The organism is Lacticaseibacillus sharpeae JCM 1186 = DSM 20505 (assembly GCF_001436225.1).
GTDB classification, from domain to species: domain Bacteria; phylum Bacillota; class Bacilli; order Lactobacillales; family Lactobacillaceae; genus Lacticaseibacillus; species Lacticaseibacillus sharpeae.
In genome coordinates, this window is sequence record NZ_AYYO01000005.1 from 1 (window position 1) to 98727 (window position 98727).

Below are 98727 nucleotides of genomic sequence, written 5' to 3' on the forward strand. Positions count from 1 at the left end.
CGCATTGATTTAGATGTTATTTTCAGAAGTGGCTAACTTGTACTTGAAATTTACCTACAATTTTTAAATATATAATTTTTCAAACCACTCCCCCACTTTTGTAAACGGAGTGGTTATTTTTGTAGGACGAACTTTCCGCAATTTATAGGAACTTACGCTGATTTCAAGTAAAAATTGATTTTACGGCCTCCATCAAATCGTGCAATGACACGCGTAATAATCATCACACAAGCACTTTCAATCTGGTATTTTCCATCAGCATTCTGTACTAACTGCTTACGCTGATGAAGAGCGATAGTCCTATCTAAATAGTAGAACAGTTTAGAGATAGAGTTTTGTTCTGATAACTTAGGCACAGATACACGAATAATCTGTAACGTAGGAAATTGTACCCGTTGACGCTCAATCAACGAACCAGTTGCAAAACGCTTATAGACATTTATCATTTGTGGTTTTTTTAGTAGCACCCGAAAAAAATCATGACCAGCATCTTGATTCAACTCCATTGTAATGTAGTATCCAGACACAGCTACATTGTACCCAAGAGTGTTTTGATCCAGTGCACCAAGCGTAATGTTCATTGGATTGTAAATATAGTCCAAGTTTTTAACAAGTTTAAATTTGTCATTTTTTTTAACGAGAAATGATCGATTATATCTTTCTGCTTTAGGCGTCAAACCTTTCTCAACAGTCAAACTCCAGAGTTCCAAGTTAGCTTTACTTGGGTTTACGTAGTTAATCGTTTGGCGAAAAAAGTTACCGAGCTTACGCTGTTCCCAAGCGTAAAAAGTCAAAACGCAAAAACGCCAGCCAACTCAGCCAGCGTTTCATAAATCATACGAACATTTTCTGCAATAATCCTTGTTTAATTTCTTTTAGTGCATCTAACTTACGCTGATGAAGAGCGATAGTTTTGTCCAAGAACCTCAAAACATTTGAAATTGACTTCTGTTCATCTACAGAAGGGTATTGAAACTTAAGAGTCCCAAAGTCAGAAAAGCTGATACTTCTGCCATCTCTTATTCCATAAGTTACGGTTACAAGCCTGTTTATGAAGGTTGGGCTCCTCAACACCTCCTTCCAGAATTCAGGTATTTGCTTAGATTCGTCAGACAATGACATTACGGTATATGCTGGTGAAGTAATACCCTCAACGGAAGAGTAAGCAAAACCACCCTGAAAAGATCTTAAATGAATTACGAATTGACCGGGTAGAACCAATTTGTATCCATTCAAGCTTTTTCGATCGTATTTGATATCAATACCAATTTTGTCCCGTGGTACCATTCCATCTTCTTGTGAAGCAGAGAGAACCTGTTTCTCGGGGTGTCCTTTAGAAGAGACATTTTTGAAAATCTCTGAGGACTTACGCTGTTCCCAAGCGTCAGTGAATCCAGCGAACCTAATTTCAGGTGTTTTTTCTCCATTTTTCGGAAACAGGCTCTGCAGATATCCTTTCTTCATTTTCTGCAATAAATCTAACTTACGCTGATGAAGAGCGATAACACTGTCCATTGAGTTCAACATTAATGATATTTTAGTCTGTTCAGCAATCACTGGAAGTGGCAAGTCATATTTTTGAACCTTCGATGCACTAATTCCAAACACCTTAAGTCCCTGACCTTGCTTACGCCCATATTTTCTAAACTCTGGAGATTTTATTTGATAGTACAGATAAAGTGAATCAAGTTCCGACGATGGTCTCAAAGCTATTGTGTGCAATCCAGAGACAATTTTATTGGAGCTGTTTGCTAATAAAACGGCCGGAGCTGCGATATCTTCGTAGTCCTCAGATGCATCTGCGAGAATCACATCACCTTTTGAAAGTAGTTCATAATTCCCGGGTTTTATGTCAGGTAATTTGGCATCATCTTTGATCATGTCCACCACTCTAGTATGAATGTCGCCATAGTGAACATATTTGTATCCACTCATATAATCAACCTGTACGTCTCGTGATAGTGGATATGATTTCACACGTTTTGTAAGGCCTGAGAGCTTACGCTGTTCCCAAGCGTGAGCAAATCCCTTAAACCGAATCAACGGCACCATACGCTTGTTTTCATTTTTCTCAGAACCCATTCTTGAACACCTCCATCATGGCATCCAGCTCGTGCTGTGCCTCATCCGTGGTGCCAACTAACTGCTTCATTTGCTCCAGCAGTTGACCGTTCAGGTCAGCAATTTCCTTGTCCACCTGCACAAGCTCCTTGGCGGTGGCAACCATGTCAACTGGCTCTTCTTCCTCGAATGTGTCCACATAACGTGGAATGTTCAGGTTGTACTCGTTCTCCTTAATCTCATCCAGCGTAGCGACGTGTGCATATTTGTCGACATCTTCACGCTTGGTGTAGGTATCAACAATCTTCGTGATATTGTCTTCAGTCAGAATATTCTGATTTTTGCTCTTGGTGAAATCATTGGATGCGTCAATGAACAGAATGTCGTTGGTGGTTTTGTTCTTCTTCAACACCAGAATCAGCGTTGGAATCGAGGTAGAGTAGAAAATATTCGCCGGCAGGCCGATTACAGCATCAATCAGGTTCTTATCGATCAACTGCTTGCGAATGTCGCCTTCCTTAGCACCACGGAACAGTACGCCGTGTGGAAGCACGATGCCCATCGTCCCGGTTGGTTTCAGATGATAGAGACCGTGAAGTAAAAATGCGTAATCTGCTTTGGTCTTTGGTGCAAGTGCCCCGAAATCGCGGAAACGAGGGTCGCTCAGACGACGCTCATCGTTTTCCCAGTGTGCAGAGTATGGCGGGTTCATAACAACCGCGTCAAACTGATATGGCTCCTCAGTTGGCCAGTCAGCATCAAGACTATCCCCATTGCGCACATTGATGTCTTCGAAGTTGACGCCGTGCAGCATCAGGTTCATCCGCGCCAAATTGTAGGTAGTTGTGTTGAGTTCCTGACCATGATAACTGATTGGCTTATCACCGGTAACTTGACTTGCCACCGTGAGCAGCAATGAACCGGACCCCATCGTTGGGTCGAATACGGTACGAACCTGGTCATCCCCGTCCTTATGCCCAATTGTCACAATCTTCGAAATGATTTCACTGACTGTCCGCGGGGTGTAGAATTCCCCGGCCTTCTTTCCGGCACTCATCGCGAACTAACTAATCAGGTATTCGTATGCATCCCCAAGTACGTCGCGCCCGTTATCAAAATCAATATCCTTGAGCGCCATAATCGTATCGTTCATTACCTGGCTTGGATTCTTACCCAAACGGTTGGAATCCAAGTCCACGTCATCAAACAGACCTTCAAAGTCTTCTTCAGATGAGCGACCCTTTACGGACTGCTCCAAGTTGAAGAACGCCTGCTTAAGGTCAGAAATCTGGAATTCATGATTTTGGATGCGCGTCACAATGCTATCAAAGAGATCATCAGGTTCGATCAGAAAGCCGAGACTGTCCAGCAGAGCGTCTTTAATCTCCTCGCGCTGTGTTGCCCAGTATTCCTGGTATACCTTGATTGCATCGCCGTCTTCACCAGTAGCTTCCAGCACGCCGTCTTCTATCTTGCCACTAAGGAAACGGTAAAAAATCAGGCCAAGCATGTAGTTCTTATATTCACTAGCATCCATCTTGCCGCGCAAAACATTGGCGGCATTCCAAAGCGCTTGCTCCAGGTTCTTGCTTTCGTTATTGTCCACTTTATTTGTCTCCTTCTACTCGGTACTGGGCCAAATCATCCGTGATGAACGACTGCCATTTCTTCTGCACCACTGACTTATAATTCAGCACATTCTTATATTTGTGGCCGTGAGATTCAGCGACTTCGCGCTTTGCGGTGCGCTTCAAGTCCTGTTCATGGCGGAACTCGCCTGTCTCCTCATACTCAGCGTTCACATTCTCCAACGGCTTAGATTCTAGTCCAAACTCATTAGCGAACTTCTTGATGGCAGCAAGCTTCTTCTGATATTGAAACTGTTGAAATTCGTTCTCTGGGTCAAAATCACCATCAACTTTGCTCGAATCAAAAGTCTTGATGAAATCAAGAATTTGATCTGCCGACTTCGGTTTGCCAGACCGGCGCAACTTTTCTGCAGCCGCAATGAAGTCTTTGTAAGCCGCCTCAATTTTTGACTGTGCTTCTTGGCTCTTGTCTTCTTGATTTTCCTTTACTGAACGTAGGTAGCTCGTCCCCAGTGATAGAACGTACTCGCGGTCAATCAACAATGTATTGATGACCACATCCTCGAAGTCAAACTTAAGCACCTTAGTGTCTCGGTCAGGACCAACTGGCGTAATACTATCCGCAATTGTCTGATAAGCACCCTGAAAGTATCCGTACTCCTCTTCTGTCATTCCATAGCTAGCTGCTTGAGCTGACCAGTCAAAATCAGAGTACGAACCCAAGTATTGCATCTTACGTGCTACCTCTCGGAACTTCTTGAGAAATTCAACTCTATTTTCGACTGTATCGTCCAATAATGCATTGGCCTCATCGGGAGTCGGCACATAAGCCTTCAGCGAGGTAACTTGATCCGCAAAGTCCTGCTGCATCTCTTTAAACTCTGGCCGGAACACCTTTTCAAACGTTCCTGAACCTGCGTACTTCTCAAATGCGTCCTTGGTGCGTACTTCCATCTCATCAGGATGACGGAACAAGACAATGTTCCCCTGGGGTTTGTTCTTATCAAATACGCGATTTGTGCGGGCATACGCCTGAATCAAGCCTTGATACTGCATCATCTTATCCATGTACAACGTATTCAGTCGAGGCGCATCGAACCCGGTCAGCAGCCGCGCAACAACAATTGTTAGGTCAATCGTCTGTTCCGGACTTAGATGCTTGTATGGCCCTTCAGTTCGCGCGGTCCGCTTAGCGACATCGTCAATGTAGACGTTAGCGTTATCGAGCGTGAACGTTGAATCTGACCCTGTGTATTGGACAGAGTAATCGTGCATTGCTTCAACTAGGCCATCACGTTGACTCTGATTGTCATCCCCGTTTTCATTCAGTGAGTACGTAACCGCGACGTGCAACGGGTGCAGGGCCGTTTTGTTCTTCTCCTTGAACAAGTGGTAGAACTCAATCGCCTGCTGAATGTCACTAACGGCAAATAGAGCGTTGAACTTACCGTGAACTGACTTTTTGTTCCAGTTCTTGTAAATCCAGTGCACCACCTTGTTGCGGTAGTTTTGGGCATTATCATTATTGCCAACATAAAGATCATCACTAAATTGTGATTCATCAACATCTTCACCATGTTGATCAGTTGCACTGGCCACATGCACGTATTCCGTATTGAATGGCAGAATCGCACCGTCACTCAGCGCATTACCAATATCATAACGATGCAACAATGGGCCAAACTGGCTCTCAGTTGTTTGGTCCTCAGCCGTTTTGTTAAAATCAAAAATTGGTGTCCCGGTGAAACCGTACCAGCTCTGCAATGGAAATGCTCGCTTAATCACCCTTTGCATTTCCCCGAACTGCGAACGGTGCGCTTCATCAACAATGAATACCATCCGCCGTGTCATTAAGCCGTCAAGGAATCCTTTCTTACCAGCTTCCTTAAGCTTATTGTTTCGTTCAACCGCAATCTTCATCTTGTTGATGGTGGTCACAATCACACCGTTATCGGCTGATTTAAGTCTGCTAATTAACTCGTCTGTATGTGCCGTCTCAAACACGGTATCGTCAGTATCGGACGAAAACTCAGAGAAGTTCTTCCCTGACTGTGCGTCCAGTTCTTTACGGTCAGAAAGGAAAATCACCTGATTCTGCGGATTACGTTGCAGAATTGTCGCCACTTTGTAGGCCGTAATTGTCTTCCCCGACCCAGTAGCATGCCACACAAATCCATCTTGATGGTTCTCAAAAGCCTTACGTACCGCACTAATCGCGTGGATTTGGTATGGGCGCAACACAACAAGATTGTCGCCCTTCGCCAGGGTGTAATTGCTAATGACGTTATGGGCCATCGGAATTTTGAGGAAACTCAACGTGAATTGACGCCAGTCGCGCACAGCGTGATTCTGCGGATCCAACCATTCGAAGAAGAACTTATTGTTGAATTGGTTTTCCGACTTTTGGTTAGCGAAGTATTTAACCTCGTTCTCCTTCATCGCCACAAAAATCTGCACCATTGAGTACAAGCCATCGTATTTGTGTTCTGACTTGTATTTATAAATCTGATTGGTCGCCATTTTCAAACTGACATCGACACGTTTCTCTTCGATTTGAATAAGTGGCATCCCATTGAATAACAGAGTTACGTCAAAGCGCCGGTTTGGACTATCCAGTTGGTCTTCCATCCCCGGACGAATGGCTTGCTTAATAACTTCATAGCGGTTCATACCACCCGCAGCAGCGTCACGCCAAAAAGCACGCAGACGCACCTTGCTAAAATTCCCCACGTGAATATCAGCATGCTCCCGTGTTAGTGGAATTTCCGCAACGTAGCCATTATTCAAGAAGCCGTTTGCCTCAACCGGGGTCATCCCCCCAATGAAACGCATGATGTCCGCCATTTCCCGGTCAGTTAGCTGTTCGCCATCAAGAGATTCCGGATTGTTCTGATTTAATATCTCGCGAAAATGGTTTTCCAGCATCTTCGGCGTCGCATTATCAAGCGCGCGATTGTGCGTCCACCCATTTTGCGTAAGTGTCTGAATTAACTCGTCTTCAAATTCTAGTTCAGCTTTTGCCTTATAGAGAACCATTAGTGCTCCTCCTACCGTCTACCGTGTTAAATGATTTAAGTATATTTGGTCACCTAATTGGCTCGGCCAACTTATTAGGACTGTCGTTGCGAGCAAGCGTAAGCCGTATCATGTTAATTATCACACATTTTGCAATAAAGCGCCGCCGAATAACTTCAAATTATCAATTATATGTGGGCAGCTACAAAACACAAAAAAATCAACGTGCCAGTTAGTACGTTGATTCATTAATTACGCTCTGACTCTTGCAGCCGTAAACCATCAGTTACTCCTCATCAGTCACATCAAAATACACCTTATCAAACAACCTCCCTCTATTTGCGGCCAAACACTATGCCTAAACTTCTGAATCAAATCAAACGTTTCCGTATAGCTTCTTGACTGAGCCTTAACATCAATTCGCACGCCGTGATCCTGCCGTACAAAATATCCGTTCATACCAAAAAAATCATCCAAACTACGAAACAACAACGCAAATTCTGGTGTATTCGTATTTACCGTGGTCATATTCACCTCAACCTCCCGGAAGATTTACCTGTGGCACCCATGAAATTTTACATTCCCTTCCCACACCATTTGCATTTTCCTTTCATTCCGTGTTAAACTAACCGCATATTTTAACTAGACGAGAAATAGTACGTCGGCCCACTAGCCCCCAAGAAAGCACTCGGTAGCTGCAAAGAGTGCGCGCTAGCCCGGCAGAATGAATCTCGTGGTCGGAAACGGGTGCAGGCGCCTTAAGCCTTCGAGTTGGCTCGCCACGTGCGAGCAATTTAGGTGGTACCGCGCATAGTCGTCCTAAGCAGAGAAAACTTCTCTGTTTAGGGCGATTTTTTGTTCGGCGAACCGGTAGCTGACCTGCCGGGAAGAACCACCGTCCGCGCCGATTTCCAGTTAAGATAAATTATTCAATATTGTGTGAGGACACAGATATGCAAAAGAAAAACTCCCTTTCCGTCAAGACCGTTGTTGCTATCGGGATTGGCACGGCCATTATTTTCATTCTCAAGCGGTGGGTTTCCATTCCTAGTGGGATCCCCAACACGAACATCGACACGTCATACGGGTTCCTGGGCTTCTTCAGCCTCCTATTCGGACCTGTTGCCGGCTTCGTGTCCGGCTTCCTCGGCCACGCGCTGACCGACTTCACGGCTTACGGTTCCCCTTGGTGGACGTGGGTCTTCACGACCGGGCTCGTCGGTGGTGTCATCGGCCTGTTCTGGAAGAAGCTCGATGTTGCTGCTGGTAACTTCGGTATTAAAAAGATTATCAGCTACAACGTGGTGCAAATCATCACGAATGTTGCCGGCTGGGCCCTCATCGCGCCAACGCTGGACATCCTGGTCTATGCTGAACCAGCCAACAAGGTGTACCTGCAGGGCATTGTCTCCGCGATTTCCAACGCCGTTTCGGCTGGTGTTATCGGGACGATTCTCCTGGTTGCGTACGCAGCGACACGGACGCAAAAAGGCAGCCTGAAGAAGGAATAAGTTTTATAATAGTACCAGCGAGTAAAGAGGGGCGCGTTTTGGCCCCTCTTTGCTACTTACATAGGAAAAATGCGAAAGGACCCCAACATGCCAGAGCCACTGATTCAGTTCGATAATGTCACTTTCCAATACGATAGCCAGGCCGAGCCCACGCTGCACAACATCAACCTCACGATTAATCGCGGCGAGAAGGTGCTGATTGTCGGCCCGTCCGGTTCGGGCAAGTCCACCATTGGCAACATGATTAACGGGCTCATCCCCCACGCCATCCCCGGGCAGATCACCGGCAAAGTGACGGTGGCCGGCCAGGTCGTCCAGGACGCGTCCATTTTCGACCTGTCGCTCAAAGTGGGCACGGTGCTCCAGGACCCCGATAGCCAGTTCGTCGGTCTCACCACCGCCGAAGACATCGCCTTTGCCATGGAAAATGACGCGGCGGACACGCAGACGATGCACACGCGCGTGCAGCAGGTTGCGGCCACCATGGGCATTACGGACCAACTCGAGCAGGCGCCCCAGAATTTGTCGGGCGGCCAGAAACAGCGCACCTCCATGGCGGGCGTGCTCGTCGACGACGGCGACATCCTGTTGTTCGATGAACCCCTCGCCGCCCTCGATCCCGCGACCGGCAAGGAATCCATTCGGCTGATTGACGAATTGCACCGGCAGCAGAACATGACGGTCGTCATCATCGAACACCGCCTAGAAGACGTGCTCACCCAGCCAGTTGACCGCGTGATTGTCGTCAGCGACGGCCGCATCATCGGCGACCTCACCCCCGACGCCCTCTTGCGCAGTGATTTACTCACCCAGATTGGGGTGCGCAGTCCGCTCTACCTGCAGGCATTAACGGCCGCTGGCATCAAGACGGATGAGATTACCGGCATCGAGTCAGTGGAGACCGTGGACGCACCCAACCTGGGTCAGCGCCTGACCACCTGGCTGAACGCCAGCAGCAAACCGGCTGGTGCCAAGCACGACCAGCCCCTTTTGACCATCAGTGACCTGGATTTTGCCTACGACAGCGCCACGCCGATTTTCAACCACCTGAACCTGACCATCAACCACGGCGACATGCTCGCGCTGGTCGGCCGCAACGGGGTGGGCAAAACGACGCTGAGTCAGCTGATTACTGGTTTCGTGCAGCAAAACGCCGGCACGATGCACTTCAACGGTACCGACCTGAACACCCTGTCCATCAAGGAACGCGCCGACCATATCGGCTACATCATGCAGGACCCCAACCAGATGATCTCGAAGAACCTGATTCGCGACGAGGTCGGCCTCGGCCTGGACCTGCGCGGCGTGGATACGGACGAACGCGACCAGCGCGTTGATGAGGCGCTGAAGATCTGCGGACTGTACGAATTTCGCAACTGGCCGGTCTCCGCGCTCAGTTTCGGCCAGAAGAAGCGGGTCACCATCGCCAGCATCCTCGTGCTCAACCCCGAAATGCTGATTCTGGACGAGCCGACTGCCGGCCAGGACTGGCGCCACTACACCCAGATGATGCATTTCCTGGAAAAACTGAACCACGAGCATGGCATCACCATCATGCTCATCACCCACGACATGCACCTGATGCTCGAATACGCCACGCGCACCGTCGTTCTCGGTGATGGCGGCGTGCTGCTGGATGAAAAACCAGCGAACGTGCTCAGTAACACCACCGTGATTGCCGCCGCAAGCCTGGCCAAAACCAGCCTGTACACGCTGGCGGACCGGTTTAACCTCGACCCAGAACTCTTCACCACGCGGGTGATTGCCGCAGAACGGGAGGCGCAGCATGAATAATTCAATCTTCGGCTTTGCCCCCGGCAACACGTGGCTGCACCGACTCGGCGGCGCGACGAAACTGCTCGCGTTCATCGGCCTGTCCATCATCGCGATGGCCAGCTACGATACCCGCTTCATCATCGCCATCATGGTCATGTCGCTCCTGCTATTCTGGCAAGCCAAAATCAAGTGGCGCCAGATAAGCCTGGTGGTTAAAATCATTCTCGTATTTTCACTGCTCAACTTGATTACCGTCTACATCTTTTCGCCCGAATATGGCGTGCAGCTGTACGGAACGCGGCACTTGATCATGGGCAGCGGCTACTTCACCCTCACGTGGGAGCAACTCTTCTACGAGCTCAACCTGGCGCTCAAGTACATCGTCACGGTGCCACTCGCCCTGCTGTTTTTGGTAACCACCAATCCGAGTGAATTCGCGGCCAGCTTGAACAAAATCGGGCTGTCATACAAAATCAGCTACTCGGTGGCGCTGTCGCTGCGGTACATCCCAGACGTGCAGAATACCTACCACCAGATCAGCATGAGCCAGCAGGCCCGCGGCTACGAACTGTCGCGCAAGGCCAACCCGATTGCGCGGCTCAAGGGCGCGGCGCAAATCCTGATGCCGCTGATTTTCAGCAGTCTTGACCGCATCGAGACCATCAGTCAGGCGATGGAACTGCGGCGGTTCGGCCGGCGCAAACAACGCTCCTGGTACATGGGGCGCAAATTCGCGCCTGCGGACTGGGCGGTGCTGGGCGTCACGATTGCCATCATCATCGTCGGCCTGCTCCTCTTTAAGGTCAACGGTGGCCGCTTCTTCAACCCATTTAATAGCTAAACAACAAAGGCGCCACTTCACGGCAGGTCGTGAAGTGACGCCTTTTCTATGCAATGAGGGTGGCAATGCGAATCCGGTAATGGTCTTCAATCGCCGTTCGCTGGGCACTTAACGCCTGCAAAACATCGTCATCGGCGTCCATTTGCCAGCGGCCGCCGCGCACCCAGTGGTAGGAATACTTACACATGAGCTCCAGCGTCTTCATGTCGGCACGTTCAGCGGCCATTGCATAACTCATTTCGCCGAGTTCCTGAACGCTCACCAGTCCGGCAACGCCGTATTGTTCGGTGAAGGTCGGACCCTCACCCGAATATTCGTCGTTCATGCGGCTGTGCGGATCATTGGTGACGCCCACGAGCATGCGGCCGTCACCGAGTTGCAGGACATACAGGAAATAGTCAGCAACCTTGCCTTCTGCGGGTACGGCAGCCAGCGGACACGTCCCAGCGTTTTGCAGTTGGGCCTCATCCGCGCGCCGGGTAGTAAAAACTGTGTGCTCCCACGCCATCTAGCTCGCCTCCGCTTCGTCAATCGGGTTACCTAACGCCAGGAAGTTCTGTTTGCGTGCGGCTGCCATCCGGTACAGCCGGCCCCGCTCGGATAGCTTCAGGGCGTAATTCTTTTGCGTGTCCTCGCGCTTAGCCGCCTCGGTTCCGGTCAGCCGCACCCGTACCGTGAGCGTGGCGTCCCGTGGCGCCGGCAGTTTGTAGTTGCTGAGAAAATGGCGCAGGCGGTGCTGCTTCCAGCCGCTCAGTTCCCAATTCAGCATTTTGCTGGCTGCCTGGGCGTATTGCGCCGAATACGTGCGATAATCCTGTGTTGCCGATTCATACGCCCGAATCAAAGCTGCTTCGTCGTCACCATGTAAAAATAAATAGCCGCCGTACCACAGATACGGGTCAAAATAATCAAACTCACTACTGGAAACGGCGGTCACTTTCACCGTGACTGGGGCAAAATCCTGCCGCAGCCGTTCAGCATACTGCGTGTTCAGCGCTGTGACCGGACTGTGGGGGCCGAGAATCCGCTCCGGACGACCTTGCCACCAGCCATATACGAGCATCCAGCCGGCCAGCAACAAAACCGTGACCGCGATTAGGGAACCGACAACTACCAACGTTAATTGAATCATGTCGCCACCTCCGTCAATCATCCAACTGTGTTCATGATGATTGTACGGCAGGTGCGCGTTTTGCCTAGGTTTAGGCCGCTGGTAACGGCCAATTACGCTAATTTATTCTAAAATGTGGGACGACCACTAATGCTTTCTGCTTAGCACCCGCTGCCGTGGCGCGAGGTGGCTGAGACTGAGCAGTAAAAACAAGCTGGCCCCCGCAAGTAAATACCAAAACATCCGGCCGACAAACAGCCGGTACAGGCAAAAGCCAAATGTTAATGCCAGCATCAGGCGCACAGTGTCGCCGAGAATCAAATTAAATATGCGCATATGCATGCCCCTCTCCGTTAATGTTATAAATTTTAGCGAAAGTGGCGGCGAAAATCCGGCTTTGCTGGCCGGATTATCGAACAAGCAAACATATTTACCCCCGCGTAAGTTTCTTAGGAAAAAGGCAAACAACGATTAATATAAAAATACGCGCACGCAACCGGACCGGTGGCCCAATTGCGTGCGCGTTGTTCAATATTCAGTTAGGCGAGGACTTCGTTGTACCGCAGTACCCGGGCCTGGAAGTTATCGTCGGCATCCAGGTGCATCTCGTTCAGGCTGACGTTGCGCACCGCGGTGAAGGCGTAGATGTCGATGTTCAGCGCCGCCGCGAACAGCGCGCGCGTCGTGAGCCCGTGGCAAACCACGAGCACGGAATCGTGGGGATGCTTATCCTTAAGCATGTCGATGAAGGACTGGGCCCGACTAATCAGCTGCGCGTAACTCTCGGCGCCAGGGGCAAACTGCGAGTATTTTTCATTAAAAATCCCGGAGTAGTCAAAAATCTCAGGGTGCTCGTCACGGAACGGGTTGGCCGATAAGCCGTCCCATTCACCGAAGTCCATTTCCTGGACGCGCGCATCGTACTCAATATCGGAGCGTTGATTGGTCAAGATGGACGCCGTCTGAATCGCACGGACCATCGGACTGGCGTAAACAGCATCGAAACGGTCCCAGTCATAGAGTCCGCGCACCTTGCGCGCATAATCTTCCCCGGCCTTGGAGAGACGCACGTCATTTGCCGCCCCTGAAATCAAATCTGCCCCGTTTGAAACGCTGATACTGTGCCGCACAACCATTAAGTCCATTTTTTACAACCCCATCAATTCTTGGTATTTACATCGCTGCATGAGCGTGGCGTGCAAAAATGTTGAATGCTGGCCACGAAAAGTGCAGTAAACGTATACAATCGATTTATATTGTAACAAATACCTCACAGAAGCGCAAAAACGCCTTGGTTCCTCCCCGTTGTGCTATGCTGAAAGCGTACCACCAAAAATCATTTAGGAGATGAACCCGATGGATTTAAAGGAAGAATATTGTCAGGATTTAACTAAGCTCACTGAATTAAGTGCGGGCCAGTCGCTGACCTCATTAGTGTTTGGGGTGCAGATGTTGTCCAAGTATGTGGCCCGTTTAAATGATGGGAATGCCGGAGCGGCGCCCGCGCCAAAGCCAGATAAGCCAGATGTGGCGGCTGTGAATGCGCCGCAAAGCACAGCACCAGCTGCACAAGCTGCACCGACAACCAGCACCGAACCCGCGGCCCCGGAAGCTGAGGCTGCAGAGCCAGCACCCGCAAAACCACGCACCGAAATCAAACCCAACGTGTCGCTGCGCACCGTGCACCACCCGCTCCCAACCGTCAAAGTCGGAGCCGCTGCGGCCCGCGCAACTGGGGGCGCAACCGAAGACAGCGCGCCAATTGTCGTTGAGCGGCGGTTGTCTGGCGCCAAGGCCGGCGCGTACTTCCTCAAGGAGCACCTGGTCCGGACCATGGGCCTGCAAAACGGCAACAAGGTGATTATCCCCGATGGTCGTTTCGCCGATATGCGGATTTTCGACCGCACCGCCGAACCAGATGGCATTGCCCGAATTAACAACGTGTTGCTGGAAGAAGAGGAAGATTTGTCCTACCCGTACGTCGCCTATGCCGACCGGAGCTACATCGGCAACCCGCTGGAGTACGAAGGTGAACCAATTCGCTTCGAATTCACCCAAAGCGACCTGGACTACGTGAAGACCCAGCTCGGCGACGTGGTTGATCTGGCCTGGTACATCAGTCGTGGCCCTAAGAGCGCCCGGATTTCTTGGGTGCACTACGAACTTAAACCCTTAGTACTCAAGAAGCCTGCCACACCAACACCAACGCCCGCGAAGGAAAAGAAGGTGGCAGAGGAAGACAAGCCGAAGCACCCCACGAACATCGAATTCGACCTCGATGGCAAACGGGTGCTCATCATCGGCTTCGAGGACAGCCTGAACGGTTTGCGCGGCATCATTGAGGCCCACAACGGTAAGTACCAGTGCTCAGAGGCCCTGCAGAGCAACAAGCTGCGGACCCGCGTTCAAGGCGCGGACCTGGTCATCCCCGTGATTTCCCAGGCCCACCACATCAACACGAACACAGCCCTGGCCCTGGCCAAGCTGCAGGGTAAGCCGTACGCGGTTGCTGATGGTTCCTCGCCATTGTCTTTGGAGCGCGCCATTTACCGCGCCCTGCACCACCTGCCCGCCTATGAGAGTCGCGGTGCGGACATTGAGTACCCACTAACGGAGGACGTGGAGATCAGCATTACAGAGGAATAACTAGCTAGCTAAGTGTCCAGACCCAAGTTGGTCTGGGCACTTTTTTCTTCCGATCCATGAAAAAAGATTGACCCCTAAATCGGGCCAATCTTCCTGATGGTTCTATTTCAATGCTGCCTTCTTCACCGCACGGAATAGTTAATCTTCCTTGCTGAAGAACGTGTCCGCCGCCGCGCCGATAATGGCGAGCTTCACGTGTGCGTAGGTCAACCCACCCTGCAGGTACAGCGTGTATGGCGCGCGCAGTGGTCCGTCAGCGGAGAACTCAATCGTTGCCCCCTGGACGAAGCTACCACCAGCCATGATGACTTCATCTTCATAACCCGCCATGCGTTCGGGAATTGGCGTCACGAAGGAATCGATTGGCGAGTTGTGCTGAATTGCCTTGGCGAAGTGCACCATGTCGTCAGGATTGCCGAAGTTGACCGTCTGAATCAAGTCGGTGCGTGGCGCATCCCATTTAGGCGAAACGTCCAGGCCGAGTTCTTCGAGCAGGGCGGCTTCGAAAATTGCCCCCTTGATGGCGTTCCCCGTCGTCTGGGGCGCGATGAAGAAACCTTGCCACATCGCATCGAGCGAACCGTATGTTGCCCCTTCAGCGCCACCTAAGCCAGGGACGGTGAACCGGTAGCTGACGCGTTCAACCAGGTCCTTGCGCCCGACAATGTAGCCGCCGGTCTTGGCCATACCGCCACCAGCATTCTTGAACAGACTGCCGGCCATGAGGTCTGCGCCAACGTCCAGGGGTTCGCGCGTCTCGGAGAACTCACCGTACGCGTTGTCCACGAAGATGTATGCGTTCGGCGCAACTTCTCGTACCGCCTTAATCATCTCGGCAATCTTGGCCACAGTGAAGGAATCGCGCGTTGCGTACCCGCGGGAACGCTGAATGGCCACAACGGTCGTCTTTTCCGTCACGCGCTTTTGGATGGCATCCAGGTCGGCTTCACCGTTTGGCAGCAGGTCAACCCAGTCGACCCCGATGCCGAATTCCTTCGGTGTCCCCACGCCGTCACCAGTAATCCCGAGGACTTCCTGCAGTGTGTCGTATGGCTTACCGGTGATGTAGACAATTTCATCCCCGGGGCGCACGAGGCCCAGCAGCGAAACCCCAATCGCGTGGGTCCCCGAAATCAGCTGGGGGCGCACCAGGGCGTCCTCCCCGCCGAGCACTTCGGCATACACGGCTTCGAGCTTGTCGCGGCCTTCGTCATAGTGGCCGTAACCGGTGGAACCAGTCAGGTCACTTTCAGCAACGTTGTGGTTCTGGAACGCATGGAGCACCTTGGCTTCATTCTCGACAATCTGGTCGTCCAGCTCCGCGAGCCGGGGGGCAATCTTCTTGTCCACGCGGTCAACGATTGCCAGCAACTTTGGATCTACAGTATCACGCCAACTCATTATTTCTCTTCTTCCTCCGTTTCTGGAGCGTCAATCAAGCCCTTGAACAGCCCGTAAACAAACTTGGTGGGTTCGAAGTCAGCGAGGTCATCAATGCCTTCGCCCAGGCCAACCAGCTTCACCGGCACGTGCAATTCGTTGCGCACAGCCAGCACGATGCCGCCCTTACCGGAGCCATCAAGCTTGGTCAGTACCAGCCCCGTCATTTCGGTGGTCTGGTTGAATTCCTTGGCCTGACTCAGAGCATTCTGCCCCGTCGTCCCGTCAACTACCAACAAAACTTCGGCTGGCTGGTCGGGGAGTTCGCGCTGAATAACGCGCTTAATCTTGGCCAGCTCGTTCATCAAGTTGACCTTGTTCTGCAGACGACCAGCCGTGTCCACGATGAGCACGTCCGTGTTTTCCTTCTTCGCCCGCACCACCGCGTCGTAAACCACTGCGGCGGGGTCGCCACCTTCAGGCCCGGCGACAACGGGCACGTCATCGCGCTCACCCCACACTTGGAGCTGCTGAATCGCCCCGGCACGGAAGGTATCGGCGGCTGCTAACAGCACTGACTTGCCTTCCTTGTGCAGCCGGTTGGCCAGCTTACCGATGGTCGTGGTCTTACCGGCACCGTTGACCCCGACGAACAGGAACACGGTTGGCCCCTCTTCCGCGAAGTGCAGGGAATTATCTTCGTCCTTACCCGATTCACCGTACAGATCAACCAGTTTCTGGACAATTACCCGCGCCACCGCGTTCGAGTCGTGGACGTTACGCAGCTTAACTTCATCGCGCAACTCATCCGTGATGCGGACCGCGGTTTCGAAGCCGACGTCGGCGCCAATCAAAGTTTCCTCGAGGTCATCGAAGAAATCCTCATCGACGGTCCGGAAGTTGGCGAAGAGTTTGTTGAGGCGGGCGCCGAAGCTATCCCGACTCTTCTCGAGGGCGGCATCATATTTTTCAGTCTCGGCATTTTCGTCCTTACCGCCAAATGCCTTCTTAATGCGGTCAAAAAATCCCATAATCATCCTCCAAAAAATAGCGCGTACTGAGTGTCAAAGTGTTACTTAGGCGTGCTTGCCGCTTTTTCCGTCACCGCTTCATCCAGCGAGACGGCAACCATCCGCGATACCCCAGACTCCTGCATGGTCACCCCATACAGGACGTCCGCAGCGACCATCGTCCCCCGTCTGTGGGTGATGACGATGAACTGCGTTGAGCTGGAATAGTGCTGCAGGAAGGCGCCGAACCGGTCGACGTTAGCTTCATCCAGACTCGCTTCCACTTCATCAAGAATGGAGAATGGCACGGGCCGGACGCGCAGAATCGCGAACAGCAACGTGATGGCGGTCAGCGCACGTTCCCCACCAGAGAGCAGTGAGAGCCGCACAAGCTTCTTCCCCGGCGGCGAGGCGATGATTTCAATCCCCGTCGTCAGCAGGTCATCCGGGTTGGTCAGCCGTAATTCCGCGTGCCCACCGCCGAACATCTGCGGGAAGATCTCCGTGAAGGCCTTCGACGTGGCGTCAAAGACTTCCTTAAACCGCGTCCGGACTTCATCATCCAACTCGGCCATGGTGCCCAGTAATTGGTCCTTAGCCGAGTTGAGGTCGTCTTGCTGCTTGGTGAGGAAGTCGTAACGTTCCTTGACCTCCTGGTACTCAGCGACCGCATGCGGGTTCACTGGGCCCAGCTCGTCAATGCCGCGCTTCAGCAACTTCAGGCGACTGCGCAGCTGCGGCTGATCGGGTTCAGGCTTAGGCACCTGCGTGAGGGCAGCTTCGTACGTGGTTTCGTAGTCATCGCGCAGGGTATCCAGCCGGTTGCCTAGGTTTTGCTTCAGCCGGCTCAGGGTGACCGCTTGCGTTTCGGATTCACTCATCGCCGTTTGCCGTTCACTGTACGCCGTGCTGGTTTGGGCCGAAATGCGGCTCAAACGCGTGCGCATACCGGCTTTTGCCTCCGTCAGCGTGGTTTGGGCCTGCTTCAGGTCCTTGATTTCACGGCGCAACTGCACAATCAGTTCTTTGCGGCCCGCACGGTCGGAAGCCGTCAGTTCCGCGGCCTTGTGAATCGCCGCAATGCGGTCGGTCAACTTGGTAATCTCAGCCGCAGCACGGGTTTCAGTTGCCTGCCACTGCTGCTGCTGACTAATCGCGGTCTGCTGGTCGTTCTTCGCCACGGCGAGGTCGGCTTGAACTTGGGCGCGCTGCTGCTGCCGGGAATCAGTCGCACTCTTGACGTCCGCCAGCTGGGCTTTCAGATTATCAGTTTGGCTTTGCAAATTGGCCAGCTTAGTTGCCAACTCCTCGGCCTTCGTCTGCAGACTCGCCTGCTTGTCGGCTAAATCAACCGTACCTGCGGGCATGCTCAGTTCCAGGTTTGCACGCTGACGGGCCAGCTGCTGCAGCTGATCCGTTAACAGACGCGCATCGCCCTGAACGTTTTGCAACGCAGTGTGCGCCTGATCACGTTTTTGCACGAGTTCGCTGAGCTTGCTTTGTGCCGTACTCAAGACAACGTTCAGCTCATCCAGGTTCTGTTCTTCAAGCGCGAGTTGTTCCCGCATCTTGGTGACCTGGGCCGCCAAACGCTGCACTTCTTGCGCCCGGGCCAGCGGACTAGCCTTGCTCTGCTGCCGCGAACCACCAGACATGGAGCCCCCGGCGTTCATAATGTCGCCGTCCAGGGTCACAATGCGATAACGGTGGCCAGTGACCCGCGCCACGCCAACAGCGTTATCGAGGTTATCAACCACAATCAGGCTGCCCAGCAGGTTACTCATGATGTTTTGCAGTTCCGGTTTGAAGCTGACTAAGTCCACGGCAATCCCGATGAAGCCACGTTCGCCGTTCAGCGTTTGGACGATACTACTTGGCAGGTTGCGCGGCCGAATCACCGACTGGGGCAGAAAATTGGCCCGGCCCGCGCGGCGCTGCTTCAGGTACGCAATCGCTGCCTTCGCCGCATTTTCATCCGTCGTCACAATCGACTGGAGGCTACCCCCAAGGGCCTGGTCCAGGGCCTCCTGGTACTGCCCCGGCACGGTCATGAGTTCGGCTACCGCGCCAATCACGCCGTGCAACTGAGCCTTGGCCTTCAGGACCGTCCGCACCCCACCATAAAAGCCTGCGTAATCCGTAGCCATTTCCGCCAGGGTCTTGTGCCGCTCTTCTGCGCGCACATACTGGCTGTGGTGATCGTTGTATGTCGCTGTTGCCTGCTGTAATTCCTTGCTGGCAGCCGCAACCTGACCATTTTGCTGAGAATACTGCTCCTGCAGGGCGTCATATTGCTCCTGGGCGGCAGTCAACTGGCCGTTTAGTGCGTTCTGGCGGCCAGTCAGGTCCGTTTTTTGGGCATCCAATTCGGCCAGTCGGTCTTGGGTCGCCTGCAGCTGACTGGAAGAAAGCTGCTGTTCTTTTTCCAGCCCCGCCAACTCGTTCCGGTTATCGGCCTGGGCCTGCAGCGTATTGATGTACTGACCCTGCAATTGATCCAGCTGTGCGTTAATGGTTTCGGGCGTTTCCGCCGCGTCCCCCAACGCACGCAACTTAGCCTGCAGCTCCTTGATGCGCCCGTCCAGGCCCTTGCGCTTGCCGGTGAGTGTCACCAACTGCGCTTTGGCTTCACTGACTTCCGCCTGCGCGCGTTCGACCTGCTCGTTCAGATCCGCGAGCGTGGTGTTGGCGTTTTGGGTCTTGGTGGTGGAAACATTTTCCGCCCCCGTCAGTGATTCCAGCTGGGTGGACTTGGCGAGCAAATCGTCATTGGCGTGGTTCAGCTTGTCTTCGGTTGCGACTTCCTCAGCCGTCAATTCGTCGGACTCCGCTTCCAGTTTCGCAATCAGGTCGTTCAGCTCGGTAATTTTTTGCTTAGTGGCCGCCGCCTGATTCTGGGTTTGCTCCTGCTGCTGGCCCATATCCCGAACTTCCAGCGCCAGCAATTGCTGGTGCAAAGTCCGGTATTCCTTGGTCTGCTGCTCATAGTCCTGGGCAATCGAAGCCTGTTCCGCGAGCGGGTCCATGCGTCCGGATAGTTCGTGGACGATGTCAAACACGCGGGCGAGGTTGTCGCTTGTCTCCTGCAACTGCGCCTGGGCCTTCGTTTTTTGCGTCTTGTACTTGAGCACTCCGGCCGCTTCTTCGAAAATGCCGCGGCGATCTTCGGGCTTGCTGTTGAAGATTGCTTCAACGCGGCCTTGGGAAATAAAGGCAAAGGATTCGCGGCCCAAACCGCTGTCCATGAACATTTCCACAACGTCGCGCAGCCGCACCGACCGTTTGTTAATCAGGAAGTCACTCTCACCACTACGAAACAGCCGCCGGGTCACGCTCACTTCTTCCGGTTGGTCCTTCAGGTAACCATCGGCGTTGTTAAAGGTCAACGTGACTTCCGCCCGGTTGAGGGGTGGCCGCTGGGCGGTCCCAGCAAAAATCACGTCCCCCATCCGTTCACCACGAAGACTCTTGGCACTCTGTTCACCCAGTGCCCAGCGAATGGCTTCCGTGATGTTACTCTTCCCACTACCATTCGGGCCGACAATCCCGGTCAGTCCGTGGTCGAATTCAATTGTAGTTTTATCCGCGAACGATTTGAAACCGTTCAGGGTCAATGCTTTCAGTTGCATCCGTTAACCTACCTAGCTAATTACACCTAAACCGACCAGGGCAGCCTTCGCCGCAGCCTGTTCGGCGCGCTTCTTACTCTTACCAGAGCCACTTCCCAGCAGCTTATCGTCCACGTACACGTCGATATTGAACTGCCGTGCGTTCCCGGGGCCCGTGATGCTGACCTCTTCGTAGTGGATGTCCGCGTTCCCGTCCTGCTGCAGATTCTCCTGCAAGGCGGTCTTGAAGTCACTGATGCCACGGAATTCGCCCGCATCGATGTGCGGGAAAATCACCTGCTGACAGAACTTGATGACGGCAGCGCGGCCCTGATCAAGGTACAGTGCGCCACAGAACGCTTCGAATAAGTCTTCCAGTAACGTGTTACGCTGGCGGGCACCAGCGGCCTCTTCCCCGTTACCAAGCTTAATGTATTTATCAAAATGCGCCTCACGTGAAAATGACGAAAAGCTCTTCGTCTGCACGATGGCTGCTCGCATACGGGTCAGTTCCCCTTCAGGCAAGTTCGGGAACTTCCGGTACAAGTAGTCGGACACAGTCAGCTCGAGGACAGCGTCACCCAAAAATTCCAGGCGTTCGTTGTCGCTGATCCCGAGCTCACGGTGTTCGTTGGCGTAACTGGAATGAGTGAACGCTTCGTCCAGGATTGATAAGTCCTTAAACTCAATCCCAAAGCGCGCGCGGAGTTCACTCACGAATTCTGCCACAACCATTCAATAACCTCCGAGTCGTCGGCGGGCACGAAATGCGCCACCGACATTTTATTTTGCGTTCGCATATGCATACTCACACATAGTACTTATTATACAGGTTTTTAGGGTGGAAAACGTAAATATCTGCCGATTATCGCTGACCGGCCAAAAGCCACAAAAAGGGCCAGACGACTTAATTCGTCTGGCCCCCAGTTATGCTTTAACCCTGGTGCGCTGCGATGTACGCAACGGCATCGCCCACGGTCTGAATCTTCTCGGCGTCTTCGTCCGGAATTTCGGCGTTGAACGTGTCCTCAAGTTCAAGGACAAATTCCACGATATCGATCGAGTCTGCGTCCAGGTCCTTCTTGAAGTTAAGCTCCCGGGTTACCTGGCCCTCTGCTAATTGAAAGTGATCCTGCAGAATCGCAGCAATCTTGTCGAAAATTTCTTGTTCGTTCACGATGATCCTCCTCATATTTTCCGAACTAATATAATAATGTTCTACCACATTTCGGCGCGCAACAAAAGTGAAATGCGACTGCCTGTCATCTTTGTTGCATCAAAACCTAATCTTGGGTGGGGGTCGGACTATCTACGCCGTGTTCCGCGAAGTAGTCAATTACCTTGCTGATAGTCTTGTTTTCGACCATCGCCTGGATTTGCAAAATTGTGTAGTAGACCGTGGTTGCATCCGCGGCACCGTGGGCTTTAACCACTGGCGCCTGCAAACCAAGCAGCACGGCCCCGCCATAACGGGAAGCATCGAACTTCTGCACAATGCCCTTGATGCTGCCCTTCAGCAGTAATCCACCAAGCTTACCCTTGATGCCGCCGTTCATGATGGCGGCCTTAATCTCATGCAGCAGGGTGTGCGACGTGCCTTCAATGGCCTTGAGGGCAGCGTTACCGGTGAAGCCGTCAGTGACGACCACGTCGGCCGCACCATCCAGCAAGCTGGAGGACTCCACGTTCCCAATGAAGTTGAGCCCCTGAGCGGCAGCCAAAATCTGGTGGGTCTGCTGGTGCAGATCATCGCCCTTGGTGGGTTCGGTCCCGTTGTTCAGCAGCGCCACGCGCGGGTTCTTGATGCCGCGTACGTCGCGGGCGTAGAAGTTGCCCATCACGGCGTATTGGTACAACTGGCTCGGCCGGTTGTCCGCGTTCGCACCGACATCCAGCATCACGAACCCAGAGTCAGAATTGACTGACGGCAACGTGGGCATGAGGCCGGGACGGTCAACGCCGCGAATCCGGCCGACAATGAACAGGCCCGCAGCCAGGAGTGCCCCGGTGCTGCCGGCAGAAAACATCGCGTCCGCTTCCCCATCCTTAACGGCGTGTGCAGCCAGCACCATCGATGCCTGCTTCTTGCGCCGCACAGCCTTGACGGGGTGCTCATCCATCTCAATCTTCTCGGTGGTGTGCACGATACTAATCCGCTCATCACTCTTCAGCAGCGGGCGAATCTGATTCTCATCACCATACAGCACAAATTCAATTGCCTGTTGCTCATCCCGGGCCCGCTCGACCCCTTCAACAATCGTTGCTGGGGCGTTATCGCCACCCATTGCGTCTACCGCAATCTTCATAGTGTCCTCCTGACTTACAGCCCAATTTGCACTCAGACTGCGCTCAAAATTCGTAATTCGTGTGCCTTAATTAAGTGTCCCGTTGATGGCAACTAGGTGCGCCAACTCCGCGCGTAATGGCTGATGTTCCGGCGCATTCAGTTCCGGATCGACCGTGAAGATTTCCCCGGCTGTCCGCTGTGCCGCGTCGAGCACGTTAAAGTCCGTCACGGGGTCACCCAAACGGAAATCAGGCATCCCCGATTGTTTGTTCCCGAAAATATCACCCTGACCGCGTAACTCCAGGTCCTTTTGCGCCACAACGAACCCATCGGTGGTCTCCGTCATGACTTCCATACGGCTAATCCCCTGCTCGGTGGAAGGATCGGCAACCAGGATACACCGGGCAGCCTTCTTGCCTCGGCCGACCCGGCCCCGCAGCTGGTGCAGCTGGGCAAGGCCGAACCGGTCGGCGTCCAGAATCAGCATCAGTGTCGCGTTCGGCACGTCGACCCCGACTTCGATCACCGTGGTGGAAACAAGCACCTTCGTCGTGTTTGCGGCAAAGTCGCGCATGATGGCCGCCTTTTCTTCCTGCTTCATCTGACCGTGCAGCAGGGCAACGGGAATCTGTGCGCCCAGCTGGTCCTGTAAATCGGCATAGACAGCCTCGGCATTTTGCAGGTCCATCTTCTCGGACTCGGCAATCAGCGGCGTAACGACGAAGCACTGACCGCCATCGGCCACCGCCGCGCGAATCGCGGTGAGCGCATGGCCCATCTGGTTCTTGTGCAGCCACTGTGTTTGCACCTGGTGCCGGCCGGCTGGTAGTTCGTCGATAGTCGACACGTCCATTTCCCCGTACGCGGTAATCGCGAGGGTTCGTGGAATTGGCGTGGCGGTCATCGCAAGCACATCGGGTTTGAGCCCCTTGTCCCGAAGTAAATCGCGCTGGCCAACGCCAAACCGGTGCTGTTCGTCGATAATGGCCAGACCAAGGGCGGAAAAGTCCACGTCCTTTTGAATCAGGGCGTGGGTCCCGATGATGATGTCGATGTCGCCACCACGCAGGTCAGCCAGGATGTTACGCCGGGCCGCGGGGGTGGCAGAGCTGGTGAGCAGCGCCACGCGCACCGGCAAGTCACGGAACAAATTGGACAGCTTGGCGTAATGCTGCTCGGCCAGCACTTCAGTCGGCACCATGAGGGCGCACTGGAAGTTGGCGGTCACCGCGGCATACATGCAAATCGCGGCCACGATGGTCTTCCCACTCCCGACGTCCCCTTGGAGCAGCCGGTTCATGTGCAGCGGGCGGCGCATATCCGCACAGATTTCGTTGACCACCCGTTTTTGCGCTTTAGTCAGTTCAAACGGCAGTTGCGCGATGAACTGGCGCACCCGCGCGTTATCAAAGGGGATGACCAGTCCGTTCACTGGTTCCGCAGAATGGTACTTAAGCGACTGCAGACGCGCCTCAAACAGGAAAAATTCCCGGAAAATGGCTGAACGCCGCGCCGCTGCGGCCTCTTGCGGCGTCTTGGGGAAGTGCATCCACTGCACCAGCGTCCGGTCCGACAACAGCTTGAAGCGCGTCCGCACATCTTCAGGCACCACGTCCGTGATTTCACCCGCATAACGGGCAAAGGCCTCTTTAATGAGGCCCACAAGAAATGCTTGATGTACTGATTTACTAAGCGGATAAATCGCCGCCATGGCCGGAGTATCGGCGTCTTGAGTGGCCAATACGCGCATCCCGGCAAGGCTGCTACGACTGGCATCCCACTTCCCGTAGACGGCTACTTCCTGGTCTTCGTGGAACTTGTCCTTCAGCCACGGCTGGTTGAAGAACGTCACCATGACGACCGCGCGTTGCACCCGCATACGGATGTTGACCCGGGTCTTACGCGGGCCAAACCGACTGACTACCGGCGGCGCAACCACCGTGCCCTTAATGGTGATTTTCTCACCATCAATCGCCGTTTCGAGGTCGCGCTCTTTCAGGTCGTCATAGCGAAAGGGAAAGTAAAACAGCAGGTCGGACACCGTGCTGATGCCCAGCGCCTGCAAGCCCTCTGCCCGTTTAGCACCAACTCCCGGAAGCTCAGTCACTGAATCTGTAAGTGACATGTTTGCACCTCCAGACTCATTGCGTTATTCGACGGAAACGAGGTATGGGTAAAGTGGCTGACCACCATCGTGGATTTCCACTTCAACATCCGGATACTTGGCTTCGATGTGTTCACTGAGCTTGTCCGCTTCGTCAGCAGAGCCATCGACCCCAATCATCAGCGTGACGATTTCGGAATCTTCGTCAATCATCGCGTCAATCATGTCGGTTGTGGCACTGAAGCGGTCACCCGTAGCCACCTTAATGTCGCCATCGATGATGCCAATCCAGTCGCCGTCGTGAATCTCGAGTCCACCGATTGTACTATTACGGATGGACTGGGTCACTTGGCCAGAAACAACGTTGGCCAGGGCCGCCGTCATGTCCGCCGCGTTATCCGCGAGGGAACGGTCTGGGTTGTAAGACAGCAGGCTCGTCATCCCCTGGTTAATCGTCCGGCTCTTCACGATGGCCACGTTGACGCCCGCTTCCTTAGCTGCTTCGTCAGCAGCCATGAAGATGTTGGAGTTGTTTGGCAGCACAATCACGTTCTTAGCGTGCGCCGCGTTAATCGCGTCCAGGATGTCGTTGGTACTTGGGTTCATGGTCTGACCACCACTGAGAACGTATGTGACGCCAAGGCTCTTGAAGAGTTCAGCAATCCCGTCCCCACTAGCAATGGCTACCACCCCGAATTCTTCGAGGGGCTTAGCAACTGCCTTTTCCTCTTCGGCACGTTCGATGATGCTTTCGTGCTGGAGGCGCATGTTGTCAATCTTGATCTTGTCGAGGCTCCCGAACTGCTGACCGTAACGGAAGACCGTCCCGGGGTGTTCGGTGTGGACGTGGACCTTAACCACTTCTTCGTCGGCAATAACCAGCAGTGAATCCCCGAAGTGACTCAGGTATTCGCGGAAGGCATCGTAGTCGAACGTCTTGGTGGCGCCATTCTTACCAAGACCGACCATCATTTCGGTACAGTAACCGAAGACGATGTCATCTGGGTTCAGCTGCGTCTGGGCACCCTGGTGGTGGTTAGCGTTAACGATTTCGTTCATTTCGGTTTCGTCAGGCACGAAGGATTCTTCGGTGTTTTCACCAGACAGGCCATCAAAGAAGCCTTCGTAGATGAAGACCAGACCCTGGCCACCAGAGTCGACCACGCCGACTTCCTTCAAGACAGGCAGTAAATCCGGTGTCTTGGCCAAAGCCTTCTTGGCCGCCTTCACGGTTGCCTTCAGTACTTCAACCGCGTCATCGGTGCTGGTTGCCTGCTTCTTGGCTGCCTTAGCCGCTTCCCGGGCCACGGTGAGAATCGTCCCTTCAACGGGCTTCATCACGGCACTGTACGCCGTTTCGACCCCACCGACAAAGGCGTCGGCCAGGTCCTGAGCCGTCAGGACTTCCTTCTTCTCCACGTTCTTGGCGAACCCGCGGAAGAGCTGGGAGCTGATGACGCCTGAGTTACCCCGGGCACCCATCAGCAGCCCCTTACCGAGCTTCTGGGCCAGCTGACCGACGTGTTGTGCATCACTTTCGAGTACCGCACGCGCACCACTTTGGAACGTTAAATTCATGTTCGTCCCAGTATCACCATCGGGAACCGGGAAAACATTCAGTGAGTTGACAAACTCGGCATTCTTGTTGATGCGGTGCGCCGCTGTCCGGATCATGTTCTGGAATTCAACAGCGGTAATTTCCGTAACTTTCAAAAAAATTGACCTCCTAAACCAAGTCGGCGGGATTATTCCCCGATGACCCGTACGCCCTGAACAATGACAGTAACAGCATTCGCCGTTAAACCGAGCATCGTCTCAAGGTTATACTTAACCTTCGCCTGTACGTTGCGGCACACTTCAGAAATCTTCGTCCCGTAACCAACAATGATGTTCACTTCAATGTTGACGCCGTTCTCTTCCTGACGAACCACAACCCCACGTGAATAGTTCTCGCGGTTCAAGATGTCGTTCATGTTGTCGCGGATCTGGTTCTTGCTGGCCATACCAACAATCCCGTAGATGTCCGTCGCTGCACCACCGACAACCGTCGCAATCACTGAGTTATCAATATCAATGGTCCCAAACTTGGTTTTAATTTTGACAGCCATGATGTCCCTCCTTATATCACCGAGCACGCGTCCGTGCCTTCGTGTATACACTTATCCTTGTAATTCTACCATAAAGCGGCAAATTACTACATAACCGAATGTAACGCATCGGGTTGTGCGTCTTGCACCCAGCGTTTTGCCACCGGCGCACCGAAAAAAACGGTAAAAAAAAAACACAAAACAGAAATTCCGGTTGACCCGAAGTCCGTGTCCTGTGTCTCTTAACTCTGCGCTTAGACGCGCGTAACCTTACCTGACTTAAGTGCACGAGCGGAAACCCACACGCGCTTTGGCTTACCATCAACCAAGATACGCACCTTCTGAAGGTTGGCCTTCCAAGTGCGACGAGAACTGTTCAAAGCGTGGGAACGCTTGTTGCCGAACGTTGTGTGCCGGCCGGTAATTACGTCAACTGCCATCAGTTTGACCTCCTTGCTGTTTCAAGGTACCCCTCGAATTAATTCACTTGACCAATTTATCACACGGTTGCCTGCTTTGCAAGTATAATGCAAAGTATTTTTCCTTGACACCCGTTTTTTACGTTAAAAATTTGTGCGGCACTAGTTAAACTGTTTTTGCCCGTTCGCATCGCGACTATAAATCAGGGCCAGGGTTCCAGTTTGCACCGCTATCCGAATCGGTGTGGCCAGGACAAACTCGTTGGACGCCCAGCTAAACGGCACCGTGCTCGACCAGTTTGTCAGCGGGTATTTGGCCCCCTGAATCGTCAAGCCCGTTACCGGCGTCAAGCACACGACGCCAAAGTACCGGTACCCAGCACGGGGCTGATAAACCGCCGTACCAGCCGTCAGGTACTCAATGCGGTTGTCGCAATCCAGCACTGTCAGCTTGGTGGTGGCCGCCGTCAAATCGGGCGTCAGCGGCAGATACAAGTTGGCCAGTGCGTGATCCAGCCGGCCGCCCGTGGCCCCGTACAAATGAATTGCGGTGACTTCGGGCATGGCGAGGGCCTTGGCCAGGGCCAGTTGGGTATCCGTGTAGTCTTTTTCCGGCGCATACCGCACATGCGCGGGCACACTGTTTGCGACCTGTGCGTATTCTGCCTCGGTTAGTGAATCGTAGTCCCCAACCGAAAAGATCGGCGTAATTCCCGCCTGCAGCAAGCGCAAGGTTCCGCGATCAATGCCGGCCCAGGCTCCTGCCGCGTGCGGCCAAGAATCCGGGAGCGGCGCTGAGGGGCCCCCAGCCATCAAGTTCAATTGACTCATCGAATCAGTTCTTTCAGGTGCTTGAGGTTGGCCGCGGCATCCCCGCCATCGTAAACAGCCGAGCCAGCGACGGCGATGTCCGCCCCATAGCGCGCAACTGCCTCAATCCGCTCCGCATTCACCCCGCCGTCGACTTCAATATCGAAGTTCAGGTTGGCGTTGCGGTCACGAATGGTCACAAGTTCATCAATCTTCGCCAGGTTCTCGGGAATGAAGTGCTGGCCGGAGAAGCCGGGATCAACGGTCATCACGAGCACCTGCTGAACAATCGGCAGCACCATGTCGATGGCGGATACCGGCGTCCCCGGGTTAATGACGACCCCGGACTTAGCACTGCTTTGGTTAATCAACGTGAGCGCACGGTGAATGTGCGGCGTGGACTCGACGTGCACCATAATCACATCGGCGCCCGCCTCAGCGAATGGTTCCACCCAGTTTTCGGGATTTTGGACCATCAGGTGTACTTCCAGTGGCATGTCGGTAACCTTGCGCAGAACCTCGACAATCTGGGGGCCAAAACTCAGGTTAGGGACGAATAGTCCGTCCATGACGTCAATGTGAATCCGACTGGCTCCGGCGTGGTCAACGACCCGCACGGCCTCGGCCAGGTTACCAAAATCAGCGCTTAGAATTGATGGTGCAATTTGCATAATGTAAACCTCCATTCTCCGCGCCAATTCGGTTTGGAGTTTATCTTTTGTTGTATACCGGACGCTGGTTCTTCAGCTCCGCCCGGAATTGCAGGTAATTATCGTAACGACTAGGCATAATGTCGCCGGCATCTAGCGCCGCGCGCACCGCGCAGTGGGGCTCACTGATGTGCTCGCAGCCCCGGAACTTACAGCCGCCCGCCAGCGCCACGAACTCGGGGAACCGGGTGCGCAGATCATCCAGCGTGACGTCCAGCAGGCCCAGCGAGGAGAACCCCGGCGTGTCGACAATTAAGCCATCGTACGCACGGTACAGCGACGTGGTCCGCGTCGTGTGCTTCCCGCGGCCCAGACTCTTGGAGATTTCACCGGTAGCCAGTTCCAGACCTGGCACCAGGTGGTTAATCAGCGTGGATTTGCCCGCCCCAGTTTGTCCGGTGAAGATAGTCAGGTTGTCCTTGAAGTCCTGGTGCAACGCCTTAAGCATGTCCTTGGCGAAGGCTGCGCGCGGGGCGAACACCTGGTAGCCAATCGCCGCATATCCATCCAGAACCTGCTGCAACTGCGCGAATTCGGCGTCCGGCACCAAGTCCGTTTTTGTGATGTAAATCAGGGGCTCGATGTGCTTGCCTTCCAGATAAATCAGGAAGCGGTCCAGCAGGTTGGTACTGAACGTGGGTTCAACCGCCGCCGTCACCAAAATCGCCTGGTCGATGTTCGCCACGGGCGGCCGCACAAGCGAATTCATCCGCGGCTTGATTTTGGTCAGATATCCCAGCTCGCCCTGATCATCGGCGGGCGTGAATTCTACCCAGTCGCCGACTAAAGGAGACTGCTTTTTTTGACGCATGTTCCCCGCAGCTCGCGTGCGAATAACTTCTTCACCCACAGCCACGTCGTAGTACCCACTGATTTGTTTAACAATACGGCCTTCCATTCTTACCTCTTTCGTTGATTAGAATATGACAGGGCGGCTCGAAGAATCGGGCCGCCCTGTCGTATCCGTTAATTACCCATGTGCATAGTGTATGCCGCTTGGCAAAATCTTGCAAGCCCTTTCCAAAACGGCAGTCCTTGCGTTACTGATCAGAATCAGCTGATGACGAGCTTGCCACCGGTGCACTCGAGCTTTCCGCCTTGGACGATACACTCGAAGAAACACTTGAGGATGCCTTCGAGGATTCATCAGCAGGCTTGGGCGAGCTGCTCGAATCAGCGGTCTCACTGGACGTGCTCTCTTCAGCATGCGATGACTCTGGCTGCGCATCACTGTGGTTGCCATTGGTGGAGACACCTTCACCGTTATCCGTATCGCTCAATTTGGCGACCGTCAGGGTGATGGTCGTTTTCTTCGGGTTCACCTTGGTGCCGGGGTCAATGCTCTGGGACAGGATTTGGCCGCTGAAGCCATTCTTCATCCGCACGGTGCGTTTCTTCACCTTGAAGCCCTTGCCCTTGAGGTCCGCCGCAACGTCCGCGTAGACCTTGTCCGTGTAATCGCCCACGGTGTACTTCTTGAGACCGCTGCTAACGACCAGGTCAACCTTGGAATCCGTCTTCACGCTGAGCCCGGCAGTAGGCGTGGTGGCAATGACCTTGCCCTTCTTGTACTTGGACGAATGTTTCTTCGTGACGTCACCGACATTCAGCTTCTTGTCTTCCAGTGTCTGCGTGGCGGCCGTCTGGGTCATCCCCACGACATTCGGCACGTTCACGTCACCATTGGGCCAAATGATGGCCAGAACCACGCCGGCCGCAACCAGTACCGCGGCCAGAATCAGCATTGCCGTATAGCGTTTGCGCCAGCGCCGCTTCTTCGGCATTTGCGGTTTGCGCTTTTCTTCCTGCTCTTCTTCCGCATGCGGTGTAGTCACGGGCTTAGCGTTGAACGCAGCATCGGTGACCGGCGTGATGACCTTAGTGGCATCCATGTCCACGTCCGCGTTGGGGCGAAATGGTGCTTCGCCGGCCCGCGACTCGTCGAGCGACGTCGCAAGGTCAGCGCTCATGGCACTGGCGCTAGTGTAGCGTTGCGCAGGCTCTTTAGCGGTTGCCTTCAAGACCACATTCTCCAACGCCTGGGGAATCCGCGGGTCGAAGTCGCGTACTGACGGCACATCCTGCTGGAAGTGCTTCAGGGCAATCGAAACCGCCGATTCGCCTTCAAACGGCACGGTGCCCGTAAGCATTTCGTACAGAATAATCCCGAGCGCGTAAATGTCGCTCTGGCGCGTTGGCATGCTGCCCCGGGCTTGCTCGGGCGACAAATAGTGCACTGAACCCAGCAGTGAGTTCGTCTGCGTCATCGAGTTATCCGAGAGCGCCACGGCAATCCCGAAGTCGGTAATCTTCGCCGTACCGTTCTCATCGACCAGAATGTTCTGGGGCTTGAGGTCCCGGTGAATGATGTGGTGATCGTGCGCCGTTTGCACCGCGCTCAAAATTTGGGTCATGAGCGCAATGACGCGGGCGTATGGAATCGGGAAGTTCAGGGCGATGTACTTCTTGAGGTCGGTGCCCTTCACGTATTCCATGACCAAGTACTGCTGGCCGTTGCTTTCACCGACATCATAAATGTTCACGATGTTCGGGTGGGACAGCTCCAAAGTGGCCATTGCTTCACGGCGGAACCTGCGCAAGGTGTCCGGGTCATTTTGCAAATCAAGGCGCAGAACTTTCACGGCTACATCACGGTCTAAGATGAGGTCGTGGGCCAAATAAACGTTGGCCATGCCCCCTTCACCGAGAGTCTGGGTGAGCTGATAGCGTTCATCCAATATTGAGCCTGGTTCAATCATTGTCGACACCCTCCCCGTTCTCGTTGATTAGTAGTGCCGTGATGTTGTCTGGGGCCCCGGCATCATTAGCCCGCTTAATCAGCTCCTCCGCCTTGGCGCCCAGCCCCTGGTCGGAGGCTAAAACGCTGGCCAGCTGGTCATCTGGAACTGTCTTCGTGAGCCCATCTGAGCACAGCAGCAGCATGTCACCGTCCATCATGCCGTAGATGTTCACGTCGGCGTCCACGTCCGGTGCCACGCCCAGGGACCTGGTGATGACGTTCTTGCGGGGGAAGTTCTCGGCCTCTTCCGGCGTTAACTCGCCGCTGCGCACCAACTCGTTGACCAGGCTGTGGTCTTCGGTGATTTGGACTAAGTGGTTGTGGCGGTACAAATATGCCCGCGAATCGCCAATGTTGGCCACCACGAAGCGATTCTCCAAGATGAGGACGGCCACAATGGTGGTGCCCATCCCCGTGAGGTCGGAGAACTGTTGCCCCCGTTCTAGGATCAAGTCATTTTCTTTTTGCAACTCGTAAATCAGCCACTTGGCGGCAATTGAAATATCCGTTGCGGCAGTCTTCTCGAACGCATAACCGATATGGGAGACGGCCATTTCACTGGCAACATCGCCGCCCTGGTGACCGCCCATCCCGTCGGCGACAATCGCGAGGCTTGCCCCCACGCCGTTCTTGAATAGGCCCACGTAATCCTGATTATCCGCCCGTTTTTGCCCGACATCGGTCCGATAGGCAAATTCCATAAGTTACCTCCACCCGCGTTACTTAACGCGCGTCATGTTTGCAATGAAGAAACCATCCGTGCCGTAATCACTTGGCAGCAGTTGCAGGCCATTAGCCGCGTGGTTCTTCTGCAGGTGCTTTTCCGTAAAGACTGGTTCTTGCTGGTATTCGGGGTGGCGCGCCAAGAAAGCGGCCACGACCTGCTCGTTTTCTTCCCGGGCAACCGTGCACGTGCTGTAGGTCAAACGCCCGCCGACCTTCACGATGGGCGCGATGGCATCCAGCAGCGAACTTTGCACCTTCGTCAGGTTATCAATATCTGCCTGCGATTTTTCGTACTTCACTTCTGGCTTTCGGCGCATCAGCCCCAAACCTGAGCAGGGTGCGTCAACCAGCACGCGGTCAAATGCTGCAGCGCCAAATTCCGCTACCGCCTGCCGCGCATCGAGTGCCTGGGCGTGCACCCGGTCCTGCACCTGCATCCGCTCCGCATTCTGGTCAATCAGCTTCACCTTGTGTGGGTGCAAATCAAGGGCCACCACTTCGCCGCCCGCTTTAGCGTCTAGGTACTGCGCAATGTGCGTGGTCTTGCCGCCTGGCGCCGCGCAGGCATCCAGCACCCGGCCACCCGGCTGAATCTGCATACTTGGTGCGACCAGCTGACTGCTTTCGTCCTGCATCGTGTAGTAACCCGCGCCAAACTCCGGCGTCAGGGCTAAGTGCCCGCTATCGGCCGTCATGCCGGCGGGCGAAATCACGCTGGGTTCGAGCGTAAACTGTTCCTCCAGCCGGAACTTCAGGTCGTCCGCATTAGTAATATTCGTGTTCATCCGCAATGCGGCCCGCGGTGCGTGGTTGATGTCGTCCAGCACGGCCTGAGCATCCGCCAGCCCGTACTGATCGATTAGCTTTTGTACGAGCCAGTCTGGGGTGCTGGCAGCAATCGCCATGCGCTGCACATCGTCCTTGATGCTATCTAGTGCCGGCACACCTTCACGGTCAATCCGGCGCAAAATCGCGGTGACGAACTTGGCCACCCCAACGTGGCCCAGCTCCTTGGCGATTTCGGTGCTGTCATAGAAAATGGCGCGGTTCGGCACCTTGTCCAGGTAGACCATCTGGTAGACAGCGGTTCGCAGCAATACTGTGACCCAATTGTCGAGTTTGCGTTTGCCGACAAACGGCTGCAGGTAAAAATCAAGCGTCATCTGGTGCTGAATGACCCCGTAAACAATGTTGGTCAAGAGGCCCGCATCACGACTATCGAGCTTCGCCTTCTTGATGGTGGCATCCAGCGTCAAGTTCGAGTAACTACCCTTGCCGACGCGGGTCAGTACTTCAACCGCCAGTAACCGTTCGTTATTCTTGTCCATTAATCAATCACCTTATCACCGGCCGCAAACTTACGTCCGAAGCCGTTCATGTACGCCGTTACGTCCTGGATTGCCTTGCCCGCTGGTTGCAACTTGTCGACGGCCAGAACCGTCCCGTTGCCGGCTGCAAGCACGAATTCATGCTTGCCGGAGCGAACGAGCGTGCCGGGTGCCGCCGTGGTTGTTTCTGTAAGTGGGGTCACTGCCCAGATTTTCGTGCGCTGGCCGACAAGGTTCACCCAGCCGCCAACTGCCGGCCGCAAACCACGCACCCACTGGTCGATTTGCGTCGCCGTCAGCGTGAAGTCCAGGTGCTCCTGGTCCTTGCTGATTGTGGGCGAGAACGTGACCAGATCTTCAGGCTGCGGCGTGCGGGTTGCCGTGCCAGCAATCAAGTCTGGCAACGTCCGCAATAACAAGTCGCGGCCAACTGGCGCCAACCGGGCGAATGCGGTGCCGGTATCGTCATCCCGGGTCAGCGGAATGGCGGCTTGGCTGAACATATCGCCCGCGTCCATCTTCTTCACCATTTCGATAATCGTGACGCCGACCTCAGCATCCCCATTAATTACGGCGTACTGGATTGGTGCACCACCCCGATACTTCGGCAGCAGGCTGCCATGCACATTGACCGCCGCAATTTTAACCGACTTCAAGAACTTGGTGGGCAAAAATTGCCCGTAAGCTGCAGTCACGATGAAATCAGCGTGCAAGCCGATTGCTTCGTCCAGTTCGGGTGAGCCGGAAAGCTTCTCTGGCTGCAGAACGTGCAAGTTGTGGCGCAGGGCCGCTTGCTTAACCGGTGTCTGCTGCAGAACCTGTTTGCGGCCCACGCGGCGGTCTGGCTGCGTGATGACGAGCTGTACGTCATAGCCCGCGCCGACCAGCCCATCCAGGACGGTAACGGCGAAATCTGGGGTACCCATAAAAATAACTGAGGTCAAATGCTTCACTCCTATTTTTTACATACGTTAATTACTTATCATTATGCCAGCAAGTGCGCCGACATGGTACTGTATTTCATTAAACAAACGATAAAGGCTCGCGGTCGAACGCAATCTGGAAGCCACTACGCGAGCTCGTCTGCGTTGTCTCGAGCATCTGTGCAAGGGTGGCGGTCAGGTGTGGCTCCCGCTTGTACTTCACCACAATCTGGTAATAATACCGGCGCTTGAGCCGGGCAATCGCCCCACGCGTAGGCCCGAGAATCACCGCCCCATCGCTGAGCTGGTCGCGGAGCATATCCGCTAAGCGAAATGCCGCCTTGGCCGCCTGATCTTCCACCTCATGACTAACCGTCAAACGGAAGGTGAAGAAGTATGGCGGGTAACCGCCCTCGTGCCGCATGTGCATTTCATACCCGAAGAAGCGCTCGTAATCCTGGCGCTGGGCGAGCTGAATCGCATAATGATCCGGATTGTACGTCTGAATGTATACTTCACCAGGCTTGTCCGCCCGGCCCGCCCGGCCACTAACCTGCGTTAACAGCTGGAACGTGCGCTCACTGGCCCGAAAGTCGGGCAGTCCGAGCGCCGTGTCCGCGTTGATGACCCCCACAAGGGTCACGTCGGGAAAATCCAGCCCCTTCGCAATCATCTGGGTGCCCAGCAGGATGTCGGCCTCGTGGTTGCCAAATTGTTTCAGCAGCCGGCTGTGCGCCCCCTTGCGCCGCGTCGTATCCACGTCCATGCGCAAAATGCGGGCGTCAGGCAGCAACTTGGTCAGCGTCTGTTCAACCTTTTCGGTCCCCGTCCCGTAGTAGCGAATCTTGGGCGAGTGGCAACTTGGACACTCCCGCGGAATGGGTTCTTCGTGGCCGCAATAGTGGCACCGCAAATTGTGGGTATCCATGTGCAGTGTCAGTGAAATATCACAGTTGGGACATTTGGCCACATAGCCGCATTCCCGGCACATCACAAACGACGAAAAACCGCGGCGGTTGAGCATCAGCACACTCTGTTCGTGCTTTTGCAGACGCGTCTTTAACGCGTCCAGCAGCTGCTGGGAAAAGTCGCCGGACTCGTTATCCAGTTCGCTTTGCCGCATATCGACCACGTGCACTGGTGGCAGTGGCTGAGCGTTCGCCCGTTTTGGCATCATCAGCTGGGTGTAGACGCCCTTTTCGGCCCGGGCGCGCGACTCCAAACTAGGCGTCGCTGAACCGAGCACCACCGGCGCGTGGTTGTAACGTGCGCGCCACAGCAAGACATCGCGGGCGTGGTAGCGCGGCGCATCCTCTTGCTTGTAAGTGGCTTCGTGTTCTTCATCCATGATGAGCACGCCAATGTTTTGGAGTGGTGCGAAGGCCGCACTGCGCGCACCGACCACCACGTGGGCTTCCCCGCGGGCAATCCGGCGCCATTCATCGTAGCGTTCGCCATTCCCAAGGCCTGAGTGCAGCACCGCAACGTCACTACCGAAGCGGCCCTTTACGCTGCCCACCATCTGCGGTGTGAGGCCGATTTCCGGAACCAACATGAGCGCCGTTCGCCCCGCCGCACGCGCCTGCGCAATCAGCTGCAGGTAGACTTCCGTTTTTCCCGACCCGGTGACCCCTTCGAGGAGAAAAGTCTGCGCGGTCTTGCTGGTCACCGCCGCCGCAACCGCAGCGTAAGCGGTCTGCTGCTGGGCAGTCAGCGTCAGTGGCTGCGTGCGGTCGCGGTCATCCAGATCCGAATATGGCGTCCGGTAAATTTCGCGTTTTTCTGCGCGCAACCAGCCCAAAGTCACCGCCTTGTTAATGGTGGTGCGGTCGACATCGAGCTTTTTTTCCAGGTGGCTCACCTGGATTCCATCCGGTGCAATCTTGCCCGCAATCAATGCCTGGAGCAACGCTAACTGCCCCTTCGCATTCGGGCGCACCGTCGCGAGTGCAGCCTGATACTGCGCCACCGTCAGCGCGGGCACGACGAATGCAAACACTTGGGCGCGGCCCTTGTCCACGACCACCTGCTGATGATTCTTGAGCAGCTTGGTTTCGGTGCGCAGTGCTCCTGGCAACATGGTCTGAATACAGGTAATCCAGAAGGCGTAACTGTCGTCGGCGAGCCACCGTGACAGTGCCAGCCGTTCCGCATCCAGCACCGGCTTCTTATCCAGTACTTCCTCAATGGGCTTAAGTTCACCATCAAAGTCAGCGGACTCGGGCAACTCGACCACCATGCCCATGACGCGGCGGCTGCCATTGCCGAAGTTCACCACCACGCGCACACCAGGAACAACTTGATCTGCCAGTGCGGCCGGAATCGCATAATCATATGGCTGGTTGGTTTGCTGTGTTGGTACATCGACAACCACTTTGGCAACTGCTGGCATGACATCCGCTCCTTTCAAATACTGAATACATTTTAACATAAGACAGGCCCACATCCGTATACTTCAGATGTGGGCCTGTCGTGGTTATTCAAAGTTACGGTTAAAGCAACGTGCGTGGTTGCAGACCGTTAAACTACTTTTCCGCGTCGTCTTCGCGTGCGCGTTCAACGTCTTCTTCACGGTCAAGACGTTCAGCGTCACGTTCGAGCAGCTTGGATGCAGGGTCGATGATTACATCGCCGGCTGCAACTTCTTCAAGTGCCTGCCCAACCGTGCGGGGTGACTTGTATTCGCTCAGCGTGCGAATCCCGTCAGCCTCAAGCTGGTGTGCCCGCTTAGCCGCAAGCACGGCCAGTGAGTAACGTGATGGGACATTTGCAAGCAGCTTATCAATAGATGGGTAAACAATCATTTCGCATTCTCCTTTTTAGACGGACGTCGAAAAATCGGCGCTGGCCAATACTGACCACATACATACTAATTATCTTCAGACCTACTTGGCGTGGGTCAGCATCTCGGTGTAATGGTCCAGCACCCGCTGCACGCGCAGGTGTTCACTCTTGATGATGGATTCGATGCGTTCAACCGCAAGCTCAACCTTGTCGTTCACCACGGCATAGTCATAGTTGGACATCATCTTCAGTTCACCGACAGCCTTGGCGACCCGGCGTTCAATCGTCGCCTGATCATCAGTTCCGCGACCCTCAAGACGGTGCTTGAGTTCGTCGAGGTCTGGTGGGGTCAGGAAGATGAACGCTGCGTCAGGACACTTCGCACGGACCTGCATGGCACCATTAACTTCAATCTCGAGCAGGACGTCACGGCCCTGATCCAAGGTTTCGTTAACATAGCGCAACGGGGTACCATAGTAGTTACCCACGTACTGCGCATACTCCAGCATCTGGCCGTTCGCGATTTCTTCCTCGAACTGTTCCTTCGTACGGAAGTAATAATCAACCCCGTCAACTTCACCCGGACGCATCTTGCGCGTCGTCATGGATACGGAATACTTGAAGTCACGGAATCCGGAATTCATCATGGCCTGGCGTACGGTTCCCTTGCCGACCCCTGATGGTCCGGACAGAACGATTAACATTCCCCGTTCTGGCATTAGATAAAGTCCTCCCAATCTGTCTACGTATCCATCCATTTTGCGCCAAAATTGCCGTAAACGCAAGGTTTTTCGCACACTCAGCAAAAATCCGGCATGCACGTCGCGACAATTTCTCGCCATCGCCCAAAAAATATTTTAATGGGGGTTGCATTTGAGAACATCCGTTCGTATAATGAATTTATCAAACAGATGTTCGGAGGACGATTATCATGGACATGCAAAAGAGTACCTTATCACGCGTTGAAGAAACAATTCGGTCATCATACCGGCAGATTTTTGCAATCGACGAACCAGCCGTTGAAATGCCGCAAAATCAGGTTAACCTCTTTGCAGAGCGCGCACTCCAGCAGCACATGATGGTCGGCGTCACCTTCCGCAACCAAGAACACTCTGTGGTCGGCCGTTTCACCCACCAATTGAACGCCAGCACCTACCTACTGCACGACCAGGCCAAGAATCTCGACCAGCTAGTGCCCTTGGCGCAGTGTACTTTCATCCAGCGCCTCGACTAAAATAACTTTACCCGCGCGGCGTACCGATGAGGACGCCGCGTTTTTTTGACGTCAATTCTGCTTTGCGGTCGCCGCCAGCTTCTCCTGGCGCACATACTCCTGCTCCGCGTTAATAATCTTGACCGCTTCAGGCGAATTGTAGATGTCCAGCTTGTAGTCAATTTCGTGCAGGTTGGCAGCTAGCTGCTGCTGTTTGGCCACCACCGCCGCACGGTGCCGGGCTAAAAGCGCACGCCGCGCATCGATTGTAGTTGGTCCGGCCATCACGTAATCGATGTACTGCTTGATGTCGCTGATTTTCATCCCCGTGTCCTTCAAGCAGCAAATGGTGTGGATCAAATTCAGGTCTGTGTCCGTGAACTCGCGGTAGCCCGCGGCGTTGCGCAATACAAACGGCAACAATCCCGCCTTATCGTAGAACCGCAAAGTGTAGATGGACAGGTTAAACTTGGCGGCTACCTCTTTAATCGAATAAGTCATAATTTTCTCCTTGCTCTAGAGTGTACTCTAGGGTTTAGCATACATATTTGTCAGGAAAATCACAAGTAAATTCGAGGTTAGAACATGTCTGAAACAGTATTAATCACCGGGGGCAACGGCTTTTTGGCCCAACACATCATTAAGCAATTACTGGAGCAGGGCTTTACGGTCCGCGCCACGGTTCGCGCGTTAGCCAAGGCGGACGCGGTGCGGGTAACCATGATTGCAAATCAGGTGCCGCACCTGGAGCGGCTGACTTTTGCCGAACTTGATCTAACCCAGGACACTGGCTTTGACGCCGCGATGCAGGGTGTCACTTACGTCATGAGCGTCGCCGCGCCCGTGTTTGTCAACGGCAAAACTGCGGATGCACAAACCGCTAATGCCGCCACTGCGGGCACCTTGCGTATTCTGCAAGCGGCTGAACGGGCCCATGTGCGCCGGGTGGTTATGACCGGCAATCTCGGGGCGGTCGGCTTTAGTAATTTTGACCCGCACCACCAAACCACAGAGGCCGACTGGACGGATGTCAACCAGCGCAATCTTTCACCCTACGAAAAATCTAAACTGGTCGCAGAAAAAGCGGCCTGGGATTACTTACGGGCAACGAGCAGCCCACTAGAGTTCGCCGTCGTGAATCCGGGCGCCATGCTCGGGGCCGCGCTCGATGCCCACGTTTCCGGCAGCTTCGGGTTGGTCACTAACCTGCTAGACGGAACCATCCCCGCCCTGCCGCAGATGTCCGTTAACGTCATTGACGTCGCGGACGCTGCCACGATTCACGTACGCGCACTCACCACGCCGGCAGCGGCGGGCAAACGGTTCATTGCCGTTGCCGATCAGCCGATTTCGCTACCCGCAATGGCCCAGCTGATTCGCAGCCACTACCCGCAGCTTGCGGGCAAGGTGCCGCACCGGCAGATTCCCAACTGGTTACTCGCGGTCATGGCCAAGTTTAACGCGCAAGCAAAAGAAGCAAATATGCTGCTGCGAATCAATCACGACGTCAGCAACCAGCGCGCCAAGTCGGTGCTGGGGTGGACCCCAACCAGTACCGCGGAGCAAGCCGTGCTGGGTGCACTCAAGACGATCATCGCCAGCCGCGCGTAAAAAAAGAGGATTCAGCCATCGAGTTCTGAATCCTCTTTGCGGTTATTTGACTAATTTAGCTCTGGTTTCGTGCGCCATCCGTAGCAGTTCCTTGGCGTGTTCCACCGTCAGCGGCGTGATCTCCTCACCCGCTAACATGCGGGCCAGTTCATCGACGCGGGCATCTTCAGATAGCGGCGTGACGGTGCTCTGAGTCCGACCGTCAACGACCTCCTTACCAATCTTGTACTCGTGATTGGCCATGGCCGCAACCTGGGGCAGGTGCGTAATGCACAGAACCTGCGAGCTGGCCGCGATGGTCACAATCTTATTGGCAATGGCCTGGGCAACGCGGCCGGAAACCCCGGTGTCCACTTCGTCGAAGATAATGCTCGTCACACCGTCTGCTTCCGCAAAGATGGTCTTAAGCGCCAACATAATCCGTGACAGTTCACCACCACTAGCGATTTTGGCCAATGGTTGCGCCCGTTCACCAGGGTTGGGCTGGATGTAAAACTCAATCTGGTCGTGCCCGAATGCGGAGTACTCATCTTCTGGGACCGGGGCAAAATTGACGCTAAATACAGTCTTCGCCATGTACAGTGACTTGAGCTGCGCGTGCACCGCATCTTCCAATTTGGCCGCCGCCGCATGTCGGGCCTTGGTTAACCGGCCACCAAGTTCGACAATCTGGGCGCGCAAATCCGCGACCTGCTCTTCCAGCCCGTTGGCGTCAGCTTCCGTGGCTTCCATAGAGGCCAACTCTTTCTGCGCCTTTTCCCCGTAAGCAATGACCGCCGACATGGAATCGCCGTATTTACGCCGCAGCTGCTGCAAGTTATCCAGCTGCTCTTCAACGGCGTTCAGCCGATCTTCATCCCACTCCAGACTGTCCATCTGGCGGGACAAGTCCTTTTGCGCATCCTGCAGGGTGTAATAGGCCCCAGCGATATTTTCGGCAATCTCCGCATACTCGGGGTCCAGATTGCCGATATCCGCCATCGTGGACTGGGCGGTGTCGATGGCATCCAGCGGGTTGAACTCCTCATCGCTCAGGACTCCGTACGCTTCCGCCAGACTTTCCTGAATTCGCTGGAAGTTCGCCAAACGGTCACGTTCAACTTCCAGCTCTTCTTCCAGATTCGGGGTCAGGTTAGCCGCACTAATCTCATCCACCTGGAACCGCAACATGTCCAGCCGCTGCGCCCATTCCTGCTCATTGGCGTTCTTCTTGCGCAAGGCTGCAGCGCGCTGCTGGTAAGTGGCAAAGACACCGGTGTATTCGCTCAGTAGCGCCTGCAACTCGGGCCCGCCAAATTGGTCGAGCAAATGGACGTGGGTCTCCGGTCGGGTGAGCTCCTGGTGCTCATTTTGGCCGTGAATATCCACGAGCGTTTCGCCGATGGCCCGAAGCGTACTGGTGTTGACCAGGGTTCCGTTCACGCGGCAAACGTTGCGACCACTAGCGTACAGGTCCCGTTCCAGCAGCACCTGGCCGCCGTCCAGTTCCAGGTCAACCTTGGCCAGTTCCGCTTTGGTGTGCTCGTTGTCTGCAGCGTAGAACATACCCTGGAGCGTCGCCTTCTTCGTCCCCGTCCGGATGAACTCACTTGAAGCGCGCGCACCCGCGAGCAGCAAAACCGCATCGATAATGATGGATTTCCCCGCCCCGGTTTCCCCGGTCAGTGCCGTCATGCCTTTTTCAAAACTCAGGTCAAGGGATTCAATTATCGCAAAATCATGAATGACTAATTCTTGCAGCACGTTAGCCCCTCCATTTTTACTTGTTAGTCGAGTACCATCCGCATTTCTGCATAAAGTTCACGCGCCGCTGCCTCCGACCGCGCAATCATGAGCAGGCTCGAGTCAGTGGGCACCGTCGCAAAAATCCGGTCGTCGTGGTGGGAAGCAATGAGGCTCGCCACCGCGGGGCCACTACCAGGAGTAAGTTCCATGTTGACGAACTTATCCTGCACCTCGACGTTTTGCAGCGCGGAGACAATCATCCGGTCGCCCTTGCCGGCGGTTTCGGTGCGCGCAATCGGCATACTGTAACGGTAGCGCCCAGCATCGATTGGCACCTTCACGAGTGCCATATCCTTGATGTCGCGTGAGACCGTCGCCTGTGTCACCGCCATGCCGGCATCCAGCAGCAGCTTGACCAACTGATCTTGGGTTTCAACGACATTACTCGTCAGAATCGAGCGAATTGCTTCTTGCCGTGTTTGCTTTGCCATACTTATATCCTCCCAGCGATTCCGGGTATTAATCCGGCTCTTCGCACCGCTTGCTCAATGGGTAGCGGCTCTATACGTATCATTATACAGGTAAAAGGACGTAATAAGCGCATAATATTCATGAATATTATGCGTTTATTAGGAACTACTATTCACTTAACAGCATAAATCTAATCAAGTGTCCCGTGGGCCGCGGCCAGAACGTCGTCAACACTCACTTCGGGCATAATTTGTGCCCCGTCGCCCGTATTTTCGAGCCAAATCAAGAACTCGATGTTCCCTTCGCCACCCTTAATGGGCGAGAAGTCCAATCCACGGACGGTGTAGCCGGCTTCCACCGCGAAGTTCACAATCATGTCGAGCACAGCGCGGTGCACCTTAGGATCCTTTACGATGCCGTGCTTGCCAATGTTTTCTGGTCCCGCCTCGAACTGCGGCTTGATCAGCGCCACTGCATACCCGTTCGGCTGCAAGATTGCCCGCAATGGGGGCAAAATCAGCTTGAGGGAGATGAACGAAACGTCGGTAACCGCGAACTCAACCTGACCGTACGTGAAGTCCTCTGGCTTGGCATAACGGAAGTTGGTCTGTTCCATCACGTGCACCCGCTCATCACTACGCAGCTTCCACACCAGTTGGTTGGTCCCCACATCGAGCGCGTACACCTGCTTGGCGCCATTTTGCAGGCAAACGTCGGTGAACCCCCCGGTACTAGAACCGATATCGAGCACGGTTTGATTAGTCACGTCGATGCCAAAACTGGTGAGTGCCTTGGCGAGCTTCAATCCACCCCGACTCACGTACGGCAACTTCTTGCCCTTAACGTGCAGCTCGCTATCCGCGGCAATCTTCACGCCTGGCTTGTCCAGACGTTCGTTGTTTTGGTCGTACACCTCTCCCGCCATAATGGCCCGCTTGGCTTGTTCACGTGATGCAAATAATCCTTGGCCCACAGCCAGGACGTCAACTCGTTCTTTCACAGTAATCCTTTCTTATGCGAGATAATCCGCAATTGCAGCGAGGACGGTTACATCCACACTTGTCTGGTTCAATTCTGCTTGCGCCCGTTCGTACTGCTGGTGCAGTTGCTCTTTGGCGCCGGTAAGCCCGTACAGGGACACGTACGTGGTCTTGGCGTTGGCCGCATCTTGGTTGTTGCTCTTGCCGAGCTCTGCCGCCGTCTCGGTCACGTCTTCAATGTCATCCTTAATCTGGAATCCAAGGCCGAACGCACTGGCAAAGTTGTCGAGGTGCATCCGGTCTGCCGGACTGGCGCCACCGACATTCGCCCCTAACGCCACTGCGGCCCGCAGTAGCGCACCGGTTTTGTGCCGGTGCAACGTCGCTAGTTCTGTTGCGGTCAATTCCTTGTGGCTGCCTTCCATATCCATCATCTGGCCCGCCACCATCCCGGAACTACCGGCTGCTTGCGCCAGTATCCGTACGTTCTCGGCACGGACTGCTGCGGGCAAGTCACCCGCAACCGCGCAGCTAAAGGCGTCGGTGAGTAGCGCATCCCCAGCCAAAATGGCGGTGGGTTCGTCAAACTGGACGTGGCTCGTCAACTTTCCCCGCCGTAGCTGCGCATTATCCATCGCCGGTAAGTCATCATGAATCAGTGAGTACGTGTGGATGAATTCAATCGCACTTGCGGCTGGGTAGGCACTGGCCGGATCTGCGCCTAGCACCACCGCGGTGGCAAGCACGAGCAGCGGGCGCAGTCGTTTGCCGCCTGCATCCAGCGAGTAAGCCATGGCGGTTTTGAGCCGGTCATCGTGGCTGGCAGTCAGGGCGTTGTCCATGTACTGGGTGAACCCGGGCAACACCGCGTCTGCGAACTTATTTAGCGTTGTCGTTTGGGTCAAAACTCTTCAACTCCCCATCGGCCGTCATAACCTTGGTTACAGCGGTTTCGGCTTCTTTTAACGTCTTATCCAGCTTCTGGGCCAAACTAACGCCCGCCTGAAACTGCGTCATTGCCTGCTCCAGGGGTACGTCGCCCTTTTCCAGCTGGGCCACAATCTGCTCCAGCTGCGCCAAGTTCTCTTCGAATGTTGGTTTCGTGTCTGCCATGATATCCTCCATCGCCGTTTAGGCCTTTGTGTCTGGCGTTACCGCCTTCACCTTGGTTGTTACCGTCCCGTCCGTTACGTGCACGACCGCGGTTGCGCCAACCTTGAAATCACTGGTACGCGCAATCAATCTGCCGTCTGGGTCAGTTACGTACCCGTACCCGCGCGCCATCGTCTTCAGGGGGCTCAAGTGATCCAGAGCTTCCGCGGCCGCCTGTGCGCGCTGCGCTTGATTGTGAATCACCTGTAATGCTGCCCGCGGATTCCGCGTTGCTAAATCGTCTACGTGCTGCTGCAACTGGCTGATTCGGCCAACTAGTCCTGCGTGGGCTAGCCGACGCTGCAAATACTGCACCTGATTTTGGGTCTGACCGAGTCGCTGAGGCAATACGTTGGCTAACCGTGTGCGCAATTGGTCCAGGCGCTGCACGTAATTGTCATACAACCGGGCCGGCTGTGTCAGCATCACACTCCCGCGCGCCCGGTTGAGGCGTGCGCGTAAGGTGCTGAGCTCAGCCGTTTCGGCCCGTACTAGCCGCGCCGTGAGTTTGTCAACGTTAACCGCCGCTTGGGCCGCGGTCACGGGGGTCACGTATTCGGCCGCCGCCGTCGGGGTTGCGGCCCGGTAGTCGGCGACGTAATCGGCAATGGTCACATCGGTTTCGTGGCCCACCGAGGAAACAACGGGGATGTGCATCGCCGCAATGGCGCGGGCAACACGCTCCTCGTTAAACGGCCAGAGGTCTTCGATTGAGCCCCCACCTCGACCAACGATGACCGCATCGAACTTGCCCACCAAATCCACGTTGTGCAACTGGCGCACGATATCATCAGCCGCCTTATCGCCTTGCACCAAAGTGGGAAAGAGTACGAGTTCCAGCTGCGGATAACGCCGTTTGACCGTCGTCATGATATCCTGAATCACGGCCCCGCTCGGACTGGTAACTACGGCCACGCGCTGTGGATATTGACGCAGTGGCCAAGCGTTGTGCACCTGATACAGGCCTTCCTTCTGCAGGTTCTCGTTCAGCTGCTGGAAGGCGGCGTACAGTGCCCCAACCCCGTCCGGTTCTAGGCGCTCAATGGTCATCTGGTAGTTCCCGGTTGGCGGATAAACGGTAATCCGGCCGACCGCAAGCACCCGCATGCCATCTTCAAGCTGAAACTTCACCTTCGCGAAGGCACTCTTGAACATCGCCACGTTAATCTTGGCACCGTCGTCCTTCAGCGAGAAGTACTGGTGCGTTGGTCGCTGGCGAAAGTTGGATACTTCACCGGCAACGTACACCTCACGCATGTACGGGTCGGCGCTGAACTTGCGCGCGATATATGTCGTTAGTGCCGTAACGGTCAGGTAATCACTAGGTGCCATACGCTTATCGTCCTTTCCCAGCCGGCTTTTTGCCGCCTACTAATAGATTGCGCCAAAACTGGCCAAAAGCCCCGAAAAAAATCGGCAATTTGGCCAAAAAATATGTAAAGCAAAGCCGGGGGTGGATTCCCCCACCTCCGGCTTGACAGTGCCTAATTTGCTTGCGCTGCTGGTTCAATGAAGTTAGCGAGAATCCCGTTAATGAACCGGGCTGTCTGCTCATCGGCAAATTTCTTCCCGAGTTCAATCGCTTCATTCAGGGCCGCCTTGTCGGGCAAGTCGTCCTCGTACTTAATTTCGTAGAGCCCGAGACGCATGATAATCAGACTGGTTTTGGACAAACGGCTGAGCGTCCAGCCCTTCTTCAGGTGGGCAGTGATTTCCGCGTCCAGTTCGGTCTGGTGCAGGGTAACACCGTCAACCAAGCTAATCAGAAAGCCTGGGATGGTCTCCCCTTCAGGCAGAACTGCTGTGTACGTCATTTCGCGATCTGCATCGGGATTGGCGTCAATGGCGAATAGCGTCTGAAAAGCTGCTTCGCGAATTGCGTGTCGAGTAAGCATTATTCGTCATCCTCGGTATCTTCAAATAAGTCTTTAGGGTCAATTTTAGCAACTTTTTCGGGCACAACCCCGACTACGTGAACGTTAACTTCAGTCAGGTCCAGGTCAGTCATGAATAAGAGCTGGTCACGTAAGGTTTCCTGCATGTCCAAGGCAACCTTGGGCACAGAAACGCCGTAGTTCAAGTACACGTAGACGTCAGCACTCAAGCGGCCGTTGTCTTCGTGCAGTGCAACACCCTTACCCCGGTTCTCCCGGCCGAACAACTGGTTGATGCTAGAAGCGAGGGTCCCCCGCATTTGGTAAACACCGTCAACGCCAACTGCGGCGATGCCAAGAATTACTTCGACAACCTCTGGCGCAATCTCAATTGTTCCTTCGTTGTCGTGTCCGGTTAAAATGATGTTCGTCTCTTCAGCCATAACGCAACCTCCTTATTTGGTTGGTAGCAACTACTTGCTATCAGTACATGTCGTGCCCGTAAATATGCGCAGTAATTATGCGCGTGAAATGTAAGAACCGTCAGTCGTGTTAATCGTCAGGACGTCGCCTTCGTTAATGAAGAATGGGACGTTGACCACAAGGCCGGTTTCCATCGTTGCAGGCTTGGAACCACCTGAACTGGTGTTACCACGAATCCCGGGTTCGGTTGCACTAACAGTCAGGTCAACTGTCTTAGGCATTTCAACCCCGAGTGTTTCGTTGCCGTGCATGATGATGGTGACAACCATTTCTTCCTTAAGGTACTTAAGCGCATCAGCAAGCTGATCTGCGGACAGAGCAATCTGTTCGTAGGTTTCCTGATCCATGAAGTTGTACTGGTCGCCATCAGCGTACAAGTACTGCATCTTCTTGGTGTCAATCTGCGCCTTCTCAACCTTTTCGGTGGAACGGAAGGTCTTTTCTTGAACGGAACCGGTCCGCAGGTTCTTCAGGGTTGAACGTACGAATGCGCTCCCCTTACCTGGCTTAACGTGCTGGAATTCAACAATGCGCCAAAGGTCATTGTCGACTTCAATCGTCAGTCCGTTCTTAAAATCGTTTACTGAAATCATGCGAATCCTCCAAGATTACATTCTGTTTTTATGGTAACAAAAGCGTCTAACGGGCGCAAGAAAACTCGCGTCCGCACACACAAAAACACCGGAGTCACGCACCATCATGCAGAGCTAGTCTACTTGACGGGCGGGGCCATCTGGGTGCGGCGTGCGTTTAATCTGTCTGCTTCGAGCAGGCCAGACTCAATCGTTTGATTCATAGTTTGCCTCTTACTGGACGAAGTTGTCCGTAACGTGGTGGTGGCCCGTTCAAATAACGAACCACTTAGGTAAAATATACGCCAAATCGACACCAACGACAACGTTAGAACGTATCCTAACATTAAAAAAACGCTCCTCGAGGGGAGCGTTTTATCAGCTTAATTAAGCTTCCACTGGGTAAACGGAGACCTGCTTCTTGTCGCGGCCAAGACGTTCGAACTTAACGATACCGTCTGCAACTGCGAAAAGCGTGTCATCGCCACCGATCTGAACGTTCGTCCCTGGGTGAATCTTCGTACCGCGCTGACGGTAGAGGATGTTACCAGCCTTAACGAACTGACCATCGGCGCGCTTGCTGCCAAGACGACGACCTGCAGAGTTACGACCGTTAGATGTGGAACCGCCCCCCTTATGGTGAGAGAGGAATTCAAGGTTTTGCATTTCCATTGTAGTACACCTCCATATATAGGATTAATACGGATTGCTCCGTGGATTAGAATTAAAGGTTGATAGCGTCAATCGTAACTTTCGTGTATGGCTGACGGTGACCCTTCTTCTGGTGTTGGTGCTTCTTAGGCTTGTACTTGTAAGTAACAACCTTCTTTTCCCGGCCCTGTTTTTCAACCTTACCGGTAACAGTAGCACCTTCAACAACGGGCGTGCCAATCTTGGTTTCGTCGCCGCCGACAAGAATAACCTGGTCAAAGGTTACGGTTGAGCCTTCTTCTGCGTCGAGCTTTTCGACGTAGATAGCCTTACCAGCCTCTGCCTTGTACTGCTTGCCGCCAGTCTTGATAATTGCGTACATGTGTACACCTCCTACGTGCCTCATCGGCTAATTCCCTGAGTACTCGCCGCGATAGGTGCTTACGCTTAATGCCTATCTACGTGCGGTTGCAGTCGCAGGGTGACAAATACAACGTTGATATTTTACCATAACCAGCCAATTTCACAACCCTTTACTGAAAAAATGTGCCTGTTAACCGCAAATAGCGCGGAAAACAGGCACAACTGACGTTAAAATTAGCGTTCCCGCACGTTAGCGGTAAAAATTTTGCAAATGCAAATGTAATTCAGGGGCGAACGTATTCAGTTGCTGAATTAATAGTTGCACGTATTCGGCCGTCCAGTCATTCTCGGCTAAACTCCAGCGGCGAATAATGGCGACATCCAGCATTGCGGCCAAATCAATGATGTCGGCTAATTGCAATATGCCGGTGTATTGCTCCGCGTTGGTATTGGCGTAGGCCACAAGTGCGCGCGTCAACTCAGTGTGCAGTGCTTTGATGAACGCATCCCCGTCGTTTTGGAACAGGACGGCAAATCCGTTTTGTGCATTGCGGGCATAAGCTAACGCCGCCTGCAAGTTCATATGTGGGGTAACATTGGCCTCATCTGTCAGCACACAGTGGTGCATAAAATCGGCGGCGGTATCCACCAACACGGCAGCGAAGAATTCTGCCTTATCTGCATAATGTTGGTAGAACGTTCCGCGCGTGACTCCGGCAAGCGACGTGATGTGGGCCACACTAAGTTGCTTTTCATCGCCAGAGAGGCTTGCTATGTATGCCTGCCGCAATCGTTTCTTGGTCTTGATAACTCGTGGATCTGTGTGCCGCTGCTGTTCCACTGGCATTATGGTTCACCTCCTAAACTACTAGGAAAAGTATACCAATCTGGATTGAACGTGTCCACAGTGCTTTGACGTTATGTTAAACTTGTTCCAGCGCCCATCATCGTATATACTGCGCTCATAGTCTCGTACACGTCGGGACATCCAGGAGGTTTCATATGTTTATCGACATCATCATCTACTTAATCGTCGCCGGCCTGCTCGCCGTGGTCATCGCGCGCCTCAGCCAGCCCCTTAACCTGGTAGTCGCGGCAATCATCGTTTTGCTCGTCCTCATCATCGCCCTGAAACTCTTCGGCGTTGGCATCTTCAGCCTGCTGCTCCTCGTATGGATGCTGCTAGTCATCGGTGGGTTATACCTGTTGCGTGGCTATGTGCGTAGTGGGCGGATTTAACTTAACTTTAATATATAGGAAAAGGGGCGGACAAATAATGTCCGCCCCTTTATCGTGCCCCTGCCAAGGACCTTAAGCATACCACTTGGGCGGAACAGTTGGCACCTTTAATTAGCATTTTCATCCAACTGCGCCAAGGGGCCTAAGAATTCGGTTGTCGGGGCGAGGGTCACTACGCAGTTATACGTCGCGCGCAGGAGCCAATACGCGTCATTGCCAAAACGTAAGTCGGCATCAACCGCCTGGGCGGCCCGGACAACGGTTGCCATCACCCCATCGTTCGAGGTATGCAGACCGCCGCGATTCCACCAGAACCACACGTGCTCACCGCCAATCACCGTTTGCAATACGAAATCCACTAGGGCACCTCCCGGCATTCATCGTTACCTCTAGTTTACCAGTTGCCTGACCAATTCAAAAAATCCCCCGAAGCAAAATGCCGTCATACCGGCTTTTCGCTTCGGGGGATTTGTGGTTGACCCCAATTTTTTTGCAAAATGCGTAACGGGATAAACCACTTTTTGCAACCGCTACTGCCGCACCTGCCCGTTACCCGTAATCTCATACTTGATGGTTGTCAGGGCAGTCAGGCCCATTGGTCCGCGCGCGTGCAGCTTCTGGGTGCTAATTCCGATCTCGGCGCCGAAACCAAATTCCATGCCGTCCGTGAACCGTGTCGATGCGTTCACGTACACACAGGCGGCATCAACACGCTGCTGAAACCGCTGGCCCGCAGCGATTGAATTCGTCACGATGGTCTCTGAGTGCTTCGTGTTGTGTGCATTGATGTGGGCAATCGCGTCATCTTCGGAATCCACAATCTTCACGGCCATAATCAAGTCATTATATTCGGTGTCCCAATCAGCAGCGGTGGCAGCCACAACATCGGGCACGAGTGCGGCCACCCGGTCATCCCCGCGCACTTCAACGCCGTGCGCCCGCAGCGCAGTAACCAGCGCCGGCACAAATTCAGCGGCAACGTCCTTGTGTACGAGCAGCTTCTCGGCCGCGTTGCAAACTGATGGCCGCTGCACCTTCGCGTTGACCGTGATGTCAATCGCCATGGGCAGTTCGGCGTGCGCATCCACGTAAATATGGCAGTTACCCGCACCCGTTTCAATCACCGGCACCGTCGCCTGCTGCACAACCGCGTTGATGAGCCCGGCCCCACCACGCGGAATCAGCACATCCAGGTACGCAGTCAGGTGCATGAACTGTGCGGCCAGTTCGTGGCTCGGATCCGTAATTAGCTGGATGGCCGCCACCGGTAAACCTGCCGTTTTGAGTGTTGCCCGCAAAACGGTCACCAGCGCGATATTGCTGTGCATGGCTTCCTTGCCGCCGCGCAGAATCACTGCGTTGCCGCTCTTGAAGCAGAGTCCTGAAGCATCCACGGTCACGTTCGGGCGGGCTTCGAAAATCATGCCGACCACCCCAAGTGGCACCCGTTTCTGCAGAATCTGCAGTCCAGCATCGTTCACCCAGCCCCGGTCGATTTTGGCGGTCGGGTCGGCCAGAGCGGCGACGTCCCGCAGACCCTGGGCCATATCGGCAATCCGCTCGGGGGTCAGACGCAGGCGGTCAACGAATTTGGCTGCCACTAGGTTTCCCAACAGGTCCTCCTGGTTGGCCGCGATAATCGTTGGCGTGGCCGCAACCAGGTCATCCGCCATCTGCCGCAACACGATATTCTTCTGGTCAGTACTGAGCAAAGCCAGACTGTAGGCTGCATTTTTCGCTGCTTGCCCCATAGCATTCAAATCATTCTTGTTAATTACCATTAACAGCATCCTCCAATTCGCGGTGGCCAAACCAGGTCCCGAGTCGTTCACCAGCCAAAATTCGCAGCACGATGCGCGGGTCGGCGCCATTGGCCAGCACCATTTGCCCACCACCAGCGAGCATGCGCTCTGCCGCCCGCAATTTGGTCACCATCCCGCCCGTACCAAAGCGCGTGCTCGTTCCGCCGGCGCCCATAATCACGCTGGCCGAAAGGTGCTCAACCTCATGGAGCAAGTGCGCATCGGCGAACTTGTTCGGATCCTTGTCGAACAATCCGTCAATGTCCGACAACACAATCAACGTGTCCGCGCCAATCAAGGTCGCGACCATCGCGGACAGCTGGTCGTTATCCCCGAACGTCGTGTGGTGGTCGAGCTCGTCGGTGGCCACCGAGTCGTTTTCGTTGACAATCGGCACCACACCCTGGTCGAGCAGTGCGTTGAAGGTGTCGAGCGCGTGCTGTTTACTCAGAGGGTAGTCGAACACGTCGTGGGTCAGGAGCAGCTGGCCCACCTGCGTGCCGTAGTCGCTGAAGCGCTGCGTGTAGAGGTTCATCAGTTCCATCTGCCCAATGGCGGCGAGCGCCTGTTGCTGCGCGATGGCTTCAGGCCGGGCCGTCAAGTGCATCCGGTCTAGGCCCACGCCGATTGCACCTGAGGATACCAACACCACCTGTGCACCCTGATTGTTAAGCGCCGACAGCGTGTAGGCAAGACGTTCAATCGTCTGCAGGTTGACCTTGCCCGTTGCCGGGTGGATCAAGCTGCTCGTGCCAATTTTGACGACCACGCGGCCATATTTGATAATTCGCTTGTCTTGCATCGCTTGTTCCTCCATCGGTGGTTGGGTTAAAAAAAGAGCGCCAGTTCAACCGAGGCACCCGTCTCCGGGCGGTACCATCCTCGTTTGAAGCAGCACTCCACACTTTTGCAAATATTATAAAACTAAGATTAACTCCAGCTTGGATTCGCAACTTCGAGACGGCTTGCAGTCGGTGACCGTCCTTCCTGGGCTGTGCTACTATGACCAGAGGGTTGAGCTTCCTCAACAAAAGTAGTTTAACTTACTTTGTTTCTGAAAGCAAATGCTATTTTTGGAGGTAAACAACATTGGTTAGCCTGTGACCCCGTCATCATTCGTGTTAACATTGTTATAACCATGTGCTACAATTTAGGATAAAGGGGATGAAAATATGGCGACAAAGACAACTGATCGTGTAACCGTTCGGGTTGATCCTGAACTGAAGGCAAAAGTGCAACACGACCTTAAAGAAATGGGTTTAGACATGAGTACGCTCATCACGATGACCTTTAAGCAGATAGCACGAACACACCGCCTACCGTTTACTCCCGATGCAAACAGCCCAATGGACATTGCGGTTGCAAATGTGCTTGCTGGAAACGTCGTGCAACATGGATCTGTTGATGACTACCTCAAAGAGATTGATAGTTATGACGATACAGAGGATTGACACAGCAGACGGATATGACCGTCAATTAAAACGGATGTTTAAGAAGCACTACAGCAAATCGCTATACAAGGAAGCAATTCGTGCTTTAGCAAGTGATGACCGTCCTGTGTTAAACCAGTTGAGCGATCACGCGCTACACGGCAACTGGCAAGGGTTTCGCGAATTACACGTAGACAAAAAAGACTGGTTATTAGCGTACACAATCGACAATGGTAAGTTAATTTTAACTCTGACCGCGACGGGCACTCATGATGATTTGTTCGGGCATTAACACTCACAACAACGTGGGTGTTTTCTTTTGCAAAAAAAATAGCCCCCACCCAAAAGTGAGAGCAACCGCCCCGAGCAGTTATAATTTTCGTAACCCACAACCCACACTGCAACCCACAAACTTATGTGGGTATTTGAGTTTTGTAGGTTTTTAGTTGTAATTATTTGTTATCTGAATGCCTATCTGACGCTATTCGACGCTATAAAAAAGTCTGCTTATGCGACAGGCGGGGTTCGAACCCGCGACCGATGGTTTAGAAGACCATTGCTCTATCCAACTGAGCTACTATCGCGAACGCATACTAGTATATGGAAAATAACGGGCAATTGTCAATCTAATTCAACAAGATGTGTGTGACAAAAACGCCGCGACAAAAAGATTTCGCGAACGGCCTTGCCCCAATTGCCATTCCGGCATACACTATTTTTAATGAACATTAAAGAATGAAAAGAGGACCATCATGCGTCTTAATCAATTTGCCCGGTTAAATCCGGACCACGCGACCCAAATCGCTGAACTCAATACAATCGGTCTGCCCACCGAAAAAGCCAGTCTGGCTGAACTTGCCCATGCTACCTACCAGGCATTCGAAGCCCAGGCGCTGACTGCCAGCGCTAAAGATGAGGCATTAGCGGAGCGCGCCGCCACCACCAAGCTGGACGTGGCCGCATTCCTGGCCGGCAATCCCACCAGTATTAGCCGCGAAGTGTTCTACACCATTGGCCTGCAGTACCTGGGGTTTGAAGCCGGTATCGACTTCCAGTACGACCAAGTGCTCGAATTCTGCAAGCAGACCAGACTGCCAATGGTGGCCGGCGACATCACCAGCCAAGCCGAATTTAACGCCGCAATCTACTTGCTGCTGAACACCCGGTCGAAGCACTTGGTCACCTTAATTGATTTGCTGGCCACCAAGGGCTTCCTGCAGCACCTGTCCGGCAACTTTGTCATCTTCAACGGCAAAACGCTGCCGACCTTCGATACGCACAAAGTCATTCGCGAACGCGTCTGGATCGAATCCGACCTGGATAGCGACGCCGATGGCCAGCGCGACATGCTGGAAGCAACCATCTTCCGCCCAGGCGAAACAGCCGATGGGGTGAAGAGCCCCGCGCTGTTCACGGCTAACCCCTACTTCCACGGCACCAACGACGTGACCGCCGTGACCCACGTGCCTGAACCCGAATTGGCCGTGAAGCCTGCCCGTAAGCAAGCAAGTGCTGAGCCAGTTGTCCGGCCAGACCTGCCGCAGCGTGAAGTTACCGGTGAAGTGACCACGGCGGCCGCATACGGTGATGAAGACGGCATCTACTCCCTAAATGACTACTTCCTCGCCCGCGGGTTTGCCACCGTCTACTCCGCTGGGGTCGGAACCCGCGGCTCTGACGGTCTGCGCGGAACCGGGAACCAGGACGAAACCGACAGTGCGGTCGCGGTCATCGAATGGCTGGGCGGCACGCGCCGGGCGTTCACCACGCGCACTGGCACCACCGAAATCAAAGCTTGGTGGTGCAACCACAACGTGGCCATGACCGGGAAGTCCTACCTGGGCACCCTGGCCATCGCGGCTGCAACTAGTGGCACCCCCGCCCTCAAGACCGCCATTTCCGAATCCGCTATTTCTAGCTGGTACGATTACTACCGCGAAAACGGGTTGGTCGTGGCCCCAGGCGGTTTCCAGGGTGAGGACGCCGACGTGCTGGCCGTTGACACATACTCGCGGCTCAAGGCTGCTGGTGATGCGAACAAGGTTGCAGACAAGTGGCAGGCACGCCTGGCCGAACTTGGCGCCGACCAGGACCGTGAATTTGGCGACTACACCCCATTCTGGGACGCCCGCAACTACCGCAACAATGTGGCCAACATCAAGTGCGACATCATTAGCGAGCACGGGCTCAACGACTGGAACGTTAAGCCGAAGAACGTCATCGAATTCCACAAGGCGATGGCGCCCCTGTCCGCCCACCACAAGCTGTACTTGCACCAGGGCCAGCACGTCTACCTGAACAACGTCTTGTCCCTCGACTACACCGACCAGATGAACTTGTGGCTCAGTAACAAGCTGCTGGGCGTGGACAACGACGCGCTGAACCAGCTGCCCGACGTCACGATTCAAGACAACGTGGAGCCAGAAACCTGGACCACCAGTGCTGACTTCGGCACGGGTGCCGGGATTAGCACCCAGGATGTGCCTTTGGGAACGGACAAGCAAACCTTCACCGACCACAGCACCGCCGAATTCAAGGCGCACAATGACACTAGTGACGGATTTGAATTCAACATTATCCAGCCCGAATCAATCTATGGTGATTCCCGCATCGTGTTGCCGTTACTCAAGCCTGAACAGGACCTGGTCATTGAAGGTACACCGCACCTGTCCCTGACGCTGAGTGTCGACGCCCCATCCGCCATCACGAGTGTGCGCCTGATTGACTTGGGTGAAGCAAAACGGTTCACGCCAAACGCCGGGCTTGTTGAAGCGGCTGGTTACCCACTGGGCTATGACTTCAAGAGTGCCAACATCTTGGAATTCAAGAACGCGCCTAAGCCAACCCAGGCCAAACTCATCAGTCTAGCCCACGCAAACACACAGAATCCAATCAGTCCGGCCGAGAGTATCGTCACCGCGCCGGGCACAGAAGTAACGCTGGAGCTGGATCTGCAGCCAACGCACTACCACCTGCCAGCAGGCCGCACTTTGGCGCTGATTATCCACGGCGCCGACCAGGCCCAAACTATCCGGCCAACCCGTGAAGTCACCTACACGCTGAACCTCGGCGCAAGTAAGCTGACCTTGCCCGAACGTAACTAGCTGCACGCACACCAAAAATGCCACCGCAATCGCGGTGGCATTTTTCATTGCTAATATGAGTAGATTGAATACGTTGGGTTGTAGCCTGAACTCCAGTCAAAGCTCGTGTTCAGTTCGTTCTGGTGCGTAACCGCGTTATCCACGGTCTGCGATGACTTGCCGAGCTGGCCGCGCAGTAAGTCGCTGACCCGCTGCAATTCGGAAGTCTGGGTTACCTGGTAGCTAGCCCGGTTGATGTACGCCCCGACACCCTTAATCTGGTCGCGCTTCACGTGCTGCAACGCTTTGCGGTAGCCGCTGTTCGAACCAATCCCGACCAAATCGTCGAAGGTCAGGTTCATCTGCATGTTCCCCTTCAAGGTCTGCAGCAGTGGCTTGTAGTTCGTCAGCGTGCCCGCGTTCAAGACCTTCTTCATGATGGCCTTAATCACGGTCTGCTGCCGCTTCTGGCGCCCGTAGTCCCCTTCCGGATCATCGTGACGCATCCGGGCGAACTGCAATGCCCGCTTCCCGTCCAGGTGGGCCTCACCCTTGGTGAAAATCCCGGCGTCGTGTTCGGTGTCATCCCATGAGAATGGCACATAAACGTCAATCCCGCCCACAGCATCGACAATATCGGATAGGCCACCCATGTTCACGGTGACGTAATAGTCAATCGGGACGTTGATCAGATTCTCAACGGTCTTCACCGCCACTGTCGACCCGCCAAGGAGGTAGGACGAGTTAATCTTATGAAAATTAGGTGTGCTGGAGCCGGTCTTGATGTCCGCAAGCGTATCGCGGGGGATGCTGACCATCGTGGTCTGCTTCTTCTTGGGGTTAATCGTGACCACAATAATCGTGTCGGCGTTCCCCTTTGTTTTCCGCCCTAGGGCCCCGGTATCTGTCCCGAGCAGCAGGAACGACAGCGGCTTTTCGTTCTTAATCTTCGCCGTCGCATTCCGGCCAGAAATCTGCGCGAAGGTATCGCCAATCGCGTTCTTAGTGTCCGCGTACATCCGGAAACCGTAGGCCGCGAGGACGAGGATGAGTCCAAAAAGTGAAATGATTAAAAAGTGGCCAATCGGGTGATGTGGCATTACTCGGCGTCGCAAAGACATGGTGTCGCCCCAACTTTCGTATAAACTCTTATGCAATAGTATAACACGTCAAAGAGTAAGCATGTGTGCCGGATGCAGGCTTAACTTATTCTTACTCGACAAAAAGGGGGTAAGCCTGCAGTGGCCTACCCCCTTTTGTAGTTTAGGTGTTAATTAGTAGAGTTCCAGGTACTGGTCACGTTCCCAGTCCCCGACCTGCTGCCGGTAAGCCATCCATTCCATGCTCTTAGAATCCATGAAGCTCTGGAACAAGTGGTCACCCATGGACGCAATCACCACGTCGTCATCTTCCAGGGCCTTCAGCGCGTTGTGCAACGTGCTTGGCAGGTCCTGAATGTGGTTCTCCTTCCGCTCGCTAGGCCGCATCCGGTAGATGTTACGGTCAACGGCTTCTTCTGGCTGCAAGCCTTCGCGGACCCCGTCCAGGCCGGCTGCCAGGATTGCCGCAATCGCCAGGTATGGGTTAGCTGCAGGGTCAACACTGCGCAGTTCCAACCGGGTGGACAGACCACGGGCGGATGGAACGCGGATGAGTGGCGAACGGTTGTGACCAGACCAGGCGATGTATACTGGGGCTTCAAAACCAGGAACAAGCCGCTTGTAGGAGTTAACAATTGGGTTGTTGATGGCGGTCAGTGCACGCGCGTGCGTGAGCAGACCAGCAAGGAAGTGCATGGCGGTGTCAGACAGCTTCTCTTCGCCATCTTCATCGTAGAACACGTTACCCTGCTGGTTGAACAGGGACATATTGATGTGCATCCCTGAACCGTTGATACCGTGCAGTGGCTTCGGCATGAACGTTGCGTACAGGCCGTGCTTGCGGGCAATGGTTTTGACCACGAGCTTGAAGGTCTGAATGTTGTCGGCAGCTTCCAGCGCGTCAGCGTACTTGAAATCAATTTCGTGCTGACCAGGAGCCACTTCATGGTGGGATGCTTCAACTTCAAAGCCCATCTTTTCCAGTTCCAGCACAATGTCCCGCCGGCAGTTTTCACCAAGGTCCAGAGGTGCGAAGTCGAAGTAGGAACCCTTGTCGTTCAGCTTGGTGGTTGGCTGGCCGTTCTCGTCCAGCTTGAACAGGAAGAATTCTGGTTCGGGTCCGATGTTGAAGCTGGTGTAGCCCGACTGCTTCATGATGTCCACCTGACGAATCAGGTTGTTGCGGGGGTCACCAGCAAATGGCGTCCCGTCAGACAAATGCACGGAACAGATGAACCGCGCCACACGCCCGTGATCGTTACCCCAAGGGAAAATGAGGTAAGTGGACAGGTCTGGGTACAGCAGCATGTCACTTTCTTCAATACGGACAAATCCATCGATACTGGAACCGTCCATCGTCACCTTGTTACTCAAAACCTTCTCAAGCTGGGAAACAGGAACCTCAACGTTCTTAATCATGCCGTTGATGTCCGTGAACATCAAACGTAAGAACTGAACATTTTCTTCCTGAACGCTTTGCCGAATCTCATCAGCAGTGAAAACTTTGCGAGCCATGTGAATCCCCTTTGTGGACATTGTCCGAATATTTTTGTGGTACTAGTGAAAACCTTGACTGTACGGGCTCTGTCCCGATTGGCCGAAACGCTGGTTGTACAATTCCTCACGCAACAGCCGCCGCGCAGTTGCGTCGCTAGTGTGTTGCTGCTTGTGCTCGCGAACCCGCTTGATGTCCGCGAGCGTCATGCCGGACCGCCGCTGATTAACAATGGCGATGAGTGAATCCACGTCGTTCAGCGAATACATGCGGTGGTTGCCGGCGTTACGCAGTGGTTTCACTAAGCCTTGCGCTTCAAAGTAGCGAATCTGCCTAGCTGTGAGGGTTGTTAAGGTCATGACCGTGCCAATTGGGAGCACAGCGCGCCGCCGCAATACATCATCTTCGACCACGTCTGCACCTCCTAGCTGGTAATGAACTCAACCAAACGATGGTGTAAGTATAGCAAGCATACCAAAGCGGGTCAACTTTATCTGTTAGATAATCTGACATTGGCCCCAAAATTTTCAAGGTAAATAAAAAACGCCGAACATTCGGCGTTTGTTGAACCGTGGACGGCGGCCCGCAATGCAATTATTCGGCATTATCGGATAGATTTTCATTTATCCACGTATATACCAATTTTTCTATCTGGGCCATACGCTCCGGTTCCTGAATCAAATCGAACCAGTGTGGTGCCATTTGGTTCCGGAAGTACGTTAGCTGCCGCTTAGCATACCGCCGTGAGTTGCGCTTGATGAGCTCAACTGCTGGCGCAAGCGCCATTTCGCCATTCAGGTACGGAATCAGCTCCTTGTAGCCAATTGCCGCCAACGCCTGGGCATTGGGCCCAGCGATGGCAACCACCCGCTGCACTTCCGCGACCAAGCCCTCCTTTAGCATTTGATCCACCCGCGCGTTAATCCGGGCGTACAATTTGTCCCGGTCCGTAGTTAGACCAATCACCAGCGCATCGTACTTGGGTTCAGGCGGGGTTTGCTGCGAAAAAAGTTGCCCCGTAGTTTCAATCACTTCCAGCGCCCGCACCGTCCGCCGAACGTTCGCTGCCGGAATCTTGGCCGCCGCCGCGGGGTCTCGCTGCTGCAACTCCTGCCACGTTGCAAGTTCGCCGTTTGCATCCGCGAAGTGCTGCCACTTAGCACGCACAGCGGATTCGCCCTCTGTACCTAGGGGCAAACCAAGGCGCAGGGCGTTCAGGTAAAAGCCCGTGCCGCCAACCAGAATGGGCAGCTTACCAGCTTGGCGAATCGCAGCTATTTCCGCATCCGCGCGGCGCATGAACTCGGCAACCGAAAAGCTAGCACGCGGATCGAGGATATCAATCAACCGGTGCTCCGCCGCTGCTTGTTCCGCAGCGGTTGGTTTAGCGGTGCCAATGTCCATTCCCCGGTAGACCTGAAAGGCGTCGGCGTTCACGATGATGCCGCCTAGTTTTTGCGCTAAGTCGATGGCCAGAGCAGTTTTGCCCACCGCAGTGGGGCCGCCAACCATCACAATTTTCGGTTTCTGTTGCATTTTTACGCCGCACGCTCCTTAAAGTTGATTCTTAGTAATAATTATACTCGTGTTTACAAGTGAGATGTTATACAATCAGGTTATAGAAAGCGCAACCTAGAATGGAGGAATTATCATGAAACACAAATTTATCGCAGGCTTCGTCCTTGGCACCTTTGCAACGGTCGCAACCGCAGCTATCAGTGTCTTCACCTTCAAGAAGACCTACATCGACCCAGTTGAAAACAAGGTCGACGAAATCAACGAAAACCGGCGCAAGGCTATCCGTAAGTCCCTCGGTGCCCACCAGGCATAATTATCAGGCCTAAAAAAATCACCCAGCACATTGTGTTGGGTGATTTTTTTGCTGCCAGCGAATGCTTTAGGCGTGCTTCTTGGTCTTCCCGGACCATTCAGCAAAGCCGTCCTTCAGCCAGTAGATTTTTTCAAATCCTTGCTTGCTAAACATCCGTACTGCCCGTAGCGACATTGCGCCGGTTGCGTCATACAGGTAAACTGGCAAGTCCTTGCGCAGACCACTCATTTTCTGACTGAGCAGTGAGTACGGAATGTTCCGTGCGCCAAGAATGTGGTTTGAATCGAACTGATTACTTTCGCGCAAATCAATAATCTGCGCCTTGCGCATCGTCTCTTCAAACTCCGCGCCCGGCAATTCTCCGCCGAACTTCTTGTAACGACGAGTCATAACGTACCGGTAAAGCCAACTGCCTGCCCAGAAGAGAATCATCAGTGCGATGATAATCCAGATGGCAGTGAAAAATGATGATCCTGCCCCAAAAAACATGTTCCAGCCTCCTGCAATAATTAATTTAGTCTAGTGCTAAGCGTGCCGCACCAACGACCCCTGCTGTGTTCCCCAGCGTTGCGAGCACAACCTTGGTGGTAGCGCGCACGTTAGAGAATGTGTACTTCTCGAAGTACTTCTGCACCCGCGTGAGCAGGAAGTCACCCGCTGCACTGACACCGCCACCAATGACGATGTATTCAGGGTTCAGCGTGTTACCCAGGTTAGCCAGAGCAAAACCAAGGTAGAAGGAAACGCGGTCAACAACGGACAGTGCGAGTGGGTCGCCGTCCTTTGCCAAGTCGAATACCATCTTGGATGAGATTTCGTCCCCATCGTCCAGCGTCTGCTTGAGCTTAGAGTCGCCAGCGTATTCTTCCGCCATGTCGCGCGCAACGTGGACAACCCCAGTTGCACTAGCGACGGTTTCAAGACAACCGTGGTTGCCACACGTGCAGAGGTAACCGTTCGGGTCAACACACACGTGGCCGATTTCACCGGCAGAACCAGCGGCACCGTGGAGCAACTTGTTATCCATGAAGATCCCGCCACCGATCCCGGTGCCAAGTGCAACGAGGACCATATTCGGCACGTTATCGCCCGCGCCCATCCAGCGTTCGCCGACTGCGGCACAGTTAACGTCGTTGTCAACGAAGAATGGAATTCCGGTACCCTTTTCGATGTCGCGCTTGACTGGCTGCTTAGCCTTCCAGTTCAAGTTGTAGGCACCGGCAACGGTCCCCTCTTTAATATCAACGGAGCCAGGTGTCCCCATGCCAATCCCGACAAAGTCTGCAGGCTGCATGTTGTACAGGGCCAGGTGGTCATTGATGCTGGCGATAATATCGGGCACAATGTGGCTACCTTCATCAAGAATGTTGGTGTCGATTGCCCACTTCTGCTGAATCTCACCATCAGTAGTTAAAATGGCGAACTTACAAGTCGTCCCACCAAGGTCGACCCCGATAAGCTTCTTATCTGTCATCTGTATCTTTCCTCCGAGTAGTTAATTTAAGGGGGTTACGCACTTCTTCTTCGTGCGCGTGGTTCAAAATAATCTTGGCCCTAGCGTAGTCACTATTTTCGAGCAGGCCCGTCTTGTGCAAACGGTCCAGCTCAATCGCTACCAGTTCCATGTCGTAGAGCCGCTTGCCCAAGTGCACGTATGTTCCGTAGCGCTTGAGCAGCTTCAGAACGTCGTTGTAGGTCTCCATCAAAGCAGGTTACCTCCATACACGAATGCCAAAATTAGCGGTGTCGCCACCAGCAGTCCCGCCATGAGCAGGCGCCGCGCCACGCTGATGTCCCCAATCAATGGGACCCCGACCACACCAGCAATCAGGAATCCGCCGACGAGGCCGCCGACGTGGCCGGCAATGTCGATATTTCCCTGAAACAGGTCGAACACCAAGTTGATGACCACAACGGCCAGCACTGACCGCGTCATTGCCGCGATGTCCGGCCGGTCGCGGAACACATCCCCAACCATGAGGAAGGCGCCAAACAAGCCGAACAGCGATGTGGACGCACCCGCGGCAACCGCATTGGCACTGCCAAACAGCAGTCCGGCAAAGTTCCCGGTGATCCCACTAACAAGGTAAATGACGAGGAACCGCCAATGCCCAAAGGCTTGCTCCGTTATCCGGCCCAGATACCAGAGCGTTGCCATGTTGACGAACAGGTGCATGAAGCCGACGTGTAAGAAGATGGGCGTTAATAGCCGCCACCACTGATTCCCGAGCGTGAGTGCGGGGGCAAAGCGCGCCCCGAGGTCAAATAGCACCCGCGAATTCGTGGAACCGCCGGCGAGGATTTCGACCCCGAACATCAGAACTGATATTGAAAGGAGCACCATGGTCACCCACGGGCCCTCAAAGAAGTTTTGTCTACGCATTGATTACCTCGACTTCCCTGCAATCTATCGGCCGTTCATAGCCGAATTGCTAAGACCAATAAACAATTTTACCATGCTTCCACGTTTTTCGCTACGTAAACCGCTATCTTTCGCGCCACTAGCGCATTTCGATAACGGCTTACACCATTATTGGTTGCCTTTTTTTAGAACCAACCGAACCTCGAAAAACAATTAATAACATACACTAATATTTTCCTGCACGGGGTAATTAAAAGCAAGTATCCCCAGAAGGCGGCTGCGCAGATAAATGCGCAGGGCTCTCCGGGGATACAGCAAAACTATTAAGGCATGGTCTGTTGCGTTGAACTGTAACCAGAAACCTTCTTGACGTGATACATGTCGTAGTAGGCCTGGATAATATCGTGCGTCATGTCCTTAGTGTAACCGTGGGAACTCAGCGAGACGTTCGGCATCACGACCGCAACGGTGATCTGCGGGTTCTTCGCCGGCGCCATCGCAACCAGGGAAATATTCAGGGTATCCACGGGCGCGGAGCTCGTGTCTTCTGGATTGACGTGCGCCACACTCTGCGCCGTCCCGGTCTTAGCGGCGACCCCAGGGTTCAGGTTACCCAGCACCTTCGCGGTCGCCCACGCATCGGTCCCGTGACCAACCAGCCACATCCCTTGCTTGACGAAGTTCACATCGGCATTGGAGTTGCCAATCTTACTCAAAACGTTGGGTTCCGTTGTCGATTCCACTTGGGTCGACCCGTCACTGTTGCTTTGGGAAATGGACTGCACCAGGTATGGCTGCATCCGGTAACCGCCATTAGCGATAGTGGATACGTACTGGCCCATTTCAATCAGCGTGTACGGGTCATAGTTCCCGAACCCAATGCTCAGTGCGGCCCCGGTGTTCAGAACGCCGTATTCGTTGAGCTTCTTCCCGGCAGTTGGTGCAACTTCACCAGGCATATCAATCCCGGTCTTAAGGCCCAGTCCGAACTGGTTGAAGTAGCCGCGCACCTTCTCGAAGACGTCGCTGTTCATGCGCATCCGCTGCTTCGGAATGTAGTCGTTACCGGACACCCCGGCTTCCTTCATGACCAGCCGCATCATGTAGATGTTACTGGAAACTTCAATCGCGTGTTGGGCGGTCATGGAGCTGTAAGTCCCAACTGGGTAGTCAGAACTCTTCACCTTGGTCCCCTTCAGGTAAATTGGGTCTTCAGACTGCGTGTTGTTGGTGCGCGTAATGACGCCATCTTGCAGCGCCCCGAGCACCATCCCCGGCTTAACCGCTGACCCCATAACGAATGATCGGTTAATTACCCCCAGGGAGTCTTCATCGAGCTTACCGGTCTTGAAGTTGTGCTTGAACCCAACCATCGACAGCACAGCGCCGGTGTTCGGATTCATGACCACCGCGTACGCCCCGTCAGACAAAGCGGCATTCCCGTTGCTCAGTGCTTTGTTGAATTGGGTCTTCACGATGCTTTCGACCTTGGCCTGGAACTTGGAGTCAATCGTCAGGGTGATGTTGGACCCCTTCTTACCGTTGTACTTCTCTACTTGCTTGGCAATCTGGTTCGTACTGCTCAGCGTGACTTCGGTCTGCGACTTACTGCCCCGCAGCGCCGTTTCGTACTGTTTCTCCAGGTAGGAAGTCCCCACCCGGTCGTTCCGCGCGTAACCGAGTTCCAGGTAAGACATCAGTGATTCACTTGGCAGCCCCGATTTTTCGGAACTAACCCGACCGATGACGGTGTTCATGCTCTTCCCGTTAGGATATTCACGCTCCCAGTTGGTCCCGAGGTTGACCCCGGGCAGGGACGTGAGGTGTTCACTAACCACCGCAATTTCTTTTTGCGTGACCTTCTGATCCTTGATGTTCACGGTCGACAGCTGGGTGGCCCCATTCATAATCTTGTAAATGGCAGCCGCTTGCTTCTGCGCCGGCGTGAGCGAAATCTTGATGGTCTTAGCGACCTTGAGTTGCACCTTGTACAGCTTGTTGTCCTTGAACTTACGCTGCTTTTTGGTTAACTGTTTGTTGACGCGCTTCGTGTTTTTGGGGTTAGCCAGCCAGTAGTCCTGAATATCCCGTTCACGTAGCGAGCTGGCGTCCACCGTCACGTAATTAGCGAGCCGGTTGGCCACGGTGTACATCTGCTCTGCGGGCGTCGAGACGTTCTTGGTGTACGTGATGGCCGCTTCCGCCTTGTTGTCAACCATGATACGGCCCTTGGCGTCGTAGATTTCCCCACGGGGGACGCTCCCCGCAACGGTCGTGGTCCCGGTGCGATTCACTTCGGCCGCGAAACTTTCACCGTTTGAAATCTGCAGGTACGCCAGTTGGGTGACGAGTCCGGCAAATAGCAAGAACGCCACAAACAACAGGAAGTTTAATCGGAATGGAATTGCTGATTTCGGGCGCTTAGGCCGTGGTGTACGAATGTACTTCAATTGGGCATTCTCCTTACATACTTATGTAGCCATGATACCAAATATTGGCCGCCACTAACAGGCACGCACAAGACAAACCGCGCAAACTTGCCTGCCTGGGCAACTCGACCTTCACTATTGAACCACAGTCTGAACCGTTTGCGGGCAAAATGAACGCATATTAACCGGGATTTAAATTAGCGGGTTTTGCATGGAGCGTTCAGTGCGGACGTGTTATGCTAAGTGGAACAAGATTACGAAGGAGTTTGCAATGCGCCTGATTAATTATTTAAAACGTCACCCGCTGCTGGTTGCGTTTTTTCTGCCCATCATCATCATGTCCATATACTTCTTCGTCGGCCGCCACGTCTACCCATTCGGGAACGGTAGCCTGCTGACAGTTGATCTCGGCCAACAATACATAGATTTCTACGCCTACTTCCGGCAAACCGTCTTCGGCCACCCAGGGCAACTCTTCTACGCCTGGAACAATGCCCTTGGCGGTGACGCATTCGGTACGTGGGCTTACTACCTACTCAGCCCGTTCAACCTCGTCTTATGCCTGCTGCCTAAGTCCATGCTGGATCTGGGCATCACCATCTTGACGCTGCTCAAGTACGGCGCGGCTAGCTGCACCATGGCGTACTTCTTGAAGTTCCGCGGCACTCGGGGAGCCCTCCTGCCTGCATTCGGGTTGGCCTACGCGCTTTCGGGGTGGATGATTGCCAACCAGCTCAACCTCATCTGGTTTGACGGGGCCATTGTCTTGCCGCTAGTGTGCCTCGGCATCGACCGTCTGGCCGACAACAAGCCCAAGTTTTACGCAATCTGGCTGGCCGTTGCCCTGATTACCAACTACTATATTGGCTACATGATTTGCCTGTTTGCCATTGGCTATTTCATTTACTCTTGCAGTGCACGCAAGCAAACCTGGCGGCACTTGCGCCGCGTCTGCCTGCGCTTTGGTTTTGGCAGTCTACTTGGTGGCGCACTAGCGGCGGTCGTCTTGTTGCCTACGCTCTTTCAGCTGACGCAGAGCAAGGGCACGTACACGGTTACCACCATTACGGCCAAAATCGAGTACAACCCACTGCATCTGCTCAGCAAGTTCTTCAGCGGTACCTTTAACTTCGACGAAATGCCATCGGGGATGCCGAATATCTTCGTGGGGGCCATCGCCGTGCTCGCAGCGCTGCTCTTCTTCACCTCGCGCAAGATTCGCTGGCAGGAACGCTTGGTCGCGCTGCTGTGGACCGGTTTTCTCGGTCTGTCGCTCATGTTCGAGCCGCTTGACTTGCTCTGGCACGGAATGCAGTTCCCCGTATGGTATCCATACCGCTTCTCCTTTGTCGTTTGCTTCTGGCTCATCCTGCTGGCAGCCAGATACATCGCGGTGGAAGCTGCCGGCACAAACCTACTGCAAAGTGGCCTCCTGCTGCTATTAGTGAGCGGCGCCGGCGCATACGTCTGGCTGCACAAGAAGAGCTTCAGCTTCCTGACCAGTAAGACCATCATCTTCAGTATCATCATCGCGCTGATGGCGGTCGTCCTCCTCAGTTTGCCCCGCCGCCGTCAATTCGGTTACCTCACCCTTGCGATCGCTGTCATCGACCTCACGGCAAGCTCGGTCCTGGCCTTGAACCAAATCAGTTACGTGTCCCACAGCGACTACAGCACCTACACCGCTGCGCTGCGGGCCGGGGTGACGAAGATTCAAAAACGCGACCAGGGCTTCTACCGGATTGGCAAAACGCTGCTGCGCACCAAGAACGACGCCATGCAGGTTGGTTACATCGGTGAAGACCAGTTCACTTCCATGATGCCACGCAAGGTGCCCGCGTTCTTCAGCGCAATCGGCCAACCTGAAGGCGACGGGTTCGTCACGTACGCAAACGGGACCATCCTGCTCGACGCCATCTTGGACACCAAGTACTGGCTCAACTTGCAGCCACAAAACATCAACGACACCAAGGGCAAGCTGCTGCCCACGCTCAGCCCGCGGCCGGATTTGGCCAGTTACACCGCCATCGGCCACACGAACCTGCTGGCTATTCACGAAAACCAAAACGCACTTGGCATCGGCTTTGCCGCCAGCAGCGACATTCTGAAGACCAAGCTCAACTCAGGCAGCCCGATTTCTAACCAAGAACTGCTCGTCGCGGGCCTGGAAGGCGGCGGCTACAAGTCGCTCTTCACCCTGGTGCCGTTCACCCATACCACTTTGACGAACATCAAGCAGACCAAGGCGGCCGGAATGGTGTACGGGATGCGGGGCAAGCACACACAGGGCAGTGTTACCTACACCTTCAGTGCCAATACGAGCGAGCCGCTCTACCTAACCGTCGGCGGTGACTTCACCGACAACGCGGTCAACATCACGCAAAACGGGAAGCAAATCAAAACCTACGATACCTTCCGCAACCAAGTAATCCTGAACGTCACCCCCACCGACACGAAGAAAACCCAAACGTTAACGTTCACGTTCAGTAAGGATATCGACTTCAGTCAGGTGGCCTTGTACCAGCTCAACGAACAGACTGCGCTGAACTCTTTGAGCAAGCTCGCCCAAAGTCCGCTCAAGGTGACCAGCTACCACAGCAATTCTCTGCGTGGCACGGTAAACATTCACCAAGCTGGTCAAGTGCTCTTCACGACCATCCCGAACGATCCGGGCTGGCACGTCAAGATTGACGGCAAAAAGGTCACCCCGAAGACCGCTCTGAACCTGTTCATGACGTTCAAGTTAAGTAAGGGTAAACACACCATCGCCATGGTTTACTACCCGCCGTACCTCGGCATCGGCCTGTTGGTCACACTGCTGGCCATCGGCGTTGCCTGGCTGTGGTTCCGCACCCGGCCTGCTTGGCGGCACCGGCAGCAAATCGTGTCGCTGCCCAGACGGTAAAAAATAGCGCCCGCGCAAAATTGCGTGGACGCTATTTTTTCTGCACTTAAACCGCCGGAATGTGGTCGGAAGAACCATCCCCCGCCGGCTTGACAATCCCGTGCTTGAACGCGTAAATGGCCGCTTTGGTGCGATCGTCAACTTCCAGTTTGGCCAGAATGTTCGACACGTGCGTTTTGACCGTCTTGAGCGTGATGAACAACTCATCAGCGATTTCCTGATTGCTCTTACCCTGCGCAATCAGCTTCAACACCTCACGTTCACGGGTGGTCAAATCATCGTACAGGGCCATGTCTGCGGCGATCTTGCTGCGGTTCATAATCTTGGTAGTTACTTCGGGTTCGAAAACGGTCTGCCCCTTGGCGGTCTGGCGAATCGCGTCGGCAATTTCTTCCGCAGTACTGGTCTTCAGAATGTAGCTGGCCGCGCCGGCCTCAATCGCGGGGTACACCAGTTCATCGTCAATGAAACTGGTGAGGATGATGACCCGTGCTGCGGGCCAGGCCTTGAGAATCGCCTTGGTGGCGTCAACCCCATTCATGTTCGGCATGATGAGGTCCATCAGAATGACGTCGGGCCGGATTTCGAGCGCCTTCTTCAAGCCTTGCTCGCCATCGTCGGCCTCCGCAATCACTTCCAAGTCGTCCTGGACGTTCAGGTATGACGAAATCCCCAAACGCACCATTTCGTGATCATCAACAATCAGTACTTTAATCATCTTGTTTTCCTTCCTTCGCGATTGGGACCCGTACTTCCACACTGGTACCCTGACCGGGGAAACTAATTACCCTGGCGGTACCACCGATTGCGGCCGCCCGTTCCTTGATGTTGCCCAAGCCGTAACTGCCGGCGGCCTCACTCTTGGTCGTGTCAAAGCCGACGCCATCGTCAACCACCCGCAAAATCACGGTGTTCGCCGACTCGTCGAGGTAGACCTCTAATTCCTCCGCCTCCGCGTGCCGGAGCGTGTTACTGAGCAGTTCCTGCACAATCCGGAACAAATTATCCTCAGTCGCGGCGGGCAACGTCACGTCCGCCAGTTCCCAAGTGATGCGAATCTTAATCTTCGTTTGCAGTTCCTTCAGCAGGCCAATAATCCCCTCACGCAGGTGTTTACCCGCCAGGTTCGTGGGCCGCAGGTGCAAGAGCAGTGCCCGCATTTCGGACTGGGCGGAGTTGACAACCCGCTCAATGGTCTTGACCTGCTTGAGCAGTGGATCATCATCATCCGCCTTTTTAAGTGTACTCCGCATTGCGGACAACATCATCATTGCGGCGAATAATTGTTGCGAAACTGAATCGTGCAGCTCCCGAGCAATCCGGTGACGTTCCTGAATCAGGATGTCTTCCTTCTGCTCGCCGCCCACCATCACCGGCTGGGCACTGTAACGGGCTATTTCGCCCTGCAGCTGCTCAACGCGGCGGCGCAGTTGTTCCAGCATGACGGCACTCTCCCGGCCAATGGCGAGCGAATTACGCCGCGTATCGGTCAATGCGGGCACGTTCAGCTGGTTGGTGAGCATGACCGACAGGCGACTGGCCATCTGCCGTTCAACGCGGTGCACGGCGATGTAGGTAATCACAACCGCCAGCAGCCCCGTCGTCAGGGCGCCCAGCAGCGCATACAAGCCAATCATGTTGTTCATCATCGAGTTAATAAAGCTGTCAAAGCCGCGGGCACGTTGGGTCATCCACACCAAAATGGCTTCAAACCCCAACGTGATAATCATGACGGCACTAAATATTCCTAGCAGGCTGCGTTTTCTCATACTGGCACAACCTCCAGGTCCCCGATGAACGCACTGGTCACGATGCGAATGTGTCGCGGTGCGCTTTCGTAATCATCCGAGAACAACCGCACCGTTTCGTTCCGGAGTGGCTGCGTCTGCCCCGCGAAGGTGACGTTCCCGATTAGCGCGGAATGGTTGAGTTCAATGCCAATGCCAATCGGGACGAGCAGCCGGGTTTTGCCGACGCCCTTGCGAATCATGATGACGTTATCGCGTTTGGGCAAGATTGTGTTGCCTAAATCAACGATGGTGTCCCCAGCCAGGAGGGTCAAGTTGACGTCGTCCCATTCATAGACGGACTGACCCACAACAAAATCGCCGAACCACGGATGGCGCTGCGCCGTGCGGTTACCTTCATCGTCCGCACTGCGAATACTGATGAACTGCTTCTTGAACCACGGGAAAATGCCCAAGGCCCCGAAGCCTTTACGGCCAGCAGAGAGAATGGCAATCACGCCCACGAGCAGCATCCACCAGACAGTGGGGTTGATGAACACTGTCACCGCCAGCGCAATGGCCCCGAAAATCATGAGCGGTGTCCGCAGCCAGTTCTTCCGCCGCAGCGAATTCGCCCAGCACAAAGCGAGCGTTCCGAGAATACAGAACGCGAGTGTGGGCGGGTTGCTGATAATCTGATAGCCGAGCAGCAGTGCCAGTGCCGCTTCGATGAGTATGAATACCCGAGCCTTAGATGACATTTTGCACCATCCTTCCTCATCACATCATACCTGATTTTCACGAAAATGCTTAGGGCTTCAGTTGTATTTTTGCATTTTGCCGCAAAAAAAGAAGCCGGACACACTGGCCGGCTTCACATCGCGTATTATTTGACTTCGGTAATCTTGACGTCCATCGTCCCGCCTGGGGTCTGGATGGAAACCTGGTCGCCGATGTGCTTACCAATCAAGGCTTCGGCAATTGGGGATTCGTTACTAATTTTACCAGCAAAAGGATCAGCTTCGGCGGCACCAACAATCTGGTAAGATTCGGCTTCGTCTTCACCGTCTTCAAGGAAGGTCACGGTGCGGCCAACGGCAACTTCATCTGGTGCAATCGCGTCACTGTCGATGATTTCGGCGTAGCGCAGCATGTTTTCCACCTGCACGATGCGGCTTTCCAAGTTGGACTGTTCATCCTTCGCACTTTCGTATTCGGAGTTTTCGGACAGGTCACCGAAGGAACGGGCAATCTTGATGCGGTCAATTACTTCTGGCCGCTTCACGAGCTTCATGTTCTCCAGTTCCTTTTCGAGCTTTTCCTTACCTTCTGCGGTCATTGGGTATGTCTTTTCTGCCATGTTAAAAATCCTTTCGTCTGGTCAATCCAGTTTATTATTTAATCAATATTGGGTGGTACTATGCAGGAAGAGCAAACCCCAGCGGAGTTTGCTCTTCTACCCGCGGTTAAGCTAAACCACGGTCATTCAAAATGGCTTGAATTTTGGTTGCCAGCAAATCAATGGCCACCTGGTTCTCGCCGCCTTCGGGCACAATGAGGTCGGCGTAACGCTTCGTCGGTTCGATGAATTCGTGGTACATCGGCTTCACGGTCGCGCGGTACTGCTGAATGATGTTCTCCAGCGACCGGCCCCGCTCAATCATGTCCCGCTGAATTCGGCGAATCACGCGAATGTCGTCATCAGTATCGACGAAAACCTTGATGTCCATTAAGTTACGCAATTCTTCATCATCCAGAATCAAAATGCCTTCCAGAATGATGACGTCCTTAGGTTCAACGTGGACTGTTTCTTCACTACGGTTATGAATGGTGTAATCGTAAACTGGCTTGTCGATGGATTCCCGCCGCAGCAATTTTTTCAAATCGCTGATGAGCAGTTCCGTGTCGAAAGCCAGCGGGTGATCATAATTAATCAGTTTCCGTTGGGCAAATGGCAAGTCGCTCGCCTTATAGTATGAATCTTGTTCCAGAAGCATGATGGAACTGTTTTTGGAGAAGTGTTCAAATATGGCGTGGGCAACCGTTGTCTTCCCGGAAGCAGAACCCCCGGTAATCCCAATTACAATTGGTTTCTGTAATTCAGTCAAGATATAGTCCTTCTAATTGTTGTCGTCGCCAATGGCAGCCTTGTTTGCATTGTGTTCTGACAAGGTTTGTGCGTACAGAATCTTCCCGGTCTTCAAGTTGGCCACGAAGTACAGGTAGCCGCGGTCCCGTTCAGCAGGGTTCAACACCGCCTGCACGGACTGCAAGCTCGGCTGGTTGTATGGCCCGGGGCCAAAACCAGTGTGCTTGTACAAGTTGTACGGTGACTTAACCTGCAAGTCCTTCAGACTCAGGTGCGTCTTGTGCGTCTTGAGTGCGTACATCACAGTCAGGTCAGACTGAAGTGCCATTCCCTGGTTGATACGGTTCAAGAAGACCCCAGCAATCATCCGGCGGCTCGTGGCCGTCACCCCTTCACGTTCAACCAGTGAGGCGAGCGTGAGGACTTCCTGGACGGTAACGTTCTTGTCTTCCATGGTCTTGTAGTACGGACTCAGCGTGGCGTCCGTCTTCTCGACCATTTCGGCAACCAGCTGTTCGGCACTCATGTTCTTGGACACATCGTAAGTTGCGGGGAACAGGTAACCTTCTAGGCGGTACCGCACACCCTTGGCCTTAACCGCACTAGCAAGCAGCTTCGGGTACTTCTTCTTCAGTTCCTTGAACAGGCTCTTACTCTTAACGGCCGCCATAAATGACTTCTTCGTCAGGTTCGGATCCTTCTTAGTGTAGCTCTTCATGGACTTGGCAATCTCGTCGATGCCAATCCCTTCGCGAACAAGCACGTGGGCCACAGGTTTTGCCCCCGCCGCGTCCGTCCGCATGGTATCAATCACTTCTGCCAGCGTCATTGAGCGCTTCAGTGTGTAGGCACCCGCCTGAAACCCAGTCAGGTTGTGTGATTTGATGTAGTAATCAAACACCATCGCACTCTTGATGACTTTTTTGTCGGCAAGAATTGCGGCGATTTGTTTATTGGTCGAACCACTAGGAATCTCCACAGTTACCTGCGTGGTGGAACTACTGTCGACTGGTCCCATCGCCGTCTTCACGTAGCGGTAACCCATAAAGATTACGACCACGAGGAGCGTGAGAATAATGCCAACAATCCACCACACAATGCGCTTGGTCACTGCACCTTGGAGTTCGCGTACGGACTGCTTATCCTGCCCGTTTGCATCGTTCTTATTGTCTGCCACCGTAAAACCCCCATTGCGTCACATTCTTAAGTATTTTAACACAGCCCGAATTACTAATCTATACCGCGTGACCGGCTTAACGGCTCCGGAGCCGATTCTTAAGCGCATTTTACGGATGCACCAATAGTTTTATCGCCGCCGACCCTTCCGTTCATAGCAAAAAATCTTGCCCCACGAACGGGGACAAGATTTTTACCGCACAGAGGCTTAACGAATCTGCGCGTTCAGTTTGGTTTGCAGTGCTTCCTTGACGTCACCAAATGCCGCTTCAACGGTATCTTCAGTCAGGGTTGCTTCCTTGTTCAAGTAGCTCAAGCTGTATGCCAGACTCTTGGTGTGGGCAGGCAGCTTGTTGCCGGTGTACACGTCAAACAGGGTGACGCTTTGCAGGTATTTGCCCCCAACAGACTTGATGACGTTCACGATTTCGTCATTTGTGACCTGATCAGAAATCAGGATGGCGATATCACGGGACATCCCTGGGAACTTAGGTGCAGGCACCGCCGTCTTGTCGCCACTCTCAGCCACAAAGAGTGGTTCGAGGTTCAGTTCGAAGACGTAGGTTTCTGGCAAGTCGTTTGCAGCCTCGTATGCCGGGTGCAAGCGGCCCAGCAGGCCCACACGCTGACCAGCAACGTAGATGGAGGCACTCTGGCCTGGGTGCATTGCGGAATCTAAGTCAGTTGCCGCGAAGGTCACATCCGCACTCAGGTTGAAGTCGTTGAGCAACTCTTCAACAATCCCCTTCACGGTGAAGAAGTCGACCTTCTTGGCGCCGTGCTGCCAGTTACTTGGCACGAGATTGCCAGTGAGCACACCCGCAAGGTATTCGTGCTCTGCAGGCCGCTTCTTGTCCGCCTGACGAATGAATGTCCGGCCCTGTTCGTAGAGGGCAACGTCCACTTCCCCGCGCTTGACGTTGTACCGGACGGCATCAAGCAGGCCCATAACCATGTTCTGGCGCAAGTCCTGGTGGTCAACCGTCATCGGCATTGCCAGACCGGTGCGGGCACTTTGCTCGAGGCCAAAGTGTTCGTTATCGTGGGGACCACGCAGTGCATACGTCATGGCCTGATCGAGACCGGCACCTTCAAGAAGCGTGCGGGAACGCCGAATCCGCTTTTGCACGGGGGTCAACGTCCCGATGGTGAGCGTGGATTCTGGCAGCGTGCTTGGCAAGTTGTCGTAGCCATACAGCCGTGCGATTTCTTCAATCAGGTCCGGCACGATGCTGATATCCCAGCGCCGGGCAGGTACAGACACGGTGAAGGTGGTGTCGCCATCTTCCTTGGCCGTGGTGGCAAAGCCAAGCCGGTCGAACAACTCACTCACCTCAGCAGCAGTAAGCACGGTTCCGAGCACGTGGTTGATCCGGCTGAGCTTAATGTCAATCACGGTTGGGGCGCCGCTGACACTAGTGGCAGTGAGCACGCCCTTAGCCACTTCCGCACCACCAAGTTCGGTGGCCAGCTGTGCGGCGGTGTCCAGTGCCAGCCCAATGCTGGACTGGTCGATACCACGTTCGAAGCGGATGGAAGCCTGGCTGCGCAGGTTGTACCGCTGCGCAGTCTTGCGGATGTTGCGGTGGTTGAAGAAGGCAGATTCAAAGACAACGGAAGTCGTGTCTTCAGTGATTTCGGAGTTCAGACCGCCCATCACCCCGGCCAGGGCAATTGCCTTGTCGCTGTCCGCAATCACGATGTCATCGCGGACCAGTTCGTGGTCATTCCCGTCCAGAGTCGTCAGGTTTTCCCCCGCGTGGGCCCGGCGGACGGTAACCTTGTGGCCAGCAACCTTGTCGTAGTCGAAGGCGTGCATGGGCTGACCGAAGTAAATCATGATGTAGTTGGTGATGTCGACAATGTTGTTCAGTGGCCGAATCCCAGCAGCCCACAGCCTCTTCTGCATCCAAAGTGGGCTCTCCTGAATCTTAACGTTCTGAACCACGCGCAGGTTGTAACTAGGCGCGTCTTCCTTGTCATCAACGGTGACACTCAGCAGGCTGTTGGCGTCGGTATCACCTTCAACAACGTGCTTGTCGTCGAAGTGCGGCTTGTTGCCGTACGTGGCACCGACTTCCCAGGCCGCCCCACGCATCCCCAGCGTGTCTGCCCGGTTAGGCGTGATGTCGAAGTCCAAGATGGCGTCGTGCATGCCGAGTGCTGCCAGTGCATCGGTACCAGGCTTCAGTTCATCGGCGAAGACGTAAATTCCGTCGCTGTACTTCTTTGGCGCAATGCTGTCGCTAAAGCCGATTTCTTGCAGGGCGCAGAGCATACCGTTGCTGATCTCGCCGCGAATCTTCCCCTTCTTAATCTTGACGTTATCCTTGATGCGGGCACCAGGCATAGCTACGATTACGGTCTGACCAGCCGCAACGTTCGGCGCGCCACAGACAATCTGGCGGGGTTCATCTTCGCCCACATCAACCATCGTGATGCGCAGGTGGTCTGAATCTGGGTGCTTCTTCACACTCAGAACCTTCCCCACCAGAATGTTCTTGAGGCCAGCGTCGGGGTAAACAATGCCGGGCACTTCAATCCCGGTCCGGGATACCTTGTCGCCCAATTCTTCAGGCGTTGCGGGCACGTCCACTAATTCTTTTAACCAGTTATATGAAATTTCCATTGTTACTTAGCCCTCCGTCTGGAACTGTTCAAGGAAGCGTACGTCGTCGGTGTAGAAGCTGCGGATGTCATCGACCCCGTACTTCAGCATTGCCAGTCGGTCTGGGCCGACCCCGAATGCGAACCCACCGTATACTTCAGGGTCAACGCCCGCCGCGATCAGAACGTTCGGGTGCACCATGCCGGCCCCAAGCACTTCAATCCAGCCGCTCTGCTTGCAGACAGCACAGCCGGTCCCGCCACACTTGAAGCAGGAAATATCAACTTCAACACTAGGTTCCGTGAATGGGAAGTAGGATGGACGCAGGCGAATCTTCCGGTCGGCACCGAGCACGTGCTGGGCCATGGCCAGCAGCGTCCCCTTGAGGTCGCCCATTGTGATGTGCTTGTCGATGACGAGACCTTCCATCTGGTGGAACTGGTGGCTGTGGGTCGCGTCATCGTTGTCGCGCCGGTATACGCGGCCGGGGCTAACCATCTTGAGTGGGCCCTTACTGAAGTCGTGGCGTTCAAGTGTCCGCGCCTGGCTGGCAGAAGTCTGCGTCCGCAGCAACAGCTCCTGGTCGATGTAGAAAGTATCCTGCATGTCGCGGGCCGGGTGGTCAGCCGGAATGTTCAGCATTTCGAAGTTATAGTGGTCTTCTTCGACTTCGTAGCCGTCGACCACCTGGTAACCCATCCCCATGAAGAAGTCTTCCAAATCATCGATCGTCTGCTGCAGAATATGTGGCGTACCCTGACGGACAGGCGCACCGGGCAGCGTCACGTCGATGGTCTCCTTGGCCAATTTGTTAGCGATGGCTTCTTGTTCCAAAGCCTTGCGCTGCACATCAATGGCCGTCTTCAGTTCATCGCGGATGGCGTTGGCAAATGCCCCCACCTTAGGGCGTTCACTAGCCTCGAGGTCCCGCATCCCGCGCAGAACTTCCGTGATGGGCCCCTTCTTCCCGAGCAAGTTAACCCGAATTTTGTCGAGGTCACCCAGTTCTTTTGCATCTTCAATGCGCTGCTGATTTTCCTGCTTAAGCGCAAGCAGCCGATCTTGTAAACTCATTGCAATTCCTTTCCACACCCACATGGGGTATTTTGCCCATAAAAAAATCCCTAATCGCCAAATTGACGATTAGGGACGAACTTGTTGCCGCGGTACCACCCTAGTTTGCTAAAAGCACACTTCATTAGGCGGATAACGGCCGCAACCGGACTCCGCCGCATGTGCTAACGGAATCAGCTCAGAAAATGAATACGGGTACTTGCTACCTAGGCGTCTTCCAGTCGACGAACGCCACTTCCTTGAGGCGGTGCATACCTGCGTTTTCTTCAACGCTGTTAAAACTTATCTGTAACCAGCATAGTCGCAAGAGCCTGACTAGTCAACACATTCCTCATCAGAAAGCCAAACATCGCCCCAAGCGTGTGCGCTGGCCAGAACGTCAGACAGTCCCTCACCCTTTGGTGTCAGGCGGTATTCAATCAGTGCGGAATCGGTGTGGGTCAAGCGTTCAACCAGGCCTTCACCTTCGAGTTCCTTGAGCCGTTCAACGAGGACGCGGTCGGAACACTTGGTAACTGCACCCGCGATGTCCTTGAAGCGCTGGGGACCGTTAAGCAGCACGTCCAAGATCAGGCCATTCCACTTCTTACCCAAGATAGTGAAGGTCTTCTGGAAGTGCGGGCAAATCCCACGTTCGTTTTTAGTACAAGGTTTAGCTACGGTTTGCATAATAATTTTCCTCTCTCGCTACATACGCTCAACAACGATGTGATTGGGCAGAAGGACGCACGAGAACGGCAATTGCCGCCCCGGCAGCGTGAAATCTGCTTACGTTTTGATAGTGACTTTACATTAGTATACCGCTCTTCACGAACTTTGCAAACAAAAAGGAAGTAGAATCGCAATTAATTGCAATTCTGCTTCCCCATCACGCGGCAAATGTTATTCGCGCTTTTGTTTGCCCGCATTGCGTGCGCGCAATGCGGCTTCCGCGTCGCCCACGGTCGTGTGGGTCGCAGTTGGCGCTCCCGGCGTGCTGGCGTTATCGCCATCATCACTGCCGCCACGCAGGCCCTGCATCGCAGCAAAGCTAGCTGGCATTGGTGCCAGGTCGTTGATGCGGCCGTCTTCGTCAAACATCGCTGGCGTGACCACTTCAACTGGTGGCTTCTTGGCGTATTCCGCATCCAACCGCTTGCGGATGGATGGAATAATCCCGAACGTGAGGATTGCCTGCTGCAGCACCATAATCAGCCCGGTCCCGAAGAAGTATAGCGTGAGCCCTGCTGGCGCCGCCACACTAATGAAGAAGGTCATCATTGGTGAGAAGACCACCATCGTGCTCATGGTCTTGCGCTGTTCTTCTGGTGCGGTGATCAGGGTCATGAGACTCTGCACCGCATACAGAGCGGACGCAATCATGGTGAGCCAGAAGTTCGGGTTCCCCAGCTGAATGCCAAAGAACACACTCTTCGAAATCTCTGGTGAGTAGGCCACGGCTTGATACAGACCACTGAAGATTGGAATCTGAATCAGCAGCGTGAGGCAGCCCATTGATGGCATCATGCTGCTACCGTTTTGCTTGTACACGTCCTGCATCAGACCATTGATCCGCATGCTTTCGTTCTGGTCCTTAGTCATCTTCGCCGCTTTTTGCAGCAAAGCAAGCTGTGGCTTCAAGACCTTCGCCTTTTCCTGCTGGATGGTCATGTTGCGCTGCTGCTTGAGCATGCTTGGCATCAGCACAAGCCGAACAACCAGGGTGATTGCCAAGATGGCCAGCCCGTAGCCATTCCCACCTAACTGGGTCGAAATCCATTCAAGCAGGTGCTGAATCGGCACACTAATGTACTTATAGAAGGTCCCAAACGGAAAACCGTGGGGAATAATCTTGTACGTGTTCTTGTTGGTGCAAGCCGTGAGTAACAGTGCCATTAAGCCCAGAGCACCGAACGTCCCTGTGCGTCGTAATTTCTTCATTGAAAAATATCGTTCCTTTAGTCCCCAAAAATTAGGCTATTGCCGTGGAGTTTGTTGCTTATAACTATACGATAAGGGCAGGGTTCTATCAACCCACAACTGCAAACCCGTCATATTTTGGCGTCGAGGCCAGTGGTGTCGCCTCATACGTGGAAACCTGGACGAATTTATTTGGCCCCTGCTTGATGGTTTGCGCGAATGCCGTCATCGCCGCGTGGTCAGCAACTGCGTGAATAATCACCGACCCGTCCGCCTGATTGGCTACGTCCCCGCGAATATGCAGTTGATCGGCAACGGCCTTGGTCGACCACCTGAAACCGACGCCCTGAACCCGGCCGGTCACCCGAATTTTCAATGCCTCTTCTGCCATGATGTACCTCCACTATTCGGTCCCGGTCAAAAACTGCAACCGGTAACCCGAGATTTTGCCAGCGGTCCCGGCAAGGACAATGCGCCGAAACCGCTAACTTTATACTTACCATTCTACCGCAATTCGGCCCAAGCAATGAAGTTTTTCACCCAGCTATGCTATACTTGGTGGCGGAAGTTATCGCTCTAAGTCGAAATAGGAGGCGGGGGTTTCCCCCCACACATTATGGAAAAAATCAATTCACCAAAAAATGATCACATCAAGTTGGCCAAGAAGCTGACCGTGAAAAAATACCAGAAGGACTACGATCGGTACCTGCTCGAAGGTCCCCACCTGGTTCACGAAGCCCTGAATGCCGGCGTTGAACCAGATGTCATCTACATCACGGACAAGTACGAAAATGACCGCGAGTTGCGGCCATTCTACAACAAGTTGGTCATGGTGTCTAAGGATGTCGCGGAACACCTGAGTGCGACCCCCACACCGCAGGGCATGTTCGCCGTTTTGCCCCTGCCCCACAACAGTTTGCCTCAGCCCCTCGCTGGTAGTTTCTTATTGCTAGATGCCATCCAGGACCCCGGTAACGTCGGGACCTTGGTCCGGACTGCCGACGCTGCGGGCGTAGGCACCGTGGTCTTAGGGAAACAGACCGCTGATGCATTCTCCCCTAAAGTGCTGCGGGCAATGCAGGGCAGCCAGTTCCACATCAACGTTGTCAGCGAAGACTTGAACAAGCTGACGGGGCAGCTGCAACGCGCTGGTGTTCCTGTCTACGGGACGGAGCTGAACGATCGGGCCAAGTCCTACAGCGCCATTGCTAAAACCGACCAGTTTGCCCTCATTATGGGCAACGAAGGTAACGGTATGCGGCCAGAACTGCTCGCGAAGACTGATGTCAACGTCTACATCCCAATGCGTGGCCGCGCAGAATCCCTCAATGTTGGGGTTGCTGCCGGGGTTGTCCTGTTCCACCTGCTTGGCTAATTAATGCACCAATCGCCCCTGTCCGCTGCGTGCGCACAGGGGCTTTTTTTGCGCCACCGCAAAAAAAAGACAGGCCGCTTACGGTCTGTCCTGTAGATTTAGTCTTCAATTAGTTTGAGTAACTTCTGGCGGTACGGGTGCGCGAATTCGGCGACGGCGGCGTAATCATCGACCAACGAAACAATGTAACTCTCGGCATACCGGGGCAGCGCCAAAGTCGCACCCCACATGTGCTTGATGATGATGTCCCGCTCAACTTTGTTCAAGTCGGTAAGGTGTTCAGCGTTGTGCAACGCAATCCGTGGGTGCACGTACGCGTGGGTGCCAAGGTCAAACTTGGTGACGCGCCAGTCATAGTAGAACAAATCGTGCAGCAGACCGGCACGCGCGGTTGCCCGCACGTTCAGGTGCAACTTCTTGGCAATCAGGTAGCTGGTATAAGACACACGAATGGAGTGCTCCAAGCGGGTACCACTGTGGTGTTGCGTGAAGTCAGCAAGGTGCTGCACTTCAGGCGTGGCCAGCAAGTCGTCGATCAATGCCCGGTACTGCGTGTCTGTTTCCCACTGCCGATATTTTTCCATTCAATGCCCTCCAGAAATGTCCTGACGTTAACCGTCAATTAATTCATTTGCCGCTATTGTAACAGGTCTACGCATGAAAAGCGCGGTCCTAATTTTTTGTAAGAGAAACGTAACATTTAGGCAAAAACACCCCCGCGGCCGAAACCGGCTGCGAGGGTGCTTGCGCTAGAGATTGGAATGTTCAATGTCGTCCGCAATTGCGCTTTCCGCAGACTCAGGCTCCGCGCCGTCCATGAGTTCCTGCGCCTTTTCCGCGGTGATACGCGGCAGGTTAATACGGAAAATCGAACCGTAACCTAGTGAGGAATCAACACTGATTTCCCCGTGGTAACCGTCGATTAACTGCTTGGCAATCGCCAGACCCAGGCCATTACCGCCCTTTTCCCGGCTCCGGGCCTTGTCGACCCGGTAGAAGCGGCCGAAGACGCGGCTCATGTTTTCGGGGCTAATCCCTTCACCGAAGTCCTGAATTGCCAGGCTAACTTCGACTTCATTATTCCCGAGCGAAACGTGAATTTCTTTGCGGTCCTTAGAATACTTCACGGCGTTATCAATCAGGATAATCATCACCTGTTCCAGATGGTTCCGGTACATCTTAACCCACGATGGGCCGTCCAGTTCATCTTCCAGGGTAATGTTGAAGTCAGGGTGAATCATGCTCATATCACTGACCACTTGGTGCGCTAATTGTTGCACTTCCACCACGGAACCGGCGTACATCGTGTCCACCTGGTCCGCGCGGGTCAGATCCAGCATCTCTTGAATCAGGCTCTTCATCCGCTGCGTTTCTTGCAGGGAGGCGGCTAGTGATTCATCGAGCACTTCCGGATCATCCTTCCCCCACCGGTTGAGCAGCTTCAGGTGACCCTCAAGCACGGCAACTGGCGTACGCAGTTCGTGGGAAACATCGCCCACGAAATCGGTCTGCTGATCGATGAACCGCTGAATCCGGTCGAGCATGGCGTTGAACTCGTTAATCAGATGACTCATTTCGTCATTGGAATTAATCTGTTCAATCCGCACGTCGCTTTGGGGTTCACTGTTCACCAAGTCAATCGTGGTCGTGATGCGCTTAATCGGCCGCAAGAAGCGAGACGCCATCCAGAACCCGAGGGCAAACGAGATGATGAGCGCCGCAATCGCCACCGCGTAGATTGTGTGGGTGATGCGGGCCATCGTCGCGTGGAAGTTCGTCATGGCGTTGGCCACCTGCACATAGCCAATTCGGTGGCCGGTGTGGTCCGAAATGATGGCTTCCCGGCCCACCATGCCGTCAAACTTGCCATTCCGCTCGTTTTTGACGGCAAACGCGGTGGTCTTGTGCAGTGGTTGGTGCGTTCCGCGCGAGTTGAAGACCATCTTGCCCGATTTGTCAAAAATCGTGACGGTAATATCCTCACGCGACATTTTTTCAATCATCGAATCAGCAAAAATCGAGTTTTTGCCCTTCATCGCGGGTGCTTCTTGGGTGATTGTCGTCCCAAGTGTTGCATCAAGGCGTGGGCGCACTGAAGCTGGTGTCAGGTTGTCCGCAACTGGGGTAAGCCGGGACCGGACCGCGTTAACCGTATCAACGACTGTTGACCGTTCGCTTTCCGCTAACGTTTGACGCATTACTCCATAAATAACGAGCGAAAAAACGAGAAAGGTTAGAAAAATCCCGAAACCAACCGTTGCCGCCCACGTCCACCGCAGCGAAACGAATCGCTTTGGTTTTGGTTGAACTTTGTCAGACTCGCTCATTAGGAGCGCATAACGTAGCCCGTACCCCGAACGGTCTGGATGTAGCTCTGTTCACCGGGACGGTCAATCTTGTTCCGGATGTAACGAACGTACACATCAACAACATTGGTTTCAACGTCGGAGTTGTAACCCCAGACCTTGCTGAGAAGCACGTCGCGGGCGAGAACCACGTTGATGTTCTCCATCAAGGTCAGGAGCAGTTCATATTCACGCTTGGTGAGTTCGATGATGTCATCGCCACGGCGCACAATGCGGTTTTCCTTTTCGATGACCAGGTCGCGGTACTTGATGGTCGTCTGCTTAGCCTTGTTGGATTCGTCCATAGAGTGCACACGCCGGAGCAATGCACGGAGGCGAGCCAGCAATTCTTCAATCGCAAATGGCTTAACGATGTAGTCATCAGCACCGTGGTCCAAGCCGGAAACACGGTCGATAACGGAGTCGCGTGCCGTCATCATGATAATTGGGGTGTTCTTCACCTGCCGAACACGGCGGCAAATCTCAAGCCCGTTCAGATCTGGCAGCATCAGGTCCAGCAGAATTGCGTCCCAGTCTTCGTTCAAGGCAGCGTCGAGCCCCGCGCGACCGTTCATGTACACTGCGGTTTCGTCGCCTTCGTGCTTCAATTCTAGTTCCACAAACCGTGCCAAGTTCTTTTCGTCTTCAATAATCAAAATTTTGCTCATTACCGATTAACTCTCCTTAGAATACCCATTTATTTTTTCGTGCAATATTATCTATCCCCGGCACACCAAAACAGACCCAGCGTGTCGTTCCTGTAAAGAATATCACATTTTCTCATAAATGACTACCGCAACCCGCACCACGAATGCTTTATGAGAATTAGAAACGGCCACGCATCATCGCCGGGTAAGCCAAAATCGGGGCGCTAAAATCCTACTGTTCGTGGATTTTTCGGAACAATTTTTATATTACATCGCCGGTAATTACCGCCGACAGAAACGGAAAATTGTCGCTTTACCGGCGCTTTCCCCCACGCAGACAAAAACAGTTCTGCCAGGCCCAGATTGGGGCGCGGCAGAACTGTTTAGGATTAGGTTAAATTCTACTGTTCATCGTACCAGCTGTAGTGGAAGATACCTTCCCGGTCCGTACGTGCGTAGGTGTGTGCACCGAAGTAATCGCGCTGGGCCTGAATCAGGTTAGCGGGCAAAACTTCGCTGCGGTAGCTGTCGTAGTAAGAAATCGCGCCAGAGAAACCAGGTACAGGCACGCCAGCCTTAACTGCGAGGCCAACCAGGTCGCGGACAGCTTCCTGGTAGTTACGGGCGATGTCCTTGAAGTAGTCATCAAGGAGCAGGTTGGACAGGTCAGGCTGCTTTTCGAACGCATCCGTGATGTTCTGGAGGAACTTCGCGCGGATGATGCACCCTTCACGCCAAATCTTAGCGAGTTCGCCGTACTGGAGGTTCCAGTCATAGTGTTCGCTGGCAACACGCATCTGTTCGAAGCCCTGAGCGTAACTCATCAGCTTGGAGAAGTAGAGGGCCTTGCGAATCATTTCAACGACAGTGTCCTTGTCGAATTCGACCTTGCCGACTGGCTTAGGCAGCACCTTGCTGGCAGCAACACGTTCGTCCTTCATCGCGGAGATGTACCGTGCGTACACGGATTCGGTGATGACTGACTGCGGTACACCGAGTTCCAGCGCGGACTGGGAACTCCACTTACCGGTACCCTTGTTGCCCGCAGCGTCCATGATAACGTCAACGATTGGCTTATCGGAGCCCAGGTCGTCCTTACGCGTCAAGATATCAGCAGTGATATCAATCAGGTAAGAGCTAAGTTCGCCCTGCTTCCAGTCGTTGAAGATTGCGGCGATTTCGTCAACAGACAGACCAACCAAGTTCCGCAGCAAGTTGTAGCTTTCGGAAATCAGTTCCATGTCGCCGTATTCGATCCCGTTGTGGACCATCTTGACGTAGTGACCAGCACCGTTTGGGCCGATGTAGGTGACACATGGTTCACCGTCTTCAGCCTTAGCAGCCATCTTTTCCAAGATTGGTGCAACCAGATCGTAAGCTTCCTTCTGACCACCTGGCATCATGGAAGGTCCTTCCAGCGCACCAAGTTCACCACCGGAAACACCCATCCCGATGAAGTTAATGCCGGACTTGTCCAGTTCCGCATTCCGACGCATGGTGTCTTCAAAGAAGGTGTTCCCACCGTCGATGAGCACGTCGCCCTTGTCGAGCAGTGGCAGCAACTGCGCAATCACAGCATCGGTCCCGGCACCAGCCTTGACCATCATGATGATCCGGCGGGGCTTTTCGAGTGACTTCACAAAGTCTTCAATTGTGTAGGAAGGTACAAGCTTCTTGTCCGCGTGTTCCTTAGCCACAGTTTCCGTCTTCGATGCGGTGCGGTTGTAAATAGCCACGGTGAAGCCCCGGCTCTCAATGTTGAGTGCCAAGTTCTTCCCCATGACGGCCATTCCGACAACACCAATTTGTGGTTTGTCCATTGTAATGATTCCTCCATAACTTTTTATGTTCGGTGGGACGCACGGTTTCCCGTTCATTCTACTTTATCCTAGCAGAAACGAGGGCGGTTGCCAAAGACTAACCTTATTTTTTGTCCCCGTCAGCATTATTTTCGTCAAATAATCCCTGCAGGCCGGCAAACGGATTGTCGGCGCGTTCTTCTGGTGGTAATGGTGCTGCTTCTTCTTCAGAAATCAGGGCCCAGTTATCGCCGTGGGGTAATTCAGTTGCCGCTTCCTCAGCTGGTGTCAGTACGCGCAGGGGCAGGCCGAGCAGAACGTTGTCCTTCACGGCGGGCATCAAATCCAGCCGGTCATCCTTCAGCAAAATGAGCAGGTCATCGTCTTCATACTGGTCCGCATGGTCAGCACGCGTCAGGTAAGTTTCGGTGAATTCGAAGTGCACGGGCACCTCTACTGGCGTCAAACTGCGCGTTGACGGCAAGGTGACGGAAGCCGAAACTTGGCCGTTCACGGTGAAGTCACCGCGGGAATACAAGATGCTCCCCTGGGCACGCACCTTCCCCATCGTGATGATGTCAGGATTGCGTTCCATTAGTTCTTTTTTAACATCCACCTCTTCGTCAAAGGTGAATGCTTCATGGTTATATTGCGTCAAGTTGGTCGTGGACCAATTCAGCATGGTATTCCTCCATTAGTTGATAAACCTAGTTGTGTAACATTAACGGTTTGCGCCCGAAGTTCTGGTCGCGGCCGGTAAAGCTGCGATATAACGCATCGCAGCGGTGGGTCAAATACATCGGTCCAGTCGGCGCCAGCATGTCGTGACTAACTTTGGTGATAATCGGCACGCCCGCCGTTTTCTTGATGCTGTGCAAGAACTCCTGGCCGGCAGTCGTGAAACCCAGTACGTGCGCGATGGGCCGCACACGCGCAGCCGTAACCTCCGCCTGGGTCATGTTCAGCACCGTTGCCAGGGCCAGACGCCGCAGTCGCGCGTAGGTGTAACGCTTGGACTTCACCGCACGCAGGAAGTCATCGAAATTGCCCGCGGTCTGGGCCGCTTTCACTAACCGGTACTCCAGGCCCTCCGACATCTGATCGATGGTCCGCAGTTCCGGAAGCGTGGCGGTTTGCAGGCGGTAAGCCAGAAGCGGCCAGATTTCATGCCAGCTGAAGTGGGCGTTATTTAGCAGCAGCTGTTCAGCAAAATCCGGAGTTTGTCCGTGAATGCTAGTACCAGCACTGAGCATTTTGCGCAGTGCACTACCAGAGCTGAAGACCGCGTCGGTTCCATCCGCATCGTGTTGGGCGCCCACCCGGCGAATAGGCAATAACTGCATGGGTTTGCCCGCACGCAGATTGGCCTCCGCATACGCCAGCGCCAACATCGTGTTCGGCGCGGTGAGTTTCATCCCCACCTCGTGCGCGTAAAACTCCGCCAACTGACTCGCGTAGGTCTGCGTATAGTCGGCAAAATCTCCACTGCCGCTTGCTTCAGCCGCGATGCGTTTGGCGGCAATGGCATTGAAGTCCAGTTCCGGATTTTCGGTGCCAAAAGCAATCGTATCCACCCGCAGCCCTTTAAGCAGGTCAATGCCGCCTTCAGCAAACTGCTGGCCGGCCTGCACCGCGAAATTCACGGGCAGCTCAACCACCACGTCGGCTCCGGCATGCAGCGCCATGTCCGTGCGGGTCCACTTATCAACAATGGCCGGTTCGCCGCGCTGCACATAGTTACCCGACATTACCACCACGACCACATCGGCATGCGCCTGCTGCCGGGCAAGACTTAGCGCGTGCACGTGACCGTTATGCAGGGGGTTAAACTCCGCAATCATCCCAACACTACGCATGTTATCGCCCCTAACCTATTGCTTGACGGTACTCTTAACGCAACTGAAGAACCAGCGCGTGCTGTCGTCAGCGACTGCACTGCGCCCGAAGTCTGCGGATACCTGAATGTCCACAAACCCAGCCTGGGTGAGGGCAGCCACAAAGTCCGCAACGGGGTAGGTACGTTCCTTGTGCTGTTCAATCAGTGGTTTGTAGGCATCGATATCTTCATGGTAAACAAAGAAGGTCAAGTCGTGCTCGGCAGAATGCGGCACTTCCCCTTCGTAACTACTCCAGATAAACGCGTAATCTTCCGTCTGGTAGTTATACATGTACCCCGGGAAAATGTCGTCCATCTGGTGCAACGAGTGCGCGTCAAACATGAACCGGCCGCCGGGAACCAAACTGGCATTCACTTCGCTGAACACCGTTTTGATGTCTGCTAAGTTCGGCATGTAGCAAATCGAATCGTCAAAGCACGTCACCACGTCGAATTCGCCCAGCTGAGCAAAATCGCGCATGTCCGCTTGCACCAGTGGAATATCAAGACCCGCCCGGTTGATTTTTTCCGCCGCCATCGACAACATCTCGGCACTAAGGTCCAGAGTCGTCACGTTGAACCCGGCATTTTGCAGCAGGACAGCCAAACTGCCGGACCCGCCAGCCAGTTCCAGCAGCCGCTGGCCCTTAGCCGGCACCTGCTTAAGCACATAATCCCGCCAATCCGTGTACAGGTCCTGATCCATTAACTGGTCGTAAACCTGCGCAAAGGTTGAATAAATCATTCGTTAATCCATTCAGAAACGTCCACTTCTGGCGCGTCCTGCCAAAACTGTTCCAACTTGTAATTTGCGCGTTCTTCGGGGGTGAACACGTGCACAACAACATCCCCAAGGTCCATCAGAATCCACTTGGAACCCTTCTTGCCTTCGATGGACTTAACCGTCCCGCCAGCTTCTTCAACCTTATCGTCGATTTCGTCAACGATGGCCTGGACTTGGCGTTCCGTGTTCCCGCTCGCAACCACAAAGTAGTCGGCCAGCAAGCTGACACCGTTCATATCAAGGGCCACGATATCTTCGGCGCGCTTGTCATCTGCTGCCCGGACAACGGTTTCGAGCAGTGCTTTTACTGATAAACTCATTAATTAATTTCCTCCTGGAAGTGTAGTGACAGGGTTACTTAGCGGTCTGCAGGCGTTTGGTAAACGCGTTGTAGGTGGCAAACGTTAATGGGTGAATCAACGCCCCCTGGCTAACGAGGTAACCCAAAGTATTTTGTAATTCAATCATTGTTGCTTGTTCAAGACTGGACTCTGCGGCCTTACGTGCTTTGATTTCACCGTCAAGGCTGCGTGCAGGTTCGATAAAATCGGCAACAAAGACAATCATGTCTAATGCCGTCATGTCGGGGTGGCCCGTGGTGTGCCGGTTAATCGCGCGAATCACACCCGGATTACTGATACCCAGGTCTTGTTGCAAGAACCAGGTGCCCACCACCCCGTGCCACACGCCGCGTCCGTACTGGAGCAGGTCGCTGCCATAACCTTCAGCGACAATCACATCGCGGTATGCTTCCGGGCTGATCTCCTTGGCGTAGTCATGCAGTAGGCCTGCAAGCCCAGCAGTATCCACGTCGACATTAAAACGACGGGCCAGTTGCCGGCTAGTTTCTTCAACGCGCAGGCAGTGCTTAAAGCGTCCATCACTCAGTCGTTCGTGCATCTTCGCGATGATTTGGCTGCGCGTGTGGCCACCAGTCATTGTTAGTGGGTATTCGTAATCACTCACGGTATAACCCCTCCTTTTCAATGTATGCCGCCACCGCATCCGGAACCAAATAGTGGATGCTTTCGCCATTTGCGACCCGTTTGCGAATCGCAGTCGAGGTGATTTCAAGTTTCGGTGCATCCACCCACAGGACTGGGTACGTCGTCCGTGGGGTATAACCCGGGCGCTTGACGCCGACGAACTGGACCATTTTGACCAGTTCATCGATGCGGTGCCACTTCGGCAAATAGTTCACCATGTCCGCCCCGATGATGAAATAATAATCGGTGTCGGGATGCTTGTGTTTCAAGTACGCCACCGTATCATAGCTGTAGCTGATACCGCCACGTTCAACTTCACACAGTTCAAGGTCAAACATGGGGTTGCCTGAGATTGCCGCCGCGAGCATTTCCACGCGGTACTTCGCGGCAATCGCACTCTTCTTGTCCACGTGCGGGGGCGTTGCGTCCGGCATGAAACATACCTTATCGAGGCCCAGCTGGTTGCCAACCTGATCGGCCATCACGAGGTGTCCCGTGTGGACGGGGTTGAAGGTGCCGCCAAATAGTCCAACCTGCCGCCGCTTGTTCTTCCCCAGAATCTGCGTCCGCAGTTCGGTCGACAGCACCGGATGGGTCAGTACCGTCTTCTTAACCATTAGTCGTTGGCCAAGGCCGCAACCTGCTTGGACAGCTTGCGGTTGTCTTCGTTATCAGCTTCCTTGTAGACGACCAGGCTGTGGCCAATGGTTTGCGCCACTTCGAGCCCCGGAATTGCGTCTTCAAGGTACGCCCCAACTTCCTTAGCCGTCTCGTCGGCGGAAGGCAGCAAGCTAATCTTCAGCATTTCGCGAGCCTCGATTGCATCCGCAACGCCCTTAACGAAGGTATCAGAAAGCCCGTTCTTCCCGAAGTTAATCAGTGCTTTTTCTGTCATTGCACGGCTGCGCAAAAGCCGCTTCTGTTTGCCTGTCAGCATTATATTTCCCCTTTTTTTCAATCGGCGTCTAAATCATTGCCTTGCGTAAAACTACATCCACACCAGCGGGAGCATAGCCCGCAACGGTCTCACCTGCTGGCACGTTAATCCAGCCAAGTCCGGCAAAGACTAGGTCACTATCCTGCTTGGTCGTGAATTCAAAGCGCGCCAAGTCCGGCAATTCAACGTCTGAATCCGGACGTGGTGGCTGGAGCATATCACCCTTTTGCCGGTCGTAGAAGTCATCTGCATTTTCCAACTTGGTGCGGTGAATCAGTAGCTGGTTGTCCACGTACGCCGTGAAGCCGCCGCGGTGACCTTGAATGAAGTCAAAGCGCGCGAGGCCGGCCAGAAACAGTGTCTGGCCTGGATTGAGCTGGTAAGTCTTGGGCCGAATCACGTGGGTTGGCGAAACCAGCCGCAGGTCCTTGGCATCCAGGTAGTGCGCCATCTGGTTACGGTGGATAATCCCCGGCGTGTCAATGATGCCGGCGCCATCATCCAGTTCCAACCGAATACGGTCAAGCGTGGTTCCTGGGAACCGCGACGTGGTAATCAGGTCGTCGATACCGCTAGTTTGTTTCAGAATTGCGTTGATGAGCGTGGACTTCCCGGTGTTGGTCACCCCAACAAAGTACACATCCCGGCCATTGCGCAATTCCTCAATCTTCGTGAGTAATTCAGCAACGTCCGCCTTGTTCTTAGCACTCATCAAGATGGTGTCAACTGGCCGCAGTCCCGCTGCGTGCGCCTGCTGGGTGAGCCAAGACCGGAGCCGCGGCCGCTTCAGTGACTTAGGCAACACATCCGCCTTATTGCCGACCAGCAGCACGGGGTTGTCCCCGGCAAATCGGTGCAGACCGGGAATGAGACTCCCGTTAAAGTCGAAGATGTCCATGACGTTCACGATGAGCGCATCAGCTTCCCCAATCAGGTTCAAAAGCCGCAAGAAATCATCGTCGGTCAGTCCCACCGGCTGGATCTCGTTGTAGTGGCGTAAACGGAAACACCGCTGGCAGTACAGTTCTGCTTCGCCGGCATCCGCCTTCGCTAACCGGGCAGCGGGCAAAAAGCCGGCTTCCTGGTCGTTTTCCGTTTGTAATTTTGCCCCACAACCAATGCAATAAAGCTCAGATGTTGCTTCAGTCATCAATGTCCTCCTGATATTTGAACGTCCCCTTACGCTTCATGTGGCCCTTAATGAACCCCTCGATGAAGCGGTTGGGTAACGTGTTCCACTGGTCCGTCTTGATCAGTGGTTTAACGAGTACGGTCTTCACGCCCGCCAAATTACCGGCAATCATGTCCGTCAGCATTTGGTCGCCGACCATGATGCAGGCCGACTTCGCAATACCGAGTGTGCGCACCGCACGGTCAATCCCGACTGGCAGTGGTTTGAGCGCGCGCGCCGTAAACTGGACCTCCATGTGGCCCACCGCTTTTTTGACCCGGTCATGGTTGTTGTTCGACACCACCATCACGGTAATGCCGGCCTCCGCCATCCGGTGCAGCCATTCCTGCAACTGCGGCGTCCCCTTAGGATTGTTCCACGCAATCAGCGTGTTATCTAAATCGGTGAGCACCGCAGAAATTCCGCGCCGCTTCAGTGTGCTTGGTTCAATGTTGTAAATGGCCTCGACCATCCACGTTGGTGTTACTAGTGCCAAGGTGGCACCTCCCTGCTTGTCGTCTATATCTAATCAATTATAAAAGATTCGCGGGTTAAACGCTAGCGCCTGAGCGAACTATGGCGGACAAGTTCGTCCATCTGGGCAAATATTTTTGTTCGTAACAAGCACATTATTCACAAAAGCGCTTTCCTAAACTTGCTTCAGTGCGGTATCATTAGGGAAACGGTTACATTTAACCGAGACTGGGAGGTTCGCCTATGTTTTCAACTATTTTGTTTGATATCGATGGCACCATCATCGACACAGAATCTGTTATCATTGCATCGCTTCAGGAGGCGCTATCCCAGGTGACTGGGCGGCAGTACGCACATAACGACCTACGCTTCACGTTGGGAATCCCGAGCCAGGAGGCTTTGGCCCAATTGAACTTACCCGCTGACCAGACGGCAGCGGTCAAGGCGCTCTGGCCAAAGCTGCTGGCTACCAAGCAGCGTCAAGTAACCGTGTTTGCCACCATGCGCCGGACGCTCGCACACCTGCAGCACCGGGGCGTGAAGCTTGGCATCATCACGTCCAAGAGCAACAGTGAACTCGAAAATGAATTCACGTGGTTCGGGCTCAACGAATACTTCGACGTCATCATCACGGCCGATGCAGGGGTGGCGCCTAAGCCCGCACCTGACCCAATCAACTTGGCCCTCAAGGAGTTGCAGGTGCAGCCCGAGGACGCCATGTACCTCGGCGATTCGATATACGACATGCAAAGTGCCAACGATGCCGGCGTCAAATTCGGCCTGGCAACCTGGGGCGCATTTGATTTGTCCCGGTTCAAGTCGGCCGACTACATGTTGACGCGCCCCGAAGGCTTACTCGACCTCGCAATTATTTAGGAAGGAGTGCAAGTCATGTTACGCTTCGGATTTAACCAATTCGGTGGTCCTGACGTATTCACTGAGTTGACCGCCGCTATTCCTGAGCCCAAGCAGAACCAAGTGCAAATCAAAGTTGCTGCGTTCGGCATCAACCCGTACGATTTGCGCCTACGTCAGGGCGATTTTGCGGACAGCCGGCCCCTACCCATGCCGATTGTGCCGGGCACCGAGCTTGCCGGCACCGTGACCGCAGTCGGCAGCGACGTCACAGATTACCAAATCGGTGACCGCGTGCTCAATTACCGTCCCCGCGGCGCTTACAGTCAATTCGTGACGGCAAGCACCACCAAAATCGCGCACTTACCCGCGGACATGAGCGAGACGTTCGCCGCGGCCCTGCCGAATGTCGGTATTGCCGCATTCGGCGTGCTGCAATTACTGCAGGTCCAGCCGGGCAAAACCATCGTCATCGAAGGCGCTAGTGGTGGCGTGGGCTCGATCCTGGTGCAGGCGGCGAAGTACCTCGGGCTGCGCGTGATTGCCACCTGCAGCAGTGCGAACCATGAGCTCGTGCTCGACCTTGGTGCGGATGAAGTTGGCCTGTACGACCGGGAAAACGTGGGTGCACGCTTTGCCAACATGGGTGATTACGTGGTGAACGCCACTGCCGGCGGCCACGATAACAACGCTGGCATCTGGATGCGGCGGCCAAACGGCGTCTACGTGACCCTAAACGAACCGGACGTGCGGCCGGAGCACGATCCTGATTTTCACGTGCTGGGTGAACAGCGTGTGGACACGCAAGCAGCCTTCGCATTTTTGTTCAAGCTCTTCAATCACGCCGATCTGCAGGTTCACCTGGCGCGGACGTTACCGTTCAGCGTTACAGGGGTCATCACCGCCCACACTGAACTAGCACAGCACCACCCTGCCGGTAAGTACGTCTGCACTGCAACCGAATAAGCCAAACGCAAAAGCGGGCGCGACTTCAATGTCGCACCCGCTTTTTTTGCCGCCAACTCACCGAAAATTGATGGTTCCCTCCGCACCAACAATCTTGCCACTGGCCGCGTACTGCGGCCCAACGCTCATGTGGAAGTGATTCAAATTAATGCGCCGTTTGCCCACGACGTACAGGATGGCGGTAGTTGTGTGGCCGCTTGCCAGCTCGTCCACGCTAAATACAACCTTGCCGAACGTATCCGAGGTCGCGTCAGTATACCGCCGACCAAGCGCGTCGGTGAGCTCAATTGTTTGCTTGGTCAAATCAACGTCATCCGCGGCCAGATTCTTCACGTGCAACACAATTTCGGCCCGATAGTACTCAGCCGGCCAGTCCTGAATCTCTGGGTAGGCCCGCTCAACCGGCGAATATTCATCTGGATTATTGTCTACCCCATCATTTTCAATATCCGTCACCGCCAGCGTCAGTACCCCTACATGCCGCACCACGTAATCGGCTTCATCCTCATCTTCGCCATCGTCATCATCCAGGTCGCGCACCCGCGTGTCCGTTGTCCGGTTGCGCAGACTCGAGTTCTCCGCCTTCAGCGCGGCAACTTCCCCGCGCAGATTGGCAGTCGCTGCATCGTCTTGGTCGCAAGCAGTCAGGACTAATGCGGCGCTAGCGATTGTTAACAACGCAATACTTTTTTTCATCGCAACCTCCCTGCTTCCCGCCGAAGCAAACAATTGATTTCGCGTATCTAATCTAATCATTAGTTAATAAGACGTAACTATTGTTCTACCCACACATAAATCTTATCATGGTTGCCACGGTACCTGCAACCGTTACCAACGCAATCAATGGCACGTGCTTCAACAACTGTGCACGTACCCAAAAACGGACGCCCATGATGCAATGGGCGCCCGTTTTGCATGCTCTTCAATTGTGTTTACAACTTGCTGTCGTCGACTGCCGCCAGCGCTGTGTGAATCGCGGCCAGCGTGTCATCCAAGGCCCCGGCTGCAAATGGGGACTGCAGGTGCCCGGTCTTAAGCAATTCCAACAGGCTCTGACTGCCGCCCGCTTTGGCCATGCTCAGGTAGTCATTCCACGCTGTCTGATCGTGGTCAACCTCGAATCGCTTCCAGAACTGGTACGCCACCACTTGGGCGATGGTGTAATCAATGTAGTAGAACGGCACTTCAAAAATATGGCCCTGACGCATCCAGTAAATGCCGCGGTCGAGGTCCGCATTTTCGCTGTAATCCTTGTCTGGGTTATACTGCTTCTCCAGCCGCCGCCAGCAGGCTTTGCGCTCTGCGGGGGTCATGTCTGGGTGCGTGTACACCTCGTGCTGGAAGTGGTCGACCAAAATTCCGTACGGCAAGAACTCCAGGGCGTCTTGCAGGTGGGCATACTTGTACTTGGCCGTCTGGTCCTTGAAGAAGTTCTGCATCCACGGGTAAGCGATGAATTCCATGCTCATGGAGAAAATTTCTGCGGCTTCGTTGGTTGGGAAAACAACCTCACCCGGCTGAATCCAGCGAGCCACAAAGGTCTGGAATGCGTGGCCGGCTTCGTGGGTCAACACGTCCACATCGCCGCTGGTCCCGTTGAAGTTGGCGAAGATAAATGGTGACTCGATGCTTGGGATGTACTCCGCGTAACCCCCAGACATCTTGCCCTTCTTGGCCAGTAGGTCCAGCAGGTGACTGTCCACCATGTGATCGAAGAACGGCCCGGTTTCGGCAGACATTTCGTGGTACATCTGGCGCGCCGTTTCGACTAATTCTTCCGGTGTGCCCTGGGGCTTAGCGTTACCGTCCTTGAACTGAATGCTCAAGTCGTAGTATGCCAATTTGGTCAGTCCCAACCGCTTGGCCTGCTTGGCGCGCTGCTCGCGGACCAGTGGAACCACCTTCTGCCGCACCTCATTGCGGTACGTGCTGACCATGTCCTCGTCGTAATCGAACCGGTCCATGAACACGTAGCTCATTTCCGCATAGTCCTTAAAGCCCAGCTCGCGCGCAATCTTGGTCCGCACGTGCACCATGTCGTCATAGATTCGGTCGAAGGTTGCTTCGTGCTGGGCAAAAAAGCTCCAGTACGCCGCATTCGCGCCGCGCCTGACATCCCGGTCCTGGTCACTCATCAGGGGGCCGAGCTGCGCCAGTGTGTAGGTTTGCCCCTGAAAATCAATTTGGGCACTGGCAATGAGTGTCTGGTATTCCGTAATCAGCCGGTTGTTTTGCTGCTGCAGCGGAATAATCTTCGGGTCCTTCACCCGCAGCGCATCCTGCGCACCAGCAATCCAGGTGTGGGGGTAAATGCTGGCCAAGTCATCCTGGTAAGCACTGCTGACGACCGCCTGCTGGTATTCGGTGAGCGCATCGTCAAACTGGGGGCCGTATTCGTCCCAAAAGTCAACTTCCGCCTTGTAAAACGCATCATTCGTGTCGATGCTGTTGCGGATAGTCGCCAGCATTGCCTGCGAGTTCATGTTGTTAACCAGCGCAACAAGCTCCGTGGCCGCCACTTTGGCGACAAACCCATTCTGGGCCCCCGCCAGCTGCACGCTGAGCTTGTGCATCTTGGTCTTAAACTCCTCAAGGTCAGGTCGTGTGTACTTGACTGTTGTGAAATCCATTGTCTTTCCTCCATTTGTCGATCGTGTGCCGACGTTCTTGCCGGCGCCGTTACGCAAATTATGCTAGACGCCCGTCGCAAATACCATGTTAATTCGGTAACAAACCCGGACAAGTACTAGGGCGTGTCCGTTAATTATCGAGGCCGGATTCATCGACCTTCATGTCTGAATGTACACGGCTACTGCCATCCAGGTAGTTAAAGGTATAACCCGGCTGCACGTTGAATAGGTAAACGTTGAAGTTCAGCGAATTATCCGTCGACAGTGCCTGCAGCCAGTACCCCCGTGGCATTAGCTCGTCGCCCCGGAACACAGTGGTCACCTGGTAGATGACCTTCTTCCCGTCTTCTAGCGCCTGCCGCACCTTGCCTTCGTATATCTGCATCAGAATCTGGTTTGAATATGCCGACTGGGTGCCCAGATTCTTCGGGTTGTCGGATGACCCCTCGCTGCCCTGGCTGTACGCCCCGTCAGCGTTGATGTTAAAGGTCAGGGTGTAGGCAATCAGGTGACCGCGGTTGTATATATCGGTGGAACCCCGGTTGTAGTGCCACCCCGTGGGCGTCCAGTCCTGGCTGGGCCGCCCCGAAGAGTGCCCCAAGTTACGCTGCGAAAGGTACGCCGTGTCGGTGGTCGTCCGGTTCAAACTGTCCAGGTTCCCGTAATCGATGTGCTCGCTCTTCCACGTCGTTGCATTCAGCGTGCTCTTGCCGCCGTTAATCATGGCTACGGGTTTATCCCCACTGGCAAAATCGAGCTTGGCCAGCTTCGTGTATGCAGCCTGATCCACCTTATTATTGGTCGACGTCTGCGAACTAATCGTGACGTTTTCCCGACCGGTATTAATAAATTGATTGAGGTAACCCCCACGATACAGCCACAAGGCCCCGGCCAAAATAATGGCCACAACCCCACTGACTTGACCCGCACGCTTACCGCGCCGCCGTTTCTTCGCCAAAATCATGTCCTCCTTGGCAATAATTACTACACGCCCATTTTACCGTACGGGCCGCGGACAAACTAGCCGGACTGCAAAAAATCCCGGTAATGGTTGACCTTACCACTAGTGGCCCGTTATGCTACAATTTTATCATTGTGAATTGAGCACCGTGGAGGAGGAGTAATGTCTAAAGCAACGAAACGGGCCATTATTATTTTGGTCTTCAGCGAATTTTTGGTGTGCCTGGGAATGAGTTTGATTTTCCCCGTCATGCCGTTCATCAAGAATGAATTGCACCTGTCTGCCACCGATATGGGCATCATGTCCGCCCTATTCGCCTTCACCCAGTTCGTGTCCTCACCAATCATCGGGCGCATGTCGGACAAGCTGGGCCGCAAGCCAATCCTGATTTTCGGACTGGGGCTCTTCGCGGTTTCTGAAGTCCTGTTTGCCATCACCAACCACCTGTACATGTTCGATTTGTCGCGGGCGATTGGGGGGATTGCGGCGGGGATGTACGTCCCGACCGCGCAGGCCATGGCCGCCGACATCACCACGCACCGGCAACGTGCAAAAGTCATCGGCTGGCTCTCAGCATCCCTGAGCGGCGGCCTCATCCTCGGTCCCGGACTCGGCGGCATTCTGGCCGGAATCGACTACAAGGCGCCATTTTGGCTGGCCGCCGTGCTTGGCTTGCTGGCGATGCTCGCAACAATCTTCTTGCTGCCCGCCGCTGAAAAGCTGCGGCACGAGGAGCGGCACGTCCACGCACCAGAAGCACCAAGCTCATCGTGGCGCGCCGTCCTCACCGGCCCAATGCTGATGCTGTTCACCTTGATTTTTGTTTCCTCATTCGGGCTGCAGGGCTTTGAAAGTATCTACAGCATTTTCGTCAACGAAGTGTTCAACTTCAGCCTCAGTGACATCGCGCTGGTCCTAACGCTGAACGGAATCATCTCCCTCATCTTCCAGGTGGTCTTCTTCGACCGGCTAGTGCTCTGGTTGGGCGAAATTCGCCTGACCCGCATCGCCTTTCTCCTCAGTGCCCTTGCCACCGCCTGGATTCTGGTGACGAAATCCCACCTCGTCGTCATGATTGCCACCTTAATCATCTTCACCGCATTTGACTTACTGCGGCCGGCAATCACCACCCTGCTCACCAAGCAGAGCACAAGCAACCAGGGTGTCATCAACGGGCTGAACCTGTCTTTGACCAGTATCGGCAACATCGCCGGACCCCTGATTTCTGGGAGCCTGCTGGACGTTAATTACCACATTCCTTACGCAGTCGTGGTCTTCTTCCTGGCCGCATCGTTTTTTCTGACGTTCAGGGTTCGCCGGCAACCGGTGCCACAGCGCTAACAAAAAAATCTTTCGCAACGTTTGCGAAAGATTTTTTTGTACTATTTTGCCTGAATTGTTTGGTCCTTGTCGTCATCCTTGTCAAAGCGTTCCAGCAGCCACAGCATGAAGCCACTGACGATGCTGCCCACCCCGGCAACCATCCCGAGCATTTGCGCATCGAGACTTAGGTGGAACCAGAGATTGTTCGCTAGGGCGAGAATGAGCATGGAAACAGCCCAATCAGTAATTAACATAACAAGGGTGACCGCCGCCCAGCGCTTGCGCAGCATTTCGAACAGCTTATCAACGGCACTAGTGAAAATATCCAGCGCCACACCCAGTAAATTGGCCACAATGATGAGGGCAGCATACTGACTAACTTGGCCCCCTGCCAACCTGATTGTCACTAACTGCGCGATAATTACGACGATCACCGGCGCGACAATCAGGAGAACCAACATAAAAATAGCGGAGAAGACCGCGATTTTGTTCTTCATCAAATTCGTCCAATCTATACTTGTTTACGTGCACAGTTTGCACCAAAATTTCTAGTTTTCAGTGTACCATTCTTTCTGCAAAAGCTGTACTCCATAACAAAACAAATATTATCTTTCACAATTGGCCGGTCCACGCACGAAAAAAGGAGCCAGACGCAATGTCTGACTCCTTTAATTGGGTCTACACTTTCTGGTGTTGGAGATTTTTCTCCAACTCAGAGGTGTAGGCCC

General features: G+C 54.2%; 96 protein-coding genes, 1 tRNA gene and 1 pseudogene. 16 read left to right on the plus strand and 82 right to left on the minus strand.

Annotation, left to right across the window (positions count from 1 at the left end):
* Window positions 1–152: 152 nt before the first annotated feature.
* The 4 genes and pseudogenes from FC18_RS01170 to FC18_RS01185 all read right to left on the minus strand — a co-directional run bounded on the left by FC18_RS01170 (window position 153) and on the right by FC18_RS01185 (window position 6686).
* Complete coding sequence (locus FC18_RS01170; protein WP_156660849.1) at window positions 153–695, minus strand: restriction endonuclease subunit S; 543 nt, start codon at window positions 693–695, stop codon at window positions 153–155.
* A 139-nt stretch (window positions 696–834) separates the two neighbouring features.
* A complete protein-coding gene (locus FC18_RS01175) occupies window positions 835–2082 on the minus strand; it encodes a restriction endonuclease subunit S (RefSeq protein ID WP_054677444.1) in 1248 nt (415 codons plus the stop codon).
* Window positions 2072–3598, minus strand: a pseudogene (locus FC18_RS01180) (type I restriction-modification system subunit M). Before FC18_RS01180 ends, FC18_RS01175 begins: the two are co-directional and overlap by 11 nt.
* A 70-nt stretch (window positions 3599–3668) precedes the next feature.
* On the minus strand, window positions 3669–6686 hold the full coding sequence (locus tag FC18_RS01185; RefSeq protein WP_054677446.1) for a type I restriction endonuclease subunit R: 3018 nt from the start codon (window positions 6684–6686) through the stop codon (window positions 3669–3671).
* A 932-nt stretch (window positions 6687–7618) separates the two neighbouring features.
* Between FC18_RS01185 and FC18_RS01195 the strand changes: the two genes are divergently transcribed.
* From FC18_RS01195 to FC18_RS01205, 3 genes are all read left to right on the plus strand, one after another.
* A complete protein-coding gene (locus FC18_RS01195) occupies window positions 7619–8176 on the plus strand; it encodes an ECF-type riboflavin transporter substrate-binding protein (RefSeq protein ID WP_054677450.1) in 558 nt (185 codons plus the stop codon).
* A gap of 87 nt (window positions 8177–8263) precedes the next feature.
* Window positions 8264–9970 carry an ABC transporter ATP-binding protein gene (locus tag FC18_RS01200; protein ID WP_054677452.1) on the plus strand — a complete coding sequence of 569 codons (1707 nt, stop codon included), beginning with the start codon at window positions 8264–8266 and terminating at the stop codon, window positions 9968–9970.
* A complete protein-coding gene (locus tag FC18_RS01205) occupies window positions 9963–10793 on the plus strand; it encodes an energy-coupling factor transporter transmembrane component T family protein (protein WP_054677454.1) in 831 nt (276 codons plus the stop codon). Before FC18_RS01200 ends, FC18_RS01205 begins: the two co-directional genes overlap by 8 nt.
* A gap of 46 nt (window positions 10794–10839) precedes the next feature.
* Here FC18_RS01205 and FC18_RS01210 read toward each other — a convergent pair whose 3' ends face one another.
* The 4 genes from FC18_RS01210 to FC18_RS01225 all read right to left on the minus strand — a co-directional run bounded on the left by FC18_RS01210 (window position 10840) and on the right by FC18_RS01225 (window position 13049).
* Window positions 10840–11301, minus strand: coding sequence for a hypothetical protein (locus FC18_RS01210; protein WP_054677456.1), 462 nt, complete (start codon window positions 11299–11301; stop codon window positions 10840–10842).
* A complete protein-coding gene (locus FC18_RS01215; RefSeq protein ID WP_054677458.1) occupies window positions 11302–11925 on the minus strand; it encodes a hypothetical protein in 624 nt (207 codons plus the stop codon). It lies immediately after the preceding gene.
* Window positions 11926–12051: 126 nt separating this feature from the next.
* On the minus strand, window positions 12052–12240 hold the full coding sequence (locus FC18_RS01220) for a hypothetical protein (RefSeq protein ID WP_054677460.1): 189 nt from the start codon (window positions 12238–12240) through the stop codon (window positions 12052–12054).
* A 203-nt stretch (window positions 12241–12443) separates the two neighbouring features.
* Window positions 12444–13049 (minus strand): histidine phosphatase family protein, encoded by a 606-nt coding sequence (locus FC18_RS01225; protein ID WP_054677462.1) that lies wholly within the window; start codon window positions 13047–13049, stop codon window positions 12444–12446.
* A gap of 211 nt (window positions 13050–13260) precedes the next feature.
* Between FC18_RS01225 and FC18_RS01230 the strand changes: the two genes are divergently transcribed.
* On the plus strand, window positions 13261–14550 hold the full coding sequence (locus tag FC18_RS01230) for a DUF2325 domain-containing protein (RefSeq protein ID WP_056975331.1): 1290 nt from the start codon (window positions 13261–13263) through the stop codon (window positions 14548–14550).
* A 138-nt stretch (window positions 14551–14688) separates the two neighbouring features.
* Here FC18_RS01230 and FC18_RS01235 read toward each other — a convergent pair whose 3' ends face one another.
* The 20 genes from FC18_RS01235 to gmk form a co-directional block, all read right to left on the minus strand.
* Window positions 14689–15951, minus strand: coding sequence for a methionine gamma-lyase family protein (locus tag FC18_RS01235; RefSeq protein WP_056975332.1), 1263 nt, complete (start codon window positions 15949–15951; stop codon window positions 14689–14691).
* Complete coding sequence (gene ftsY, locus FC18_RS01240) at window positions 15951–16961, minus strand: signal recognition particle-docking protein FtsY (protein WP_054677468.1); 1011 nt, start codon at window positions 16959–16961, stop codon at window positions 15951–15953. The genes FC18_RS01235 and ftsY overlap by 1 nt, the downstream gene beginning before the upstream one ends.
* A gap of 41 nt (window positions 16962–17002) precedes the next feature.
* Window positions 17003–20569, minus strand: coding sequence for a chromosome segregation protein SMC (gene smc, locus FC18_RS01245; protein ID WP_054677470.1), 3567 nt, complete (start codon window positions 20567–20569; stop codon window positions 17003–17005).
* 12 nt (window positions 20570–20581) lie between these two features.
* The gene (gene rnc / locus FC18_RS01250; protein ID WP_054677472.1) at window positions 20582–21283 is read right to left on the minus strand and encodes a ribonuclease III; all 702 of its coding nucleotides are present in this window, start codon (window positions 21281–21283) and stop codon (window positions 20582–20584) included.
* A gap of 199 nt (window positions 21284–21482) precedes the next feature.
* Entirely contained in the window at window positions 21483–21725 is a 243-nt protein-coding gene (gene acpP / locus FC18_RS01255; RefSeq protein WP_054677474.1) for an acyl carrier protein, read from the minus strand.
* A 106-nt stretch (window positions 21726–21831) separates the two neighbouring features.
* Entirely contained in the window at window positions 21832–22854 is a 1023-nt protein-coding gene (gene plsX, locus FC18_RS01260; protein WP_054677476.1) for a phosphate acyltransferase PlsX, read from the minus strand.
* Between the two features lie 66 nt (window positions 22855–22920).
* A complete protein-coding gene (gene recG, locus FC18_RS01265) occupies window positions 22921–24960 on the minus strand; it encodes an ATP-dependent DNA helicase RecG (protein WP_054677478.1) in 2040 nt (679 codons plus the stop codon).
* 24 nt (window positions 24961–24984) lie between these two features.
* Window positions 24985–26652, minus strand: a complete 1668-nt coding sequence (locus tag FC18_RS01270; RefSeq protein WP_056975333.1) for a DAK2 domain-containing protein — start codon at window positions 26650–26652, stop codon at window positions 24985–24987.
* Between the two features lie 32 nt (window positions 26653–26684).
* A complete protein-coding gene (locus tag FC18_RS01275; protein ID WP_054677480.1) occupies window positions 26685–27047 on the minus strand; it encodes an Asp23/Gls24 family envelope stress response protein in 363 nt (120 codons plus the stop codon).
* 233 nt (window positions 27048–27280) lie between these two features.
* Window positions 27281–27466: a 50S ribosomal protein L28 gene (gene rpmB / locus FC18_RS01280; RefSeq protein ID WP_054677482.1), complete on the minus strand. Its 186-nt coding sequence runs from the start codon at window positions 27464–27466 to the stop codon at window positions 27281–27283.
* Between the two features lie 141 nt (window positions 27467–27607).
* The gene (locus FC18_RS01285; RefSeq protein WP_056975334.1) at window positions 27608–28276 is read right to left on the minus strand and encodes a thiamine diphosphokinase; all 669 of its coding nucleotides are present in this window, start codon (window positions 28274–28276) and stop codon (window positions 27608–27610) included.
* The gene (gene rpe, locus FC18_RS01290; RefSeq protein ID WP_054677486.1) at window positions 28273–28926 is read right to left on the minus strand and encodes a ribulose-phosphate 3-epimerase; all 654 of its coding nucleotides are present in this window, start codon (window positions 28924–28926) and stop codon (window positions 28273–28275) included. Before rpe ends, FC18_RS01285 begins: the two co-directional genes overlap by 4 nt.
* 40 nt (window positions 28927–28966) lie before the next feature.
* Entirely contained in the window at window positions 28967–29863 is an 897-nt protein-coding gene (gene rsgA / locus FC18_RS01295; RefSeq protein ID WP_056975335.1) for a ribosome small subunit-dependent GTPase A, read from the minus strand.
* 142 nt (window positions 29864–30005) lie between these two features.
* The gene (gene pknB, locus FC18_RS01300; RefSeq protein WP_054677489.1) at window positions 30006–31724 is read right to left on the minus strand and encodes a Stk1 family PASTA domain-containing Ser/Thr kinase; all 1719 of its coding nucleotides are present in this window, start codon (window positions 31722–31724) and stop codon (window positions 30006–30008) included.
* On the minus strand, window positions 31717–32466 hold the full coding sequence (locus tag FC18_RS01305) for a Stp1/IreP family PP2C-type Ser/Thr phosphatase (protein ID WP_056975336.1): 750 nt from the start codon (window positions 32464–32466) through the stop codon (window positions 31717–31719). Before FC18_RS01305 ends, pknB begins: the two co-directional genes overlap by 8 nt.
* Window positions 32467–32484: 18 nt before the next feature.
* Complete coding sequence (gene rsmB / locus FC18_RS01310) at window positions 32485–33819, minus strand: 16S rRNA (cytosine(967)-C(5))-methyltransferase RsmB (protein WP_056975337.1); 1335 nt, start codon at window positions 33817–33819, stop codon at window positions 32485–32487.
* Complete coding sequence (gene fmt / locus FC18_RS01315; protein WP_054677493.1) at window positions 33819–34763, minus strand: methionyl-tRNA formyltransferase; 945 nt, start codon at window positions 34761–34763, stop codon at window positions 33819–33821. Before fmt ends, rsmB begins: the two co-directional genes overlap by 1 nt.
* A 79-nt stretch (window positions 34764–34842) precedes the next feature.
* Window positions 34843–37134, minus strand: a complete 2292-nt coding sequence (priA, locus tag FC18_RS01320; RefSeq protein ID WP_054677495.1) for a primosomal protein N' — start codon at window positions 37132–37134, stop codon at window positions 34843–34845.
* 133 nt (window positions 37135–37267) lie between these two features.
* On the minus strand, window positions 37268–37546 hold the full coding sequence (gene rpoZ, locus FC18_RS01325) for a DNA-directed RNA polymerase subunit omega (protein ID WP_054677497.1): 279 nt from the start codon (window positions 37544–37546) through the stop codon (window positions 37268–37270).
* A gap of 81 nt (window positions 37547–37627) precedes the next feature.
* The gene (gene gmk, locus FC18_RS01330; protein WP_054677499.1) at window positions 37628–38245 is read right to left on the minus strand and encodes a guanylate kinase; all 618 of its coding nucleotides are present in this window, start codon (window positions 38243–38245) and stop codon (window positions 37628–37630) included.
* A 212-nt stretch (window positions 38246–38457) separates the two neighbouring features.
* On the opposite strand from gmk, the gene FC18_RS01335 reads away from it, so the two are divergent.
* The gene (locus FC18_RS01335) at window positions 38458–38760 is read left to right on the plus strand and encodes a hypothetical protein (protein ID WP_054677501.1); all 303 of its coding nucleotides are present in this window, start codon (window positions 38458–38460) and stop codon (window positions 38758–38760) included.
* A gap of 51 nt (window positions 38761–38811) precedes the next feature.
* Here FC18_RS01335 and FC18_RS01340 read toward each other — a convergent pair whose 3' ends face one another.
* The gene (locus tag FC18_RS01340; RefSeq protein WP_054677503.1) at window positions 38812–39240 is read right to left on the minus strand and encodes a MerR family transcriptional regulator; all 429 of its coding nucleotides are present in this window, start codon (window positions 39238–39240) and stop codon (window positions 38812–38814) included.
* 84 nt (window positions 39241–39324) lie between these two features.
* Here FC18_RS01340 and FC18_RS01345 point away from each other — a divergent pair, with 84 nt between their 5' ends.
* Entirely contained in the window at window positions 39325–40350 is a 1026-nt protein-coding gene (locus tag FC18_RS01345) for an NAD-dependent epimerase/dehydratase family protein (RefSeq protein ID WP_054677505.1), read from the plus strand.
* Window positions 40351–40392: 42 nt separating this feature from the next.
* Here FC18_RS01345 and recN read toward each other — a convergent pair whose 3' ends face one another.
* The 12 genes from recN to FC18_RS01405 all read right to left on the minus strand — a co-directional run bounded on the left by recN (window position 40393) and on the right by FC18_RS01405 (window position 49468).
* A complete protein-coding gene (gene recN / locus FC18_RS01350; protein WP_056975338.1) occupies window positions 40393–42093 on the minus strand; it encodes a DNA repair protein RecN in 1701 nt (566 codons plus the stop codon).
* 23 nt (window positions 42094–42116) lie between these two features.
* The gene (locus tag FC18_RS12365) at window positions 42117–42566 is read right to left on the minus strand and encodes an arginine repressor (protein ID WP_054677506.1); all 450 of its coding nucleotides are present in this window, start codon (window positions 42564–42566) and stop codon (window positions 42117–42119) included.
* A gap of 170 nt (window positions 42567–42736) precedes the next feature.
* Complete coding sequence (locus tag FC18_RS01360) at window positions 42737–43546, minus strand: TlyA family RNA methyltransferase (protein WP_420806074.1); 810 nt, start codon at window positions 43544–43546, stop codon at window positions 42737–42739.
* A 12-nt stretch (window positions 43547–43558) separates the two neighbouring features.
* On the minus strand, window positions 43559–44368 hold the full coding sequence (locus tag FC18_RS01365) for a polyprenyl synthetase family protein (RefSeq protein ID WP_082403916.1): 810 nt from the start codon (window positions 44366–44368) through the stop codon (window positions 43559–43561).
* A gap of 37 nt (window positions 44369–44405) precedes the next feature.
* Complete coding sequence (locus FC18_RS01370; RefSeq protein ID WP_054677511.1) at window positions 44406–44639, minus strand: exodeoxyribonuclease VII small subunit; 234 nt, start codon at window positions 44637–44639, stop codon at window positions 44406–44408.
* Window positions 44640–44657: 18 nt separating this feature from the next.
* Window positions 44658–46010 carry an exodeoxyribonuclease VII large subunit gene (xseA, locus tag FC18_RS01375; RefSeq protein ID WP_056975339.1) on the minus strand — a complete coding sequence of 451 codons (1353 nt, stop codon included), beginning with the start codon at window positions 46008–46010 and terminating at the stop codon, window positions 44658–44660.
* A gap of 152 nt (window positions 46011–46162) precedes the next feature.
* A complete protein-coding gene (gene nusB / locus FC18_RS01380; protein ID WP_054677513.1) occupies window positions 46163–46573 on the minus strand; it encodes a transcription antitermination factor NusB in 411 nt (136 codons plus the stop codon).
* On the minus strand, window positions 46573–46995 hold the full coding sequence (locus FC18_RS01385; protein ID WP_054677514.1) for an Asp23/Gls24 family envelope stress response protein: 423 nt from the start codon (window positions 46993–46995) through the stop codon (window positions 46573–46575). The genes nusB and FC18_RS01385 overlap by 1 nt, the downstream gene beginning before the upstream one ends.
* 75 nt (window positions 46996–47070) lie before the next feature.
* Window positions 47071–47628: an elongation factor P gene (gene efp / locus FC18_RS01390; RefSeq protein WP_054677517.1), complete on the minus strand. Its 558-nt coding sequence runs from the start codon at window positions 47626–47628 to the stop codon at window positions 47071–47073.
* Between the two features lie 366 nt (window positions 47629–47994).
* Entirely contained in the window at window positions 47995–48279 is a 285-nt protein-coding gene (gene rpmA / locus FC18_RS01395; protein WP_054677519.1) for a 50S ribosomal protein L27, read from the minus strand.
* Between the two features lie 52 nt (window positions 48280–48331).
* Window positions 48332–48640 (minus strand): 50S ribosomal protein L21, encoded by a 309-nt coding sequence (gene rplU, locus FC18_RS01400; RefSeq protein ID WP_054677522.1) that lies wholly within the window; start codon window positions 48638–48640, stop codon window positions 48332–48334.
* Between the two features lie 231 nt (window positions 48641–48871).
* The gene (locus FC18_RS01405; protein WP_056975340.1) at window positions 48872–49468 is read right to left on the minus strand and encodes a TetR/AcrR family transcriptional regulator; all 597 of its coding nucleotides are present in this window, start codon (window positions 49466–49468) and stop codon (window positions 48872–48874) included.
* Window positions 49469–49623: 155 nt separating this feature from the next.
* Here FC18_RS01405 and FC18_RS01410 point away from each other — a divergent pair, with 155 nt between their 5' ends.
* Window positions 49624–49860, plus strand: coding sequence for a hypothetical protein (locus FC18_RS01410; RefSeq protein WP_054677528.1), 237 nt, complete (start codon window positions 49624–49626; stop codon window positions 49858–49860).
* A gap of 107 nt (window positions 49861–49967) precedes the next feature.
* Here FC18_RS01410 and FC18_RS01415 read toward each other — a convergent pair whose 3' ends face one another.
* From FC18_RS01415 to proB, 3 genes are all read right to left on the minus strand, one after another.
* Window positions 49968–50219: a hypothetical protein gene (locus FC18_RS01415; RefSeq protein WP_056975341.1), complete on the minus strand. Its 252-nt coding sequence runs from the start codon at window positions 50217–50219 to the stop codon at window positions 49968–49970.
* A 171-nt stretch (window positions 50220–50390) separates the two neighbouring features.
* A complete protein-coding gene (locus tag FC18_RS01420) occupies window positions 50391–51641 on the minus strand; it encodes a glutamate-5-semialdehyde dehydrogenase (RefSeq protein WP_056975342.1) in 1251 nt (416 codons plus the stop codon).
* Window positions 51631–52464: a glutamate 5-kinase gene (gene proB / locus FC18_RS01425; RefSeq protein ID WP_420806075.1), complete on the minus strand. Its 834-nt coding sequence runs from the start codon at window positions 52462–52464 to the stop codon at window positions 51631–51633. Before proB ends, FC18_RS01420 begins: the two co-directional genes overlap by 11 nt.
* A 370-nt stretch (window positions 52465–52834) precedes the next feature.
* Between proB and FC18_RS01430 the strand changes: the two genes are divergently transcribed.
* Window positions 52835–53113: a type II toxin-antitoxin system RelB/DinJ family antitoxin gene (locus FC18_RS01430; RefSeq protein ID WP_054677533.1), complete on the plus strand. Its 279-nt coding sequence runs from the start codon at window positions 52835–52837 to the stop codon at window positions 53111–53113.
* On the plus strand, window positions 53094–53384 hold the full coding sequence (locus tag FC18_RS01435) for a type II toxin-antitoxin system RelE/ParE family toxin (protein WP_054677535.1): 291 nt from the start codon (window positions 53094–53096) through the stop codon (window positions 53382–53384). Before FC18_RS01430 ends, FC18_RS01435 begins: the two co-directional genes overlap by 20 nt.
* Window positions 53385–53602: 218 nt before the next feature.
* On the opposite strand, the gene FC18_RS01440 is transcribed toward FC18_RS01435, so the two are convergent.
* Window positions 53603–53676: transfer RNA gene (locus FC18_RS01440), tRNA-Arg, on the minus strand.
* A 168-nt stretch (window positions 53677–53844) separates the two neighbouring features.
* Here FC18_RS01440 and FC18_RS01445 point away from each other — a divergent pair.
* A complete protein-coding gene (locus FC18_RS01445) occupies window positions 53845–56196 on the plus strand; it encodes a Xaa-Pro dipeptidyl-peptidase (protein WP_056975343.1) in 2352 nt (783 codons plus the stop codon).
* A gap of 50 nt (window positions 56197–56246) precedes the next feature.
* Here the strand turns inward: FC18_RS01445 and FC18_RS01450 are convergent, their stop codons facing one another.
* The 4 genes from FC18_RS01450 to miaA form a co-directional block, all read right to left on the minus strand.
* Window positions 56247–57296: an LCP family protein gene (locus FC18_RS01450; RefSeq protein WP_054677537.1), complete on the minus strand. Its 1050-nt coding sequence runs from the start codon at window positions 57294–57296 to the stop codon at window positions 56247–56249.
* 153 nt (window positions 57297–57449) lie between these two features.
* A complete protein-coding gene (glnA, locus tag FC18_RS01455; protein ID WP_054677539.1) occupies window positions 57450–58790 on the minus strand; it encodes a type I glutamate--ammonia ligase in 1341 nt (446 codons plus the stop codon).
* A 42-nt stretch (window positions 58791–58832) separates the two neighbouring features.
* Window positions 58833–59183, minus strand: coding sequence for a MerR family transcriptional regulator (locus tag FC18_RS01460; protein ID WP_156300823.1), 351 nt, complete (start codon window positions 59181–59183; stop codon window positions 58833–58835).
* A 181-nt stretch (window positions 59184–59364) separates the two neighbouring features.
* Window positions 59365–60306 (minus strand): tRNA (adenosine(37)-N6)-dimethylallyltransferase MiaA, encoded by a 942-nt coding sequence (gene miaA, locus FC18_RS01465; RefSeq protein WP_056975344.1) that lies wholly within the window; start codon window positions 60304–60306, stop codon window positions 59365–59367.
* Window positions 60307–60421: 115 nt separating this feature from the next.
* Between miaA and FC18_RS01470 the strand changes: the two genes are divergently transcribed.
* Entirely contained in the window at window positions 60422–60601 is a 180-nt protein-coding gene (locus FC18_RS01470; protein WP_054677541.1) for a DUF3042 family protein, read from the plus strand.
* A gap of 66 nt (window positions 60602–60667) precedes the next feature.
* Here FC18_RS01470 and FC18_RS01475 read toward each other — a convergent pair whose 3' ends face one another.
* The 5 genes from FC18_RS01475 to FC18_RS01495 form a co-directional block, all read right to left on the minus strand.
* A complete protein-coding gene (locus tag FC18_RS01475) occupies window positions 60668–61090 on the minus strand; it encodes a rhodanese-like domain-containing protein (RefSeq protein WP_054677542.1) in 423 nt (140 codons plus the stop codon).
* Window positions 61091–61115: 25 nt separating this feature from the next.
* On the minus strand, window positions 61116–62075 hold the full coding sequence (locus FC18_RS01480; RefSeq protein ID WP_054677544.1) for an ROK family glucokinase: 960 nt from the start codon (window positions 62073–62075) through the stop codon (window positions 61116–61118).
* A complete protein-coding gene (locus FC18_RS01485; RefSeq protein WP_054677547.1) occupies window positions 62065–62304 on the minus strand; it encodes a YqgQ family protein in 240 nt (79 codons plus the stop codon). The genes FC18_RS01480 and FC18_RS01485 overlap by 11 nt, the downstream gene beginning before the upstream one ends.
* Window positions 62304–62984: a rhomboid family intramembrane serine protease gene (locus tag FC18_RS01490; RefSeq protein ID WP_082620447.1), complete on the minus strand. Its 681-nt coding sequence runs from the start codon at window positions 62982–62984 to the stop codon at window positions 62304–62306. The genes FC18_RS01485 and FC18_RS01490 overlap by 1 nt, the downstream gene beginning before the upstream one ends.
* Window positions 62985–63286: 302 nt before the next feature.
* The gene (locus FC18_RS01495; RefSeq protein ID WP_056975346.1) at window positions 63287–65413 is read right to left on the minus strand and encodes a peptidoglycan D,D-transpeptidase FtsI family protein; all 2127 of its coding nucleotides are present in this window, start codon (window positions 65411–65413) and stop codon (window positions 63287–63289) included.
* 190 nt (window positions 65414–65603) lie between these two features.
* On the opposite strand from FC18_RS01495, the gene FC18_RS01500 reads away from it, so the two are divergent.
* A complete protein-coding gene (locus FC18_RS01500) occupies window positions 65604–68297 on the plus strand; it encodes a YfhO family protein (protein ID WP_082620448.1) in 2694 nt (897 codons plus the stop codon).
* A 46-nt stretch (window positions 68298–68343) separates the two neighbouring features.
* On the opposite strand, the gene FC18_RS01505 is transcribed toward FC18_RS01500, so the two are convergent.
* From FC18_RS01505 to FC18_RS01555, 11 genes are all read right to left on the minus strand, one after another.
* The gene (locus FC18_RS01505) at window positions 68344–69015 is read right to left on the minus strand and encodes a response regulator (RefSeq protein ID WP_054677558.1); all 672 of its coding nucleotides are present in this window, start codon (window positions 69013–69015) and stop codon (window positions 68344–68346) included.
* Window positions 69008–70066, minus strand: a complete 1059-nt coding sequence (locus tag FC18_RS01510; protein ID WP_054677560.1) for a sensor histidine kinase — start codon at window positions 70064–70066, stop codon at window positions 69008–69010. Before FC18_RS01510 ends, FC18_RS01505 begins: the two co-directional genes overlap by 8 nt.
* A complete protein-coding gene (liaF, locus tag FC18_RS01515; protein ID WP_054677562.1) occupies window positions 70063–70785 on the minus strand; it encodes a cell wall-active antibiotics response protein LiaF in 723 nt (240 codons plus the stop codon). Before liaF ends, FC18_RS01510 begins: the two co-directional genes overlap by 4 nt.
* A gap of 125 nt (window positions 70786–70910) precedes the next feature.
* A complete protein-coding gene (greA, locus tag FC18_RS01520) occupies window positions 70911–71384 on the minus strand; it encodes a transcription elongation factor GreA (RefSeq protein ID WP_054677564.1) in 474 nt (157 codons plus the stop codon).
* A gap of 106 nt (window positions 71385–71490) precedes the next feature.
* Window positions 71491–72132 (minus strand): uridine kinase, encoded by a 642-nt coding sequence (gene udk, locus FC18_RS01525; protein WP_054677566.1) that lies wholly within the window; start codon window positions 72130–72132, stop codon window positions 71491–71493.
* A 12-nt stretch (window positions 72133–72144) separates the two neighbouring features.
* Window positions 72145–73290 (minus strand): endolytic transglycosylase MltG, encoded by a 1146-nt coding sequence (mltG, locus tag FC18_RS01530; RefSeq protein WP_054677568.1) that lies wholly within the window; start codon window positions 73288–73290, stop codon window positions 72145–72147.
* 207 nt (window positions 73291–73497) lie between these two features.
* The gene (gene pheT / locus FC18_RS01535) at window positions 73498–75918 is read right to left on the minus strand and encodes a phenylalanine--tRNA ligase subunit beta (protein ID WP_056975348.1); all 2421 of its coding nucleotides are present in this window, start codon (window positions 75916–75918) and stop codon (window positions 73498–73500) included.
* Window positions 75919–75924: 6 nt separating this feature from the next.
* Complete coding sequence (pheS, locus tag FC18_RS01540; RefSeq protein WP_054677570.1) at window positions 75925–76971, minus strand: phenylalanine--tRNA ligase subunit alpha; 1047 nt, start codon at window positions 76969–76971, stop codon at window positions 75925–75927.
* Between the two features lie 315 nt (window positions 76972–77286).
* On the minus strand, window positions 77287–77640 hold the full coding sequence (locus FC18_RS01545; RefSeq protein WP_054677572.1) for a winged helix-turn-helix transcriptional regulator: 354 nt from the start codon (window positions 77638–77640) through the stop codon (window positions 77287–77289).
* A 213-nt stretch (window positions 77641–77853) separates the two neighbouring features.
* Window positions 77854–78891 carry a membrane protein insertase YidC gene (gene yidC, locus FC18_RS01550; protein WP_054677575.1) on the minus strand — a complete coding sequence of 346 codons (1038 nt, stop codon included), beginning with the start codon at window positions 78889–78891 and terminating at the stop codon, window positions 77854–77856.
* Between the two features lie 88 nt (window positions 78892–78979).
* Window positions 78980–79261: an acylphosphatase gene (locus FC18_RS01555; protein ID WP_054677577.1), complete on the minus strand. Its 282-nt coding sequence runs from the start codon at window positions 79259–79261 to the stop codon at window positions 78980–78982.
* Window positions 79262–79486: 225 nt separating this feature from the next.
* Between FC18_RS01555 and FC18_RS01560 the strand changes: the two genes are divergently transcribed.
* Entirely contained in the window at window positions 79487–80245 is a 759-nt protein-coding gene (locus FC18_RS01560; protein WP_054677579.1) for a TrmH family RNA methyltransferase, read from the plus strand.
* Between the two features lie 98 nt (window positions 80246–80343).
* Here FC18_RS01560 and FC18_RS01565 read toward each other — a convergent pair whose 3' ends face one another.
* The 13 genes from FC18_RS01565 to FC18_RS01625 form a co-directional block, all read right to left on the minus strand.
* The gene (locus FC18_RS01565; protein WP_056975349.1) at window positions 80344–80829 is read right to left on the minus strand and encodes an HD domain-containing protein; all 486 of its coding nucleotides are present in this window, start codon (window positions 80827–80829) and stop codon (window positions 80344–80346) included.
* Between the two features lie 165 nt (window positions 80830–80994).
* Complete coding sequence (locus FC18_RS01570) at window positions 80995–82572, minus strand: HAMP domain-containing sensor histidine kinase (RefSeq protein WP_056975350.1); 1578 nt, start codon at window positions 82570–82572, stop codon at window positions 80995–80997.
* Complete coding sequence (locus FC18_RS01575) at window positions 82572–83258, minus strand: response regulator transcription factor (RefSeq protein WP_054677580.1); 687 nt, start codon at window positions 83256–83258, stop codon at window positions 82572–82574. The genes FC18_RS01570 and FC18_RS01575 overlap by 1 nt, the downstream gene beginning before the upstream one ends.
* A 380-nt stretch (window positions 83259–83638) precedes the next feature.
* Window positions 83639–85057: an NADP-dependent phosphogluconate dehydrogenase gene (gene gndA / locus FC18_RS01580; RefSeq protein WP_054677582.1), complete on the minus strand. Its 1419-nt coding sequence runs from the start codon at window positions 85055–85057 to the stop codon at window positions 83639–83641.
* 103 nt (window positions 85058–85160) lie between these two features.
* On the minus strand, window positions 85161–85718 hold the full coding sequence (locus FC18_RS01585) for a YceD family protein (RefSeq protein WP_054677584.1): 558 nt from the start codon (window positions 85716–85718) through the stop codon (window positions 85161–85163).
* A gap of 25 nt (window positions 85719–85743) precedes the next feature.
* Window positions 85744–86892: a nucleotidyltransferase gene (locus FC18_RS01590; protein WP_054677585.1), complete on the minus strand. Its 1149-nt coding sequence runs from the start codon at window positions 86890–86892 to the stop codon at window positions 85744–85746.
* Between the two features lie 15 nt (window positions 86893–86907).
* Window positions 86908–87657, minus strand: a complete 750-nt coding sequence (locus tag FC18_RS01595; RefSeq protein ID WP_056975351.1) for a class I SAM-dependent DNA methyltransferase — start codon at window positions 87655–87657, stop codon at window positions 86908–86910.
* A complete protein-coding gene (gene rsfS, locus FC18_RS01600) occupies window positions 87654–88016 on the minus strand; it encodes a ribosome silencing factor (RefSeq protein ID WP_054677587.1) in 363 nt (120 codons plus the stop codon). The genes FC18_RS01595 and rsfS overlap by 4 nt, the downstream gene beginning before the upstream one ends.
* 34 nt (window positions 88017–88050) lie before the next feature.
* Window positions 88051–88662, minus strand: a complete 612-nt coding sequence (gene yqeK, locus FC18_RS01605) for a bis(5'-nucleosyl)-tetraphosphatase (symmetrical) YqeK (protein WP_054677589.1) — start codon at window positions 88660–88662, stop codon at window positions 88051–88053.
* Complete coding sequence (locus FC18_RS01610) at window positions 88655–89299, minus strand: nicotinate-nucleotide adenylyltransferase (RefSeq protein WP_054677591.1); 645 nt, start codon at window positions 89297–89299, stop codon at window positions 88655–88657. The genes yqeK and FC18_RS01610 overlap by 8 nt, the downstream gene beginning before the upstream one ends.
* Window positions 89299–89619 carry a YhbY family RNA-binding protein gene (locus tag FC18_RS01615; RefSeq protein ID WP_054677593.1) on the minus strand — a complete coding sequence of 107 codons (321 nt, stop codon included), beginning with the start codon at window positions 89617–89619 and terminating at the stop codon, window positions 89299–89301. Before FC18_RS01615 ends, FC18_RS01610 begins: the two co-directional genes overlap by 1 nt.
* A 28-nt stretch (window positions 89620–89647) precedes the next feature.
* Window positions 89648–90769: a ribosome biogenesis GTPase YqeH gene (gene yqeH / locus FC18_RS01620; protein WP_054677596.1), complete on the minus strand. Its 1122-nt coding sequence runs from the start codon at window positions 90767–90769 to the stop codon at window positions 89648–89650.
* Window positions 90762–91286, minus strand: a complete 525-nt coding sequence (locus FC18_RS01625) for a YqeG family HAD IIIA-type phosphatase (RefSeq protein WP_054677598.1) — start codon at window positions 91284–91286, stop codon at window positions 90762–90764. The genes yqeH and FC18_RS01625 overlap by 8 nt, the downstream gene beginning before the upstream one ends.
* Window positions 91287–91507: 221 nt before the next feature.
* Here FC18_RS01625 and FC18_RS01630 point away from each other — a divergent pair, with 221 nt between their 5' ends.
* Together FC18_RS01630 and FC18_RS01635 are read left to right on the plus strand one after the other, a co-directional pair.
* Complete coding sequence (locus FC18_RS01630) at window positions 91508–92140, plus strand: HAD family hydrolase (RefSeq protein ID WP_054677599.1); 633 nt, start codon at window positions 91508–91510, stop codon at window positions 92138–92140.
* A 15-nt stretch (window positions 92141–92155) separates the two neighbouring features.
* Complete coding sequence (locus tag FC18_RS01635; RefSeq protein ID WP_054677600.1) at window positions 92156–93085, plus strand: NADP-dependent oxidoreductase; 930 nt, start codon at window positions 92156–92158, stop codon at window positions 93083–93085.
* Window positions 93086–93142: 57 nt separating this feature from the next.
* On the opposite strand, the gene FC18_RS01640 is transcribed toward FC18_RS01635, so the two are convergent.
* From FC18_RS01640 to FC18_RS01650, 3 genes are all read right to left on the minus strand, one after another.
* Entirely contained in the window at window positions 93143–93781 is a 639-nt protein-coding gene (locus FC18_RS01640; RefSeq protein WP_054677602.1) for a hypothetical protein, read from the minus strand.
* Window positions 93782–94017: 236 nt separating this feature from the next.
* Entirely contained in the window at window positions 94018–95715 is a 1698-nt protein-coding gene (locus FC18_RS01645; RefSeq protein ID WP_054677604.1) for a M3 family oligoendopeptidase, read from the minus strand.
* A 130-nt stretch (window positions 95716–95845) separates the two neighbouring features.
* A complete protein-coding gene (locus FC18_RS01650) occupies window positions 95846–96673 on the minus strand; it encodes a DNA/RNA non-specific endonuclease (protein WP_420806076.1) in 828 nt (275 codons plus the stop codon).
* Window positions 96674–96838: 165 nt separating this feature from the next.
* Here FC18_RS01650 and FC18_RS01655 point away from each other — a divergent pair, with 165 nt between their 5' ends.
* The gene (locus tag FC18_RS01655) at window positions 96839–98017 is read left to right on the plus strand and encodes an MFS transporter (RefSeq protein WP_054677607.1); all 1179 of its coding nucleotides are present in this window, start codon (window positions 96839–96841) and stop codon (window positions 98015–98017) included.
* A gap of 41 nt (window positions 98018–98058) precedes the next feature.
* Here FC18_RS01655 and FC18_RS01660 read toward each other — a convergent pair whose 3' ends face one another.
* A complete protein-coding gene (locus FC18_RS01660) occupies window positions 98059–98496 on the minus strand; it encodes a hypothetical protein (protein ID WP_054677608.1) in 438 nt (145 codons plus the stop codon).
* Window positions 98497–98727 lie beyond the last annotated feature (231 nt).

Excerpts from the sequence above, each read along its gene's own strand:
- FC18_RS01635 (WP_054677600.1), top strand. The coding sequence starts at position 92,156 with ATGTTACGCTTCGGATTTAACCAATTCGGTGGTCCTGACGTATTCACT.
- FC18_RS01660 (WP_054677608.1), bottom strand. The coding sequence starts at position 98,496 with ATGAAGAACAAAATCGCGGTCTTCTCCGCTATTTTTATGTTGGTTCTC.
- ftsY (WP_054677468.1), bottom strand. The coding sequence starts at position 16,961 with ATGGGATTTTTTGACCGCATTAAGAAGGCATTTGGCGGTAAGGACGAA.
- FC18_RS01490 (WP_082620447.1), bottom strand. The coding sequence starts at position 62,984 with ATGCGTAGACAAAACTTCTTTGAGGGCCCGTGGGTGACCATGGTGCTC.
- nusB (WP_054677513.1), bottom strand. The coding sequence starts at position 46,573 with ATGCTTACTCGACACGCAATTCGCGAAGCAGCTTTTCAGACGCTATTC.
- FC18_RS01370 (WP_054677511.1), bottom strand. The coding sequence starts at position 44,639 with ATGGCAGACACGAAACCAACATTCGAAGAGAACTTGGCGCAGCTGGAG.
- FC18_RS01195 (WP_054677450.1), top strand. The coding sequence starts at position 7,619 with ATGCAAAAGAAAAACTCCCTTTCCGTCAAGACCGTTGTTGCTATCGGG.
- FC18_RS01305 (WP_056975336.1), bottom strand. The coding sequence starts at position 32,466 with ATGGAATTTGCCTATCGGACCGATGTCGGGCAAAAACGGGCGGATAAT.
- rpmA (WP_054677519.1), bottom strand. The coding sequence starts at position 48,279 with ATGGAAATGCAAAACCTTGAATTCCTCTCTCACCATAAGGGGGGCGGT.
- FC18_RS01235 (WP_056975332.1), bottom strand. The coding sequence starts at position 15,951 with ATGAGTTGGCGTGATACTGTAGATCCAAAGTTGCTGGCAATCGTTGAC.
- FC18_RS01595 (WP_056975351.1), bottom strand. The coding sequence starts at position 87,657 with ATGATTTATTCAACCTTTGCGCAGGTTTACGACCAGTTAATGGATCAG.
- FC18_RS01215 (WP_054677458.1), bottom strand. The coding sequence starts at position 11,925 with ATGATTCAATTAACGTTGGTAGTTGTCGGTTCCCTAATCGCGGTCACG.
- FC18_RS01385 (WP_054677514.1), bottom strand. The coding sequence starts at position 46,995 with ATGGCTGAAGAGACGAACATCATTTTAACCGGACACGACAACGAAGGA.
- FC18_RS01220 (WP_054677460.1), bottom strand. The coding sequence starts at position 12,240 with ATGCGCATATTTAATTTGATTCTCGGCGACACTGTGCGCCTGATGCTG.
- FC18_RS01560 (WP_054677579.1), top strand. The coding sequence starts at position 79,487 with ATGGAAAAAATCAATTCACCAAAAAATGATCACATCAAGTTGGCCAAG.
- FC18_RS01435 (WP_054677535.1), top strand. The coding sequence starts at position 53,094 with ATGACGATACAGAGGATTGACACAGCAGACGGATATGACCGTCAATTA.
- FC18_RS01175 (WP_054677444.1), bottom strand. The coding sequence starts at position 2,082 with ATGGGTTCTGAGAAAAATGAAAACAAGCGTATGGTGCCGTTGATTCGG.
- yidC (WP_054677575.1), bottom strand. The coding sequence starts at position 78,891 with ATGAAGAAATTACGACGCACAGGGACGTTCGGTGCTCTGGGCTTAATG.
- rnc (WP_054677472.1), bottom strand. The coding sequence starts at position 21,283 with ATGGTTGTGGCAGAATTCGTGAGTGAACTCCGCGCGCGCTTTGGGATT.
- FC18_RS01470 (WP_054677541.1), top strand. The coding sequence starts at position 60,422 with ATGAAACACAAATTTATCGCAGGCTTCGTCCTTGGCACCTTTGCAACG.
- greA (WP_054677564.1), bottom strand. The coding sequence starts at position 71,384 with ATGGCAGAAAAGACATACCCAATGACCGCAGAAGGTAAGGAAAAGCTC.
- FC18_RS01480 (WP_054677544.1), bottom strand. The coding sequence starts at position 62,075 with ATGACAGATAAGAAGCTTATCGGGGTCGACCTTGGTGGGACGACTTGT.
- FC18_RS01210 (WP_054677456.1), bottom strand. The coding sequence starts at position 11,301 with ATGGCGTGGGAGCACACAGTTTTTACTACCCGGCGCGCGGATGAGGCC.
- FC18_RS01630 (WP_054677599.1), top strand. The coding sequence starts at position 91,508 with ATGTTTTCAACTATTTTGTTTGATATCGATGGCACCATCATCGACACA.
- FC18_RS01340 (WP_054677503.1), bottom strand. The coding sequence starts at position 39,240 with ATGACTTATTCGATTAAAGAGGTAGCCGCCAAGTTTAACCTGTCCATC.
- FC18_RS01450 (WP_054677537.1), bottom strand. The coding sequence starts at position 57,296 with ATGTCTTTGCGACGCCGAGTAATGCCACATCACCCGATTGGCCACTTT.
- FC18_RS01275 (WP_054677480.1), bottom strand. The coding sequence starts at position 27,047 with ATGGCTGTCAAAATTAAAACCAAGTTTGGGACCATTGATATTGATAAC.
- xseA (WP_056975339.1), bottom strand. The coding sequence starts at position 46,010 with ATGGCACCTAGTGATTACCTGACCGTTACGGCACTAACGACATATATC.
- recG (WP_054677478.1), bottom strand. The coding sequence starts at position 24,960 with ATGTCACTTACAGATTCAGTGACTGAGCTTCCGGGAGTTGGTGCTAAA.
- FC18_RS01645 (WP_054677604.1), bottom strand. The coding sequence starts at position 95,715 with ATGGATTTCACAACAGTCAAGTACACACGACCTGACCTTGAGGAGTTT.
- smc (WP_054677470.1), bottom strand. The coding sequence starts at position 20,569 with ATGCAACTGAAAGCATTGACCCTGAACGGTTTCAAATCGTTCGCGGAT.
- FC18_RS01575 (WP_054677580.1), bottom strand. The coding sequence starts at position 83,258 with ATGAGCAAAATTTTGATTATTGAAGACGAAAAGAACTTGGCACGGTTT.
- glnA (WP_054677539.1), bottom strand. The coding sequence starts at position 58,790 with ATGGCTCGCAAAGTTTTCACTGCTGATGAGATTCGGCAAAGCGTTCAG.
- proB (WP_420806075.1), bottom strand. The coding sequence starts at position 52,464 with ATGCAAGACAAGCGAATTATCAAATATGGCCGCGTGGTCGTCAAAATT.
- pheS (WP_054677570.1), bottom strand. The coding sequence starts at position 76,971 with ATGAGTTTACAAGATCGGCTGCTTGCGCTTAAGCAGGAAAATCAGCAG.
- FC18_RS01335 (WP_054677501.1), top strand. The coding sequence starts at position 38,458 with ATGGACATGCAAAAGAGTACCTTATCACGCGTTGAAGAAACAATTCGG.
- pheT (WP_056975348.1), bottom strand. The coding sequence starts at position 75,918 with ATGGAAATTTCATATAACTGGTTAAAAGAATTAGTGGACGTGCCCGCA.
- rpe (WP_054677486.1), bottom strand. The coding sequence starts at position 28,926 with ATGCAAATTGCACCATCAATTCTAAGCGCTGATTTTGGTAACCTGGCC.
- FC18_RS01485 (WP_054677547.1), bottom strand. The coding sequence starts at position 62,304 with ATGGAGACCTACAACGACGTTCTGAAGCTGCTCAAGCGCTACGGAACA.
- efp (WP_054677517.1), bottom strand. The coding sequence starts at position 47,628 with ATGATTTCAGTAAACGATTTTAAGAACGGACTGACGATTGAAGTCGAC.
- FC18_RS01405 (WP_056975340.1), bottom strand. The coding sequence starts at position 49,468 with ATGCCAGTGGAACAGCAGCGGCACACAGATCCACGAGTTATCAAGACC.
- FC18_RS01510 (WP_054677560.1), bottom strand. The coding sequence starts at position 70,066 with ATGAGAAAACGCAGCCTGCTAGGAATATTTAGTGCCGTCATGATTATC.
- FC18_RS01185 (WP_054677446.1), bottom strand. The coding sequence starts at position 6,686 with ATGGTTCTCTATAAGGCAAAAGCTGAACTAGAATTTGAAGACGAGTTA.
- FC18_RS01610 (WP_054677591.1), bottom strand. The coding sequence starts at position 89,299 with ATGGTTAAGAAGACGGTACTGACCCATCCGGTGCTGTCGACCGAACTG.
- rsfS (WP_054677587.1), bottom strand. The coding sequence starts at position 88,016 with ATGAGTTTATCAGTAAAAGCACTGCTCGAAACCGTTGTCCGGGCAGCA.
- FC18_RS01505 (WP_054677558.1), bottom strand. The coding sequence starts at position 69,015 with ATGATTAAAGTACTGATTGTTGATGATCACGAAATGGTGCGTTTGGGG.
- FC18_RS01420 (WP_056975342.1), bottom strand. The coding sequence starts at position 51,641 with ATGGTAATTAACAAGAATGATTTGAATGCTATGGGGCAAGCAGCGAAA.
- FC18_RS01225 (WP_054677462.1), bottom strand. The coding sequence starts at position 13,049 with ATGGACTTAATGGTTGTGCGGCACAGTATCAGCGTTTCAAACGGGGCA.
- plsX (WP_054677476.1), bottom strand. The coding sequence starts at position 22,854 with ATGAAGATTGCGGTAGACGCAATGGGTGGCGATAACGCCCCAGCAACG.
- FC18_RS01655 (WP_054677607.1), top strand. The coding sequence starts at position 96,839 with ATGTCTAAAGCAACGAAACGGGCCATTATTATTTTGGTCTTCAGCGAA.
- rsgA (WP_056975335.1), bottom strand. The coding sequence starts at position 29,863 with ATGGAAGGCCGTATTGTTAAACAAATCAGTGGGTACTACGACGTGGCT.
- FC18_RS01230 (WP_056975331.1), top strand. The coding sequence starts at position 13,261 with ATGGATTTAAAGGAAGAATATTGTCAGGATTTAACTAAGCTCACTGAA.
- rpoZ (WP_054677497.1), bottom strand. The coding sequence starts at position 37,546 with ATGATTGTTTACCCATCTATTGATAAGCTGCTTGCAAATGTCCCATCA.
- yqeH (WP_054677596.1), bottom strand. The coding sequence starts at position 90,769 with ATGACTGAAGCAACATCTGAGCTTTATTGCATTGGTTGTGGGGCAAAA.
- liaF (WP_054677562.1), bottom strand. The coding sequence starts at position 70,785 with ATGTCATCTAAGGCTCGGGTATTCATACTCATCGAAGCGGCACTGGCA.
- FC18_RS01590 (WP_054677585.1), bottom strand. The coding sequence starts at position 86,892 with ATGCGTAGTGTTGGGATGATTGCGGAGTTTAACCCCCTGCATAACGGT.
- FC18_RS01445 (WP_056975343.1), top strand. The coding sequence starts at position 53,845 with ATGCGTCTTAATCAATTTGCCCGGTTAAATCCGGACCACGCGACCCAA.
- FC18_RS01545 (WP_054677572.1), bottom strand. The coding sequence starts at position 77,640 with ATGCAAACCGTAGCTAAACCTTGTACTAAAAACGAACGTGGGATTTGC.
- FC18_RS01365 (WP_082403916.1), bottom strand. The coding sequence starts at position 44,368 with ATGGACAACGCCCTGACTGCCAGCCACGATGACCGGCTCAAAACCGCC.
- priA (WP_054677495.1), bottom strand. The coding sequence starts at position 37,134 with ATGCCAGCAGTTGCCAAAGTGGTTGTCGATGTACCAACACAGCAAACC.
- FC18_RS01410 (WP_054677528.1), top strand. The coding sequence starts at position 49,624 with ATGTTTATCGACATCATCATCTACTTAATCGTCGCCGGCCTGCTCGCC.
- FC18_RS01615 (WP_054677593.1), bottom strand. The coding sequence starts at position 89,619 with ATGCTGACAGGCAAACAGAAGCGGCTTTTGCGCAGCCGTGCAATGACA.
- FC18_RS01475 (WP_054677542.1), bottom strand. The coding sequence starts at position 61,090 with ATGTTTTTTGGGGCAGGATCATCATTTTTCACTGCCATCTGGATTATC.
- FC18_RS01500 (WP_082620448.1), top strand. The coding sequence starts at position 65,604 with ATGGAGCGTTCAGTGCGGACGTGTTATGCTAAGTGGAACAAGATTACG.
- FC18_RS01570 (WP_056975350.1), bottom strand. The coding sequence starts at position 82,572 with ATGAGCGAGTCTGACAAAGTTCAACCAAAACCAAAGCGATTCGTTTCG.
- rpmB (WP_054677482.1), bottom strand. The coding sequence starts at position 27,466 with ATGGCAGTTGACGTAATTACCGGCCGGCACACAACGTTCGGCAACAAG.
- gmk (WP_054677499.1), bottom strand. The coding sequence starts at position 38,245 with ATGCCAGAACGGGGAATGTTAATCGTTCTGTCCGGACCATCAGGGGTC.
- FC18_RS01585 (WP_054677584.1), bottom strand. The coding sequence starts at position 85,718 with ATGCTGAATTGGTCCACGACCAACTTGACGCAATATAACCATGAAGCA.
- FC18_RS01565 (WP_056975349.1), bottom strand. The coding sequence starts at position 80,829 with ATGGAAAAATATCGGCAGTGGGAAACAGACACGCAGTACCGGGCATTG.
- FC18_RS01200 (WP_054677452.1), top strand. The coding sequence starts at position 8,264 with ATGCCAGAGCCACTGATTCAGTTCGATAATGTCACTTTCCAATACGAT.
- gndA (WP_054677582.1), bottom strand. The coding sequence starts at position 85,057 with ATGGACAAACCACAAATTGGTGTTGTCGGAATGGCCGTCATGGGGAAG.
- FC18_RS01555 (WP_054677577.1), bottom strand. The coding sequence starts at position 79,261 with ATGGCAGAAGAGGCATTGAAAATTCGGGTGACCGGCCGGGTTCAGGGC.
- FC18_RS01345 (WP_054677505.1), top strand. The coding sequence starts at position 39,325 with ATGTCTGAAACAGTATTAATCACCGGGGGCAACGGCTTTTTGGCCCAA.
- FC18_RS01285 (WP_056975334.1), bottom strand. The coding sequence starts at position 28,276 with ATGAGTCAATTGAACTTGATGGCTGGGGGCCCCTCAGCGCCGCTCCCG.
- rsmB (WP_056975337.1), bottom strand. The coding sequence starts at position 33,819 with ATGGACAAGAATAACGAACGGTTACTGGCGGTTGAAGTACTGACCCGC.
- FC18_RS12365 (WP_054677506.1), bottom strand. The coding sequence starts at position 42,566 with ATGGCAAAGCAAACACGGCAAGAAGCAATTCGCTCGATTCTGACGAGT.
- FC18_RS01205 (WP_054677454.1), top strand. The coding sequence starts at position 9,963 with ATGAATAATTCAATCTTCGGCTTTGCCCCCGGCAACACGTGGCTGCAC.
- FC18_RS01640 (WP_054677602.1), bottom strand. The coding sequence starts at position 93,781 with ATGAAAAAAAGTATTGCGTTGTTAACAATCGCTAGCGCCGCATTAGTC.
- FC18_RS01430 (WP_054677533.1), top strand. The coding sequence starts at position 52,835 with ATGGCGACAAAGACAACTGATCGTGTAACCGTTCGGGTTGATCCTGAA.
- miaA (WP_056975344.1), bottom strand. The coding sequence starts at position 60,306 with ATGCAACAGAAACCGAAAATTGTGATGGTTGGCGGCCCCACTGCGGTG.
- pknB (WP_054677489.1), bottom strand. The coding sequence starts at position 31,724 with ATGATTGAACCAGGCTCAATATTGGATGAACGCTATCAGCTCACCCAG.
- rplU (WP_054677522.1), bottom strand. The coding sequence starts at position 48,640 with ATGTACGCAATTATCAAGACTGGCGGCAAGCAGTACAAGGCAGAGGCT.